The sequence below is a fragment of the Synechococcus sp. MIT S9509 genome (genome assembly GCF_047303035.1).
Lineage (GTDB): Bacteria > Cyanobacteriota > Cyanobacteriia > PCC-6307 > Cyanobiaceae > Synechococcus_C.
In genome coordinates this window covers 1063678-1166302 of record NZ_CP138940.1, presented here as the reverse complement: position 1 = coordinate 1166302, position 102625 = coordinate 1063678, and the positions used below count along the sequence as shown (strand labels likewise).

The 102625-nt window shown below is 53.6% G+C and carries 151 protein-coding genes (1 of these 151 cut by a window edge); 85 read left to right on the top strand and 66 right to left on the bottom strand.

The window, feature by feature from the left end; all coding sequences use genetic code 11:
- A protein-coding gene (locus tag SIB73_RS06660) for a mechanosensitive ion channel family protein (protein WP_413401901.1) crosses the window boundary here: on the top strand, positions 1-605 show its final stretch. 1576 nt of this gene lie to the left of the window's left edge; 605 of the gene's 2181 nt are visible here — the last part of the coding sequence; its start codon lies off the left edge, out of view; the stop codon is at positions 603-605.
- A 19-nt stretch (positions 606-624) separates the two neighbouring features.
- On the opposite strand, the gene SIB73_RS06655 is transcribed toward SIB73_RS06660, so the two are convergent.
- The gene (locus tag SIB73_RS06655) at positions 625-1131 is read right to left on the bottom strand and encodes a DUF3828 domain-containing protein (protein WP_413401903.1); all 507 of its coding nucleotides are present in this window, start codon (positions 1129-1131) and stop codon (positions 625-627) included.
- Between the two features lie 321 nt (positions 1132-1452).
- Here SIB73_RS06655 and SIB73_RS06650 point away from each other — a divergent pair, with 321 nt between their 5' ends.
- On the top strand, positions 1453-1590 hold the full coding sequence (locus SIB73_RS06650) for a hypothetical protein (protein WP_413401904.1): 138 nt from the start codon (positions 1453-1455) through the stop codon (positions 1588-1590).
- 247 nt (positions 1591-1837) lie between these two features.
- Here SIB73_RS06650 and SIB73_RS06645 read toward each other — a convergent pair whose 3' ends face one another.
- Entirely contained in the window at positions 1838-3526 is a 1689-nt protein-coding gene (locus SIB73_RS06645; protein WP_413401906.1) for an amidase, read from the bottom strand.
- Positions 3527-3882: 356 nt separating this feature from the next.
- Here SIB73_RS06645 and SIB73_RS06640 point away from each other — a divergent pair, with 356 nt between their 5' ends.
- Positions 3883-4011 carry a hypothetical protein gene (locus SIB73_RS06640; protein WP_413401908.1) on the top strand — a complete coding sequence of 43 codons (129 nt, stop codon included), beginning with the start codon at positions 3883-3885 and terminating at the stop codon, positions 4009-4011.
- A 56-nt stretch (positions 4012-4067) separates the two neighbouring features.
- On the opposite strand, the gene SIB73_RS06635 is transcribed toward SIB73_RS06640, so the two are convergent.
- From SIB73_RS06635 to SIB73_RS06620, 4 genes are all read right to left on the bottom strand, one after another.
- Entirely contained in the window at positions 4068-4235 is a 168-nt protein-coding gene (locus SIB73_RS06635; RefSeq protein WP_413401910.1) for a hypothetical protein, read from the bottom strand.
- Between the two features lie 32 nt (positions 4236-4267).
- Positions 4268-4447 (bottom strand): hypothetical protein, encoded by a 180-nt coding sequence (locus tag SIB73_RS06630; protein WP_413439760.1) that lies wholly within the window; start codon positions 4445-4447, stop codon positions 4268-4270.
- A gap of 138 nt (positions 4448-4585) precedes the next feature.
- Complete coding sequence (locus tag SIB73_RS06625; protein ID WP_413401914.1) at positions 4586-5542, bottom strand: M28 family peptidase; 957 nt, start codon at positions 5540-5542, stop codon at positions 4586-4588.
- Positions 5539-5700, bottom strand: a complete 162-nt coding sequence (locus SIB73_RS06620) for a hypothetical protein (protein ID WP_413401916.1) — start codon at positions 5698-5700, stop codon at positions 5539-5541. Before SIB73_RS06620 ends, SIB73_RS06625 begins: the two co-directional genes overlap by 4 nt.
- Positions 5701-5975: 275 nt before the next feature.
- Between SIB73_RS06620 and SIB73_RS06615 the strand changes: the two genes are divergently transcribed.
- The 5 genes from SIB73_RS06615 (at position 5976) to SIB73_RS06595 (ending at position 7221) form a co-directional block, all read left to right on the top strand.
- Positions 5976-6248, top strand: coding sequence for a DUF1651 domain-containing protein (locus SIB73_RS06615; RefSeq protein ID WP_413401918.1), 273 nt, complete (start codon positions 5976-5978; stop codon positions 6246-6248).
- Between the two features lie 221 nt (positions 6249-6469).
- Entirely contained in the window at positions 6470-6646 is a 177-nt protein-coding gene (locus SIB73_RS06610; protein WP_413401920.1) for a conjugal transfer protein TrbI, read from the top strand.
- A complete protein-coding gene (locus tag SIB73_RS06605) occupies positions 6594-6749 on the top strand; it encodes a hypothetical protein (protein ID WP_413406575.1) in 156 nt (51 codons plus the stop codon). The genes SIB73_RS06610 and SIB73_RS06605 overlap by 53 nt, the downstream gene beginning before the upstream one ends.
- A gap of 24 nt (positions 6750-6773) precedes the next feature.
- Positions 6774-6902 (top strand): hypothetical protein, encoded by a 129-nt coding sequence (locus tag SIB73_RS06600; protein ID WP_413401922.1) that lies wholly within the window; start codon positions 6774-6776, stop codon positions 6900-6902.
- A gap of 151 nt (positions 6903-7053) precedes the next feature.
- Positions 7054-7221 carry a conjugal transfer protein TrbI gene (locus tag SIB73_RS06595; RefSeq protein WP_413401924.1) on the top strand — a complete coding sequence of 56 codons (168 nt, stop codon included), beginning with the start codon at positions 7054-7056 and terminating at the stop codon, positions 7219-7221.
- Positions 7222-7257: 36 nt separating this feature from the next.
- Here the strand turns inward: SIB73_RS06595 and SIB73_RS06590 are convergent, their stop codons facing one another.
- A complete protein-coding gene (locus SIB73_RS06590; RefSeq protein WP_413401926.1) occupies positions 7258-7515 on the bottom strand; it encodes a hypothetical protein in 258 nt (85 codons plus the stop codon).
- Positions 7516-8031: 516 nt separating this feature from the next.
- Here SIB73_RS06590 and SIB73_RS06585 point away from each other — a divergent pair.
- Complete coding sequence (locus SIB73_RS06585; protein WP_413439759.1) at positions 8032-9183, top strand: acyltransferase family protein; 1152 nt, start codon at positions 8032-8034, stop codon at positions 9181-9183.
- A 46-nt stretch (positions 9184-9229) separates the two neighbouring features.
- Here SIB73_RS06585 and SIB73_RS06580 read toward each other — a convergent pair whose 3' ends face one another.
- Both SIB73_RS06580 and SIB73_RS06575 read right to left on the bottom strand, forming a co-directional pair.
- Positions 9230-10114, bottom strand: a complete 885-nt coding sequence (locus SIB73_RS06580; protein WP_413401927.1) for a GNAT family N-acetyltransferase — start codon at positions 10112-10114, stop codon at positions 9230-9232.
- Positions 10115-10204: 90 nt separating this feature from the next.
- Positions 10205-10555, bottom strand: a complete 351-nt coding sequence (locus SIB73_RS06575; RefSeq protein ID WP_413401929.1) for a hypothetical protein — start codon at positions 10553-10555, stop codon at positions 10205-10207.
- Positions 10556-11132: 577 nt separating this feature from the next.
- Here SIB73_RS06575 and SIB73_RS06570 point away from each other — a divergent pair.
- Entirely contained in the window at positions 11133-11285 is a 153-nt protein-coding gene (locus tag SIB73_RS06570; protein ID WP_413401930.1) for a hypothetical protein, read from the top strand.
- A 13-nt stretch (positions 11286-11298) separates the two neighbouring features.
- Here the strand turns inward: SIB73_RS06570 and SIB73_RS06565 are convergent, their stop codons facing one another.
- The gene (locus SIB73_RS06565) at positions 11299-11691 is read right to left on the bottom strand and encodes a Nif11-like leader peptide family natural product precursor (RefSeq protein WP_413401932.1); all 393 of its coding nucleotides are present in this window, start codon (positions 11689-11691) and stop codon (positions 11299-11301) included.
- Between SIB73_RS06565 and SIB73_RS06560 the strand changes: the two genes are divergently transcribed.
- On the top strand, positions 11690-12544 hold the full coding sequence (locus SIB73_RS06560) for a hypothetical protein (protein WP_413401934.1): 855 nt from the start codon (positions 11690-11692) through the stop codon (positions 12542-12544). The genes SIB73_RS06565 and SIB73_RS06560 overlap by 2 nt on opposite strands.
- Positions 12545-12572: 28 nt before the next feature.
- Here the strand turns inward: SIB73_RS06560 and SIB73_RS06555 are convergent, their stop codons facing one another.
- The 6 genes from SIB73_RS06555 to SIB73_RS06530 all read right to left on the bottom strand — a co-directional run bounded on the left by SIB73_RS06555 (position 12573) and on the right by SIB73_RS06530 (position 16430).
- Positions 12573-12998, bottom strand: a complete 426-nt coding sequence (locus SIB73_RS06555) for a DUF3750 domain-containing protein (RefSeq protein ID WP_413401936.1) — start codon at positions 12996-12998, stop codon at positions 12573-12575.
- A 26-nt stretch (positions 12999-13024) separates the two neighbouring features.
- Positions 13025-13192 (bottom strand): hypothetical protein, encoded by a 168-nt coding sequence (locus tag SIB73_RS06550; RefSeq protein WP_413401938.1) that lies wholly within the window; start codon positions 13190-13192, stop codon positions 13025-13027.
- Positions 13193-13217: 25 nt separating this feature from the next.
- Positions 13218-13424, bottom strand: coding sequence for a hypothetical protein (locus SIB73_RS06545; protein ID WP_413401940.1), 207 nt, complete (start codon positions 13422-13424; stop codon positions 13218-13220).
- A gap of 132 nt (positions 13425-13556) precedes the next feature.
- Positions 13557-13925 (bottom strand): AbrB family transcriptional regulator, encoded by a 369-nt coding sequence (locus SIB73_RS06540; protein ID WP_413401942.1) that lies wholly within the window; start codon positions 13923-13925, stop codon positions 13557-13559.
- A gap of 258 nt (positions 13926-14183) precedes the next feature.
- Positions 14184-16136: a DNA polymerase gene (locus tag SIB73_RS06535; protein WP_413401945.1), complete on the bottom strand. Its 1953-nt coding sequence runs from the start codon at positions 16134-16136 to the stop codon at positions 14184-14186.
- A gap of 45 nt (positions 16137-16181) precedes the next feature.
- Positions 16182-16430, bottom strand: a complete 249-nt coding sequence (locus tag SIB73_RS06530) for a hypothetical protein (protein ID WP_413401946.1) — start codon at positions 16428-16430, stop codon at positions 16182-16184.
- Between the two features lie 144 nt (positions 16431-16574).
- On the opposite strand from SIB73_RS06530, the gene SIB73_RS06525 reads away from it, so the two are divergent.
- The 4 genes from SIB73_RS06525 to SIB73_RS06510 all read left to right on the top strand — a co-directional run bounded on the left by SIB73_RS06525 (position 16575) and on the right by SIB73_RS06510 (position 17509).
- Entirely contained in the window at positions 16575-16748 is a 174-nt protein-coding gene (locus SIB73_RS06525; RefSeq protein ID WP_413401948.1) for a conjugal transfer protein TrbI, read from the top strand.
- A 48-nt stretch (positions 16749-16796) separates the two neighbouring features.
- Entirely contained in the window at positions 16797-16940 is a 144-nt protein-coding gene (locus SIB73_RS06520) for a chlorophyll a/b-binding protein (RefSeq protein ID WP_066907841.1), read from the top strand.
- 161 nt (positions 16941-17101) lie between these two features.
- The gene (locus SIB73_RS06515; RefSeq protein ID WP_413401950.1) at positions 17102-17314 is read left to right on the top strand and encodes a hypothetical protein; all 213 of its coding nucleotides are present in this window, start codon (positions 17102-17104) and stop codon (positions 17312-17314) included.
- Positions 17315-17326: 12 nt separating this feature from the next.
- The gene (locus SIB73_RS06510; RefSeq protein ID WP_413401951.1) at positions 17327-17509 is read left to right on the top strand and encodes a hypothetical protein; all 183 of its coding nucleotides are present in this window, start codon (positions 17327-17329) and stop codon (positions 17507-17509) included.
- Between the two features lie 23 nt (positions 17510-17532).
- Here the strand turns inward: SIB73_RS06510 and SIB73_RS06505 are convergent, their stop codons facing one another.
- Entirely contained in the window at positions 17533-17703 is a 171-nt protein-coding gene (locus SIB73_RS06505) for a hypothetical protein (protein WP_413401953.1), read from the bottom strand.
- 18 nt (positions 17704-17721) lie between these two features.
- Here SIB73_RS06505 and SIB73_RS06500 point away from each other — a divergent pair, with 18 nt between their 5' ends.
- Positions 17722-17940 (top strand): hypothetical protein, encoded by a 219-nt coding sequence (locus SIB73_RS06500; protein WP_413401955.1) that lies wholly within the window; start codon positions 17722-17724, stop codon positions 17938-17940.
- Positions 17941-18052: 112 nt separating this feature from the next.
- On the opposite strand, the gene SIB73_RS06495 is transcribed toward SIB73_RS06500, so the two are convergent.
- Positions 18053-18634, bottom strand: a complete 582-nt coding sequence (locus tag SIB73_RS06495) for a ferritin (protein ID WP_413401957.1) — start codon at positions 18632-18634, stop codon at positions 18053-18055.
- A gap of 227 nt (positions 18635-18861) precedes the next feature.
- On the opposite strand from SIB73_RS06495, the gene SIB73_RS06490 reads away from it, so the two are divergent.
- The 3 genes from SIB73_RS06490 to SIB73_RS06480 are packed head-to-tail and all read left to right on the top strand — an operon-like array spanning position 18862 to position 20209.
- Entirely contained in the window at positions 18862-19104 is a 243-nt protein-coding gene (locus SIB73_RS06490) for a hypothetical protein (RefSeq protein WP_413401959.1), read from the top strand.
- 12 nt (positions 19105-19116) lie between these two features.
- Entirely contained in the window at positions 19117-19371 is a 255-nt protein-coding gene (locus tag SIB73_RS06485; RefSeq protein ID WP_413401961.1) for a TIGR03643 family protein, read from the top strand.
- A gap of 1 nt (position 19372) precedes the next feature.
- Positions 19373-20209 (top strand): SDR family NAD(P)-dependent oxidoreductase, encoded by an 837-nt coding sequence (locus SIB73_RS06480; protein ID WP_413401963.1) that lies wholly within the window; start codon positions 19373-19375, stop codon positions 20207-20209.
- On the opposite strand, the gene SIB73_RS06475 is transcribed toward SIB73_RS06480, so the two are convergent.
- Complete coding sequence (locus SIB73_RS06475; RefSeq protein WP_413439758.1) at positions 20199-21050, bottom strand: NAD-dependent epimerase/dehydratase family protein; 852 nt, start codon at positions 21048-21050, stop codon at positions 20199-20201. The two genes, SIB73_RS06480 and SIB73_RS06475, sit on opposite strands and share 11 nt — an antisense overlap.
- Positions 21051-21160: 110 nt before the next feature.
- On the opposite strand from SIB73_RS06475, the gene SIB73_RS06470 reads away from it, so the two are divergent.
- Positions 21161-21367 carry a hypothetical protein gene (locus SIB73_RS06470; RefSeq protein WP_413439757.1) on the top strand — a complete coding sequence of 69 codons (207 nt, stop codon included), beginning with the start codon at positions 21161-21163 and terminating at the stop codon, positions 21365-21367.
- Positions 21364-21711 carry a hypothetical protein gene (locus tag SIB73_RS06465; protein WP_413401968.1) on the top strand — a complete coding sequence of 116 codons (348 nt, stop codon included), beginning with the start codon at positions 21364-21366 and terminating at the stop codon, positions 21709-21711. The genes SIB73_RS06470 and SIB73_RS06465 overlap by 4 nt, the downstream gene beginning before the upstream one ends.
- A gap of 19 nt (positions 21712-21730) precedes the next feature.
- On the opposite strand, the gene SIB73_RS06460 is transcribed toward SIB73_RS06465, so the two are convergent.
- Complete coding sequence (locus tag SIB73_RS06460) at positions 21731-22138, bottom strand: YccF domain-containing protein (RefSeq protein WP_413401970.1); 408 nt, start codon at positions 22136-22138, stop codon at positions 21731-21733.
- Between the two features lie 96 nt (positions 22139-22234).
- Between SIB73_RS06460 and SIB73_RS06455 the strand changes: the two genes are divergently transcribed.
- The gene (locus SIB73_RS06455) at positions 22235-22462 is read left to right on the top strand and encodes a Nif11-like leader peptide family natural product precursor (RefSeq protein ID WP_413401971.1); all 228 of its coding nucleotides are present in this window, start codon (positions 22235-22237) and stop codon (positions 22460-22462) included.
- A 112-nt stretch (positions 22463-22574) separates the two neighbouring features.
- Positions 22575-22745: a hypothetical protein gene (locus SIB73_RS06450; protein ID WP_413401972.1), complete on the top strand. Its 171-nt coding sequence runs from the start codon at positions 22575-22577 to the stop codon at positions 22743-22745.
- Between the two features lie 267 nt (positions 22746-23012).
- Here the strand turns inward: SIB73_RS06450 and SIB73_RS06445 are convergent, their stop codons facing one another.
- From SIB73_RS06445 to SIB73_RS06435, 3 genes are all read right to left on the bottom strand, one after another.
- A complete protein-coding gene (locus tag SIB73_RS06445) occupies positions 23013-23216 on the bottom strand; it encodes a hypothetical protein (RefSeq protein WP_413401974.1) in 204 nt (67 codons plus the stop codon).
- 47 nt (positions 23217-23263) lie between these two features.
- Complete coding sequence (locus tag SIB73_RS06440) at positions 23264-23725, bottom strand: DUF805 domain-containing protein (RefSeq protein WP_413439756.1); 462 nt, start codon at positions 23723-23725, stop codon at positions 23264-23266.
- 555 nt (positions 23726-24280) lie between these two features.
- A complete protein-coding gene (locus tag SIB73_RS06435; protein ID WP_413401979.1) occupies positions 24281-24760 on the bottom strand; it encodes a hypothetical protein in 480 nt (159 codons plus the stop codon).
- A 340-nt stretch (positions 24761-25100) separates the two neighbouring features.
- On the opposite strand from SIB73_RS06435, the gene SIB73_RS06430 reads away from it, so the two are divergent.
- Positions 25101-25364 carry a hypothetical protein gene (locus tag SIB73_RS06430; RefSeq protein ID WP_413401981.1) on the top strand — a complete coding sequence of 88 codons (264 nt, stop codon included), beginning with the start codon at positions 25101-25103 and terminating at the stop codon, positions 25362-25364.
- 785 nt (positions 25365-26149) lie between these two features.
- Positions 26150-26923 (top strand): DUF3598 family protein, encoded by a 774-nt coding sequence (locus tag SIB73_RS06425; RefSeq protein WP_413401983.1) that lies wholly within the window; start codon positions 26150-26152, stop codon positions 26921-26923.
- Between the two features lie 87 nt (positions 26924-27010).
- Here SIB73_RS06425 and SIB73_RS06420 read toward each other — a convergent pair whose 3' ends face one another.
- Together SIB73_RS06420 and SIB73_RS06415 are read right to left on the bottom strand one after the other, a co-directional pair.
- On the bottom strand, positions 27011-27748 hold the full coding sequence (locus SIB73_RS06420) for an MIP/aquaporin family protein (RefSeq protein WP_413401984.1): 738 nt from the start codon (positions 27746-27748) through the stop codon (positions 27011-27013).
- 283 nt (positions 27749-28031) lie between these two features.
- Positions 28032-28664, bottom strand: coding sequence for a hypothetical protein (locus SIB73_RS06415; RefSeq protein WP_413401986.1), 633 nt, complete (start codon positions 28662-28664; stop codon positions 28032-28034).
- A 378-nt stretch (positions 28665-29042) separates the two neighbouring features.
- Here SIB73_RS06415 and SIB73_RS06410 point away from each other — a divergent pair, with 378 nt between their 5' ends.
- Entirely contained in the window at positions 29043-29936 is an 894-nt protein-coding gene (locus SIB73_RS06410) for an EamA family transporter (RefSeq protein WP_413401988.1), read from the top strand.
- Between the two features lie 162 nt (positions 29937-30098).
- On the opposite strand, the gene SIB73_RS06405 is transcribed toward SIB73_RS06410, so the two are convergent.
- Positions 30099-30419: a hypothetical protein gene (locus tag SIB73_RS06405; protein ID WP_413439755.1), complete on the bottom strand. Its 321-nt coding sequence runs from the start codon at positions 30417-30419 to the stop codon at positions 30099-30101.
- 308 nt (positions 30420-30727) lie between these two features.
- Positions 30728-30946: a hypothetical protein gene (locus tag SIB73_RS06400; protein ID WP_413401992.1), complete on the bottom strand. Its 219-nt coding sequence runs from the start codon at positions 30944-30946 to the stop codon at positions 30728-30730.
- Positions 30947-31260: 314 nt separating this feature from the next.
- Here SIB73_RS06400 and SIB73_RS06395 point away from each other — a divergent pair, with 314 nt between their 5' ends.
- From SIB73_RS06395 to SIB73_RS06375, 5 genes are all read left to right on the top strand, one after another.
- Complete coding sequence (locus SIB73_RS06395) at positions 31261-31704, top strand: cupin domain-containing protein (protein ID WP_413401993.1); 444 nt, start codon at positions 31261-31263, stop codon at positions 31702-31704.
- Between the two features lie 752 nt (positions 31705-32456).
- Entirely contained in the window at positions 32457-32561 is a 105-nt protein-coding gene (psaM, locus tag SIB73_RS06390) for a photosystem I reaction center subunit XII (protein ID WP_413401995.1), read from the top strand.
- Between the two features lie 602 nt (positions 32562-33163).
- Positions 33164-33385, top strand: coding sequence for a hypothetical protein (locus tag SIB73_RS06385; protein ID WP_413401997.1), 222 nt, complete (start codon positions 33164-33166; stop codon positions 33383-33385).
- A gap of 203 nt (positions 33386-33588) precedes the next feature.
- A complete protein-coding gene (locus tag SIB73_RS06380; RefSeq protein WP_413439754.1) occupies positions 33589-33966 on the top strand; it encodes a hypothetical protein in 378 nt (125 codons plus the stop codon).
- A 175-nt stretch (positions 33967-34141) separates the two neighbouring features.
- The gene (locus tag SIB73_RS06375) at positions 34142-34306 is read left to right on the top strand and encodes a hypothetical protein (RefSeq protein ID WP_413402001.1); all 165 of its coding nucleotides are present in this window, start codon (positions 34142-34144) and stop codon (positions 34304-34306) included.
- 243 nt (positions 34307-34549) lie between these two features.
- Here the strand turns inward: SIB73_RS06375 and SIB73_RS06370 are convergent, their stop codons facing one another.
- The 4 genes from SIB73_RS06370 to SIB73_RS06355 form a co-directional block, all read right to left on the bottom strand.
- A complete protein-coding gene (locus SIB73_RS06370; protein WP_413402003.1) occupies positions 34550-34906 on the bottom strand; it encodes a hypothetical protein in 357 nt (118 codons plus the stop codon).
- A gap of 81 nt (positions 34907-34987) precedes the next feature.
- Positions 34988-35332 (bottom strand): hypothetical protein, encoded by a 345-nt coding sequence (locus SIB73_RS06365; RefSeq protein WP_413402004.1) that lies wholly within the window; start codon positions 35330-35332, stop codon positions 34988-34990.
- A 335-nt stretch (positions 35333-35667) separates the two neighbouring features.
- A complete protein-coding gene (locus SIB73_RS06360; protein ID WP_413439753.1) occupies positions 35668-35952 on the bottom strand; it encodes a hypothetical protein in 285 nt (94 codons plus the stop codon).
- 903 nt (positions 35953-36855) lie between these two features.
- Positions 36856-37086: a hypothetical protein gene (locus SIB73_RS06355; protein ID WP_413402010.1), complete on the bottom strand. Its 231-nt coding sequence runs from the start codon at positions 37084-37086 to the stop codon at positions 36856-36858.
- Positions 37087-37705: 619 nt separating this feature from the next.
- Between SIB73_RS06355 and SIB73_RS06350 the strand changes: the two genes are divergently transcribed.
- The 3 genes from SIB73_RS06350 to SIB73_RS06340 all read left to right on the top strand — a co-directional run bounded on the left by SIB73_RS06350 (position 37706) and on the right by SIB73_RS06340 (position 38587).
- Positions 37706-38119 carry a phage holin family protein gene (locus tag SIB73_RS06350; RefSeq protein WP_413402011.1) on the top strand — a complete coding sequence of 138 codons (414 nt, stop codon included), beginning with the start codon at positions 37706-37708 and terminating at the stop codon, positions 38117-38119.
- A 109-nt stretch (positions 38120-38228) separates the two neighbouring features.
- Entirely contained in the window at positions 38229-38351 is a 123-nt protein-coding gene (locus SIB73_RS06345) for a hypothetical protein (protein WP_413402013.1), read from the top strand.
- A 2-nt stretch (positions 38352-38353) separates the two neighbouring features.
- Positions 38354-38587 carry a DUF2973 domain-containing protein gene (locus SIB73_RS06340; protein WP_413402015.1) on the top strand — a complete coding sequence of 78 codons (234 nt, stop codon included), beginning with the start codon at positions 38354-38356 and terminating at the stop codon, positions 38585-38587.
- Positions 38588-39353: 766 nt separating this feature from the next.
- Here SIB73_RS06340 and SIB73_RS06335 read toward each other — a convergent pair.
- Positions 39354-39506 (bottom strand): hypothetical protein, encoded by a 153-nt coding sequence (locus SIB73_RS06335; RefSeq protein ID WP_413402016.1) that lies wholly within the window; start codon positions 39504-39506, stop codon positions 39354-39356.
- 789 nt (positions 39507-40295) lie between these two features.
- Positions 40296-40445 (bottom strand): hypothetical protein, encoded by a 150-nt coding sequence (locus tag SIB73_RS06330; RefSeq protein WP_413402017.1) that lies wholly within the window; start codon positions 40443-40445, stop codon positions 40296-40298.
- Between the two features lie 593 nt (positions 40446-41038).
- Between SIB73_RS06330 and SIB73_RS06325 the strand changes: the two genes are divergently transcribed.
- Positions 41039-41206 carry a hypothetical protein gene (locus SIB73_RS06325; RefSeq protein WP_413402018.1) on the top strand — a complete coding sequence of 56 codons (168 nt, stop codon included), beginning with the start codon at positions 41039-41041 and terminating at the stop codon, positions 41204-41206.
- Between the two features lies 1 nt (position 41207).
- Here the strand turns inward: SIB73_RS06325 and SIB73_RS06320 are convergent, their stop codons facing one another.
- The 3 genes from SIB73_RS06320 to SIB73_RS06310 all read right to left on the bottom strand — a co-directional run bounded on the left by SIB73_RS06320 (position 41208) and on the right by SIB73_RS06310 (position 42717).
- A complete protein-coding gene (locus SIB73_RS06320) occupies positions 41208-41348 on the bottom strand; it encodes a hypothetical protein (protein WP_413402020.1) in 141 nt (46 codons plus the stop codon).
- A gap of 434 nt (positions 41349-41782) precedes the next feature.
- Positions 41783-42250 carry an early protein (E6) gene (locus tag SIB73_RS06315; protein WP_413402021.1) on the bottom strand — a complete coding sequence of 156 codons (468 nt, stop codon included), beginning with the start codon at positions 42248-42250 and terminating at the stop codon, positions 41783-41785.
- Positions 42251-42513: 263 nt separating this feature from the next.
- Positions 42514-42717: a hypothetical protein gene (locus tag SIB73_RS06310; RefSeq protein ID WP_413402023.1), complete on the bottom strand. Its 204-nt coding sequence runs from the start codon at positions 42715-42717 to the stop codon at positions 42514-42516.
- Positions 42718-43464: 747 nt separating this feature from the next.
- Here SIB73_RS06310 and SIB73_RS06305 point away from each other — a divergent pair.
- A complete protein-coding gene (locus tag SIB73_RS06305) occupies positions 43465-43941 on the top strand; it encodes a DoxX family protein (RefSeq protein WP_413402024.1) in 477 nt (158 codons plus the stop codon).
- A gap of 113 nt (positions 43942-44054) precedes the next feature.
- On the opposite strand, the gene SIB73_RS06300 is transcribed toward SIB73_RS06305, so the two are convergent.
- On the bottom strand, positions 44055-44216 hold the full coding sequence (locus SIB73_RS06300) for a hypothetical protein (protein ID WP_413402025.1): 162 nt from the start codon (positions 44214-44216) through the stop codon (positions 44055-44057).
- Between the two features lie 327 nt (positions 44217-44543).
- The gene (locus SIB73_RS06295) at positions 44544-44894 is read right to left on the bottom strand and encodes a hypothetical protein (RefSeq protein ID WP_413402026.1); all 351 of its coding nucleotides are present in this window, start codon (positions 44892-44894) and stop codon (positions 44544-44546) included.
- Between the two features lie 227 nt (positions 44895-45121).
- Here SIB73_RS06295 and SIB73_RS06290 point away from each other — a divergent pair, with 227 nt between their 5' ends.
- The 4 genes from SIB73_RS06290 (at position 45122) to dcd (ending at position 46814) form a co-directional block, all read left to right on the top strand.
- Positions 45122-45529 (top strand): hypothetical protein, encoded by a 408-nt coding sequence (locus SIB73_RS06290; RefSeq protein WP_413402027.1) that lies wholly within the window; start codon positions 45122-45124, stop codon positions 45527-45529.
- A 69-nt stretch (positions 45530-45598) separates the two neighbouring features.
- The gene (locus SIB73_RS06285) at positions 45599-45844 is read left to right on the top strand and encodes a hypothetical protein (protein ID WP_413402028.1); all 246 of its coding nucleotides are present in this window, start codon (positions 45599-45601) and stop codon (positions 45842-45844) included.
- Positions 45845-45879: 35 nt separating this feature from the next.
- Positions 45880-46218 (top strand): phenylpyruvate tautomerase MIF-related protein, encoded by a 339-nt coding sequence (locus SIB73_RS06280; RefSeq protein ID WP_413402030.1) that lies wholly within the window; start codon positions 45880-45882, stop codon positions 46216-46218.
- Positions 46219-46289: 71 nt separating this feature from the next.
- On the top strand, positions 46290-46814 hold the full coding sequence (gene dcd, locus SIB73_RS06275) for a dCTP deaminase (RefSeq protein WP_413402031.1): 525 nt from the start codon (positions 46290-46292) through the stop codon (positions 46812-46814).
- A gap of 15 nt (positions 46815-46829) precedes the next feature.
- Here dcd and SIB73_RS06270 read toward each other — a convergent pair whose 3' ends face one another.
- The gene (locus SIB73_RS06270; protein WP_413406371.1) at positions 46830-47357 is read right to left on the bottom strand and encodes a superoxide dismutase family protein; all 528 of its coding nucleotides are present in this window, start codon (positions 47355-47357) and stop codon (positions 46830-46832) included.
- A gap of 35 nt (positions 47358-47392) precedes the next feature.
- On the opposite strand from SIB73_RS06270, the gene SIB73_RS06265 reads away from it, so the two are divergent.
- From SIB73_RS06265 to SIB73_RS06250, 4 genes are all read left to right on the top strand, one after another.
- The gene (locus tag SIB73_RS06265) at positions 47393-47590 is read left to right on the top strand and encodes a hypothetical protein (RefSeq protein WP_413439752.1); all 198 of its coding nucleotides are present in this window, start codon (positions 47393-47395) and stop codon (positions 47588-47590) included.
- Positions 47591-47716: 126 nt separating this feature from the next.
- Complete coding sequence (locus SIB73_RS06260; RefSeq protein WP_413439751.1) at positions 47717-47944, top strand: hypothetical protein; 228 nt, start codon at positions 47717-47719, stop codon at positions 47942-47944.
- Positions 47941-48090 (top strand): DUF302 domain-containing protein, encoded by a 150-nt coding sequence (locus SIB73_RS06255; RefSeq protein ID WP_413402034.1) that lies wholly within the window; start codon positions 47941-47943, stop codon positions 48088-48090. The genes SIB73_RS06260 and SIB73_RS06255 overlap by 4 nt, the downstream gene beginning before the upstream one ends.
- Positions 48091-48303: 213 nt before the next feature.
- Positions 48304-49839 (top strand): class I adenylate-forming enzyme family protein, encoded by a 1536-nt coding sequence (locus tag SIB73_RS06250; RefSeq protein WP_413402036.1) that lies wholly within the window; start codon positions 48304-48306, stop codon positions 49837-49839.
- 79 nt (positions 49840-49918) lie between these two features.
- Here the strand turns inward: SIB73_RS06250 and SIB73_RS06245 are convergent, their stop codons facing one another.
- Positions 49919-50191, bottom strand: a complete 273-nt coding sequence (locus SIB73_RS06245) for a hypothetical protein (protein WP_413439750.1) — start codon at positions 50189-50191, stop codon at positions 49919-49921.
- 71 nt (positions 50192-50262) lie between these two features.
- Between SIB73_RS06245 and SIB73_RS06240 the strand changes: the two genes are divergently transcribed.
- The 4 genes from SIB73_RS06240 to SIB73_RS06225 all read left to right on the top strand — a co-directional run bounded on the left by SIB73_RS06240 (position 50263) and on the right by SIB73_RS06225 (position 52828).
- The gene (locus tag SIB73_RS06240; RefSeq protein ID WP_413402038.1) at positions 50263-50421 is read left to right on the top strand and encodes a hypothetical protein; all 159 of its coding nucleotides are present in this window, start codon (positions 50263-50265) and stop codon (positions 50419-50421) included.
- A gap of 76 nt (positions 50422-50497) precedes the next feature.
- Positions 50498-51277: a sulfite exporter TauE/SafE family protein gene (locus tag SIB73_RS06235; RefSeq protein WP_413402040.1), complete on the top strand. Its 780-nt coding sequence runs from the start codon at positions 50498-50500 to the stop codon at positions 51275-51277.
- 598 nt (positions 51278-51875) lie between these two features.
- The gene (locus tag SIB73_RS06230) at positions 51876-52433 is read left to right on the top strand and encodes a hypothetical protein (RefSeq protein ID WP_413402042.1); all 558 of its coding nucleotides are present in this window, start codon (positions 51876-51878) and stop codon (positions 52431-52433) included.
- A gap of 107 nt (positions 52434-52540) precedes the next feature.
- Complete coding sequence (locus SIB73_RS06225) at positions 52541-52828, top strand: hypothetical protein (RefSeq protein ID WP_413402043.1); 288 nt, start codon at positions 52541-52543, stop codon at positions 52826-52828.
- A gap of 539 nt (positions 52829-53367) precedes the next feature.
- On the opposite strand, the gene SIB73_RS06220 is transcribed toward SIB73_RS06225, so the two are convergent.
- The 3 genes from SIB73_RS06220 to SIB73_RS06210 are packed head-to-tail and all read right to left on the bottom strand — an operon-like array spanning position 53368 to position 54426.
- Entirely contained in the window at positions 53368-53877 is a 510-nt protein-coding gene (locus tag SIB73_RS06220) for a DUF924 family protein (RefSeq protein ID WP_413402045.1), read from the bottom strand.
- A complete protein-coding gene (locus SIB73_RS06215) occupies positions 53867-54166 on the bottom strand; it encodes a hypothetical protein (RefSeq protein WP_413402047.1) in 300 nt (99 codons plus the stop codon). The genes SIB73_RS06220 and SIB73_RS06215 overlap by 11 nt, the downstream gene beginning before the upstream one ends.
- Before the next feature lie 20 nt (positions 54167-54186).
- Positions 54187-54426, bottom strand: coding sequence for a hypothetical protein (locus SIB73_RS06210; RefSeq protein ID WP_413402049.1), 240 nt, complete (start codon positions 54424-54426; stop codon positions 54187-54189).
- Between SIB73_RS06210 and SIB73_RS06205 the strand changes: the two genes are divergently transcribed.
- Positions 54410-54877, top strand: a complete 468-nt coding sequence (locus SIB73_RS06205; RefSeq protein ID WP_413402050.1) for a hypothetical protein — start codon at positions 54410-54412, stop codon at positions 54875-54877. The two genes, SIB73_RS06210 and SIB73_RS06205, sit on opposite strands and share 17 nt — an antisense overlap.
- 180 nt (positions 54878-55057) lie before the next feature.
- Here the strand turns inward: SIB73_RS06205 and SIB73_RS06200 are convergent, their stop codons facing one another.
- Positions 55058-56221, bottom strand: a complete 1164-nt coding sequence (locus SIB73_RS06200) for a hypothetical protein (RefSeq protein ID WP_413402052.1) — start codon at positions 56219-56221, stop codon at positions 55058-55060.
- Between the two features lie 190 nt (positions 56222-56411).
- Between SIB73_RS06200 and SIB73_RS06195 the strand changes: the two genes are divergently transcribed.
- Both SIB73_RS06195 and SIB73_RS06190 read left to right on the top strand, forming a co-directional pair.
- Positions 56412-56876 (top strand): hypothetical protein, encoded by a 465-nt coding sequence (locus SIB73_RS06195; RefSeq protein WP_413402054.1) that lies wholly within the window; start codon positions 56412-56414, stop codon positions 56874-56876.
- A 137-nt stretch (positions 56877-57013) separates the two neighbouring features.
- Entirely contained in the window at positions 57014-57166 is a 153-nt protein-coding gene (locus tag SIB73_RS06190) for a hypothetical protein (RefSeq protein WP_413402056.1), read from the top strand.
- Positions 57167-57481: 315 nt separating this feature from the next.
- On the opposite strand, the gene SIB73_RS06185 is transcribed toward SIB73_RS06190, so the two are convergent.
- Both SIB73_RS06185 and SIB73_RS06180 read right to left on the bottom strand, forming a co-directional pair.
- Positions 57482-57778, bottom strand: a complete 297-nt coding sequence (locus tag SIB73_RS06185; RefSeq protein WP_413402057.1) for a hypothetical protein — start codon at positions 57776-57778, stop codon at positions 57482-57484.
- A gap of 269 nt (positions 57779-58047) precedes the next feature.
- On the bottom strand, positions 58048-58272 hold the full coding sequence (locus SIB73_RS06180) for a hypothetical protein (protein WP_413402059.1): 225 nt from the start codon (positions 58270-58272) through the stop codon (positions 58048-58050).
- A gap of 887 nt (positions 58273-59159) precedes the next feature.
- Here SIB73_RS06180 and SIB73_RS06175 point away from each other — a divergent pair.
- On the top strand, positions 59160-59843 hold the full coding sequence (locus SIB73_RS06175) for a hypothetical protein (RefSeq protein WP_413402060.1): 684 nt from the start codon (positions 59160-59162) through the stop codon (positions 59841-59843).
- A 215-nt stretch (positions 59844-60058) separates the two neighbouring features.
- On the opposite strand, the gene SIB73_RS06170 is transcribed toward SIB73_RS06175, so the two are convergent.
- Both SIB73_RS06170 and SIB73_RS06165 read right to left on the bottom strand, forming a co-directional pair.
- The gene (locus tag SIB73_RS06170; RefSeq protein WP_413402062.1) at positions 60059-60214 is read right to left on the bottom strand and encodes a hypothetical protein; all 156 of its coding nucleotides are present in this window, start codon (positions 60212-60214) and stop codon (positions 60059-60061) included.
- Positions 60208-60366, bottom strand: coding sequence for a hypothetical protein (locus SIB73_RS06165; protein WP_413402063.1), 159 nt, complete (start codon positions 60364-60366; stop codon positions 60208-60210). The genes SIB73_RS06170 and SIB73_RS06165 overlap by 7 nt, the downstream gene beginning before the upstream one ends.
- Before the next feature lie 335 nt (positions 60367-60701).
- Here SIB73_RS06165 and SIB73_RS06160 point away from each other — a divergent pair, with 335 nt between their 5' ends.
- From SIB73_RS06160 to SIB73_RS06150, 3 genes are all read left to right on the top strand, one after another.
- On the top strand, positions 60702-61907 hold the full coding sequence (locus SIB73_RS06160) for a YbfB/YjiJ family MFS transporter (protein WP_413402064.1): 1206 nt from the start codon (positions 60702-60704) through the stop codon (positions 61905-61907).
- A gap of 485 nt (positions 61908-62392) precedes the next feature.
- Positions 62393-62593 carry a hypothetical protein gene (locus tag SIB73_RS06155; RefSeq protein ID WP_413402066.1) on the top strand — a complete coding sequence of 67 codons (201 nt, stop codon included), beginning with the start codon at positions 62393-62395 and terminating at the stop codon, positions 62591-62593.
- 13 nt (positions 62594-62606) lie between these two features.
- Positions 62607-62960 carry a hypothetical protein gene (locus tag SIB73_RS06150; RefSeq protein WP_413439749.1) on the top strand — a complete coding sequence of 118 codons (354 nt, stop codon included), beginning with the start codon at positions 62607-62609 and terminating at the stop codon, positions 62958-62960.
- A 1127-nt stretch (positions 62961-64087) separates the two neighbouring features.
- Here the strand turns inward: SIB73_RS06150 and SIB73_RS06145 are convergent.
- Together SIB73_RS06145 and SIB73_RS06140 are read right to left on the bottom strand one after the other, a co-directional pair.
- Positions 64088-64450, bottom strand: a complete 363-nt coding sequence (locus tag SIB73_RS06145; protein WP_413402069.1) for a putative quinol monooxygenase — start codon at positions 64448-64450, stop codon at positions 64088-64090.
- A gap of 26 nt (positions 64451-64476) precedes the next feature.
- Positions 64477-64740 carry a hypothetical protein gene (locus SIB73_RS06140; protein ID WP_413402071.1) on the bottom strand — a complete coding sequence of 88 codons (264 nt, stop codon included), beginning with the start codon at positions 64738-64740 and terminating at the stop codon, positions 64477-64479.
- A gap of 257 nt (positions 64741-64997) precedes the next feature.
- Here SIB73_RS06140 and SIB73_RS06135 point away from each other — a divergent pair, with 257 nt between their 5' ends.
- The 7 genes from SIB73_RS06135 (at position 64998) to SIB73_RS06105 (ending at position 69312) form a co-directional block, all read left to right on the top strand.
- A complete protein-coding gene (locus SIB73_RS06135) occupies positions 64998-65168 on the top strand; it encodes a DUF2256 domain-containing protein (protein WP_413402072.1) in 171 nt (56 codons plus the stop codon).
- 188 nt (positions 65169-65356) lie between these two features.
- Positions 65357-65518, top strand: a complete 162-nt coding sequence (locus SIB73_RS06130; RefSeq protein ID WP_413402074.1) for a hypothetical protein — start codon at positions 65357-65359, stop codon at positions 65516-65518.
- A gap of 141 nt (positions 65519-65659) precedes the next feature.
- Complete coding sequence (locus tag SIB73_RS06125) at positions 65660-66646, top strand: metal ABC transporter substrate-binding protein (RefSeq protein WP_413402076.1); 987 nt, start codon at positions 65660-65662, stop codon at positions 66644-66646.
- A 2-nt stretch (positions 66647-66648) separates the two neighbouring features.
- Complete coding sequence (locus tag SIB73_RS06120) at positions 66649-67389, top strand: metal ABC transporter ATP-binding protein (protein WP_413406373.1); 741 nt, start codon at positions 66649-66651, stop codon at positions 67387-67389.
- A gap of 117 nt (positions 67390-67506) precedes the next feature.
- Positions 67507-68301, top strand: coding sequence for a metal ABC transporter permease (locus SIB73_RS06115; protein ID WP_413406375.1), 795 nt, complete (start codon positions 67507-67509; stop codon positions 68299-68301).
- Between the two features lie 75 nt (positions 68302-68376).
- Positions 68377-68961, top strand: a complete 585-nt coding sequence (locus tag SIB73_RS06110; RefSeq protein WP_413402078.1) for a hypothetical protein — start codon at positions 68377-68379, stop codon at positions 68959-68961.
- A 72-nt stretch (positions 68962-69033) separates the two neighbouring features.
- Positions 69034-69312 carry a DUF3721 domain-containing protein gene (locus SIB73_RS06105; RefSeq protein ID WP_413402080.1) on the top strand — a complete coding sequence of 93 codons (279 nt, stop codon included), beginning with the start codon at positions 69034-69036 and terminating at the stop codon, positions 69310-69312.
- Positions 69313-69346: 34 nt separating this feature from the next.
- Here the strand turns inward: SIB73_RS06105 and SIB73_RS06100 are convergent, their stop codons facing one another.
- Positions 69347-69784 carry a hypothetical protein gene (locus SIB73_RS06100; protein ID WP_413402082.1) on the bottom strand — a complete coding sequence of 146 codons (438 nt, stop codon included), beginning with the start codon at positions 69782-69784 and terminating at the stop codon, positions 69347-69349.
- Positions 69785-70002: 218 nt separating this feature from the next.
- Between SIB73_RS06100 and SIB73_RS06095 the strand changes: the two genes are divergently transcribed.
- From SIB73_RS06095 to SIB73_RS06065, 7 genes are read left to right on the top strand one after another with little or no spacing between them, the layout of a single operon-like run.
- On the top strand, positions 70003-70962 hold the full coding sequence (locus tag SIB73_RS06095; RefSeq protein WP_413402084.1) for a permease: 960 nt from the start codon (positions 70003-70005) through the stop codon (positions 70960-70962).
- 16 nt (positions 70963-70978) lie between these two features.
- Positions 70979-71668 carry a TIGR03943 family putative permease subunit gene (locus SIB73_RS06090; RefSeq protein WP_413406377.1) on the top strand — a complete coding sequence of 230 codons (690 nt, stop codon included), beginning with the start codon at positions 70979-70981 and terminating at the stop codon, positions 71666-71668.
- On the top strand, positions 71665-73050 hold the full coding sequence (locus tag SIB73_RS06085) for a hypothetical protein (protein ID WP_413402086.1): 1386 nt from the start codon (positions 71665-71667) through the stop codon (positions 73048-73050). Before SIB73_RS06090 ends, SIB73_RS06085 begins: the two co-directional genes overlap by 4 nt.
- 27 nt (positions 73051-73077) lie before the next feature.
- Complete coding sequence (locus SIB73_RS06080; protein WP_413402088.1) at positions 73078-73779, top strand: metal ABC transporter ATP-binding protein; 702 nt, start codon at positions 73078-73080, stop codon at positions 73777-73779.
- On the top strand, positions 73772-74563 hold the full coding sequence (locus SIB73_RS06075) for a metal ABC transporter permease (protein WP_413402090.1): 792 nt from the start codon (positions 73772-73774) through the stop codon (positions 74561-74563). The genes SIB73_RS06080 and SIB73_RS06075 overlap by 8 nt, the downstream gene beginning before the upstream one ends.
- Positions 74564-74615: 52 nt before the next feature.
- The gene (locus SIB73_RS06070) at positions 74616-75509 is read left to right on the top strand and encodes a metal ABC transporter solute-binding protein, Zn/Mn family (protein WP_413402092.1); all 894 of its coding nucleotides are present in this window, start codon (positions 74616-74618) and stop codon (positions 75507-75509) included.
- A gap of 33 nt (positions 75510-75542) precedes the next feature.
- Positions 75543-76709: a hypothetical protein gene (locus SIB73_RS06065; protein ID WP_413402093.1), complete on the top strand. Its 1167-nt coding sequence runs from the start codon at positions 75543-75545 to the stop codon at positions 76707-76709.
- Positions 76710-76998: 289 nt separating this feature from the next.
- On the opposite strand, the gene SIB73_RS06060 is transcribed toward SIB73_RS06065, so the two are convergent.
- A complete protein-coding gene (locus SIB73_RS06060) occupies positions 76999-77133 on the bottom strand; it encodes a hypothetical protein (protein ID WP_413402095.1) in 135 nt (44 codons plus the stop codon).
- Between the two features lie 704 nt (positions 77134-77837).
- Between SIB73_RS06060 and SIB73_RS06055 the strand changes: the two genes are divergently transcribed.
- Together SIB73_RS06055 and SIB73_RS06050 are read left to right on the top strand one after the other, a co-directional pair.
- On the top strand, positions 77838-78443 hold the full coding sequence (locus SIB73_RS06055) for a Crp/Fnr family transcriptional regulator (RefSeq protein ID WP_114992061.1): 606 nt from the start codon (positions 77838-77840) through the stop codon (positions 78441-78443).
- On the top strand, positions 78443-78733 hold the full coding sequence (locus SIB73_RS06050) for a hypothetical protein (protein WP_413402097.1): 291 nt from the start codon (positions 78443-78445) through the stop codon (positions 78731-78733). Before SIB73_RS06055 ends, SIB73_RS06050 begins: the two co-directional genes overlap by 1 nt.
- Here the strand turns inward: SIB73_RS06050 and SIB73_RS06045 are convergent, their stop codons facing one another.
- From SIB73_RS06045 to SIB73_RS06035, 3 genes are all read right to left on the bottom strand, one after another.
- Positions 78734-79309, bottom strand: coding sequence for a ferritin (locus SIB73_RS06045; protein WP_413439748.1), 576 nt, complete (start codon positions 79307-79309; stop codon positions 78734-78736).
- A gap of 182 nt (positions 79310-79491) precedes the next feature.
- On the bottom strand, positions 79492-80133 hold the full coding sequence (locus SIB73_RS06040) for a helix-turn-helix domain-containing protein (RefSeq protein WP_413402100.1): 642 nt from the start codon (positions 80131-80133) through the stop codon (positions 79492-79494).
- A gap of 150 nt (positions 80134-80283) precedes the next feature.
- Complete coding sequence (locus SIB73_RS06035) at positions 80284-80478, bottom strand: hypothetical protein (protein ID WP_413402102.1); 195 nt, start codon at positions 80476-80478, stop codon at positions 80284-80286.
- A gap of 132 nt (positions 80479-80610) precedes the next feature.
- Here SIB73_RS06035 and SIB73_RS06030 point away from each other — a divergent pair, with 132 nt between their 5' ends.
- Complete coding sequence (locus tag SIB73_RS06030; protein WP_413439747.1) at positions 80611-81438, top strand: dehydrogenase; 828 nt, start codon at positions 80611-80613, stop codon at positions 81436-81438.
- Between the two features lie 3 nt (positions 81439-81441).
- Here SIB73_RS06030 and SIB73_RS06025 read toward each other — a convergent pair whose 3' ends face one another.
- Complete coding sequence (locus SIB73_RS06025) at positions 81442-81723, bottom strand: hypothetical protein (protein WP_413402106.1); 282 nt, start codon at positions 81721-81723, stop codon at positions 81442-81444.
- Positions 81720-82094, bottom strand: a complete 375-nt coding sequence (locus SIB73_RS06020) for a hypothetical protein (protein WP_413439746.1) — start codon at positions 82092-82094, stop codon at positions 81720-81722. Before SIB73_RS06020 ends, SIB73_RS06025 begins: the two co-directional genes overlap by 4 nt.
- A gap of 24 nt (positions 82095-82118) precedes the next feature.
- Between SIB73_RS06020 and SIB73_RS06015 the strand changes: the two genes are divergently transcribed.
- Positions 82119-82850 (top strand): 16S rRNA (uracil(1498)-N(3))-methyltransferase, encoded by a 732-nt coding sequence (locus SIB73_RS06015; protein ID WP_413402110.1) that lies wholly within the window; start codon positions 82119-82121, stop codon positions 82848-82850.
- Between the two features lie 26 nt (positions 82851-82876).
- Here the strand turns inward: SIB73_RS06015 and SIB73_RS06010 are convergent, their stop codons facing one another.
- Positions 82877-83278, bottom strand: a complete 402-nt coding sequence (locus SIB73_RS06010) for an OsmC family protein (RefSeq protein ID WP_413402112.1) — start codon at positions 83276-83278, stop codon at positions 82877-82879.
- Between the two features lie 232 nt (positions 83279-83510).
- On the opposite strand from SIB73_RS06010, the gene SIB73_RS06005 reads away from it, so the two are divergent.
- From SIB73_RS06005 to SIB73_RS05990, 4 genes are all read left to right on the top strand, one after another.
- On the top strand, positions 83511-83825 hold the full coding sequence (locus SIB73_RS06005; RefSeq protein WP_413402114.1) for a hypothetical protein: 315 nt from the start codon (positions 83511-83513) through the stop codon (positions 83823-83825).
- Positions 83825-84055 (top strand): hypothetical protein, encoded by a 231-nt coding sequence (locus tag SIB73_RS06000; protein ID WP_413402116.1) that lies wholly within the window; start codon positions 83825-83827, stop codon positions 84053-84055. Before SIB73_RS06005 ends, SIB73_RS06000 begins: the two co-directional genes overlap by 1 nt.
- 98 nt (positions 84056-84153) lie before the next feature.
- Positions 84154-84909: a ZIP family metal transporter gene (locus SIB73_RS05995; protein WP_413402118.1), complete on the top strand. Its 756-nt coding sequence runs from the start codon at positions 84154-84156 to the stop codon at positions 84907-84909.
- Positions 84910-85113: 204 nt separating this feature from the next.
- On the top strand, positions 85114-85644 hold the full coding sequence (locus tag SIB73_RS05990) for a CAAD domain-containing protein (RefSeq protein WP_413402120.1): 531 nt from the start codon (positions 85114-85116) through the stop codon (positions 85642-85644).
- Positions 85645-85659: 15 nt separating this feature from the next.
- On the opposite strand, the gene SIB73_RS05985 is transcribed toward SIB73_RS05990, so the two are convergent.
- The 5 genes from SIB73_RS05985 to SIB73_RS05965 form a co-directional block, all read right to left on the bottom strand.
- Positions 85660-85866 carry a hypothetical protein gene (locus SIB73_RS05985; protein ID WP_413402121.1) on the bottom strand — a complete coding sequence of 69 codons (207 nt, stop codon included), beginning with the start codon at positions 85864-85866 and terminating at the stop codon, positions 85660-85662.
- Positions 85867-85978: 112 nt separating this feature from the next.
- The gene (locus SIB73_RS05980; RefSeq protein ID WP_413402123.1) at positions 85979-86935 is read right to left on the bottom strand and encodes an alpha/beta fold hydrolase; all 957 of its coding nucleotides are present in this window, start codon (positions 86933-86935) and stop codon (positions 85979-85981) included.
- A 104-nt stretch (positions 86936-87039) separates the two neighbouring features.
- The gene (locus SIB73_RS05975; protein ID WP_413402125.1) at positions 87040-87888 is read right to left on the bottom strand and encodes an acid phosphatase; all 849 of its coding nucleotides are present in this window, start codon (positions 87886-87888) and stop codon (positions 87040-87042) included.
- A 112-nt stretch (positions 87889-88000) separates the two neighbouring features.
- Entirely contained in the window at positions 88001-88273 is a 273-nt protein-coding gene (locus tag SIB73_RS05970; RefSeq protein ID WP_413402127.1) for a hypothetical protein, read from the bottom strand.
- Positions 88270-88494 (bottom strand): DUF3721 domain-containing protein, encoded by a 225-nt coding sequence (locus SIB73_RS05965; RefSeq protein ID WP_413402129.1) that lies wholly within the window; start codon positions 88492-88494, stop codon positions 88270-88272. The genes SIB73_RS05970 and SIB73_RS05965 overlap by 4 nt, the downstream gene beginning before the upstream one ends.
- A 230-nt stretch (positions 88495-88724) precedes the next feature.
- Between SIB73_RS05965 and SIB73_RS05960 the strand changes: the two genes are divergently transcribed.
- The 4 genes from SIB73_RS05960 to SIB73_RS05945 all read left to right on the top strand — a co-directional run bounded on the left by SIB73_RS05960 (position 88725) and on the right by SIB73_RS05945 (position 94903).
- Complete coding sequence (locus SIB73_RS05960; RefSeq protein ID WP_413402131.1) at positions 88725-89099, top strand: hypothetical protein; 375 nt, start codon at positions 88725-88727, stop codon at positions 89097-89099.
- A 46-nt stretch (positions 89100-89145) separates the two neighbouring features.
- Positions 89146-92250 (top strand): efflux RND transporter permease subunit, encoded by a 3105-nt coding sequence (locus SIB73_RS05955; protein ID WP_413402132.1) that lies wholly within the window; start codon positions 89146-89148, stop codon positions 92248-92250.
- A gap of 96 nt (positions 92251-92346) precedes the next feature.
- Positions 92347-93699, top strand: a complete 1353-nt coding sequence (locus SIB73_RS05950) for an MFS transporter (protein WP_413402134.1) — start codon at positions 92347-92349, stop codon at positions 93697-93699.
- A 19-nt stretch (positions 93700-93718) separates the two neighbouring features.
- A complete protein-coding gene (locus SIB73_RS05945; RefSeq protein WP_413402137.1) occupies positions 93719-94903 on the top strand; it encodes a saccharopine dehydrogenase NADP-binding domain-containing protein in 1185 nt (394 codons plus the stop codon).
- Positions 94904-94919: 16 nt separating this feature from the next.
- Here the strand turns inward: SIB73_RS05945 and SIB73_RS05940 are convergent, their stop codons facing one another.
- Positions 94920-95768 (bottom strand): formylglycine-generating enzyme family protein, encoded by an 849-nt coding sequence (locus tag SIB73_RS05940; protein WP_413402138.1) that lies wholly within the window; start codon positions 95766-95768, stop codon positions 94920-94922.
- A 20-nt stretch (positions 95769-95788) separates the two neighbouring features.
- The gene (locus tag SIB73_RS05935; RefSeq protein ID WP_413402140.1) at positions 95789-97225 is read right to left on the bottom strand and encodes a sulfatase-like hydrolase/transferase; all 1437 of its coding nucleotides are present in this window, start codon (positions 97223-97225) and stop codon (positions 95789-95791) included.
- A 165-nt stretch (positions 97226-97390) separates the two neighbouring features.
- On the opposite strand from SIB73_RS05935, the gene SIB73_RS05930 reads away from it, so the two are divergent.
- From SIB73_RS05930 to SIB73_RS05920, 3 genes are read left to right on the top strand one after another with little or no spacing between them, the layout of a single operon-like run.
- Positions 97391-98107, top strand: a complete 717-nt coding sequence (locus SIB73_RS05930) for a class I SAM-dependent methyltransferase (protein WP_413402142.1) — start codon at positions 97391-97393, stop codon at positions 98105-98107.
- A 1-nt stretch (position 98108) separates the two neighbouring features.
- A complete protein-coding gene (locus SIB73_RS05925) occupies positions 98109-99266 on the top strand; it encodes an NAD(P)/FAD-dependent oxidoreductase (RefSeq protein WP_413402144.1) in 1158 nt (385 codons plus the stop codon).
- The gene (locus tag SIB73_RS05920; protein WP_413402146.1) at positions 99257-100354 is read left to right on the top strand and encodes a type III polyketide synthase; all 1098 of its coding nucleotides are present in this window, start codon (positions 99257-99259) and stop codon (positions 100352-100354) included. Before SIB73_RS05925 ends, SIB73_RS05920 begins: the two co-directional genes overlap by 10 nt.
- 118 nt (positions 100355-100472) lie before the next feature.
- On the opposite strand, the gene SIB73_RS05915 is transcribed toward SIB73_RS05920, so the two are convergent.
- On the bottom strand, positions 100473-101693 hold the full coding sequence (locus tag SIB73_RS05915; protein ID WP_413439745.1) for an MFS transporter: 1221 nt from the start codon (positions 101691-101693) through the stop codon (positions 100473-100475).
- Positions 101694-102435: 742 nt separating this feature from the next.
- Between SIB73_RS05915 and SIB73_RS05910 the strand changes: the two genes are divergently transcribed.
- Positions 102436-102600, top strand: coding sequence for a hypothetical protein (locus SIB73_RS05910; protein WP_413439744.1), 165 nt, complete (start codon positions 102436-102438; stop codon positions 102598-102600).
- The last annotated feature ends 25 nt before the right edge of the window (positions 102601-102625 follow it).

The window sequence follows — 102625 nt, the reverse complement described above, 5'->3', positions numbered from 1 at the left end:
ATCTCTCGCGCAATCAACCAGCCCCGGGATCAGCGCAGATGCAGGGCCTGGAGCTGAACCTTGAGCTCGATGATGACGGCCCGTTCAACCCCGATCAGATCAATGATCTGCTCACCCTGGCGCGGCGCTATGCCGAGAGCCGGGCTGACCTGATCAATCCATGCCTCACCGTTGAGCTGGAGCCCGATGCACCGCAGAGGCTGCGCTGCATCGGGCTGATTGATGTGGCGAACTGGCGCGATTACATCGAGCTGCAGGAGTCACTCACGCTGGCGTTCAATGAACTGATTCAGCGGGTTGATCTCTGCCATTTCGTGCTGGGCGTCTCCTACGACACCACCGATCAACAGCTCACTCAGATTCCCGTGATTCTGCGCGGGATCATTGAGCGCACAGCGGGATTTGAAGTCAAGGCCTGCCGGCTGCTGGAGATCGCTGAGTTCAGCTACAACTTCAAGTGCCATCTGTTTTCCGAGGGGCTGACCTACACGCAGTTCAAGGATTCGATCGATGAGATCAACCGCGCTCTGCTGCATGAACTGGCTGCTGCCGAGATCGTGATTCCCTTCCCCACCGCCGTGGAGATCCAGCGCGATGGTGACTGAAGCGCCGGCCTCTTCACCTTCAGTCAGTGGGTTGGACCAGCTTCTGCAGAAACGGTCTCAGTTCAAACACCTCTCCGTCGAGGTAGGTGATGTTGTTGATGCGCCAGCTGCCTTCGCCGTTGTCGTTGAGCTCATAAAGCAGGCGTTGTGGGCTGCCGCTGGACCGGCCCCTGAGGCCGACATCCACCGCCACTTCAGCCTTGATGCTGTTGGCTTTCTCCGCCGTGCAGCCTGTCACCCTGGCGCCGTAGGTCGCCACCTGGGTGTTGCTGAACACGTCGAAATCCAGGTAGCGACCGTCGCGCATGGGAGTGAGTTGCCTGGCCTGCAGCAACAGCTCGAACAGTGATGGTGTGAAGCGTTGGCGCTGGCTGGAAAGTGCCTTCACCGGGTCTTCGTTGGAGTCCATGCGCTGCACCTGCCAGCGGTAAAGACCATCGAGCTGATCGATTACGCCCTGCGGGCAGGCAGCCTCGGCAGCCGGCACGGCCATGGCGATCAGGCTGGCTGTCAGCAGAGGAAGCATGGAGGCGCTGCAGATCTGATCAGTCTGGCTGCGACCATCACCGACAACCGGTGTCCCGGCTGATGATCAGGGCCATGGAGTTGATGCAGGAACGGTTGATGATCCTGCTCTGCGGGTCAATCTTTCAGCTCAATCGGCCCAGCTGCTTGAGATCCATTGCTCAAAAATGATCGTCATTCTGTTTCATTTGTCTCCGATCACACCGCATTGCTGATTTAAAGGCGGCATGATTTCCGCACGTGGATGGTCAAGCCGACCAGGACGCGGAATCCAAATAAACGGACAAGACCAATGAGCCGAAGAGGACTGCACCCATTGTTGATGGGATTGGACAAGCCCAAGCGTGAACCGATCGAGAAGAAACAGGTTGAACTGAGTGGTTACGAGTCCGCTCAGCGCAAGCGTTTCTTGCGTTCTGAAGCCGAAGCTGAAGAGTCGGAGCAGAGCAAGGCCGCCTGAGGCCGGATCTCACCAATTGATGGCATCAAGAGGGGGGCGGCAGGGCCGCCTCCGTCCTCATGACGTGGGCGCCCCACCAAGAGCGCTTCCCACTATCCATTGATGGCAATGGAATGGAGAACGGGCAACTGCGCAGGGTCTTGTTGATGGATGTTGCAACCGCCTCGTTCATTGTTTGGGGTTGCTGTTGCAGATATCTCTGGCTCAAAAAGCCTGAAGTTAGGTAGATGCATGATCAGCAGTGGCGTCACTCACAGGCCTGGACAGACTGCTGATTCTCTCGGGCGAATTGCTGCGTTTGCTGCCTGAAAAATCGTTCATAGGCAGCCGGTTTGATCGTTTCACCATCGCCATTCTTCAGGAACTGCTGATAGCTGCGCCAGCCGGCCTCGGTGATGAAATTGTTGATTCCCTGAACACAGATGTCCTCGAAGGAAAAGTCATCACGGCCTGCTTTCAGTTCAGGTGAAGGCCTTGCAGGAAGACCGGATGCATAGGCCTGCGCAAGACCGATCAGATCCCCTTCTGCGTATTGAAAACCAATCAACTCAAAGCCGATCGGCATGGTTGGTGAAGCTGGTGTCCAGCCACCGATCAAAGCAATGGCCGGCAATCCGGAATTTGATGCAACCGGCGATTCCGTTGTGGCTGTGCGATACATGTCATCGTAATAACTGGGTGGCTGCCAGGAACTGAGGGGCATCAGCAGGACATCAAGGCCATCGTTTCGCATCAATCCTTCCAGATAGTTTTTGTTCTTTTTGAAGGTTTTTAACGCGGATTTGTATTGCTTACTGTTCTTGGGAGCAAGGCTTTCAATGTGCTCAAAGCAGGTTGTCTTGCTTAGCCGTGTGCGGCCTGATGCGCAGATGTCCTGATAGCTCTTTCTGGTTGAGGCAAAGGAGCTCAGGTATTGATCAACCTCTTCCGCCTCCCCCGCCATGTTGTTGGCTCTGTTGGAGTCGAACAGGGGCAGATCGATCTCAACAAGAGATGCACCCTTTCCCTCAAGTCTGGCCCTGACCTGATTGAACACGGCCACGGATGGTTGGTCGTTGGTATCAAAGACGTCGTTGCCTGCAACACTGCGAATGATGCCGATTCGCTTCCCGTTCAGAGAAGCGTTGTTCAGCTGATTGGCATAGGTTTCTGTGCGCGGCACTGACGCGGTTAAAGCATCATCGGGATCAGAACTGTCTGCGATTGCAGCAAGGCCCACGGCCAGATCTGCAATCGACCGTGCCATCACGCCGGCCACTCCATCGAGGTTGCCTCTAGGCAGAATTCCTGAGTGACTGATCAGGCCAGTGCTCGGGCGAATCGCGTAAACCCCGTTGAAGGCAGCCGGCACCCTGACCGAGCCGCTGTTGTCGGTGCCGATTCCCAGCACTGCAAAGTTCGCGCTCACCGCAACGGCCGAACCGCCGCTTGATCCGCCGGAATTCTGATTGGGGTCATAGGCATTGCCGATTCTGCCGCTGCGGCCACTGAGGCCTTCCCCACCCGAAGCGAATTCATCCATGGCGGCTTTGCCGATGATGATGCCGCCGGCGGCTCTCAGTTGATTCACCAGAAAAGCATTGCTCACCGGCTGAGAGCCAAGTAATGACAGCGATCCGGATGTGGAGGGAGTGTCAACGGTGTCAATGTTGTCTTTGACGGCGATCGGGATGCAGTGAAGAGGACCGGTCAGTGCATCGCTTTGCTGGAAGCGCCTGTCAAGAGCCTTGGCCTGTCTGACTGCATTCGGATTCAGGGCGACAAATGCATTCAGAGGTGCTCCTCTTGTGAGGCTGAAATTATATTTTTTGATCCGGTTGAAATAGCTCTCGATGAGTTGTTCGCAATTGATTGTTCCTTCCTGAATCGCAGCATGGATGGATTCAATGGAAGAGTCTTCGATTTGAAAGTTCCTGCTTCCAGTCGGGTGGGCCATTGCCTTCGCAGTGAGCAGGCAGGCCGTGCTGAGAGCCAGTGCAAGCCTTGCTGCCTGATGGACGATCTTCGCCCTCCTGGAATGGCCAATCGCTGAAGATTAAAGCGTGATTAGTGTTCTTACGACTCTAATCACGCTGTTATTCGTGGCAGTATTTCGTTAACGAATTGATCATCTGAACTTGTGAAGTTGTCTGATCGGCGTTGGATCAGTTTGATGCTTTGTTGATCACTTGATGAGGGGCGTTGCGTTCGGCGGCCGTTTGTTGGATGAGCAGTTCACGGCCTGCTGCGCCGGATCCGCCTGAAGGCGCAGGGGCCGTTCAGGCCGGAAGGTATCCCTGAAGACATGAGTAAATGTACTTAAGCGTTAATACTTATCGGCGTGGATTGCTTTTCGGTCCTGTGTTCCTGGCTCTGGTTTTTTTCGTGGCGATCGGCGGGGTCTTTGCCGCTGTTGCCGTTCTCGACGGCGCTGGCTCGTAGGCCTCTCGCCTGAAACGACGTTCCTGCGCCTCAGCCCCTGCTTCAGGTTTCGGGTGTCAGGGCAAAGTCCGGTTTGCGGCGATGAGTCGATCGGCGCCGATCCCGCAGCCAACGCCGATCAGGATGGCGACAGCTGGGTCGAGATCACTCAGGAAGCTGACGATCAGCCCGCTGATCGCTCCGGCGATCACCGCTCGTTTCACCGATCTCCTCGTGGTGCCCATGGAGCGAATTCAGCAGCAGGCTTTCAGTGCGATCAGTTCTTCGGCACAGCCTGTTCTGTCATCGGCTCGACAGCCGGCACCGAGACGCCTTTCTTCAGATCGCGCACGGTCCAGTAGGTCACAGCGGCAGCGGTCACGATGAAAAAGAGCACTGCTGCTCGAATCATGTGGTGCGTGATGTCCTCGGGATGGCGGCCTTTTTTCTGATCCATCAGAGCCCTCGGTCCCAACAACCGTGCAGCGATCTCGCTGTGGATGCTGCTAATTGCAGGAATTCCTCCTGAATCGCCATGGCCACACCGCCAATGGCTTCCATTGATTTGCAGGGTTGTTCAGATCTGCAGAACTGTTCACAGGGTGCCCAGCGCCACCTCCAGGCCGTTGATCACGGAGGCCAGAAAGGGCAGATCCAGCGTGTCGATCGTGTCGCTCATCTGGTGGTAGTGCGGGTTTCGCATGAACGAGGTGTCCGTCACCATCAGGGCGTTGTATCCCCGATCCCAGAAGGGGCTGTGGTCGCTGCGGCGCACGGCGGGCACATCAATGCCGGCGCGCGGCACCGGCAGCGCCCTGGTTTTCACGTGCTGTCCCATGGCAAGGGTGAGCCGGCTGAGCATCAGGCCGGCGCGGGCATTGGCCACCAGCGCGATGAAGTCGCCGCGGTTGCCGTAGACCCGGCCCATGGCGGGGTGCGGGTAGCTCTGGTTGTCACTGGTGTAGGCGAGCATCTCCAGACTCACCATCAGCTTCAGTCGTTGCTGCTCAGCCCTGAGCTGTTCAGCCAGTGCTGCGCTGCCGAGCAGTCCCCATTCCTCCAGGTCAAAGGCCACCAGCCACACAGGGCGTCTGGGGGGTGCAGTGCTCCAGCGCCTGCCCAGCTCCAGCAGGGCTGAGACCGCACTGGCGTTGTCATCGGCTCCGGTTGAATTGAGCGGCCCGTCGTAGTGCGCGCCGATCAGCAGCGGCCGTCGCCTCGGGTTGCGGCCGGCAAGTTTCAGGATCAGATTCACGCCCTCATGGCTGCCGTCTCTGAACCTCTGCTCTTCCACCTGCCCAAGTGCCGCGAGCTGTTGCCGCACATGGCTGCGCACGGCCATCAGACCCAGCGGATCCCAGCTGGAATGTCTGGGAACGGCGATGGCTTCCAGGTCGTTGCGGCAGGCGGGTGAGAGCTGGGCCATTCCCCCAGTCTGGTTCTCCTGTCGGGTCGTCATCCAGGCAGGAAAAGCCTCCGTTCTCAGGGGAGGCTCTCGACCAACGGCGGGGATCCGTGCCGTGGCGTAACGCGTCACCCGACGCCCTTTCAATCTCGGGGAACGATCCCGGATCCTCCAGGGGGACAACCGCCAGTGCAGGGTGCGGAGATCTCCACCTCTTCAGCCACTGTTGCAGCCACTGCTGCAGTGATATCGGCAGCCACATCGGCTGACGCAGCACGGACGTTGATCGCGGAGATACCCGGCATCCATGCAAATACGACCTGCGGGGCCTCAGCTGATCACCTGCTGAGAGGGTTGAACCTTTTAGTTTCACGGAACCAAAGCCCCGGCTTCCTGATGTCAGATCCCACTCCTCCCATGGTCTGGCCGGCCTTGCTGCCCACGTTCCTGTTTTTCGGAGGACTGGCCTCCGCCGCACTGCTGACTCAGCTGATCACCTAACGGCGGCTGACTCTCTGCTGCAGTGAGGTTCTGTGAACTCCTGTCCCTGTCTGCAGCGATCACGGCGAAACTCCTTCCCATGCTTGAGCGGGATCACATCAGCCACGAACCACCACTGCATGCCGGCAGGGATGGCTGGCTGGTGAATGGTGATGAGCAGCTGCTGGTGAGATTCAGCACTGGCCGTTCAACCGCCCATGGGCAGTGGGTGATCCTCAGCACCTATCGCTGGGTGAGGCCCTATCCCCCTGAGCCGCAGAGCCAGAGACGCATGCTCCAGCACAACGCCATCGAGGCATGGCAGAACATGCAGAAGGTGGGCTGGCGGCGCTGTCGTCCACCGGTGCGCTGATCACCGTTGGATCCGTGCTGATTGTTGAATCAGCCGGAACCAGTCATCTGGCAGGAAATGCAGGCCAGAAAGACAGCTGGCGAAACTGATAATCATTCTCTTCGTTGACATCTGAAACCGATAATCATTCTCTTTTTTTGATGCCAATCTGTAACTCTCAGTGTTTTTTCAGCTGCTGAGTATCCATCGGCTGATAGAACAATTGAAGACGTGATCCTGTGATGTCAGCAACAGTTTTGAAGTGCGCCTGCCCCACCTGCAACTGCGATGCAAGCGGTGAGTCTGCGGTGTCCAGAAACGGTCAGAGCTTCTGCTCGGAGGCCTGTGCCAGCGGTCATCCCAACAATGAGCCCTGCCACGACGCTGCCGGTGCCTGCGGCTGCACTTGCGGTTCCTGATCCTCGATGCCAGGCCATGGAACCCCTCACCACCGCCGTCATCGTCGTTGCCATCTGGATTCCAATCCACATGAAACTCAGCCGCTGGATTGAGCAGCGTTGATCCAAGGCACGCCGGTGCAGGCCCATGACGACCTGCCCGGCGGTGCTGAAGGAGGTCACCGGGCTTGTCGCCGTGCGATCGCCCACCTCTGTGCAACCGCAGCATGATGCTGGCCCGCTGGTCTGCATCGCTGTGGTGCTGCAGCCGACCTGATGCCTGAACTGGTGTCGTTTGATCCCGGCCACTCTGATCCCGCTCAGCCACGCAGCAAAGATCTTGAAACCGAACCTTTCCTGACGGCTGTCACCGCTTCCGGGGGTGGTCAGGCCGGCATAGACAGAAAGTCTCAATTCCGGTGATCGCCATGACGTCTGATCTGATCAAGTGCCAGTGCAGTGCAGACTGCCGCTGTGAATTCGAGGCTGCCAGGGCGGTGATGCGCCACGGCAAAGCCTTCTGCTCCGAAGCCTGCGCCAATGGTCATTCCTGTGGTTGCAACAGGGGGCTTTGCCCGGCAGCGCCGATTCTCTGAACCGGGTTGATCCAGGGGTGCAGTGGTCATGCCCATCTATCCAACCGCCGGAAGCAGCTGCCACGACCACCGGATCAACCAGCCAATCGCCAGCGCATGAAGGGCGTAGCGGAACTGTTCGCTCAGCCCGGGGAACTGACGTCTGGATGAATCGTCGGCGGATTCCCCGCCCTCCTGCCGGCTCAGAGCGAGATGCGCACCCCAGTTCAGCACCAACCAGGCGGAGATCCACTCGAGCAGCAGGGATTGATCAAGCCCGAACATCTGCGCTGCTGCCTCGCTGATCAAGGCCAACTCTGGCAAAGCTGCGATCAGCGCAATTCAGCGGCAACAACCAGGTTGTGCAGGCCTGGGTTCAGCTGGCCTAGCCCGGTGCTGAGTCCCTCAGCACCGGTCCCACCTAGGCGACCAATCGACCATCAGATTGGACTCACAACCTGGCAACAGCTTCCCTAAAAGCCATGCATCAGCTGAATCGTCAGCGCAGCTGAAATGCATCAATGCCACTGAATCATTTGCAGGAGCCATAACGTCCTGGCGCTGTCCCACCAGCGCCCGAACGACCAATCAGCCACCTCTGACTCATTGGACCTCAAAACTGCCATCTCAGCAGGACCAGTCAATGTGTCGCCGACTTCATTCGGCCGATGAATAATCGCGGCCTTCAGGAGCGGCGACTGGCCTCCTGTGCTGTGAATCTCGTTGTTATGGCGCTGTCTTTGTTGATCCGTTTGATCCTTGCTGCCTGCACGTCGTCGATGATTGCTTCAGGCGGATGGCGATGGCTGGCGCCCGCTGAATTGACTAGACATGACTATGACTCAACTTCAAAAAAGCGCTAAGCAGCGCGTGCTTTTTTTTGATCAGATCAAGGCAGTGATGATTGCTTTGGTGGTCTTATGCCATGTCACGTTGACCTTCTTTCCTGAAGGATCCTTCATGGGTATCGGTTTTGTTGGACGCAGTCAACCGAACTGGTTAACGGGGTTTGATCTGGCCCTCGTGGAGTTTTTCAATACCTTTTATATGTGCATGTTGTTTTTGATATCCGGTTATTTTGTGCCGCGCTCTGTGGCCAAAAAAGGTGTCTCCACCTATCTCAGAGAACGCCTGATCAGGCTGGGAGTTCCATTTCTGGTGGGATTGCTGTTGATCAACAATCTTGCCTATTGGCTGAGCGGATTCTTTCCGGGAGGTGTGTTGCGATCCGTTCCTCTTGCCAGTTATCCCTTCAACCATCTTGGAGTTCTGTGGTTCCTCGTTGTTCTGTTCAGCTTTGATCTTCTCTATTGCGGTTGGATCAGGCTCAGTGGTCATCAGTTCACGGTTGATGCAACCGTGCCGACACCTCGGTTGCGGTCCTGGCTGATCAGTGCTGTGGTGCTCGCTGTCATCGAAGTGTTAGTGACCATGCCGAGCGATTTCTGGTCGATATTGCTCAACTCACCTCTCGATGGTCTCGGAGCTCAGGGATCCCATGTCTTCACCTATGCCTTTCTTTTCTTTCTGGGTTGCAAGGCGGCGGCCCATCAATGGCTTGAGCGTCTGGATGCCCATCTGGTTGTGAGGTGGTTCCGCCTTTCAGTGTTTCTGTCTCTGCTGATGCTGGGGATTTGCGTTGCCGTTGCAGTCACAGGAAATTTCAAGCAGCAGCAGCCTGGCATTTCTGTTCTCTTCGACTTCATGAACACCTTCATTGGCTGGGGTGTGATGGGGTATCTGCTGCTCTGGTTCCAGCGACATGAGCAGGCCTGTGGTCAGTGGCTGGCCACAGCAGGGGTCGACAGTTTTCTCGTTTACATCATTCACCCGGTGATCATTGTTCTTGTCATCGGCTCGATCAATTTCTTCGCGGGGCCCAATCTGTTGTCGTGGATTGTGGGTGGTGCTGCATCCGTGCTGGTCAGTTTTGGTCTGAGTCATCAGCTCAGGCGCATCCCTGCCATTTCCAGGCTTGTCTGATCCTGAGATCCACCGTGTGTGGATCCATCGCTCTGTGATGTCCGGCTCAGCCCAGTTCCAGGCAGGCAAGTCCGTAGACCTGATTCAGTTGCCGGGATGGCATCACACCGCGGTACATCCGCAGCGTGCGTCCAGCTGGTGTGAAGCCAAGTGTGTTCAGCAATGGTGAGGCCAGTGCATTGCCGCCCGGGGAATCGATGATCACCAGTCCCTGCCTTGCCTTGAGCAGATCCAGGATCAACAGCTCAGCCAGTTCAGCTGAATCCGCCAGCAGGGGGCCGATCCGCCAGCCAGCCTGCGTCTGGAGCAGGCAGGGCCGGATCCGGGCAAAACCATGGCAGCGTTGCGTTCCGTCGAGCAGCGCCGTCACCTCACCGGCGGGGTGGTGCAGCCAGTCCGACAGAAAGTGAGGTCTGGGGCTGAGTTCCCGGTCAGCGTCATAGAGCTGAATCGTTGCCTCCGGGATGTCATCTCCATGAATCAATCTCAGCCCCTCAGGCGGAGTCGATGCAGGGAGCCGCTCGGCCAGCGAATCGATCTCGAGCTGCCAGCGCGTCGTTGTTGAGGCCGGTTGAAAACCCCAGTTGGCGTAGTCATCAACCCTGTTTTCTGCGGCTTCAAGCCCGATGCAGCTCACGTCCTGGAGGTGAGCGAGCGCTTCTCTCCAGAGCCTGACGCCGTAGCCCCGGCCCCTGTGGTCAGGGCGCACGATGTAGAGCCCGATGAAACCGTAGGCATGGTTGTAGCGAATGCCTGCGATGCACCCGATCGGCGTGTCGTCAAGACAGCCCGCCCAGATGCCCTGGCGATCCGTCTGCCGGTAGATGTTGATGTCTCCGGTGCCCGGCGCGAACCCTTCACGACGCGCCCAGTCATTGATCAGCGGAATGTCGGCCGGTCTGACAGGGCGAATCGAGAAGACGGATTGCATGGGGTCAGGCTGAGCCAGACATTCCGGCGCTGCAAGCAGATTTCATGGCTGCTTCAGATTGTTGATGTGACCCGGCGATGCTGCCGCTGATCACCATTTCAGCTTGATCTCGCCCCCATTCGGTCCTTCAAAGGTCACGCTGCCTTGTTTGTTGCGTGGCTCGTAATAGGGACCCCAGTTCACAGGTCTGCGGCCCTCCCACCAGGGACCGTTGCGAACGCACCGCCCTTGTCCTGCGTAGTGGTAGCCGATGGCGCAGACGAAGTGGTCTTTGCGGTGCTTCGGCTTGCAATACCCGGCACCCAGCATGGGTCCGGTCTGAACCCAGTGAGCCCCAGGCCCGCAGTTCTGAGCAGCCTGGCCAGGCAACACGCCAACACTGAATGACTGTGCGAGCGCCACAAGGGCGATGGCAGGTGATCGAAGCGAAAGCATGAGCATGGCCCGGTTACTCCCACGTTGAACAGGGTGAGAGCTTTTGTCAGGTCCGCCATTGCATTGGAAACAGGCAATGGAATAATCAGGCCAAATTAAAAACAATAGATAGATGGGAGCTGAGTATCAATCGATGAGCTGATTCTCAAATTCTGATTACTCTTGAGAAAAGCGTGTTTTTAATGCTCAGTATTCTTCCGTCCTACTACCTTGTGTTTCTTGGCCTGGGTCTTGTCTCGGTCGTTGTTGTTTTGTTCACTGCATTCAGTGAAACGTCAAAGCATGAAATGAGCCGCAGGCGCCGCTAGAAAGCTGGGGTTTTGCCTGTTCCCTGTGCCTTCGTTTCGTGGATTGAAGGCCGGGAACGTTTGCTCAGGACGCTGCTGATTACTTTTTGGTGAATAAAAATAGTGTTTTGTTGTTGCTTGTAAAGCGCTTGACAGGAAACAACTCCGGGGCTTGTCGAAAGCTACCCAGCTGGACTGGAATTGTGGCTGAACGCCGCATTAAAAGTATCCTCAGTATCGCGCACGACTTGAATTCTGAGGTCAGCAATAAGATGGCTTGAGTTGTTAATCGTCCTGTGGAGAATCAAATTGACAGCAGCACCATGGAAGAGCTCCCTGTTGAGTCCGAGGGTGCGGTTAATCCTGCTGCCCTGATCCTTCTTGGTTTTGTTGCCGTTGCCGGTTTGTGGAGTTTTTCACTGCTTCTGGAATACCTGATGCCTGACTGATCTCAGGGCTGATTCAGTTTCCACCTTCGCCGAAATTGTATGAAGGTGTTGTGTCCTGGCTCTTGATTCGCACTCCTTCAACGGTCTGATTGGGAATTGATTTCAGTTCAGCAGCTGTGAATTCAAACCCCATCGTGCTGGCGATGGATGCGATCTCGCTTGCCGTTGCAACACTTGCAACCTTGTCGTACAAGGGCTTGTTGTCTCGAATGGTCAGTAAAAATCTCCTCACTTCCTCCATCGACATGCGTTGCTGGCGGTTGGGGCGAATGTACGTGTCTTTTTGAGTGCAAGCGATCAGATGATTGCCAGGCAAACCTTCAATGGCACATTGGCTCGATCGCCGTGCCGACCAGCAATGGTCGTTCCGGATGGCGTGAGTGGAGCAGTTGATGATCAACAACATGTCCTCGGACTCTCCGGCCGGGTTTCATGACTCTGGCGCTGCCAGCCTGCAGGCCAGGCGCTGGCGGATCTGCAGTCAGGACGCTTCCGCCATGCCGGGTGTGACCGCCAGGCAGGTTCATATCTTCAAGGTTGAGCAGAGGCTGGACCGTGATCGACCTCTGTCTGATGACGGCAGGCGGGCGCTGCTTGAGCTGATTGACAATCACCGACGGCAGGTTCAGGGAGAAGCGGCTGTCCTGGCCGAACACATTCAGAGACTCAAACGTCGTGCCACACCGCATCGACTCGGGGCCATCGATGGAGCTGTCGAATCGGCTCCATCAATCACGACTTCCGATTCAGCAGTCTGCTTCCTGCTCGATGCTCTTGAAACGGTGGGGCTTCAGCGTCGCGACAGAATCGATCAGGCTCTCTGGTCTGATCTTGAAGAGCTGATCCCCTCCGGCAAGGTGTTCGATTTCACCTCCGGTGGCCCTGAAGAAGACAACCTCATCCGCCGCTGTCTGTTCTGGGGTGTCGTTCTGCGTCTGCCGACCCTTGAAGGAGACCCACCTCAGGACACCGCCGACTGTCTTGCCTGGTGCGGTTACGCCTGCCACGACCGCGGGCGGGCCCGAAGTGCCTCCCAGTGGTGGTCTGATCACGCGGACAGGATGGCCGGCAGGCCAGGTCGTGAGCTGGATCGACGCTTGCTGGGTCTTCCGGCAGAGGGCAGGATCACCGTTGAGGCGGTCAAGGCTGCCTACAAAGCCGCTGCCAGAGAGGCTCATCCGGATCTGGGGGGCTCTGCCGAGCAGATGACTGCGATCATTCAGGCCAAGGAGCGTTTGATCCAGGGGCTTGGGCTGTGATCTCCACAGTCGCCTGAAGCCTTCGTGATCAGATCACGTCTGGAACCGGGAAGCTTTTGCCGATGGCCCTGGCGCCAAGATCCATCTTTCCGCGAACGATCCATTGCGCGAATGTGTTGCTGTTGGGGCCAGGCCAGTATCGGTAGGTTTCGGTGTAGGGATAGCTGGCTGGCGAGGATTCAATCCTCTCAACGATGGACAGGGCATCATCACCAAGCCATTGCTGGATCACACGTGATGGACCACTGCCGACACCCTGGCAGGGGGCCAGAAGATTCTTGTGGAGATGGCCCCAGCAGGAATGATTCCGGCGCGGGGATTGCCACACTTCCCAGCGATCGCACTCGCGTTGACTGTCGTTATCACCCTCGCGAATCACAAGCAACCAGTAGTGATCTGCAATCAGACCCGGTAAGCCTGGAATTCTGGCGGCTCGAAGTTCAACCTTCAGCATGAGTTGATTGAACAGGTGATCAGGTCTCAGAGATCGTTGAGCTGCTGCCGTTGTTTCCTGAGCTGCGCTTTCTTCAGCTTCTCCTGCACTTCATAGTTGGTGGTGCGAGTGAACGAATAAAACAGAACCACAACAATCGCAGCCAGTCCCAGGCCGAGTGCCGCCAGATAGTAAGGAGGAATCAGGCTCAGCACGATCCGATCAACAATTCAGCAGACCTTAACCGGCTTCAGTTGCTTCAACGGCTTCAGTCTTGGGCAACTCCAGAGAAAACTGAACCGCAGACTCGTCGTTGAGCAGATTCAGTCGACCATTGTCTCTGATGTAGGCATATTCCTCGGGCTCACCTGTGACCTCTTCCGATTTGAGCACCAGCTCGAGCTCTTCGAGAGACAGGTCCTTCCACTGCAGTGTTTCCGTGCTCACTGATCACCCACTGGGAGCTGCACTTTAGTGGATTGTCGTGCTTTCCCTCCCCTGATTCAGCCACAAAAAAAGCAGGGTTGACGCGCAACCCTGCCAGTAATCGATCAGGTGGTGACCGGTCTTTTCAGACAATCACTCTTCCCCTTCTTCCTCGCCACCGACGGGAATGAGTCGGATCGCTTTCTTGCCGAGCTTGATTTCGAATTCATCGCCAGGAGCAAGATCCAGCATGGCGGTGTAAGCCTTGCCGACCAGAAGGTTGCCATTGCCCTGCACTTTGGCGGTGTAGCTGAGCTTGCGACCACCCTTGCCCATTCCGGCGGAACCGCCACCAAGTTCGATGCCCTTGGCATTCAGCAATGCTTCATAGAAGGCGGTGAAGTTAACCCTGTCAGAGCCGTCTTTCTTCTTGGAGACATACCCACAGGCAGTAGCCAGATCAGTTTTTGAGACGTCTCCCAGTTCCTTGACCTTGGTCAGCAGATCGGCACCAGTGAGCATTTCAGGCAGATGAATTCGTCATTCCTATTTAAACCTTGTTGCCAAGGAATAACAAGTCTTTCGTTTGTCTGGTTCTGAACCTTTTGTGCGGCTGATCTGATCCGCACGCAGCGGATGAACTCGCAGAAGCTTTCCCACGCTTGTAAGAAATTGGTTGTGACGATCCAGGCGAGCTTCAACTCAGCGTCTGGATGACTGTTGATCCATCATCCGATCGACGACTGGAGCGGAGTCAGTCTGCCCAGAGACAGTGATCGTTCAGTGAGCGTCTCCCCAGCTCTCTGCAATATTGCATTCCGCTTCCAGCGGAATATCACCGAGGTACAGGCTCTGAAGCTTCTCTGAGGTCATCGAGGCGAGGGCGACGGCTTTCACCTCCTCCACAAGATCTCGTGGAACTTCGAGAAGAATCTCATCGTGAATCAGCCCCACGATGTGAACACCTGCGAAGCCATCCAGCGCTGGCCAGAGATCACCAAGGGCAGAGGCGAGCAGATCACGACCGGATCCCTGTACAGGAAAATTGATGCCGTTGGTTCTTCCCAGTGGCTGCATCGGTCTGACGCCATCAGATCCCACCTGGTTGCTCCGGAATGTCATCCGTCGTCCGGCAATGCTGCGCACTTCTGTCACGGTTCCGCTGGAGAATTTCTCCATCTCCAGGCTCATCTGTGGGTGCAGATCATGCCAGGCGTCGTAAACCTTACGGGCTTCCTTCTCCGAGACCTGCTCACCGCGGGCCCTCGAGAGCAATTTGCGAACCCCCGAGAGCCCGCAGCCGTAGGCCAGGGCGAAATTGGCTCGTTTGCCGATCGTTGAGCGTTCCGGATCCGCCTTCGTGATCTCGCGTCCGCAGGCCTGACTGGCGATGTAGGCATGTGGGTCGATGCCGTCCAGCAGGATGCTGCGCTGGCCATCGTCGTTGTAAAGCTCAGGGCTTGCCTGCAGCCGGATCTCAATCGATGACCAGTCGAGGTCCATCAACACAGTGTCGGGATCACCGGTTCCCAGCGCTTTTTTGCGATCGCCGGTGATGCCCTGGAAGTTGAATCCGCACTGACCGAGTTTCACGGGCTTGGGTTCGCCCTGTCTCGGGCCTGTTTTGAATCGCTCGGTGTTGGATGGAACGTGACTGCTGCTGTCGCGGATCAGGGCACTCGTGCTCATTCGGCCTGTGCTGGCACCAATGATCCGGTAGTGAGGACGAACCCTGCCATCGGTGAGCCGGGCTTCATCCAGCAGCCAGTTCACCTCCTTCAGTTCCTGATCCAACGCCTTCAGCTGCTGCAGCGTCTCAATGACTGGATCGGGAAGAAACGTGTTCAGGGTTCTGTCCCTGGTGTTTTCAACCGGCTCGCCCAGGTGAACACTCAGGGCACTCTGCAGCTTGTCGGGGCTTCTGTAGTTCTCGATTCCGAGTGTCTTCTGCACCTGGGCCGCCAGTCGTTCCCGTTCTCTGAGGGCCCGTGCTCTGGAGTCAAGTGCTGTTTCGACATCAACCGCCAGCCCTCGCACCTGACCATCAGCGCAGGCACTGATGGTTGAGCAATCAAGCCGGTGCACCGTGGTCTGTCGCGTGGCGACAAGCTGTTGATGCAGCTCCCGTCCCAGAGGCAGCACGATTTCGGCATCCAGAGCTGCGTAGCGCAGCTGGCTGGCGGTGAGGGCATTTCCCCAGTCGCCGGTCTGTTCGCTTTTGTCGAGCGCACGCTTCAGGTAGTGCGCAGCCGCGGCGGCCAGACTGTTGCTCGGCAGGTCGCCGATGATCTGGCAGGCCAGCATTGTGTCCCACCACTGGCACAACGGTCTGATGCCTGCGCCGATCAGGAAGGTCGCCTCAAACAGAAGGTTGTGGCCCACCAGCCTGCGTTCGGGGTTGCGCACAAGCCTGCGGAGCCAGTCAGTGGCCGGCTGACCGATCACCGCCACATCGATCACCAGTGTGGTGTCACTGCCCGTTGCGTGCAGCTGTGCCAACCGGATCTCGCCGCCGAGCGAGGGGCTGAGGCTGGCCTTGTGACGCCAGAGATCCGTGCGACGGTTGAAGGTCTCCAGATCAAATCCGATCGAGAGTGCCATCGCATCGGGATCGGGAAGGTCGGTTGCCTTGCCGATGTAGTCGATGCCGGAGGGTGGTTCCCCTCTGAAAGGCACCGGACAAGCCGGTTGGATGGATTCACTGCCGGGGAACAGCAGTTGCTGATCGAACAATGAATTGTTGGATGCCGGGGCAGCTCTGATCCTCTTTGATCAGGTTCAGTCCCTGATCGGGCAGGCGCAGGCATCCATCTGCAGCTCGCGGGTGACGGCCGCAACGCCTTCCATGTCGCGGAAGGCGCGGTACATGGCCAGCTGCTTGTTCAGGTCCTGGCAACGGTTGCTGTTGGCTTTCATGGTTCCAACTCCAACGGTGTGGATACATTCATGCTGGCCGGCCGTTATCGGGCTGTCGGTGCCATTGGCTACGGATAACCGATTGATGTGCGGAGCTGGCCTGATCCGCATGATTCAGCTGAAAAAAAGCTGTGAATCTGCTCCCGAGCCGTTCACCTGGAAAGATCCTGAAACCGTACCTCCGAGGTCGGCTGTCCCCTCTGCACCGTGGGGAGCGGCAGCCATAGACCGAAAAGGTCCCCAGCGGAGACATTCATGACAGCAGTTCTCCATCAGTGCGCATGCCCCGACTGCGCCTGTGCCGTCGAGCCGGCCACATCCTTTCACCGGGGCACTCTTCTCTTCTGTTCGCAGGCCTGCGCCAACGGACACATCAACAGGGAGCCGTGCCATGGCCGTGAGCCCTGTGGTTGCAACTGCGCCGGCTGATCTGCTTCTCCATTCACTTCCGCATCCGAAACCATCGCACCTGAAACCATGACTGACACCACTCAACGCCGCTTCGGCTTCGTCAACTTCGCTGAAACCTGGAATGGCCGCCTGGCCATGCTCGGTTTCGTGATCGGCCTGGGCACTGAACTGCTCACCGGTCAGGGCATCCTCAATCAGCTCGGTTTCTGATCGTTGCCCTCATTCAAACTGGTTGGCTTATCAAGCTCCGGGTCTGACCGCGTGTTCGGCCCGGGGCGGATTTCACCGTCACGATTGACTCTGGCCGTGGCGAACGTAGGTGTACTGCCACTCAATGCCTCGCTATGTGAGGCTTTTGCCGTCCCTGCACCATGACCAATCATCGTCTGTCGGTTGAGCAGAAATTCAACCTTGAATCAGCGTTTCGTGAGATCGATGCCTGCCAGGACATCGAACAGTTGCGTCAGCTCACGAAGCAGATCATCACTGCGCAGGAAAACGAAAAGGCCTTCGCCCGCGAGGCGATTGTGCAGATCAGGCGCGAGTTCGAGGCCAGCGCTGCCCGCCGTTTCGGATTCGCCTAGGCAGGGATTCAGATGTTCTCACCACTTCAAACCGTCAACCGGTACCTGGTGCGCTACCGGGATCGCACCGGAGCATTCCGAGAAGGTTGTGTCTACGCCTCCGATGTCATGGAAGCCAGAGATCTGGCTCAGGAATTCACTGCTGAACTCCAGCAGCGCCCGAATCTGATCCGGGCAATCCTCAGGGTCTCCTGAGATCCTGTGGCGCCGAATATTGATCAGCCTGCCTGCTGCTGCTGAAGCGCCTTCAGGTCCAGGTTCAGCTGTGCATTTAGTTTCTCGAGGTGGCAGATCTCATGCTCGAGCACCTGCATGTACCTGGCGATGGATGGGTCGGTGCCACGCAGGTTTCTGCGCGCCTGCTTCTGCAGTTCCTTGTCAACGTTCATCCAACCTGCAGCCGCTGAGTGAAACCCTACGGAGCTCGCCCCTGGCGTTGTGGGCTGTGGATTCCGGGCCGGTTTGGCTTAGATGGAGACCCTCGTCAGCTTGGTGTGACTCTCGGGAGATTTCTGGCCCTGTTCGCTGCGGGCCTCATCGTTGCTGTCTGGCTGCAGTGGTCTTGGGTTTACTGGTTGCTCGCTGCGGCTGCCCTCTGGGCGTTGTTCAAGCTGTTCAGATCCTGAGTGGCTGTCTCGTTGGCTTGCAGGAGTTCGCCCCAGCAAAAACCCCGCTCGTGGCGGGGCTGTTGGGTTCAGCTAGCAGATTGTGCTTTGAGCTGAATGAACGGAGGGCTGATCAGCCTTCGAGCTTGGCGGGCTCGGCTTCGTCTTCCCTGAGTTCAGCGTCGATGATCATCACGGCAGCAGGGTTGCCTGCAGCGAACTTGACTCGACCCAGCAGATAAGCGGCCTCGTGCTCAGAGAGACGCTGGCCGTCAACGATGGGATCAAGGAAGACGGTTGTGCGGCGATCAATGTCCTTTTCTGCAGTGTCATAAAGCTGCAGCACGGAGGCGGTGACATCAGCTTCCATGCGGAAGACGTTGGCGATCACCTGCTCCACGCCAGTCCACTGCTGACGCGGTGGCTCGATGGTGTCGAGCACAGGGCGTTGACCTCTGCTGATCAGATAGTCGGCGAATTTGGCGGCATGCTCCTGTTCCTGTTTGGCCTCATCACGCAGGTGCTCGGCAAAGCCGGTCAGCTCGCGTTCAGCGAACCAGATGGCAGCAGCGAAATAGTCAGCAGCTGACTGACGCTCAAGGTTGAGATGGGCTTCCATCAGATCGAGCAGTTCAGCGGACATGGGCTCGGCCATGGCGCGGCCTGCGGGACCGGTGGGGACAGTGATGGGGGCTTGGATTTGTGAAGCTGTCATTGCTCTTCCTCTGGGAGGGATGAATCAGTTCTACATCACAAAAGAGCGAAAGATATGCGTAAAAACCGAACATTAGCGGATCAAAATATGCTTTTGAGAATCACATTCAAAAGCTGCGAATATGTTGTTGAGAATCACAATCAGGAGTGCAAATCTGCTGCTGAGAATCAGTTTCATTGCTCTGCTCGGATGCCCCTGAAGCGTCCGTCCGGACGTGTCTGCGGTTAATGTTGCGCAATGTAAAGAGCGTGGGTCCGGTGGGTCCACGCAACACGACCAACCTCATGACCTACCCCTTCGGCGCTGCAAAAACCGAGCTGGAAAAAGCCTTCGCACTGCCTTCTCTCGCACTGCCTTCTCTCGCACTGCCTTCTCTGCAACGGCCGTCCGCGACTGATCCCGCCTCTGATCCACGCGAGATCACGGAGACCGACAGGGCTGTGGCTTTGTTCGAGCATCCCGATCACTGATTCCGCCAGCCAATGAACTGCGACCTGCCGGACCGCCTCACCTCCCAGGAGATTGACCGCGTGATCGAGATGGCCTGGGAGGATCGCACCACATTCGAGGCGATCGAATTCCAGTTCGGGCTCTCGGAGGCCGAGGTGATCGCTCTGATGCGCTCCGAGCTCAGATCAGGTTCCTTTCGTGCCTGGAGGAAGCGGGTCAGTGGCCGGCGCACCAAACATGGCAGCACCAGCCGGTCCGACCGCTTCCGGGCGGCCTGCCACAAGTGAGATGACGGCCTCGCAATCCCGTTCCAGGCGCAGTGTGCTGATCACCGGGGCCTCCAGTGGTATCGGCCTGGCGACAGCTCACCGGTTGCTTGACAACGGCTGGCATGTGTTCGCTGCGGCCCGCCGGCTGGAAGCGATGGAGCCCCTGCGTCGTCGCGGAGCTGAGGTTCTGTCTCTTGATCTCGCTGACCAGGCATCCTGCCGGCAGCTGTCTGACACCGTCAGCGGCGCAATCGGTGCCTTGGATGCTCTGGTGAATAACGCCGGTTACGGGGAAACGGGACCGGTGGAGACCATGCCCATCGAGCGGGCCAGGGCGATGTTCGAAGTGAATCTGTTCGGGCTGATCGGCCTCACGCAGATGCTGATGCCGCCCATGCGTGAACGTCGACGCGGCCGCATCGTGAATCTCTCATCGATTGCCGGCCGTTTTGTCACGCCCGGGGCCGGCTGGTATGGAGCCAGTAAGCATGCGCTCGAGGGCATCAGTGATGCTCTGCGTCTCGAGCTGCACGGTTTCGGCGTGCAGGTGGTGTTGGTGGAGCCAGGCCTGATCCGCACTGGTTTTGAAACCGTGAGTGCGGTCTCCCTGCAGAGGCATGCGGCTGATCCGGTCTGGGGGCGGATGATGCATCGGGTTGCAGCAAGCTGGGCCGAGGGCTTTCGTCATGCTTCCTCTCCTGATCTGGTCGCCCGCACCATCGTCTCGGCGCTGGAGACGTCCCGTCCCAGGCCGCGCTACCGATGCGGCAGTCAGTCTGAAGTGCAGCTGTTGCAGCCCTTGATCCCGACCCGTCTCTGGGATTCGCTGGTGCGCCGGCGCATGCTCAGGCAGTGACTGGCTCCAGCATCGACGGTGACAACAGCCTGAAGCCGGCATCCTTGATCTTCCGGTTGGAGACGCGGGCATTCATGCTGCGCCCCGTCGCTGAGCTGGTGTGGCTCCAGAGCACGGGAGGGAGACCTTCCTGATCGCAGATCAGGGTCGACAGCTCCCGCCGGCTGAGCTGCATGTCGTCAACCAGGTTGTAGATGCCTGAGAGTTTGTTGTCGAAGGCGAACTGCACGCCCCTGGCGATGTCGACAAGACTGCTCCAGGCATTGATGGCGTTGCCATCCTTGGGCACCTGCTGGCCTGCGGCTTCACGGATCATCCCCACCATGTCGCGTCCTGGCCCATAGATTCCGCCGAGTCTGAGCACACAGATTGAGGTGTCGGGGCGATCAATGTCGAGCATCAGCTCCTCAGCTGCAGCGAGCATGCTGTTGACCGGAGAGTCGCAGTCCAGCGCTGAGTGCTCCCACACTTCGTCTCCTTGCTGGTCTCCGTACACGCTGACGCTGCTGATGTAGGTGATGTGCAGTGGTTGTGTGCTCGTCCTGCGTCGCAGTGCACCGGCCAGATTGCGCATGCCGCGCACGAAAACATCGCTGTAACCATCGTTCTGCCTGGTTGGCGCCACGCTGATCAGCAGGCCCTGCAGATCGGCGAGAAAGGAAAGATCCGGATCTGGGTCGGTGATGTCCAGCTGGCGTACGTCATCCATCAGCTGCTGCAGTTCGCGCACGTTTTCCACTGAGCGCGTCGTGGCGGTGACGGGTTGACCGGACCTTTTCATGCGCATGGCCACACCGGTGCCGACGTAGCCACTGCCGATTACTCCGTATCCGAGAGCCATGTTTGCTGTTCGTGTCAATCCCTTTTAACGGATCTTGACCTGTCACCGTTGCAGCGACCCCGACCGTCGTCCCGTCTTTTCTCTGCGGGGTTGCTGATGGTGCGGTATCCATGATTGGCTGCCCTGATTGTGATCTGCCATCAATGGATGAGGAGAACCTGATGCAGCTGGAGCGCCTGCGAACCGTTCTGGAGGTGGCCAGGCGCAATGGCAATCAGCTGTTCATCGACAACATCGAGCGTGAAATCGCAGCCCTGGAACGGGGTGATTGCTCACCGATCGTTGAGGAATACCTCACCGAAGAGGAACGTTCTTGAGCTGCAGCACTGCTCCATCACCTCCGTGGTTCCCGTGGTTCGCAAGCGCGGCACTGCTGCTGTTGTTCATGTCCCCATGCCGCGCCGGTCTCAACCGCTACACCGAGCTCGACCGGGTCAGCGGCTGGCGTATCGAGCGGAAGCAGGGAGCTGACGGGGCGTTGAGCTGCAGGGCGTTCCTGCCTTCAGGCGCGTCATGGTTCAGCGGCAACATTCATCTTGATCTGAATGGAGAGCTTGTGGTGCCTTCGGGCCGCAGCTTCAAGGGGGGGCAACAGGAGCTTGAGGCGGTTCGTGACGCACTCCAACGCTGCAGCCGTGATGTTCTCTATCTGCCCCTCTGAAACAGGCTGACAGGAACGGTCAGACCCTTTGCACCGGCACAACGGTCATCCCCACAGGAGCCAGTGCGATCAGGGCCAGCTTGATGTGCTGGATGCCGAAGGGGATGCCGATGATGGTCACGAAGCAGGCCAGGGCGGAGCCCAGATGGCCGATCGCCAGCCACCATCCGGCCACCAGGAACCAGAGCACGTTGCCGATCAAGCCCAGGGATCCTGTTCCCAGGTCATCACGACCCTTCAGATCCCTGCGGTTCACGGCTTCTCTTCCGAAGGGCCACAGCGAAAATCGCCCGATCACGAAGCAGGAACGAGCCCAGGGCAGACCCACGACTGTGATCGCGCAGATCAGTCCGGCCAGCCACCAGCCCAGGGCCATCATCAGACCGCCGAGCACCACCCAGAGAACGTTGAGCAGAGAACTCAGCATGGGACACGCCTCGAGCATCGCGATCTCCGTAAAGCATGGCCTGTTTTCACGCATGCGCCCGGGATCGTGTTCAATTGCACCAGCGCATCAGCAGCGATGACCGCACAACCGGTGCAGCAGTTCCTCGAGCATCTGGGCCGTGATCCGATCCTGCAGGTGAAGGTTCAGGCGGCGGTCACGGCGGACGAGGTGGCCCAGCTTGCCCAGGATCTGGGTTATGCCGTTTCAGGCAGCGATCTGCTGATGTTGTCCGGCCGGAGCACGGCAGGCGTGCGTGTCACACGGGTGGATCACCCCGGCGAATATCCAGGTCGCTACTACTGAATGCAGCTGTTCTCACTCCTGTGCATTTGGTCACAGTCGCTTGTGCAGGCCACTGGCACTCTCAGCTGAGTCTGAGATTTCAAGTGGCCGGAACGGTGATCACCCACAAGCCTTGAAGCCGACGAAAGAGCAAAGGTGGAATCCGCTGATTGGTCTGTTCGTCAGCGGCGTCATCGCCTGCCTGCTGATGGCGACCATCGGCCCCAACCCTCTGCTGGTGGCTTATCTGTTGTTTGCACTGCTGATCTGGGTGCTGTTGTCGACCGGCGTGCTTGATCAGTGATCGACTCAGCAGGCGGTGAGCGCCATTACCTCGGCCGGGTCATTGAGGTGATTCGTTAAGTCATTCGGGTGTTTCGCAAAACCAGATGGATCTGCGTCAACGTGGACTTACCCGACGCTGCATTCCGCAATACGCCGCCGGGCTCGTCACGTGCGATCGCCCACCTCTGAACGGTCGCCCGGAGATCATGGCGACCAGCCAGCAAGTGTCGCTGCATCACTTGAACCCTATCGCCTTACAAATGCACTGCAGCACCTCAAGCGGTGGTCACCTGATGACGTAATTCATCGGATCGTCTCCCTTGAAGCTGCTGCATGGCGTCTGTGCGCGCCCGCCGGGAAGCATGGCCTCCGGAATCAGCCCATCCCTGAACCCCTGGCAGAGCTCAGCCGGTGGTCTGCTGTCCACCCAGTCCTGGAAGTCGAAATCACTCCACGCCAGCAGTTGTGCGATCAACAGAACTTCCTGCATGACAACTCCCTTTGTCTTCAGTGCTAGCCAGTCGCTCCGATCGCGTCTCAGGCCTGTCGCAGGGTTGCGTGTTTTCTGCCAGGCCAGAACAGCAGTTTGAAGTTTGGATAAATCGACAGGATCCCAAGGGTGATGATCAGTGATTGAACGCCAACGAAGGGGAACACCTCGTAACCTGGCATGAGGCTGCTCAGCACTGCGATGTAGAGCCAGTGTTTCTTCAGACGTGGTCCCAGATCCCTCCAGCGTCTCCAGATGATCGGCAGGAACAGAAAAACGTTGAGAAGTTCACCAAGCAGCCACACTCTGACCGCGTGATCCGTTGCCCACTGTGTGATTGCTTCTGATAAATCGTCGTAAGAGCTGCTGAAATAACTTCGAAAAATCAAGGCAATGATCACAAAGAAAATCAGGCCTGCGATCAACGTTCTGAAGATGAGGCTTCCCCAGTAATCCAGTCGGCCCATCTCTCCTTCGAAAGAGAAGAACGAGGGCTTGTCCTTGGCCATATCCATCGGGCTCCAGATGTTTGAACGCTACCTCGATTGATGATCAACAGTTGATGGTGCCCTTGCATGTTTCTGCGCTCGAGGCTTCTTTCAGCCCTGATTCAATACAGGGTCCACTGGTCAGCAGAGGACTGTTTGAAGCGAAAGCCCCACTCAGAAGAGCAGGGCTTTGTGGTGTGAGGGTCAGGTTTCCAGCGGCAACAACACTTACCGGCAACCACAGCCGAGACCATCGGCACAGGGTTCACAGCAGAAGGCTTTGCCGTTGCGCATCACAGCTTTTGCAGGCTCGACTCTGCACTGACAAGCGGTGTTGCACTGGCACTTGATGAGATCTGTCGTCATGGTGACTACCGGATTGGGGCAGTTCCTTTCTATGCCTGATGAACGGGTCTCAACAGGGGGAGGACCGACCAGCGAGGTACGGTTTAACGTGCACTTATACGTAGCCGAAATGCCTGGTTTCCATGCGATGGCGAGCTGTCCTTGCTGGTCTTCGGAGTTTTGAGTGGCAGACCTGCCTGAGAAAGAGATGCGTTGAGGAGTGAACTCTTTTCAGTTGGTTTTGCCGGGGGCTTTGCAGGGAGCCCAGTAGTTGCCAACTCTGTGGATTGTTGTACAGCCCATCATCTTGGCCGACGTTCGGGCCATGTCCTCGTCGTCGTAAATGACATAGGAGTTTTTATGAGCTGCTTCATGCATGATTTCGTGCCCATGATGCATATGCGGCATTTTCATTTTGGGTCCCCAGATGTTGATGCGACTCATGCTGAGAGGACCCGCCGTTACAACCCCCATGGTGTTGTAACCAACAGAAAAAAGCCCCATTCCGATTACCGAAGCAGTTATGGCGCCCATTGATACAATTCCCAGTCCAATGATTCCCATGGGGATGATCCCGATGCAGAGCACCCCCATCGGCGCAATGCCAATGGAGATGACTCCCATGGGAGCAATTCCGACAGCAACAAGTTTGTCTTTTGAACCTCGCTTTTTTGGGGAACCTTGAGCGACCGACTCTTTTTCTGTCTCCATTGCCCTGATAAATAATCTTCAATCAGTCTGGTCATCGCATCAAATTTTTCCATCGAAGTTGATGGAATGTGATCCGAGAGAATGAGATTGTGAGTAAAAATTGCTACTTGAAAATATGGGGCCTTCTCAAAATGGTTTTTTCTTACCTCGCTTTGCACAAGCGGGGCCCATGTTTTTGAGTCTGTGTGATTCAGGTTGCCCTGTTTTCAAAAACAGCAGTTCAACAGGTGCTGTTGTTGATCAATCTGTCGATCAGCATGTACCTTAAGACACACGTGCCTCCTGAATGGCTGAATTCAAAAAGGCTTGCTATGAGGCAAATGTGTAAGTTTTTAAAAGAATGGCTCGTTGCCTGAAAGCTGTCTTGTTGTTTGCAGCTGCAACTGTATGTTCTTCCAATCTGTCAGTTTCAGCTCAGACTAAAACAATTGCAGAGTGCTCTGACGTCTTGAGTAAAAGAGGATTTGAAGTGACTCAGCAGGACACTATCAAAGACAAGCTTTTTGAGGGTGTCTATGAGTTCACTGCAATGCAGAAAAATGAAAAATGGAAGTTTAAAACGGATAAAAGTTGCAAGATTTTGTACGAACATAGGGTCTACTGACCAACATTGGCCTGCCTCAAGGAAAAGCCCCACTCAGAAGAGCAGGGCTTTGTGGTGTGAGGGTCAGGTTTCCAGCGGCAACAACACTTACCGGCAACCACAGCCGAGACCATCGGCGCAGGGTTCGCAGCAGAAGGCTTTGCCGTTACGCATCACAGCTTTTGCAGGCTCGACTCTGCACTGACAAGCGGTGTTGCACTGGCACTTGATGAGATCTGTCGTCATGGTGACTACCGGATTGGGACAGTTCCTTTCTATGCCTGATGAACAGGTCTCAACAGGGGGAGGACCGACCAGCGAGGTACGGTTTAACGTGCACTTATGCGTAGCCGGTAAAAGCCATGAAGCCCCCGCGCCTGGAACCCTTTAAAGCAGGCCGCGAGGACTGCCCGCGCCCCGTCGCAACACACCACCGGGAACTGACCAGAACACCCTGATAGAACGCCGATGCTCTGCAAATCTGTTCAATGCATTGCTGCGATTTCAGGCTGCTTGATTCGGCCGTGTCATGACGTGGTTTGTCTCACTGATAACTCTTAAGAGGTATTCAGTGCGGTGAACAGTGATGCGACGATCTGGTTTGGAAACAAAGGATCGGCTGGTGTCTGGAATGGAATTTGCTTGCAGGCTGAGTTTCTGATCCTCATCGTGCTCCAACGATGACCTACCCGGCATTTGACGCTGACATCAATTTTCTGGACTGATCAGACTGAATTGCTTGTTTTGCTTACTTGTGTCGCCGAAATCTGAAGACTATCCTTGAGTCTTCACTGCCTTGAAGTGTGATGAGTGTCGAGCTTCAACTGGCAAAACAATTTGATTATCTCTGTGAAAATTTAGGTGAGTGGAATGGGCTCTTCAGCCGCTATGACTCCAGGATGGCCGTGATTTCACAATCCTGGTCAAAGCTGGAACTCAGTCAAGCTGAAAACAAAGACTCTCTTGATTTCCGCCTGAGGCTCTGGAATGTTGAAAAGACCACCACCACTGATGACCCTGATAGAGATATCCGGCGTCAGTGGGATTCTTTTGATAGAGATTTGATTTATTTTCCGGGGGGTGCTTTCTGCGCTTCCACTGTTGAAATCAAAAAAGAGGAGACCTCTCAAGTCGAGGTTTCATTTATCAAGAATGATAAAAGACACCGTCATGTGTTTTGGTTTGATCAGGATCAGGGATTTTATCGAAGGACCCTGATCAGAGAAGTTAAAGGGAATGAGTTGACCCTGAACAATGAAGTGCTCAATACCACCCCAATGCTTGGACGTTGGAGAGGCTCTCAGGCAGTGGTTACTGATCAAAGCTGGCCCCACTCAACAATGGGTGAGATTGAGATGGAGATTGATCTTCATCTGTTGAAATCACTTATTCTGTTTCCTGATGGAGGTGCTGCGAAATTACCATCAACGGTTGATTTAGATAGAGCATTCGAAATTCAATCTTTCTGGATGTGTAACCCTCAATCGCTGCAGCGATGTCTCGTCACGTATTCTGCAGGTGGTCTGTGGCAATCAACAAGTTTCACTGCAATGGAGAAGCTGTCATCAGCACGTCATTGAGTGATTAGAGCATTATTTTGGTATAGAAATTGTTTCGATGCTTTATAAAAAGCTCTATAAGTATCCCTATTTACAACACCTTGTCTTTTAGCTCAGCAGGAATAGTTTGATGATGCATAATCCAATGAACACACCGGTCAATGGACCAATAATCGGCACCCATGAATAATTCCATTGAGAAGTGCCTTTGCCGGCAACCGGTAAGACCGTATGCGCTAGGCGTGGACCCAGGTCTCTGGCAGGATTAATGGCGTAACCAGTCGGCCCTCCCAGCGATAATCCAATCCCCCAGACAACAAAACCAAAGATATAAGGTAGTGAGCCATCTGAAAAGTTATAGGTATTTCCATATTCAGCGAGTGCGCCAGCGATCACAACAAGGGCAGTTGTTGCCAAAGCTTCCGCCAGAAAATTTGCGAATCCGTTTGCAATGGCTGGTGCTGTTGCAAAAACCGATAATTTGGCTGCTCTGTCTTCGGTTTTTTTCCAATGGGGTAAATAAATAAGCCATACAACGATTGCACCCAGAAAAGCCCCGATTAATTGAGCAATGATGATTGCTGTCACCATCCAACCAGATTCATACTTGCCAAGACCGTATTTCATTAATGTAATGACTGGATTAATATCACCACCTTTTGAACCTGAGGCCATGGAAATAAAGATTCCAATCATCACTGCAAATCCCCAACCTGCTGAAATGGCTATCCATCCAGCGTTATAGGATTTTGAGTCTTTTAATGAAGCTCCACCACATACACCACAACCAAACAAGACTAAAAAAAGCGTACCCAGCAATTCGCCTATGAAGTAGTTTTGATACATTGATCCTGCTCTCAACTAGATAATTCTATTTCAGTATTTATGGAATTGCCACTCCAATGCTATTTGCAAGCGTTGTTTGGATTGATTTTTGCAATTTTATTGATTGGGATTTGATGTTTCCGAAATCTGTTTAACTATTCATGTATACGGTTGTGTTGAGCATAGTGCTGCTGCATCAATTCTGATTTGTGATTCTTTCAAGTCATCCCATACCTGAGTTGTTCATTCATCATTTGAATCAAGTTTGCTGAATCTGATTGATCTCAGTTCACTTTTTACTGTATTAACGATCAGTGGTTTTGTTTAATAAAGGCTCTTTAGGTTTCCTGGCACGGAGCATAATAATCCACAGGGTTATCAAACTGATCGATCCTGCAGGACCGATGAACACATGCCAGATCTGATCTCCAGTGGAGCTGAGCAACCCTCCAAAAATGGTTGTCAGCACCACTCCGGAGACTGGGTAGATCCAGAGAAGTGGGTCATGAAAATGTTTCCACCATTGAGTCAGAAACAAAAGTGTAATGATTGACTGAAGCACAATGGTGATTTCTTTCCCGAAACATAAATATCCTGCAATTCCAGCCACAACAATGATGACCAACAATGTGTGGAGTCTTTTGTTATCGGTCACTGCAGCCGTCAGAAAGGCAAGGCCTCCTGCAAGCCCTGCATAGAACAGACCATTCCAGAGGCTTAAGCGATTGATGTAGATCCATCCTGTTTCCGTGTGATCCAGCATTTCTGCCAGAGCTGCAATGCTGAAACAGGTGAAACCAAGCTGCAGTAATGAGATGCCACCACTCGGTAAGATGGGGCTCAGATTAGTTTGTTTTTGTTTTATGCGATAAGCGAACCAGGCAGGTACAAGAACTGCTTGAAGATGTGCAGAGAGCAGAATGATAAAAAACGACATCTCATTGAAATGAATTAATGGCTTTTAACAGTGATTGTGGAAGTCTCTAAGAATAAATCAGGCAATAGCTAAATTCGAAGTGCTGAGTGGTTTATGGATTCAATGTCGATTGTGCCAAAAGCAGCAGCGGCTCCAGTTTCAGTATTGATTCTGTGGTGGGTGAAGTTGATCAATGATGTCTCCGTGTCTGCCTGAGTTGATTTGTTTGAATCTGTATGAATACATTGAAGCCAGGCTGATGATCAGTGTTTTGTCAGCATGAACAGATAGTGTTTTGTTCCATTCGCCCGTCAGAAACGTGTTTGCTCTCAGTGGAATCAAATCGCATGTATTAGTCTAAAATGTAGAACGGTCATTCGGTTAAGGACTGACATCCAATTGTTTTCAAGTAACAGTAGCAACAATATACAGATTGGGCTTTGGTCGGCGTTTGTTTCTTGTGTTTATCTGATTATTGCGGATTACTTGCTGAATTATTTTTCCTCGTCTTGGTTGTTGCTCACGGCGCTGATGGTACTTCCGCTGTCTATCCCGGCGCTATGGGCCAATAGGAAAAAGTATGTCCATTGGAAAAAAACGTCTTGGCTTTCGTTTGCTTTAGTTGGCATCCTCAGTGGTGCTTACAATCTTTCATTTCTCATCAGTGCTGATCAGCTTCCCATCTCTGTCGCCTCGATGTTTCTGTCAGTGGCTTCAGTTTTGGTTTTACCATTAACTTGCTTGATGGCAAACAGGTTGCCTCAAAAACTTGAAATTTTTTCAATACTTTTTGTCTTTATTGGAGTGGCATTGGTGCTTCAGTTGCAGCTCGGCAGCTATTCCTGGGTTGGTTTGATTTTTGGTTTTGCGACCACCTTTTTGTCTGCTAATGCCACCATTTACTCAAGCAAGTCTAGAAAGATTCTTCTGGCCAGTGAGGCAATGATTTCAAAACAGCTTGGAAAACTTGTATTTGCATTAATTGGTTTCACAATTTTTGTGGAACAAGACAGTAATGCAGCTGATTTGAAATTATCTCTATGGTTCTTGCTGGGATTGTATGGCGTAATTAAAATATACGACACATTTATCGCTTCACGTGCTCAATTTATGTTGCCTCCATTGGTTTTTCAAAGTCTTAGCCTTTTAAGTTTGCCAATGGTTTGTGTCGGTGAGGTGATCATTTTTAAAGGTAGTTTTACACTGCTTCAGTGGACTGGGGTGATTGCAATTATTGTTGCCGGTTTTATGGCATCGTTGTCAAAACAAACTCAGCTAGAAGCAATTCAGTAAAACCTCGAAACTGAATTCAAGATCATGACGCCCAGTTGCCTGCCCTGGATTGTTTCCGAACTAACGCCCCGAAGCCAGTTAAATGATATTCGGATGATTTTTAGTTAGTTATTTTGTTTGTTTTGTTTGTGGCAACAGGCTTGATTCCAGCAAACCTTTTAATCACTTCAAGTTGCAGGCCACTTCAGCGGTCGTTCTTGAAGCTGATCCCTTTTTTGTTGGCATCCAATCACTCTTTGTTTGATTATCTCTGATGAATCGATACGTATAATCTTTGCAATTATATTCGGCTTTGCCAACGCCGCGATTGTTGCTCAAGTCAACAGAAACGATTTCATTGTTTTTTGAGATGAGTTTCACGCGCATGCATCGTTTCTCATCACAACCTCCTTTGCACCAACCATCTTTGCAGTCATCTGCAAGAACAGTTGGAACAAAAAGAATCGAGGCTGCGAGGATCGACGGGACAAACAGAGTTCGCATATGTTGAAGGCTTCTCATGGATCGTAATCACCACTCTTGCTTTCGTCATGTTCCGTCTTTTACAACCCAGCAACAATGACCAGGCTTTCTGCAGGACGTGGCCTGTTTTTGCATGCTGAGATGACTACTGAGCTTGATCAGCGGCATCATGACAACTTGAGTCAATAGTCTGGTCTTCGCTCAGTGATGACATAACAGCCCATCTCGTAGTGGAGAGACTGCTTTTGGGTCTGGTTCACCAGAGCTGTATTTTTAAAGACGACTTTGTCTAACCAGGGATACTGACGGCAATCGTTGCCAGTCTCTTGCTAAGGCTTTTCCTTTCTTGTTTTTGTCCGAACAGCCATGATGATTTTGAATGCCACAAAGCCAACGGCAATGGCAATAATCACTTGACCAACAGGATTGCTGATGCTGAAGGTTGTGTTGATGAAGTTGCAAATGAAAGCCCATGCCACAACTGTTGCAGTCGCAGACAGAGTATAAAGAGCAAATTTCAATTCCAGTGATTGACCTGTTTTAGGCATGAAATTAGTTTTTTGTTATCTCAACATAGCCTTCCAGTCGGTTCTGCATCACTACAAATATCACGATGTATGCCAACAGGAAGTCATCATTTCAATTTTACAGTCTTCAGGCTGATCTTGATCTGTTGATTCAGGTTTTGCACGGTCCGTCGTTGCCTTGTTGATGACTGTTCCTTCGCAGTCGTGCAGTGTCAGCCTTGATGATCTGTCATAGCAGGCTGCTTATGTAATTTTCCAGTTGCCATCCATCTGAGGGCTGTCTTGTTTTCGAATCCTGCCTGTGCAGCCAGACTGTGCAGATCAACACTTTTTCCATGAAGCGACTGATCGTTCCCCTTGCTCTTTTGCTGACAATCCCATTTGGAGTTCAGTTTTCAAGTGCCCATGATGGTCATGGCGCCGGAAAACTTGGTGTCAGAATTGAAGAATTAGCGAACTCATCGAGGCAGTGGGATGGTAACAAGTTGCCCAACTATCCAGATGGGCAGCCACAAATCAAGGTTTTAAGAATAACAATTCCAGCCGGTGTCACCCTCCCCTGGCATTATCATCCTGTTATCAATGCGGCAGTGATTCTTGATGGCACGCTTGAACTTCGCTTGAAAAATGGCATCACAAAAAGATATAAGGCAGGGGAAACCTTGATCGAAGTTGTTAACACCCTTCATTCCGGCAAAGCTCTTGGCTCTGAGGATGTTCGTTTGATTGTTTTTTATGCTGGAGAAAATGGCCAACCAACAACAGTGTTGAAGAAGTGACTGAACTGATTTGATTGACTAGCTTCTCGTGAAATTGTTTAAATATTCTGTCTTCAAGAGCAAGTGAGAATTTCAGCCACTCCATTGCGCCCCGCATGGCATGCCGTCAATTGGGTTGATTCTGCAAGCTATTGAATCAATATCGCTTTTTTAGCTTTTGTTGATAGCCATTGAGCTTAATTGGCGCTCAGCCAATCAAAATAGTTTCTAATGCAAAAAAGTCTCCTATTTGTTGGTCATTGATCATTTTGGCTAATTTTTGCTGCCCGCGTCAGGTTGACAGCTTTAAAAAAGCGATCACTGCTTTTAGCAGCCTCTTTGTGCTGCCCTGAGCCAATGGTCAGTCGCTTTCAGCTGAAGTCGCTCACTGGGCAGGACGTGCCGCCTTGTACAGGCTGAGCGTGAAGCAAGCCGCTCCAAAGCTGACGATCAGAACGAGGAGATCAGAGGTGCCGAACATGATGCTTCCGCTAATGAACTTATGTTAAGCAGCAGGTTGCGGTTTGTAAAGGTACTTCCCGTACCCAGCTGCCGAAGTCAGATCGGCTTGCTCGTATCAGCGATCTGCCCCGGGCAGCGCTTTTCTCGTCTCCACTCCGCTTCAGCTGTCTTCAGGGACGCTTGCTTTTGAGTGATTTCCGGTACTCCTGACCCTCCTGTCTCAGGAGATCCCTGCAACCTGTTCCAGGCTGATTGTCAGCTCACGCTCGCTGGCCAATCGCGAAATAATGCACAGGTTTCATTCGGCAGAGATGGACAGCACCCTCACCAATGTGCAGCTCGTGATCGCTCTTGTGATTGCGATCAATGTTGCGGTCCTCGCGCTGCGCCTCTGTGTGGCTCTGTACCGCGCCTGAGCTTCAAAGAGCAGAGCGCTGCGTTCAGCTCGTCTCCATCTCTGATTCAGCTTGCAGATCACTGCCTGCGCTGTTTCGGATCGATGGTTTCCGAGTCACAGCATCAAGCGATGCCCGGTCATCTGCTGGTTGGTTCCCTGGAGTACTGCGGAAAAGGCTTAAAGGGTCTCGTTCACCCTTCGGCGGTTCTGTTCATTTTGTAGATGCTCAGGGCCAGGCAGGCGCAGGAAAAGCTGACAAACAGCACTAGCAGACTTTCGCTGGTCATGTTCGGTGAGTAAGTACAAATACTTTCCCGAACAACCCAACAGTCTGCAAGGTGATCATTGCGTCTTCCCAATCGATTGTTGTGCTCTCTGCGTGGGTCAACAAAAAAGCCCCCGGTTGGGAGCTGTTGTTTGGTGTTGGGGTTCCCCCTCCCATTCACGTTGAAGTATCCAGTCCGTGTTGTCCGTTTCACGACCAATTGGGAAAGAGTTCGATCACTCCTCATCCCCTGTGTGAGATGCTCGGAGCCATTAACTGGAGGCTCACCGGAATTGCTCTGGGTCTGCACCACAGCAGTGCTTTGCGCTGGGTTGATCGGAGCCACAACATGCGCAATGGCTCCTGCCGCTGAAGCGCGGAATTACGAGCAGCAAAGGCGGCATGAGCTGAGGCAGCTGCGCCGTGAGATTCGCCGCGACACGCGTGACTACCGGCGTGCCCGACGCGCGTATCACCGAGAGGTCAATCGCTATCCACGCGTGATTCCTGCCTATGGACTGAGGTATGGGAACGTCTATGGAGCGCCTGCAGGATTTGGAGTGCAGCCGCGCTTCTGAAGGGCGATCAACAATCAAGCAAAGCCCTGTTTCTCCAGGAGCTGGGTTTTTTCGCTTCACATAGATAGTCAGTCAGCTGTCGGGTGAGCTGATTCAGCATTCATCCAAGCGGCAGCACCGGCCTGGGCTGCTGTTGCACGCAAGGCCATGGCAGAGAATGGGCAACGGACAATCACCCTGAATCAACTGCCTCTGCTGCAGGAGTGAAACCGATGCACTTTCTGGAACATGTCTATTACTGGGCTTCAGAAGGCTGTCCCGATGCTGTTCCTGCCGGAATCATCGCTGTAGACCTTGGCCTGAATGAGGCCGATCACAATGACTCTGAAATCAAGGAGATCAGGAATGATCTCTGCGATCTGGGCATCTTTGATGACATGGGCTGGTGCCTTGGCTTTGGCGAGGACACCATCGACCTGATTCGCAAGCTCGATGGTGATGCCGCGTACCTCACAGCAGGTCAGATCGTTGCTGACTGGCAGTGGGCTGTCATCAAGCAGCAGCCCGGCCTGCGGTTTTATGAGGTGGATCTGGACGTGCTAGTCGCCGAACTTGAGCAGTGCATTGACGAGGAAGACTGAACGCCATCGGTTGACAGCACTTGAGAGCTACTGGAAAGGGGTCACTGCCGTTCAAGGCAGAAAACTACGCAAGGACTTTCAGAAACCTGGAGGTAAAGAAGCCGGCTGTTGCACAAAACACGGCTAAGCGAGGACCTGCGCCCTGGCTAGCAATGGAGTAGTTCATCCAATCGCCATGTATGAAGTTCTGATGGTCGCTCAGCTTCTGGCTCAGGATTCCTCGTTTCAGCAGTGGGTTGACAGTCGTCCTCCTGCAGAGCTTTGCCAGCTTTACTCAGCCGGAACGATCCCCGGCACCATGCTTCCCGGCGGGCGTGACTCAAGCCCCTGTGGCACCTAAACCTTCGCCAATCCCATGAATTACGTCGTCAAATAGCGGAATCGTTCCATCCGCCTGTCAGACCAGAGCCAGCAACTTCTCAGCTGGCCTGCGCAGCAGCTCTTCCCGCACTGCGTCACTGGGAACGTTGCTTCCCTTCGTTTCTCTGATGTCCAGTGCGTTCTGAATGTTGCTCATCGCGAAAGAGCAATAAGACAGCAATTCCTGCGTGGAATGCTCAAAAACCAGTTGGCAGTTTGTGTTTCAAGCCAACACCAGGTTTCGGTTGTTCTCATTGGCAACGCTGGTTTCCACCACGGGTGGAAACAGCATGAACACCAGACAGGTCATGATTTCGTCGAGACCGTCGTCATCAAGAGCCTGTCTTGAGGTCTGTCCTGAGATCGAGAGCCATGCCAGCAGGGCTGAGCCATCGCTGTGGTCGACTCTGGTCATTTCACCTTGCTCGGTGTCGATGGTTTCGATGTCATGCCGGTCTTCCAGAATCGCCACCACCTTTTCAAGCAGATGCTGGCGGTTGAGGCCTGCTTCAGCATTCATTTCGACAAAAAGGTCTGCCCCTTCAGTTTCAAAGCGCACGTTGTAGACCTTTGTTGCCATGCGTCGCTCCTGACGGATCCCTGAGAAGGATGTTTCTGCAGTATCGGCATGGCTACCGCACCCGGCAACGCAGCCGGATGTTCAGCTCACAGTCAATTGCAGAAAGGCGTTGTCCACCTCAACCATTTCGTTCTCATCTTCATGGCTGCTGCAGCGGTAGAGGAGGTTGATGATTCGCCCCATGTCCAGATTCCGATCACTGACCTCCTGCCAGAGCCTGCGTGTCAGTTCGTGATCAGCGAGAACGAACTGTGCAGTCACCAGTTCCCTGGCCAGGCTGAAGTAGGTCTGACGGTCATTGCGTGCACGACATTCATCACCTGCCAACACCTTTTCATTCAACAGATGCCTTGTGATGTTTTGTTCAATCAGGCCTGAAGGTGCGCCTTCCATCCGTTTGTCCATCGCGAGAGCGCCCCAGGGCATTCAGATTTCAGTCTGAATTGGTTCCTGTGCGCTTGAATCAGTGTTCCTACTCAGATCCACTGCGGTGAGAGGCGATTCAAACCAGCTTGTTCGCGTCATTCGCGACGATGGAGGCGAAGACTCCTTGACTCGCACGTCTTACAGAACTTATGCGGAGGCTTATGACGACCTTGAACGGTTTTATGCCGGTCTTTGTTGTTCCGATGATCGAGTTGAATACTCAATTCAGGTGATTGACAAGAACGGCAGCCAAGAGTAATTATGTTTTCAGTATAATAATAAGAATGATTTGATTTGAGTCTCTTCGGTGAAGATATTTTGTTGCCCCGATGTGATTACAGGGTTCTCCTGTCCTGGTTGCTGCTTATTGGGATATTCGAGTCGATGCAGGAATTTTTAGCTTGTTCAATATTTTTTTGATTGTTGATCTGTTCAACCACGCAATTGCATGTCTGGTTGAGTTGGCTCAGGAGAAGTTGCTTGTCAGCTTGCTTATATTCCTTCCGCATAGCCGCAGCGCAACTGCTGAAAATGATGTTGTCCTTGAGATTCGCCTGGGCGGCATAAGGCGCAGTAACCAAAGCTGCAGCAAACATGGTTACACCTAAAAATCGCAGCATGAAGGGTCTTTGTCTTTCGTTCAGCGATAGCTTAAACCGTGAGCAACGACCATTTGCGATTCATATCTGGTCATATTCGTATTCTCCAAATACTCATTTTTTTCACATTGACATTTGCTCTGTCACCACTTGATGCTGGATTGTTTTCGTACACGCATTCTCTTTCTTATGTTTGACAGGCGTCTTGCTTGATGCTGGTTCCACGCAAACGTCTTTCGAAATGGTCTTTGAAGCCCCGTCGTGATCTCTCTGACGATGCGAGCCTGTTCACCAGAAGTGCCGTGTCATGTGCCGAAAGCTCCCCGTCGATCCTCCACTTCAGGCAAGACAGTGGTTCCGGCGACGGAGCTCTCATCTTCATCCTGGCGAATGCCTGTCACCCTAAAGTCAGCGGACGCAGACAAATGCGCAAACATGTTGAAGAAGTTCTGTGCACGCTGAGTAATTATCACTACATGAGCGATGTCTGGACCTGCATTTGTCTGCAAACAGTCGCAAAAAAGTATGTCCATTCCGGTCTCCTGGGCTTTTGTGCCTCCAGTTTTTTGTAACCGATTTCCAGCCAATTCTTCAGTGAAACTGATCCCACTGTTCTTGGATGTTTGCGAATTTTTTAGTTGTTTATTGCTAGATCAAAGGTGACAGCAGGTAGCGCATCAGGAGATAAAAACTGATGCCAATCAGAACGGCAGGAAGCGTGAAGCTCATTGAAATGCTCCGGCTGATCGAGTTTTATAGGCATGATTTCCTGGATTAATGTTGCTGCCACATAAAACTTTGATGAGTCAATAATACTTAGGTTTTAATGCTCATTGTTTTTCGACGTGATGTTCCTGTTCACTGGAATTCCCATTTCAAGTCGTGATGGCAGTGAAGGAGTGGTTCATGCTTCTCTGAAACCCATCAACGCCCTGGCCTTGTCAGGTGGATCTCAACATCAGAACGCAGTGCGTTGTCACCTGGAGGTTTGCCGATGTCGACATCAAGGAGCGTTGCCCCTGCAATCACAGCGACACCAGTAACGGTGCAGATCAGTCGGTGGCTGTGAATTCTGATTGACGCAACGATCTTTCCGTCGCCGACTTTGGCCGCAATGATCGAGACCAGGATCAGTACAACTGGAAGAGACTCCACGGATCACCTGCTGACACCTCCACCTTCAGATGGTTCTGAACTGGTGGCATTGGGGGATTGCACCACCTTCAGATGAAGGAAGAATTTTGGTCCTGCATGGAATTCTGGGTGGGGCGGCTCTGCCCCCCCCCCACCGGGACAATTCCGGCAGGCATCCAACCCACTTTGCCTGAGTCAGCGGTTGAGTTTGAAGCCCAAGGTTGTTCCTGTCCTGTTTTGCCCAATCCCCCCTGGTGAAACTGTTCAAAGCAGGGTCTGTTGGGTGGATCTTCTCCCGGTGTTACCTGAAACACCTTATCGACAGAACATCCAATTAGGCTAAGTACAAACACTCAAGGCAGTTCCCCATTTTCAGATGATGTCTTTCATCGTTCTCGGCGCCGTCGTGGGGCTCACGATTGCCTTACGCGCGACCAGCGAACTGGAGCTCGAAGACTGACCGATCATGTGGTTAATCACGGTTTCATTGCTGACGGGTTTCACCGTTGTTGCCCTTTCCATCTGACAGCAAGCAGATCACCGGACACTGTCGTTCGAGGATCATTGAAGGGAACTCCATTCGCTGTTCCTGCTTGAGTCTCAGTCCAGGCCTAGCCTTCAGCTTTGTATCAGTGTTCTCATGGGGTTGATCGGCTGGTTGTTGCAATGGCCCGTTCGCGCCGTTGTTCTGCTGCTCGTTGCGGCAATGCCTCTTGGTGTTGAACTGGCCGGATTTCAGGCAGCTCTCCTGTCTGCCGTGACCATTGGTCTGCTCGGCACGCTTTTGATCTTTCCTTTGAAGTTTGTTCTGGCGCTTCCCTGGGCGGTGACCAGTCTTGGTGGATTGATTGCACCTGTCAGCTGGCTGTTCGACTGGCTGATCACTGTGATTCTTTTTGGTCTCGCTGCGTCGTTGATCGAAGGGTTTCGCCTCAAGCATGGGGTGCGGAGCGCCGTGCTAGGTGCTGTTGCCTACAGCGTCATCAGCGCTGTGTTCATCCGTGTTCTTGGTCTGGCTGATGTCGGAGTCATTCGTGCCGCTGCAGGAGGTTGACGGTCTTTGAGTGGAGAAGGGTTCATCAGCGTTCCAGATAAGTAGATACACCTGGTTACACAGCTTTACAAAGCGGCTATGCTGCTTTACAGAAGTTCATAGGGGTCTGATGTCTGACTATTCCGCCGCCATTTACGGCTTGATTGCTTTTGCGTCTGTCGTAACGGCTGGTGTCGTTTATGTGCTTGCTCAGCCCACCGACCTCCCTTCAGTCAAGAAGTCAAAGGGTTGAGCATGACGTCATCAGTTCTTCCATTTGCCTACCTGGCCGCATGTACGTTTCTTGTGCTGTCTGCTTTCCGTTGCCTGGCCATCGCTCTGAGGTCGCGGTTGAGAAGCGGTGACAGAACCGGTCTTCGTACGACTCATCCTGAACTTCTTGATGACAAAGGCTTCATCACCAAAGAAGAGTTACTTGTTGTTCGCTTCGGTGATATCGACAGTGGTTCTCTTTCCTGTAATTCCTGATTGTGAATGGTGATTTCATGGAAGTATTAACAGCGATTGCCATCCTCCCTTTTGTTGCAGCTCTTGCGATCGGAGCGCGCCAGGCTGAACAAGATGAAGAGTGATACTTCGAATCATTTTTGAAAGGTTCATTCATAATGCATTCTTGATGAGGTCTCTAAAATGCTGACTCTCGCCTTTTGTGGCGTTCTTGCATTGTTAAATGTTGGATTTATTATTTTTGTTTTGTTTGTTGATAAATTATTTGTGTGATTCTTTTGCATTATAAGTATATATTGTTCGAACGTATTAAACCTGGGTATTTTAAGTTGATGATTTTTCTCATTGAATTATTTGCCCCTATGATCAGCACTTTGCAGATATTAAATTTTTTTATTGATGGTAATCAACTAAATTGATTAGTGAAAGTTATTGGCTCGTTTCTGAACAAACAGTTGTCAATAAAGTGGGCAAGACATGCTTGTTCCGCGTGCCACAGACATTCCATTCAATTTTGACAGACCGATGGCCTGAAAGCTTTTGAACCAACGCTCAACTGCTTCTCTCTCCTCTTCGTTGCAACGCTCAAGGATTTCACGTTGTAGGACTTCTTGAACTTCGGAATCCATCACAAAACTTTATGCCAATAGATTCTGGCGAGTTCTCCTCGTTTGATTCGTCTTGTTGATTACTGATCGATGTTTAAAATGCTGCTGCAGACTGGGGTTTGAGCATTATTACTCAGTCGCGAATCATGGTTCGATTTTCATCTCCATAACGGTTTACGTCACAGTTTCGCTTTGAGTTGATCCATTGTGAGGCCCTTCAGGTGACTCAGGTAAGCCTGCTGCATCATCTCTGCCGGCGTGATGCCAATCTCCTTGCAGTAAGAACGATATTTTGCGAAGACTTGCTCCACCAGGCTTTCCTTGTCTGTCATTGAGCCATCCATCGAGCACTGAAAATTTGAACTGAAACAGATTCTGATCAAAGAACAAAAAGAAACCCCCGCCAAAGGCAGGGGTTCTGAAAGGTCAACGTGAGTGTGTCCTTGTTTCCACCACGTGAGCTTTTCTCCTCACGAGATCATATTAGTCACTCCACTGTCACAGTGACACTTGTTGGCGGGCCGGTCTCTTGAATGGCACAGAGAAGCTGCTAGAACTCGGTCAGTTGGTTCTCCTCACAGGGATTCCAACTCCTCACACCCACTGAAGGCCCGTTGGGCCTTTTTTTTTTTGCGGATTGTGAACCTTGTCGCCATGTTGAATTTCGATCCCGCTCAATCAGGCTTCCGCGACCACACCACAGATGGTGCTTGCCAATAAAAAAGCCTGCCTCTGGGGCAGGCCGGGTGATGGGGTTACCAAAGTTAGGTCGTGGGAGCGCTAGATGCAGGGTTTTTCTCGGTAGTGTTTCAAAACTGTTAAAAGTTCATTGAAAGCTGAAGTACAGCTTTAGAAACTCCATATGTGAGGTGCAAGCATTACCATCTTCTTCAAGTACCACAAGATGTGGTGCAAACGGCCGGGTGATGGGGATCACTTGGCTCGAGAGAAACCGCACCAGATCTGGTGCGGTTTTTTGTTTGCACCGGCTGAGTTATACCGATCCGATGTCCTGTGGCAATGGGGTGGATGATGCGGAAGACCAGCTGTGCAGCTGTCGCTCTGAGTCTTGCTGTCGCAGCTTCAGTCATGTTGCTGACCTGAGCCTGATCAAGGCCTGGTCAGGCAGCACGTTTGTCGTCTTTCAGCCAGATGTTTCGCCTGCTGTCAGGCAGTCGCACAACTGATCGCTCGTAACGACTGCGGCAGCTTTGCCTGAGCAGATGCTCTTCCGCTTCCTGCAGAAGAATGGCCAGTCTTTGATCGGTCACCGCTGAGTCACAAAGTGCCTCATCATTGAGAAGCAGGCCAATTGATTGTCAAGACAATCAATTGTGAGATTATTATTAACTCTTTTGTAGGTTGATTCAAGGCTTTGCCGGAACTCCTTGCCGCTGCTGTCTGTAAACCAATCTTTACATCGTGAAGCGAAGGTTACATGATGGTGAGTTGCGAACCTTTGCACCTTTGCGTTGCTCTTTCTTTCCTTCTGAGGTCAGAATGGACGTAACCAGGAGTTGGTATGGCCAGGCGTCGTGTCTTTCCAAGTTCTGAGACGAAGGCAGAACAAAAACTCTATGACTCCCTGATCGCCACAGGGGTTGCCATTGCTTTTATTGGCACTGCTACCACGTGCTATCTGGCTTTATCTGAAGCTGCCACCGCCCCGTTTAACGCCTGGATAGCTGGTCAGACATTTTTCTAGAAAACAAGCAGTGGCTCCTTTTTCCTCAACACTTGAGCCCTGTCTTGAAATGGTCTTTATAATTTGATTTTTTTCAAAGAGAACAATTTAGATGATTTACAGTTGATTGATAGACGCAAATTTGCAGAGGTAGACCAAAAGACGCGAAGCTGCATCTCAATGGCTCATTCCAGCCGCATCTGTCTGACATCCAAGGGATCCACCATCGATGCTCTTGGTGGTGGTCAGTACCGGGTTTGCGATCAAGCCCAGTGTTGCACTGTCACGGAAGGCCTCTGGGCTGCATACGAATCACTGCGAGAGCTCGAGCAAAAGCGTATTCGCTGATTCACTGATCGTCTTCGCGTTGTCTGAACTGCTCAGAAATCGGTGCAATCAGAGCTTTTGATTCCTCTTCACTGAGGTTCAGAGTCTGCGCTGCCCGCTCGATCAGAGCTTCCAGTGCTCGCCGTTTGTTGTTGTCCGCCATGTCTGCTGTCTAGCGAGTCTTTCCTGTTCATGCATGAAGGATTTCATTAAGTCTTCACACAATTGTTTCTGAGGGTGCGTCAATCGCTTCAGGTTTTGCTTTGAAGCGGCTCATAACTGAGATTGAGGTCATCACCCAACATCATCAGAAATGAAATTTCTGATTGGAATGAAAGGAGGTGGCAAGTTTGTTCCTGCCCATCTTTTTCATAACAAAAAGTATCGAAATCAGAAGGATCCCTCTCCGATTCAAATACTTCGCCGCTTCTTAGTACAAACCTGGTCATTATTTTTCTAAGGTTTCATCATTTAATAGCCAGAAATATTGGAAGAGTCAGTTTTTTATTCGATTAGGTTTTGGTTCTCTGACAAGAAACAGATTTTTTTGTTGTATGAATGCCTCTGTTTTGGGTTTGACTCTGGCTGAATCAATGTTCATTGTGCGGAGGGTGTCTGGCCTGCACAGGCAAGACACCCTCCATTGATGCGATACGGGGCCAGGTGTCCTCGCAGACAACATGTTCCACGAAAAAACAAAACCTGTCCCAGTTCGCGAGCATGGGCATCGGTCAGAGGAAGTTTCAGCCAGGTTTCTGGTACTTTTCCCATCAAGTTGGCGCGTTGACGTTTGGCCTGTTCTCTTCTCTGACGTTCTTCTCGATCATTTTTGGCGCAAACTCCTTCGATCTGAAGTTCTCTTGAACAAACAAGGCAAGCTGTCACGACAGGCTTTTTGCGCATTGTGTTTGTCGAGAGCTTGTCTCCAGCCACTTCTCTTTTCCGGCCACAACTGCAAAGGCACCACCAATAGGCATTACCGCTTTTTGTTCTGCGCTCGGATGCTCGAATCACTGTTAATCGACCGTAGTTCTCGCCGATTCGATTACGCGGTTTGGATGGCATCTAAACATTTAAGCAATTGATACAGCCTTAAATCCCTATTTTTCGTCTTTTGTCAGGTCAACACCAATCTCCTTCATCGCGCTCACGGTGTCATTGACTGACGGTACCACTGCAACGCGTCTTTTGAGAGTGTCCAGTGGTTTACTCAACCAGGCCCATAACGACGACTTGCGATTGTGCTTTTGATGTTCCAAGTCTTATTGATGAATCACTATTAACAATAACGCTTTGAACCTCAATGTCGTCAAGACAAGCTTGTTGCGTCATCCTCGAATTTGATCAACGACATTGGTTTTGGCATTGAGCAGTCGTCCAACAATTCTTGTGGTTTCGCCTTCGCCAATGTTCAGGTCTGATAATTCCTGAAACTTCTTGAAAAAGAGTTGATCTATTTCTTCGCAGAAATGGTCATAAAAATTGGAGAGAGCTTTTTTTTTGTCATCTCCGTAGAGTCTTTCCACTGTCACCAAACAAGTAACTCTCAATGAGTGTATCAAAAGTTTTAATGACCAGAAGCATTGCTGTGCCGATCCAATTGAAATTCATCAAACAACGCTGATGCGGCCAGAGGTTGCTTCGCATCAATCAGGTGTTGTATGCGTTCTGACAACCAATCTTCCAATCGATTGATGTCATGACCTGTCCACACGAATGTAGGTAGCATTTCTTACACTTTGGCTTGGGCTTGCCTCGACTTGTTGAATGTTAAGGCTCAATCTTTGTGATGATTCGTTCTTCGTGAATGATTTCCCATCTGCCATCGGGATGGGTCAATAGAAAATATTCCTCGGAAAGCCGTTGCAACTTGTATTTTTCCATAGTTTTAACTTACGTTTACTCAGTCTTTAGGTAGTGTGCTGGTTGATACTAGTTGCAAGTCCATTTGTTGTTTCTCTGCTTTCGTAAAGAGTCTTGTTTTCGTTTTGATGTTTTGCTACGAGCTGTCGGCAACGCCTGTCACCTCGGGATGTCTCATACTTGCTGAAACGCGGATTTGTTTGATCGACAGTTGTTTTGCCGATTGCTGATTTGCAATTGGTTTGATTTGAACGATTGAGATTCTCTCTTTTCATTCAAATCAGGCAGGTTGAGCTGGTGAGAACTAGGGATGGTTTCACCAGCGCAACTCACCGGCAGTTCTCATCTATCACCGCACCAGGTGGCCAGGCCTTGAAAAGGTGTAGAATTGTCAAGTTTTTGCCGAATCAAAAGTCATGAGTGAAGAAACATCGACATCACTTTCCTCTGACTTGTGTTTGCTCATTCTGCGTGTTTCAGCAGGAGTGCTCATGATTCACCACGGGCTTGAGAAATTGCAGGATCCAGCTGGATTCACCTCTTTCATCGTTGATCAGTATTTCCCATTCCTGCCTTTTGATCACATCCTCTGGACCTATCTGGCTGCCTACACACAAATCATCGGATCGGTGTTTCTGGTCTTGGGCATTGCGACTCGTCCTGCCGTGATTGGGTTGTTGTCCACCATGTTGTTTGCGATGGTCTTTCACTTTCTTGACACCGGTCTTCAAGGTGCTCCATTCGCAATTGTTGAAGCGCACAATTATGAATTTGAGACATCAGCGCTGTACTTTTTCATATTCCTCGTTCTTGCAATTGCAGGATCGGGCTCTTTGAGTCTGTCCAGCATTTACCGGAATCGATTTCCGCAGATCATCCAAGGCTGGGTTTAAGTCCGCTCTTGCTTGAGTGTTGAAAGTCTGCGTGGTAGCCACGGTTGATCACTGAGTATTTCTACCATATTCTTGCCCACCTGCGTAGACAGCCCTCCGGCATGGGGGGCTTTTTACTTTGTTTCTGCAAGCATCTGGTCGATAGCGCGTCGAGCAGCAGCATCAGCAGCTTTCAGTGATGGATATTCTCTGCCCAGCTGTTTCAAGTGACCTTTCGGTGAGCCAAGCACGAGATATCCAGGTCCACCGGTCATTTCCTTGATGACATAAGCCATGCCTTTGTGCTCATATCGGCCTTGGAGCATTTAACGAGAGGTGATGGCTAATCATCGTTTAGCAGAATTACCATCATTTGGCTGTCTTTTTTAAAGTTTCAATTCATTGATCATTTCCAACACGAGCCTCAACAATTCGCAAAGATATACATTTAATCAATGGTATTCATTGGCAATTGGGAAATAGTTTTGTCAATCGTATGGCAAATTAATTTGATTTGTTCATATTTTGGTTTTAAGGAGAATGATCATTGCTTTGGCTATTGCCGGTTGAAACTGATATTGTCAGTACTGTTGTGTGAGGAAGTTCGGGAATTAATGGCAGCATCATTTGCTGCTGATTCGATCAAGAATATTGGCTTCAATCCATTGTCTTGTTTTAGCTCTTTCTTTTTTCAAGGGTGTGGGGTTGTCCAGTGCTCTGAGGTCTATCTTGCTTTTGTACACGGATGGAATATAGGAATCCTCCATCAGGCGTCTAATCAGTGTGTTTTTGATGTAGCGGTCTCTGGCGAATGTGATCACAATTGAAATGATGAATGCGGGTGGGACCGTGGCAATCAGGATGCTTGAAGGGTCGGATGTCCCATTGAATTTTGGAAGGATATAGGCCACATTGAAAATCAGCAACGTCGCGATGTATGTTTTGTCGCTTATAAGTTTTTCTTCCAGGCTCATCCTCAATGTCTTGATCGAGGGAAGGTTAATCTTCATTGAGCTAATGAATTTACATTAATCTAATTTGATTTTTTGGTTGTTGTTGCAAAAAACAGCACATTGATCCTGAACATTGAGTTCAACTGGTTTTACTTTCATCCAACTGCTGGGCAAGCGGTGACCAGCTCTGTTGCCTGCGTCAATGGCTCTCGTTCAGTTGTGGGCATTCCTCGTTCTGATGCTCAACAATGTCGACCTTGAAGACGCTGTTCCTGCTGCCTCTTCCGCTGTTGCAATTCAGTGGAGAATCCAGCACATGTGTCGGTGAGGTTGTCGCTCCTCCTCATCCTGTGTTCTGCTTGGCACGTCAAGTCGCTCTGTTCCGCATGAAGCAACTGCCTGGACGTCGTCGACCGATGTGGCTTCAGCAGTTGATCAGTCTTGCCGCCATTGTCATCGTCACAGTCTGGTTGGTCACTCTTCTGCCTCTGCTGCTTGTTGTCGGATTGATTGCAGCGCTTCTGCTGATTCCTGCACTGAAGCAGATCCGTCTGGAAATTGACCAGTTGGAACGAACGCAACGCGGCGAATCTGCACCTCCCAGGGACATCACTCCCTGGCATCGTCGAGTCTGGAACCGCTTCCATCACCGCTGATTCTGCAGTCCCCTGGCCCTTGGGCGACCTCAGCTGGCATCATCGGCTTAGAAGCAACTGTTTTGAACTGTGGGCTCCAGCGACCTCCTCATTCAGGCCAGTTCCATTGCTGTATCGATTGAGCAGCTGGCTGACCAGCTCACACCATCTGTCATCCGTGCTGCTCGCGCCGACCAGCAGGGCTGCGCTGATCTCGATCGCATCGAGTACGCCCTCGGAACCATCGGCAAGGCTCTGATACTCACTGATTATGCAATCGATCAGGGAAAGGACATCGACAAACTCCAGGCCTTCAGAGAGTCTCAGAACCGTTGAAGACGATCAGAATGGGATATGTCTGAACTGGTTTCGTGCCACTGATCAATCTGCGCACTTCTCTCGCTGCTGTCGAAAGTCGCGATGAGTTGCTGCTTGAACTTTCGGCAATGCTCGCTGAGCAGACAGGAAAGCCCGAGGATTATGTGATGACTCTCCTTGAAACCGATGTTCCGATGACGTTCGCAGGCAGCAGTGCTCCTGCTGCGTTTGTTGAGATCAAGTCGATCGGAGCTCTTCGTCCTCCTGCCATGACAGCTGCGTTCTGTGAGCTGATCACGGCCCGTACCGGGATTCCTGCTGACAGGATCTATATCACCTTTGATGATGTTCCCGCCAGTGCTCTTGGTTGGAACGGTCGGACTTTCGGCTGATGCGCGTTCTGTCTGGACCACTGGCTTCAAGCCACAGTTGTCCATAACCTGAATGGCCAGTCAACTTGTTCATGGCCGTTCTCGGGCGTCGCGCCATTCTGCGTGCAATCGACCATGGGTTGATCACCATCACTCCGTTCATTCCGGAGCACGTGGGTCCTGCTTCAGTGGATCTCACCCTTGCCAGCAGTTTTCGTGTGTTTCGCAAGGTTCACGAAATAGTCGATGTGAATGAAACCATCGACTATCGCTCGTTCACCGACAAGGTCGATGTTGCGGAGGGCGAGCACATCCTGATCATGCCCGGCGAAACCATCCTCGGAATTACCGAAGAGCGTTTGAGGCTCGGTCCGGGTCTTTGTGGATGGCTTGAGGGACGAAGTCGTTTCGCACGCCTTGGTTTGATGGTGCATATCAGCGCTCCCTTCATGGGGCCGGGCATCGACAGCCAGCAGGTGCTTGAAATGAGTAATTTCGGTCCTGCTCCACTGGCTGTTCATCCTGGTACGGCGATTTGTCAGTTCATCTTCCAGACCCTTGATGGTGAAGAGAACTATCAAGGACGTTTCGCCGGTCAGAGTCAGAGCAGTTTCTGAGCCAACGCCGCCCGCTCATCCTGCAACCCCGCAGGCGATGCGCGCTCCTCCACCTCCAAGGGGGGGGATGTCGCTGTAGGTGTCTCCTCCTGAATGCACGATCAGCGCGCGTCCGAGCAAATCAGCAGTGCGCAGACGCGGAGCAACAACCTCAGTGGTGGTGCTGCCATCGGCGTTCACGATCAGACGGCTTAGATCACCACGATGGCCGTCTCCGAACGGTCCGCTGTGGGTGTTGGTGTTGTCGGGATCCCAGTGACCCTTTGCGGCGAGGCCGGCAACACTGACATTGTCATCATTCAGGTCAGCCTGGCAGGACGTGCCGGCATGCAGATGGAAGCCGTGCTCACCCTCGCTCAGACCGGTGAGGGATGGTGTGATCACCAGTCCGTTTCCGCTGTCGCTTGCCAGAACAGTGCCAATCGATTCACCGATTCCGTCTTTGGAGATGGAATGAATGTCAATCTCCAGTGAGCCTGCATTGACCCTGGACGGAAACAGCAGGGTGATGCACAAGGCGAGCAGCGATGCAAGAAGGCGCATAAGAAACATCGATCCAGCTCATTCTGCTGTCGTCAGTGAATCGCCGCGTTCAACCGCAGAGGTCTGTGTTGCTTCCGGCTGGTGGAACGCGGTGTGTCTCCGGGTTGATGGCAGCTGACCGGTCTCTGTCTTCACTGCAAACGATTCACCTGCTTGATTCCTCACTGTGGCTGCAGACCAGGCCGGGATACGTCGCTGTTGATCAGCATGCATCGAAGATCGGAGAGGGGTGAGGAACGAACAGGACTGCAAAGTCCATTTGTGCATTAGTGAGAAGACAGAACTGATTAACGAAAAATTGTCAAAAATTAAGCACGTAGCCACGATGGGAAAAGCTCATGTCAAACAATCTCCAATGAATGTTTTTGCTGCCATGGCTACCGCTACAGTCACAGGATTTTTTTTTGCCGGTTGCCACATCAAACCTCTATCCAGCTGAAGCAGCGCCGCTCAGTCCTGCTTTGTCCAGCCTGGATGGACCATTGAAGAACTACGTGGTCTCACGCAAGACTCCCAAAAGCGTCGAAGAAGTAGTAGGAGCTTTGAAAAGAGATTTCAAAAAAATAATTTTATTGTTAAGGGTGTGATTGATCATCAATCCATCGCTAAATCGCAAGGTTTGGAAATTCCTGAAAATACTGCTCTGCTCGTCGGTTTGCCCTCCTTTGAAGCTCCAATTATCAAAGCTAATCCTGTTGGCAGCCTGTTTGTTCCTTTGACAGTTGCCGTATGAAGAGAAAATCAAATTACTTATATTGCTTATTGGAATCCAAGTACGGACTTCAAGGATAATCTTAGATCATTAAGCAAGGATGCTGATGAAGTCATACGTGCAATGACTATGGATTTACAAAAAATAGTTCAAAATGCTTTCTGAAAAGTGGAAATAATAGATTGCAGGATTTAAGCTTGAACTACGCCTCCTCTCATCAGCCCTTGCTTTCACATGCTTGATTTCAGGTCCATTGCAAAACATGCTTTAGAGATACACGCTGACAAGACTGCTCTTGTTGTTAATGCTGAGGCAATCAGTTATGAAAATTTTGACCAATTGATCGACCGGCACGCGGCTTGTCTGAAAGCTCATCAGCTTTCCAAAGGTGATCGCGTTGCTTTGATGTCTTGCAACAACCAAGATCTGGCTGCATTGTTTTTTGCCGTATGGAGAATAGGTTGCATTGCAGTTCCTCTGAATCATCTCTATAAAGCGCCTGAGGTTGAATATGCTCTCAAGCGCTGCAATGTTCGCTTGGCTATTATTCAAGATCAGATTGCGGCAGGTCTTGCTGGCCGGTTCAAGTGTCCAGAATGCACTGAGTATTGTTATACATTCGATAATGCAATCGAAGAAGTGGGCTCACCGTGGAGGGAGAGGGTATTTGAAACAAATGAAATTGCTTTCAATGCTGATCCGCCGAAAGGTGGCGAGCCAGCAGCAATATTCTTTACTTCCGGTTCAACATCAAAGCCAAAAGGTGTCATTCACACGGCGCAGTCAATCATAGACACTGGTGAGAGTCGGGCAGCGACGATGAATTTAAAAGATGATGATATATGGATTCTGTCCACTCAACTGGTGCATGTCTCTGCAAGTTTGGGTTCTCTGATACCAGCCATTATTGTTGGCGGCACAGCAGTTCTTTTAGAGCGATTCAGTTCCTCTGATTGGCTGGATTCCTGTAACAAGTACATCCCAACTCGATCTGTCATCCTGCCATCTCTCCTTCATGACATTCTCATGGATACAGCTTCCGAAAGTATTGATTTCAGCGGCTTCAGATCAATGGAATGCGTCGGAGATTATGTGACTCCTCATCTTTACAGTGCCTGGAAACAGGTCTCTGATCAGCCGCTGAATCAAGTCATAGGAATGACCGAATGCGAAGGGTATGCATTCCGGCATCCCGGTGAGCAGGTGAAGCAGGGATCTGCAGGCAGGCCGAGGTTGGGAGTTGAAGTGAGTATCAGAGATTCTGAAGGCAGCGAATTACCAGCCGGTCAAGTTGGCGAGCTGTGTATTCGCTCATCAAGCATGACGATCGGCTATTGGGAGGATCCAGAACATACTCAGGAAACCATCAGAAACGGATGGTTGCATTCAGGCGACCAGGGTCGAATCGATGAGGATGGCTATATCTGGTTTGTTGGCAGGTTCAAGGAAATCATCGTCAAAAGGGGGGCAAATATTGCTCCCGGAGAAGTTGAAAGTGTTCTGGATAATCATCCTCTGATCTCTGAAACAGCTGTTGTTGGAACACCACCAGGACTACATGGCCAGCAGGTTGTTGCTTTTGTGGAATGTGAAGAAGGAAAAACGATTGATCTTGATTCGTTAAAGCAATGGACAACGTCTCACATTGCCGATTTTAAAGTGCCAGATGAATGGATTGTTGTGGATGTCTTGCCAAGAAATGCAGTGGGAAAACTAGACAGGGCTGAGCTACATCAACGAGTCAAAAAATTATTTCCTGGTCGGGTTTGATTTGGATACAAGGAGACTGAATGATTCTGTTTTACTCTGCCTTGTCGTTGGACGATCAGATTATGACCTTGGTGCTGACTTATCGGAAATACTCGTTGCAGAGAAGTTGATGTGATGCTCCCCTTTCCACGAAGGGATGGCCGTAACATGCTTTCTGCATTTCATCTTGCTCTGTATCCCGCATCTTTCCATCAGAGATAATCTGCGAGGTCGACTTTTCCCGCTCATAAGTTGCTTGTGTTCTGCCATCGCAACCTGTAATTGCCATAATTCCTGACAGTATTGCCATGGCAGTTAATGCTTTCATCATGGTGTTTTCATCGATATTGACTCTGGCAGTGATCGATTGCATGCTGTTGCCATTTCTATTTTCACTATCGCTCAAACGGCCTGAGAAATCTTTGAATCCCTGGTGAATTCGAGGTGAAAATCCTCACGGCTTGGTTCAAGCAACCCCTGTTCTTACAGCTTCCACCAATTCACCGCACCGGCGCCGTCATCGTTCATCTGCTGGAGCTTCAGCTGGTGCAACTCAACCCCCTCCACTGCAGCACTGTTCAGTCCGTTCTCGAAAGCAGCTGAATCATGATCTGTCTGCGATCGTGTTTTGATACTTGGTTTTTCCTTGGTCTGGTTGTTGACTGCAGTTGTGTTCCCCGTGGCTGATCAAGTGATGACTCTGGATTGGACATTGATCGGGCTTGGTCTTGTTCTTGGCGCTGTCTGTGGCTTCTTCAATGCTGTTGCATCTGGTGGTTCCACCCTGATACTCCCAGCCCTGCTTTCAATCGGTATGCCCGCGGATATTGCCAATGCAACGATCCGATTACCAATTCTTTTGGGAAGCACGACTGCTTTGTGGTCTTTTGAGCGTGAACAACTCATTCCCTGGAAATCGGTTTTCCAACTGTCAATTCTGTTTATTCCTTTCAGCTTGTTCGGAGCCGAGATTGCCACGTTGATGACGACTCAGACGAGTTTGCTGTTCGTGCGCATCGCTGTATTTTTCGCATTGCTGTTTCTATTCATTCGACCGCAGCGTTTGATGAAGGAATACACCGACGATTCCATGAAAGCTGATCCTCAATCGTCGATGAAGCTGTGGTTATTGACTTCGTTCTGCGGTTTCTGGGCTGGTTTGATTGTCGTTGATTCTGCTGTTTTTCTGTTACTTAGTTTAGTTTTAGTTGGAGGAGTCAGCTTAAGGCAAGCTGTACCGATCAAAACAGGTTTGATCTTTTTGTTCAGCCTTGCCACGTTTCTGATCTTCGCAAGAAGTGGAAAAGTGGAGTGGCAAGTGGGAGTCCCCATGGTTTTTGGCAGCATTGGTGGCTCGCTTGCCGGTGCCCAGCTGGCGATGAGTGACCATGCCAACCAGTGGGTTTACCGCGCTTTGCAGCTGATCGTTGTTGTTGAAGCGATTCGCCTGTTCATTTGAGTGAGTGGCAAAAAGCCAGCATGCTGACCGACCGACAGCTCTTCTTAGAGCTTTCGTCAGTCTGAGCTTGATGCCTGTGCTTCATTGATTGGCATTACCTGTCGATGGTCAGTGAAAATGTGCTGACTTTGTAGGCCTGTGTGTCGGACTTCTCTGGATACTGTGACACCCAATACTGTGATTCCTCCGACACAACTTTCTTATCGGATAAAACATGACGGGATGGTTGATTCGGCACATCGTCCATCCTGGCGCAGCTGTCCCCCCTCATCTGAAACGCCAGTCTTTGTTCCGGATCACTTCCTTGGATTCAAGTGTGACTCTCTTTCTCCTTTGAATGTTGCTCTGACCAAGCAAATTTTATAGAGGTTTTGTAGTACTTAGAACCTTTTTCTTCCCTGGGGAGATTTGCAGATCTCGATTCAGCTGATGCATCAGAGGCTCAAACCTCTGAACATCTCATTTCTTGCGTATGTCGACAACTATGCCAACCAAAGGCCTGATGCTTGGTTTTGTTTGTAGATGTAGTCTTTAAAAATATTATTGGAGCTCCAAAGGGAACAGGTGGTAGTATTAAAAATACATTTTTAATGTGTTGATGGAGTGGCGAATTCTTGATTACGATCCAGGCAAATACCGATTTCAGGAATGGGCCTGTGAGGTGCTTGGGGTCTCAAGCCTGGAAAACGTGCATTCGTCAGATAACGTGAGGAGGCTCAATCGAAGTCCAACATTAAACCAGCTGACAAGCTCTTTCGAAGATATTGTTGAGAATTATCGCTTGTTTATATCTGATATTATTGTAGGAAAAATTGGGACCATCGATTCATACCAATGCCCGCCTTCTTTTCGTTTTCATTACTGCGGCAGGGGTAGCAGCGTATTTCATAAGGATCGTGATTTTGGAGTCGAAGATGGAAGGCTGAATGTGTGGGTCCCCCTCACAATGGTTTCAGGTGATAATAGTCTTTGGGTTGAAAATCAAATTGGTGCAAAAGATTTTAAGCCGTTGACCATGCACCCCGGACAGGCTCTGGTTTTTGATGGTGTCAATCTTGAGCATGGATCGAAATTAAACAGCACGAGCACCAGTCGGATCAGTTTTGATTTTCGCTTTATGCCTGGACCTGGGCCTGCTATCCCAGCCTCTTATTGAGTTCTTCATGTTCAATCCAGATGGTCCATAGGGTCGAGGATTGTTTGCTCTGTGTTCAACCATTCAGTCCTTGGTTGAATTTAATCTGATTGTCGTGCCGGGCTTGGATGAAAGGTTTCCATGAGTTTGTAGCACTGATCGTCATCGAGATCACTTTGATTCGTGTGAGTGTCGTTTCTCTTGTTCAGATCAGTGGCTGTGCTAGATCCGGTTTGCAGTATTCCGCCTGGTCTGTTGCACGAACACGTTTCTGCAACGGTTGCTTAACAACGCTGACCAACCCGCCGGGTATCCCTAACCGCCGGATTGGCAAACGCCCGAAAGCTCGAGGCAAATCGGACTTCGACTATGACTGCTCCAACACTCTTCCCGTGGATTTCCAGTCAGACAGCTGACCCATACTTAAGTTGATCAGTGGTTTTTCGTCGGCTTTGTGGTCCGTTTGCCCATGCTTCCCATGTCTTGAATTGAGTTGATGAGAAGGTCTGCACGATCTTCTGTTGTGAGCTGATTGTCTTCACCATCGATCAATGAGTTTTGGTGATTGGGATTGTTCGACTTTCAAGGTCTCTCCACCGCTGTTGCAGCCGTTATTGATTGGAACCGATAGATCAGCCCACAACAAAAAGAGGTTGGATTGCTCCAACCTCTGACCCATCTCGAACTCCGCAGATGATGCCAGCTCAGTGAGGTGATGCAAGTCTGCACAGATTCTGTTCGAAGACAAGGGTTCTGAACTGTGACTTCATCGCTTTCTGTTTCGTCGATTCGCCTTGCGCGTTCCTCCGTATCGGTAGCCCGGCTGTGCAGCGACCCCTGTCCAGCAATCGGCGCAGACAAGAGTCCACTGTGTTGTCGCTTCACTGCGCACTCGGAAATGAACGGATCCGAATCGTCCACAGAGCTCACAGCAGAACCCAGATTCAGCCACTGATCATCGGCCCAGAGCTCCATCTCTCCATGGATAACGCCCATGTTTGATGAGCATGTCGCGGTTTCGGCGCGCCACATCAGCGGTTTCAACGTCAACCCATTTCTCAAGAAGAGGGATTGCCCTGCTCACCGTTTCCAAGTGCTCTGCGTGCAACAGCGGCATCAGCCAGAACTGTCGATGGGCTTTGTGCGGATCCCTCTGTAGCCAGTGTTGATCGAGTGCCAGCTGGCTCAGTCGCTGAGCCATGGGGTCGCCCCGATAGGCGCGACCCTTGTCACGCCAGACCTGCCTGGAGAACTGATCGAGCAGCAGAACAAGCGCCAAAGCGGAGGTCTGATTGACTTCCCAGTGGATCAGACCATTCTCCTGAGCTGTAGCCGCCAGTGCGCCGAAGCGTTCACTGACGGATTGATCGAACTTCTCGTTGCGATGAAACCATTGCCAGGGTTTGCAGTCTTCGAACCAGAAGTCAAGGATCTCTTCTGCGAGAGGGATTCCCTCAGGGGGCATGACGCACCCGTTTCACCGCCAGCCCCGCTTCGGCTGAGGTGACTGCGGCCAGCAACAGGAGTCCGATCAGACCCACCAGCTGGTCCTGACGTTCCAGCTCTGTTGTGGGGTTCTGACCCAGAACCGCTCCTGCCGTGAACCAGGCTGTTGCAAGAGCTGATGTGATCCAGTACGCCTTCCAGCGGCGCTGGTAGAGATAACCCGCCCCAAGACCCGGCACCACATTCAGCAGCACGGCCACCCAGCCTGCTGACGCGGCCAGAACCTGATTACGGTCGGGAAGGGTCATGGCTTTCGATGACTGTGAGCTCATGCCTTGTTCTGATTCGCCGCATAGGCCACAGCACCTCCTGCCACCAGAGTGAGCAGCCCGGTGCTCAGCAGAAATCCTGTGAGCATGATCAGTCCGAGCACGGAGCCGAGCAATGACATCTTCACTCGCAGCAGCTTGGATTTGATCAACAGAATCAACAAAAGCGTCACGGTGGCCTTGAGTCCTGCGATCTTTGCGGCGCTGATCGGGCAGAAGGGAATGAAAGGAGGAAGCATTGGAGTGGAGCTGCACAAGGGTGCGACAGTGCCACTCTGTCGTTTTCCAGACTCTGTTGTGGATCAACCTCGGCGATCGCTCAAGTTTCCAGGTTGCCGACTGCTCCAGCTTCTGCTTGTTGTGTTCATCGTGTTCAGATTTGATCTGCCGGTGTCAGCGGCCTGGATCTGTGATGGTGACCGGCTGACAGCGGAGCCGATTCAGTTGGGTCGGGAGGCCTTCGGTCCCATGGATCAGCCCATCCCCAACAGCGCTGAAGGCACCGTGCCTGGGGATGTGATTCTGATCAGCTGGCGTGGAGTCACACTGCAATTACCGAGAACCAACAACTCCGGGGCTCCCAGTTACACCGATGGTCGCTGGTGGTGGCAGGTCGAGGATGCCGAGCACCCTGATTTCCGTCAGCGCAAGGGTGGGATCGTGAGTTATGCCTGCAGCCTTGAGCCATGAACCTGTCGGCTTCACGGCGTCGGTGCCAGTCCCTGCACGAGTGAGTATTCATAAACTGCGGCCGCAAGCAGAAACACTCCGATCACACCAATCAGCACTCGTCCGTCAATACGTTCCATGGTGGGATTGTCTGATGTGGAGAATCTTGCAATTCAAGCTAGGGATATTGACCTTGCAGGGCTACAAATCGCAGGCTCTCCGTCGTTGTTCTTCCTCTTCGAAACGATCAGTCTCCACCAGGTTCCAGCCGTCATCACGAAGCAACGCGTTGATCACCTGATCGCGGTAGTCGACTTCCAGAGCGCCATTAATTCCGAATGCGGCCATGATCTTGTCGCGATCCATGATCAAGTCCTCTCGGTAGATCTCGTAGAGGTCAGGATTTTCGATCAGACTGGGATCCGGTTTGCCGTCAAGTCGCCACAGCCATCGATACAGGAACGGTTTGTATTTCGACTTGTTCTGCACGATGGGCATCAGCTGATCAAGTGTGAGCAGATCGCAGCGAGTCTGCGCCTCCCAGATCTGTTCATCGCTCAGAGCTTCCGCTGACTGTTTGCAGTGATCGAAGAGAGCTTTGATGCACTGTTGTGCTGTGCATTCAAACGACAGCTCCTGGGGAGCGATGCCCTCCTGAGCCAGATAAACCATTCGGTTGAGGTCGTTCTTGCTGAAACTTCCCTGCAGTGCATAGGTGGCCGCAGCTTTTCGGATGTCCCAGAACAGGCCTGTGTTGCTCTCACAGGCTTGGGCGATGAAGGAATCAAAAATTCTCTGATCACCGGGAGTGATGTGAATCGAGAGGGCATTCACGGCTGATGCGAACTCCTTGTTCAGTCGTTGGTCGAAATTCCGCTGATGAGATCTGTAAAGATCGCTGCGTCGCCAGTCACTGAGGTTTCCCTCCCATCGCGTCGGTGGAGAGGGGTTCCTGAAGAACTGAAATCGCTCCTTGGCTTCCAGGCTCCAGTTGTAAGCCGATACATCCTCGGCTTTCACGCCTTCCACAAGGTGGATGTCGTCTCCCTGATGATTGGAAACCAGACGCACCACCGCCAAGGTGCTTTGCGGCAGATCGATCGTCTCAATCGCGATCACTCCTGTTCCTTCACTGGACAACTCGATCAGCGTGCCGTCTGCGCTATGGCTGAAGCTCTGCAGGCAGCTTCCAGGGATGCGTTCACTGCGAATCTTCCTGGTGATTGGATCAACTCCGATCGAATACGACTCGATGGGAGCCCCCTGGATGCCGTTCGGTCGCCACGAGCTTTCGTCTGAACGGCAGATCACGACCACCCGATTGTCCACCTGACGCGTCAACGTCCCCTCCCCGAGGGATGGCACCTTAGTCGTTCCGCGCGGAGCTCCTTACAGGTGCAGCGACAGGTGTGCTTCTTTCTCGGGTTGGCTTTCAGCTCCTGTCTGTGGATGCCTGTTTCGTTTTCACGACTGAGGCCTGAAGTTTGACTCCCGGTGAGTGATCCACAGCAATGCCTGAATGGTTTTCCGCTGCCACAACAGCCAGAATCAAACCATGAAGCGCAACTGGAGTGACATCGAGCCGCACTGGATGCGACTGAGCGAAAGAACAGCGTTTGATCTCAGCGCTGAGTGCGTGGTGATCGATCAGCAGAACGAAGTCATGGAGACAACCCTTTCAGGACTCCCGACTTTTCTCAAGGCCTCTGCAGCGATGTCGAACCCGCTGGTGAAACAGTTCATCGCTCTTGCGAAAAAGAGTGGAGCAGAGATTGCCATGCACAGGATGCTGATGCAGGCCGGTGAGGAATTTGCGCAGTTATGGAAGGAAGCTCAATCGGATCTGCAGGGAGGAGCTTTCACAACGATGGACGATCTGGTTGAGGCAGTCGCCACGGCCAGGAAAGGCTATGACGAATTACCCAGACGAATCCTGGTCATTCAGGTGAATCAGCGCGATTGCGATGTGCTCCTGGTGGGACCACCGGATAACGAAGAATCAGATTCCTTTGCGTTGTAGATAACGCTGAGATCACAATGGCTTTTCGTTATGGAACCAGGGTGACTAGTGATTGACCATCCAACATGGCTCATGAATAGTCCAGATGACTGGCCACAGATCAGCTGTATCACTGAATCAGACGATGTGTTTCCGGGATGGCGATCGTTCAAGTCAGCCTGTTCTATTTGGCTGTCAAGGCTGGATTCGATCCGCTGTGCTGCCCGATGCTGGAATCGTTGTTCCCAAGTGACGTATCGAACCATCGGCGCTTGTCTCCGATCACTATGGAATCGTTTTCGCTGTTCTGATGCTTGTAAGGCATAGACATAATTTTGATGTGTTGATGGTTGCGAACCTGCGCTCGATTGCCAGTGCTGTGTACCAATGTTCAAATTTTTGACAGTTGATATCAGTCTGTTCAGCGGCTCGCATCTGTTGCAAGTTTTACTGATCAGATCAGTGTCAACCAACTCGATCAGGTTTGTGAGCAAAAAAGAACAGCTCTGTCCTGTTTCGCTCAAGTTCAGGAAATCCTTGGCTCGAGTTGATCAACGCGATGTCTTGATCATCTGTAAGTCAGCATGCTTTAGAAGCATCTGCTGTAGCCTGTTTGATTGATTGATTCACCACCTGAATTTTTCAGCTGGCTTGGCATCTCCTCTCAACTGCATCAACTCATCGGCAAAAATAGGTTTTTCGTTCTCTGGCAGATCAAATACATAGCCAATGTATTGAATCTCTTTCTTTTCGCAGAATCGATTGGTTGCTGCACCTTTGTATTCAATGCTCTCAAGATATCCGCTTGGTTCAAGGATGAATTCAGTGCCTTTGCTTGCCCACTCTTCACATGCTTTCTCTGCCTGCAGAACTGACTGGTAATTGTTGTCGCATGCAGCCAGTGAACCAATCATGAGTGCCATGAACAACGAGAGTGTTTTCATCTCAAGGTTAAAAACAGGTGAGTCGTGTCAGAAAAAGTTTACAGCCTTTCATTCTCATTGAGAATCTAGTGATGATCTGCTATTGATTGACTCATTTGAATTTGCAGGAGTCATGATTGTATTCCTTCCATATTTGCCATCGCACCGCACTGTGTTGCCTTTTGTCTCTCAAGCAATCAGTGGCTCTCGCCTGTGGTATTTCTCTGACCGTGAAGACAAACAGACCTGTGTTCAGTCAATTTCATCATTCATTCTTTCTGAAACAGTAGTACCATGAGAGCAACGAGGGATGCCTCAGCGTTTTTAAAGCCTGATCTGAATATCGATTCCAGGCCTTGTGCGGTATCGGTAACCGTATCCATAGCCTGGGAGGCCATAGGTGTAACCAAATAAATTGCGTTCATAACCCCTGCGAACTTTTCGCCAGTTACGTCTTTAACTCCGTCGGCAACGAGGCAGGTATCGGCCTCCATGCCGGTAATCATGGTGAGTTCTTCGAAATTCGTGTCTGTTGTAATGATGATGGGCTTCTGCGGCGGGGGAGAGAATCAGGGTTGCACCTGTAACGATGCCTGCAGCGACAAAACGGGTCGTTACCAGTTTTTTGAAGTTTTTTGGTACGACATCAGAGATGCTGTTATGGCATTCCAGGAGCCTGAATCGTAATCGGAAAATAATTTCCGGTGGTTGAAACCAAGCCGCAATGATTGTGTGTTGTCGCAGGATTGATTGATTATTTCAACTTCAAATTTATTTTGCCATATACTTCAAGGGATTGACGACTCCTTCGCATGGGTCTTGAGCTCTCCCACCGGGAAGCAGAGTGTCATCAATCATTCCGGTGACATAAATTCTGCAAAGCTCTTCGGGATTGCGACTATCCACCCAGCCTGTAAAAGAACCGTCATTGTCAGCCAGGAGTTGAGCGATCAGAAGAAATTCGTGCACAGTGCTGATGCGGGTCTGCTATGCAATAAACTTTAAATGCTTTGCAAGAATTTGCTCGCAGTTGTAACTGACTTGAAGGTTCAGTTAGCAATTCTTTGGAATATCAACCTGATTTCAAAATTCAATTGATCCTGGTTCAGTGTCGCCCGATCCAGGTTTCGCTGTTTGCTCGCTTCGTTGTCGGTTATTTTTGACATACCTTTTCAGATAGTTGTTAACGAAAGGTGTCTGCGGGAACTCTGCTTGACAGTCACTTTCTGTCGTTAATCGATAGAGCACTTGTGGAATATTGGGGGGCGAATTCGAAACGCTTGATTATGCTGTGATGAGAATCAGGACAGTATTGTAGATTCTTGATTATCATTTTCATCCTGAGCTTGAACATCTTGAGAGTGACATTCTGAAATGGCAGGTGGTTGCCCCGTTGTTGTATGAAAACAGGTTAGACAGTCTTCTTAAGCGTCACGATATTCAGCAGGCTTTCGACGATGCGGCATTGGCTTATGACTCTCTGGAAAGGTGGAAATGCCTCGAATCCAGTGATTTTTCCAGATACCCTCATTGGACATTGAATCTTCGCGATGGTCACCAGCATTATCTGCCGGTGGATGCGGAGCGATCTGACTGGCGATGTCGGATTCCAAGAGAAAGGATGTCACCATTGTTTCTGTCTAACGTCTGTGCGGGAGCCAGTTATTGCATGGCATTTCCCAATCTCCTGCTCGCTCGTGGTTTGATTCCTGAACTTCAATGGATGGTGCTCAAATCTGAGCTGCACACGACCGTGGTCTGTCCAGGGGAGCGACTGATATTTGACCTCAACCATGCGCCCTTTGCCATGAACGTGAGTAGCCCTGAAACTGTTGAGTTGATGCTGAAAGGAAATAAACCTCGTGAGATTGATGATCAGGATCTCAGCTATCTGTTCATCAACACTGGGTTGATTCAGAGCATTGTCGCTTTTTTTGAAATGGCTGATCACTGTATGGTTCCTTTCGAGCAGCTTCTCAGGGATTTCCTGGCGAAGCAGTTCTGTATCGATGAGGCAAAAGTGATGGCCGGACTGGCTTCTGATCAAAAGCTGCTTGCCTGTTGATCGGTGCTGGGTCGGCAACAGTGCGACCACTTGTAAGCGAAAATTCCGGGAGCATTTTCAGACTGCTGTGAATATGAAGTTGGGTCTCCTCAGCGAGTAATCCAACTGCTTACACGGACCAATAAAGACCAGGTGGTTGCTATGCACCTGGTCTTTTTTCAAGCTGCAGACGATAAACTCTAAAACATTAACTCGCCGATCAACGATTAAGCGGCTCATTCTTTAATTTTATGGAAATAATTGCCACCTTCGGCAATGGTAAAATTCATGGCTTCTTTTGAAAAGTCGCAGTCGTTGACAGCGGCAATCATGTTTCTGACAAAATCTTTTCCTGGTGCATTTTCTGCTAAATCCGTGTTGTTTATCAGCATTTCATTGTGTCGATAGAAGAAAGAGTCTTTTGCTTCTGATTCACGGTCAGCACTCCATGACCATGTTCAGCGATGTGTGCTTTTGCCAGCACCAAGGCTTTTGCAGGGCTGTCGGGATACTTACCTGGAATCATCTGGAGGCTCTGTTTCATGCACCTTCGTCATCCTTTGCTGGATGTATACGTCGCGATAACAAGGTTTGATTATTGATTTCTTCCAATGATTGTTTCTGAGCACACACCCAGCTTCAGCAGTCCTGCGCAGGTCAAGATTCCTTTTCTGACCTCAGGGCAGGTCGCGGCAAGATAGTGCTTCACAGTTTGTGCTTCACAGCAGATTGGCCTTGCGAAGACTGATGACTGGTTGATGAGCCAGCTCCTTTGATGGAAAGTTGGAGCAGGAGCCCTTAACATCAACTCACCGGACGAGTTTTTTGATTGAGCTGAGGGCCAAACCTCGCTAATAAAGAAGTAATAGTGAGTCAGACATGTCCTCTGAGGTTCTCCCTGATCCGCCCCTACATCCTTTCAGGGCTACGCTTGCCGGAGTCTGTGCAATTGGCATTGCACTTGGTACATCGCGATATGCCTATACACCTCTGATTCCTGCATTGATTCGTGATGGTTGGGTCAGTGTTCCTGAGGCTGGATTTCTGGGCGGCTCTAATTGCATGGGCTATCTCGCTAGTTGCCTTCTTGCCATTGCTTTGCCTCGATATCTTTCGATCCGTTTTGTGATTCGTTTGTCATTGGTGATTGCTTTGGTTGGTGGACTGATGTCTGCTTTTGATTTTGGTTTTCGCTGGTTGGTGGTAGCGCGTTTTGTTGCAGGTTTGTCTGCCGCACCGTTGCTTGTTCTTACTCCATCAGTGCTGAATTCTCAAATTGGTGATCGTTGGAAAAAATTATGCAGTGGTCTTTCTTTCGCTGGTAATGGACTGTTTATTGTATTGATTTCATTGACTCTGCCATTCTTTCTCGAGTTTGATGTGCAGGTTTCATGGTTTTATGAGTCAGCAGTCACAGCCGTTGCCTGTGTCCTGGTGTGGCCTTTGTCTTCTCATGCTTCGGGCAAGCCTCTTGTGCGATCTGAAGTGCTAAATCACCATAATCGTGGCCAGAGAAAGGTTCTGCTTGGCCTGATACTTGCCTACGGTCTGGGTGCTGTGGCTGTCCAGCCCCCCACGCTCTTTTTAACTGACTATCTCCATCGCGATATTGGTTTGCGAGTTTCTGAGGCAAGTCAGGTTTTCAGTATTCTCGGTCTTGGCACTGCGCTGGGAGCTGGTTGCAGTGGTTTGCTTGCTGGGCTTACAGGCAGTCGATTCACACTCGTTCTTATCTATGTGTCCGGTGTCATCAGTTTGTTGTTGGTACTGTTGACTTCAAAAGTCTGGGTGTTGGCTCTTGCCGCAGGACTGGCAGGGGTGTTCCTCATGGGCCTGGTGGCAATGACCTCTCAACGGACAATGGAAGCTGTTGGTCATGCTAAGCACCCAAAAGTCTGGGGCAATATGACTTTTGCATTTGCGCTGGGCCTCACGGTCGGCAGCAATGGGATGTCAGCGTTACTTCAATACGGTCAAACCTATCTCGACTTATTCAGAATTGGCTTCCTCGTCGCATGCTCCGGTCTCGCTCTGACATTGTTTTTGAGCTGCCGTACTTTGCCTTCAGATCAGCAAACAACATGAATACTTCACCCATCCACCTGGTGATTGTTCAAACCCAATGCCTTTAGCATGCATGCATTGATCCGCTGAATGATTTCAGGTGGGAGTTTGAAGTCTGTATTCAGTGTTGGATGTGCTCCGTTTCGCTTTTCTGCATTAATTGTTTTGATGCTGCAGGCGTGCTTGGTCCCGCTTCAAGTTCCGCTGCGTTCAGCAAAGCATCAAGTTCTGAGCGATCCGCCATACTGCCTTTCAGTACAGTTGTATTGAAGTAGTTGGTGACTGACGTTCTCCATGCCCTCCATGCCGCCCTCCTCTTTCCTAGAAGGGAGGCATTCTTTCGGGTATTGGCCTGGAGTCAGTGAGCTTCACCGTTGTATCTAGCTTGTTGTCTGGGATCAGTTCATTGTTTCCAGGCACCGGCTTTCCTCAAGACATGAACAAGACAATGGTCAGGTCACGAGCCAAGTTGTCTCAACCGCTTTCAGTCATGCCAAGAGGTCTCGATGAATCTGCATGATCCGCGCTGGATTCTCCTGGCCTGGGCCGTTGTGGCTGTTGCTTCAGCAGTGCGCTTCTGGCGACTCACAGGCCCATTTCGCTCCAAAGCGAAGGAGCGTCAGCGTCTTGAATCGCTCAACCCTGACCAGATGCGAGCCTCATTGGAAAGGTCCTGGCTGAAAAGCGACGCACGAAACCATCGCTGAATAGGATTGTTGTATGGCTAATTCGATGGCGTCACAACAGTTGGAGCGGGAACTGTCCACGGCCCAGGAAATGGGGCGTTGGCTCAGTGATGACGAACTCAGGCAAATCGACCACGAGAAACGGTTGATTCGCAAGGATCAGGAGCAGAACTCTCAACGTCGTCAAAAGCTGGCGCTGTTCACCGTGATCTGCGTAGTATTGCCACCCCTTTGGCCTGTGGCTGCTGGGATTTCTCTGCATCTCCTGTTCCCACAGACATTTCGACGTTTCGTCTGGTTTGCAGGAGGCAGTTTGCTGCTGCTTGCTTCCCTTGGGGTTGGTGTGGGTGTCTTGGTTCTCTCGCTGCTCTGGATGTTGATCAGCTGATCTTTCATTCTGAACAACATTCAGTTTGCAACACAACAAACGCTTCAATCATGCAGTAATGATTGAAGCGTTTGTTGTGTTGATTATTAATGGAGACATGATTCTTGAGACAACAGTTCAGGTCAGCCTGATCGATCCGTTGTCAACCTGTCTGAGTAGATCACTGCGCAGCTTCAAATCCTGATCATCGAGATTTTTCAGCGTCAGCACTGATCGGTAAGCATCTTCGCTGATTCGGTTATGCAATTTAGCGTTCAGGTAGAGCTCGACCATGGGGAAATTAATCCAGAGAAAAGTCTAAACGCGCTGGTCAGGTAATTGTGAGAATTGGAAGGTTCATCGATCACCATCGGCAGGTGATTTTTAAGCAATGAGTGTCTGGGGTTGCTGTCTGAGCAGCAGGCCATCGACGCTTGCTGTGTCTGCCAAGATTTCATTGCCGTCTTGCAACTTGAGAGGTTGGCCGAACTCATGGTTTCGACTGAGCTCATGAGCAGGTGTATGGATCAGCGTGTCATTTTTTCATCGCTGAATTCCTCTGAAATTTTTTCAGTTTGTGGATGTGGCATGTCGCCACTAGTGTCTGAAAACAAAGGTTGAGTTGCAGGCCGCAATCATCCGCTGATGACTCATCGTGACCGCAACGGGGTCTGATCAGGCTCCTGAACAGAGCCATCGTTTCAGACTTTCAGTTGTCGGGGGGGCTCATCACTGTTCTGCGGATTTTCATTGCTTGTGACTCAAGTTTGACTGAAAGCTTAAACTCAGATGAAAAAGCTGTGATTAGGCCTCATTCATATCCAGTTCTCGTTAGGTTCTGATAGTTAAAAGTCTGATCCCGGGGTATCTGGGAAAAGGGGGTCCGATGGACAGAAAAGAGAATACTGATCCCAAGGATTTTATTGTCGTCGGAGGGAGACGCCGTTGGTTTTCCATTCCTGGAAAGGATGAGCGTTTCAGTGATCTTCAGCATCGGGTCAGCCAAGAGCGCGATCTTGCAATCCCTGATCGACCTCCGGAAAATGGATAATCAGGACCATGTTGTTTCATGGATTTGCCATCATGGTCCTGATCAATCCAGTTAAATAATGAACTATACGGTATTCAATGGTTAATCTTTTTAAATCCTAATTTCTGAAACCCGTTTTAAATTCAAAATATTCAACAGAAAAATCCTTTAACACTGGTTTAAGTTTCTCCAGCTCGTCTGATTCGCCATGCACTTCAAGTTTGAAGAGCTCGCACAGTTCCATGATTTCCTGCAGTAAATCGCCCACATTGTCCAGGTGTGCAATGACGCCAGCTGCACCGCGGTACCCTTCCCGGCAGTGGAGTGTCTGTTCTGATTTGGTAAACCCGTAATAAAGGCATAACGGTTCCCGGCTTGAACGATCGACGAACTGCTCACAGAGCTTCATTACTGCATCATCGCGTTCGGGTGGAACTCGAAAATAGGGATGGATTGAAATGCATTGGTCACCAGAAGTCATAAGGCTTGTTGACGTCTGTCCCTTGATTAGCCACGCAGGGTGCCACTGGTCAGTTGATGTTGTTGAACAGGATTGACTTCGTTGCTGCTGTGGACGTTATGGGCTTTTTGATGTGCCATCGATGTCACAAAACGTCGTCCAGCGCGATTGGCGTCTTCAACCGACCGATAGTTGCCCACGTGGGTGTAATCATGCCCATCACTGGTGGCTGACACTGAAAACAGATTGTTGGTGACGCGTTGTACGCTCCAGTGCATGAAACAGGATGCGGCCGATTGATGAAGAGCCATGTCGCACCAGAAACAGAATGTGTTCAAACTATGACAATTGCTGGTTGAAGGACTGCCAGCTTCTTATTTCTCAAATAGGTATTTCTTTTTGCTAAAGAATTACTGGTTCTGTTCAGGTTCGATCGGATTTGCATCCATCGGTCTGAGGTTGAGATCTGCGAGGTTGCTTGTTCAGAGTCCCGGAGCCTTCTGCGGGTGCTTTAGTTTTTGCACTTGATTCAAACGTTTTACGAGCTCATCGATTCAATTCAGCATTGATGAAACGCCCACGCGATCGTCCTTCAAAAACATGTCCGGTCTGTGGCAGGCCATTTCAATGGCGCAAAAAATGGAAAGATGTCTGGAACGAAGTGCGCTACTGCTCTGAACGCTGCAGGCGCCATAAAAACCGCGGCGCAGCAATCGGGGAATCTGAAGCCGATCACTGAGCTCTCCACCACTCCGTCCTGCAGAGGTTTGAAGCACAGAAAACCGTGTCATCCGACACTTCGACAGTCGTTCCAGGCAATGACCGCAGCCTCGGGTGAGTGCTGCCGCAGGTCCTGAACGTGGCCATCATGTCGACTGAGGCATGCATTGAGCCGGCTCATGTCCGCCGGTACGCAGCACAGTCACCATGTTTGAGATCGTCTGTGTTCTGATTCTTCCGGTGATGTTGATCATCTATTACGCGATTCAACGCCTTGTTGTGCATCACAGCAACATGGAAGTGAAGCTGATGATCCATGACCTGATAGTGGAAGCCATGAACAAGCATGATCAGGATTTTGATAACTGATCGTCACCCCGGTGACCATGTTTGCTTCACCTGTTTGTTGTCTCTTTGTCGCCAACACTCGATTCGACCACAACACGCGTTCGGTGGCTTGCAGCTGTCATGGCAATGCCTTGACCTGGAGGACTCTTTTAAGCTCAGACGATGGCTATCGGGAAGTGCTGTTTGAGGGTGTGGAAGAGAAGTCCGAGCACTTCACTGATCTGGGTGGGATTGCTCTTGATTTCAGCTGCCTGTGGCAGTGCGACGCGGCTTGATCCCGCAAAGAACGCTGTTCCTGATTCCGCCCAGGACAGCCGGCCGAAGGTTCTGACCACATTCACCATCCTCGCTGACATGGCCCGTAATGTTGCCGGCGACAGGCTTCGCGTGGAGTCCATTACAAAACCGGGAGCTGAAATTCACGGATATGAGTTCACTCCTAGCGATATCGAACGTGCTTCAGGTGCCGATCTGATCGTCGAAAATGGACTGGGTCTTGAACTCTGGGCCAGACGTTTCACCGAAGCGGCGGGTGACGTGCCCACCGTGACCCTCAGCGATGGTGTTCAACCACTGTTGATCGAGGAGGACGCCTACGCCGGAAAACCCAATCCCCATGCCTGGATGTCTCCACAGGCTGCTCAGACTTATGTCGACCGCCTCGTTGAGGCTTTTTCAGAGCTCGATCCTGAGGGCGCATCGCAATACGCCGCCAATGGGGAGGCTTACAAAGCCAGGCTTCTGGCGCTGGATGGTGAGCTGCGCAATTCGCTCCAGGCTCTTCCCCCCGAGCAGCGTCTGTTGGTGACCTGCGAGGGAGCGTTCAGTTATCTGGCGCGCGACTACGGCCTGAAGGAGGCCTATCTGTGGCCCGTCAACGCCGAAAGCCAGATCTCACCACGCCGCATGGGTCGGTTGATTGAACGGGTGAAACGGGATCAGGTTCCAGCAGTGTTCTGTGAAACCACTGTCAGTGACAAAGCCCAGCGCGAGGTTGCCAGGGCATCCGGCAGTCGTTTCGGTGGCAGCTTCTATGTCGATTCCTTGTCGGAAAGCGACGGTCCTGCCCCGACACTGCTTGATCTGCAGCGCCACAATGTGAAACTCATTCGAGCAGGGCTGGGTTCCGCCGCCGATCCAACGCCATGACCATTCGGATCGCAGCCGAGCAACTCTGTGTCGATTACAACGGCTCCGTCGCGCTTTACGACGCATCTTTAACGCTGCCCGCAGGTTGCATCTGCGGAATGGTGGGGATGAACGGAGCGGGCAAATCCACACTCTTCAAGGCACTCACAGGCTTTGTCCGTCCGTCCCGGGGACGGATCCGCATCAACGGACTCAAGGTGGCTGAAGCTCAGCGGGAACAGGCTGTGGCCTATGTGCCCCAGAGCGAGGGCATCGATTGTGACTTCCCTGTTTCCGTATGGGACGTGGTGATGATGGGCCGCTACGGCTCGATGAACCTTTTGCGCATTCCACGTCAGTCCGATCGCCTGGCGGTGCGCAATGCCCTTGAGCGTGTTGAACTGCTGGATCTCAGGGATCGTCCGCTTTCAGCCCTTTCCGGTGGCCAGCGCAAAAGGGCCTTTCTGGCCAGAGCCATTGCCCAGCGCGCTTCGGTGCTCCTGCTTGATGAGCCTTTCAACGGCGTTGATGTGCGCACTGAAAAGCTCATGGCTGAACTGTTTCTGCAGTTGCGCAGTCAGTCCTGTTCGATTCTGATCTCCACCCATGACCTCAGTCATGTCCGTGAATTCTGTGATGTTGTGGTGTTGATCAACAAAACCGTGCTGGCTTACGGAGAAACGTCTGAGGTGTTCACACCGGAGAATCTTTCCCAGGCCTTCGGCGGTCTCCCCCCCGATGTGCTGCGGGGACAGACCCCATGAGCATCAAGCTCTCGATGATGGCTTTCTGTCTGGTGGCGATGGCTCAGCAACAGAGCAGGGAAAGAAGGGAGCCCACCCTTGCCTGAATTCCTGCTGGAACCACTGCTTCACGACTTCATGGTTCGCGCTCTGATGATCAGCGCGCTTGTTGGAGGAGTCTGTGGTCTGCTCTCCTGCTACATGACGCTCAAGGGATGGGCCCTGATGGGGGATGCCGTATCCCATGCGGTTCTTCCCGGTGTGGTGCTGGCCTATGCCCTTGGGTTGCCTTTTTCACTGGGGGCTTTCGTGTTCGGAGTGGGGTCTGTAGCCACCATCGGATTCGTGAAGCAGAAGTCGCGAATCAAGGAGGACACGGTGATCGGTCTTGTGTTCACAGGGTTTTTCGCTCTCGGTCTGGTTCTGGTCTCGAAGACGCGCAGCAATATCGATCTCACCCAGATCCTGTTCGGAAACGTGCTGGGGATCTCCGCGGCCGACATCCAGCAGACCTGGATGATCTGTTTTGTTGTTGTGGCGCTGCTGTTGCTGTTCCGAAGAGATCTTCTGCTGTTCTGCTTCGATCCAACCCATGCCCGCTCGATCGGAATCAACACCGGTCTGCTTCACTACCTGCTGCTGTCGGTGCTGTCGCTTGCGGCAGTCGCTGGCCTTCAGACCGTTGGCATCATTCTTGTGGTGGCCATGCTGGTGACGCCGGGCGCGACGGCCTACCTGCTCACTGATCGCTTTGATCGCATGACCTGGCTGGCGATCGGCAGCAGCGTGCTCTCCAGTCTTCTCGGTGTTTACCTCAGTTACTGGACCGACAGCTCCACGGCAGGCTGCATCGTTCTCGTCCAGACCGGACTTTTCCTGCTGGCATTTCTGCTGGCGCCACGCCACGGAATTCTCTGTCGCCCCTCTTCATGAGGGTTGAGCTGATCGTGTGCTCAACCTTGTGATCTAGCTACACAGCCCATAGCCACGATCTGTTCAATGTCTTTGATGCAGCGCTCATCAGTTCTTGCTGCTGCTTGTGCAGTCTCATCCCTGATGTGCTCACAGGTTCAGGCCAAGCCTGTGGTTCAGGTGTTCAACACTGCAATCACTGAAGCTGAGGTCAATCAAATCCAGCAAGGTTGGTGCGATGCCCTGCTGGCCATCAGTGCTGCCTACCAGAACGGTGGCTATGACGCGGCCAAAGCCAAGGCTGCGGCCGTGATCGATACGGCTTACGCCTACAAGTTCGGGCCTGTGGCTTTCAAGCCCACCTACTCAATCGGTGATGAGACCTTCCGCACCAGCCGAGATGGTGCACTCGCTTACTTTGTGGGGCCGGATCCCACAATCCCTCAGTTCAGAGACAAGAAGCTGGGATTCGCCACCTATCGCCACTGGGTCAGATGTGAGATCAAGGATTATGTGATGCAGTTACTAGGCAACACTGCAAACACGATGGGGCAGGTGATCCTCACTGATGCTCAAGGACAAACGGCAGCTCCGGAGAAAACCTGGACGTTCATCCGTGAAATGGATGGCTCGGTTCGCATCCTCCTGCATCATTCATCAGCACCATTTGATGCTCGTTAGTTCGTAAAGGGGGTGCCAATGGCTGGGCTGATGTTGGAGAATGGGTCAAACACATCTGCGTAGTCCAGCCTGATGCTCCTCTCCAACCGATCCGTCGTTCGGGGTTCCCTGGCCGCCCTGGCCGCACTCACGCTCGTTGGAGCACAATCGGCCCGGGCCCACCACGTTCCAGGCGACGATCACTCCGGCATGCTTCTTTCCGGCCAATCCACCAGTATCCAGGGTAAGAAAGCCTTGTTCAGCACAAAAGCTGAGGCTGAAGCCGCTGCTCCTGGTTTCGATTGCGAGGGGGCTCACCAGATGGGTGGTCGATGGATGCCTTGCTCACTTCATGGCAAGGGCGCTCACTGATCAGCCTGTTGATTCCAATCACCGCTTCAGGTCATCAGAGCAGTGATGGCCTGAGTCGACTCGGCCGGTAGCTCAGCAGAAATTTCTGATCCTCGGCTCGAACCGCAGTGATGCAGTCTTCTTCTGTGTTCCAGATCCAGATCTGTTGAGGAATCTGTCCAAGATGATTGACCGTGGTGCTGACAGGGGAGCCGTAGCGGGCTCTCAGGCCTGCCAGCACTTCAGTCATGGAATCGCTCGGCAGGCTGTACACCAGTTGTTCCAGGCCCTGATCGCTGAAGCGCAGATCAAGCTCTTCAACGGGGATGTCGCCGATGTGCTGGCTGCTGATGCGATAAACAACCGAAGAATCCGCGTCGAGTGAGCGAGCTGTCTCCAGAGAAACGTTCAGACGCTCTTCAACAGTGGAGCTGTCCATTCCCCACTGCAGGCCGGGAATGCAGGCCATCGTCTGTGCGGGAGCCAGAATCATGACGACTGCCATCAGCGGACTTATCACCCATCGCCACGAGAGCCGCATCAGAAAGACAAGGCCGACAACACATGCCGGACGTTAGTGGTGAGAACCGCAGGTGTCTCTTCCCTTTCAGCAGCTGATCCGCTCAGGAGTGCGCTGTCGACATTGCAGCTGATGATTCCTAGGTTGATCCGACCACCGATTGCGGTTGTGGCTGAAGGGCCCTGAGCTGAATGACGCGTCTCGCCACAGCCTGGGCCATTTTTCAGGGTCTGCTCATTGAAGCGCTGCCGTTCCTGTTGCTCGGCGTCACCATCGCAGGACTCGCCCGCTGGATGGTTCCCCAGTCGGCCTGGGTCCGTCGTCTGCCGAGGAATCCCCTGCTGGCACCCATCGTTGGAGCCTTGCTCGGGTTTGCCCTTCCGGCCTGCGAATGCGGCAATGTTCCAGTGGCTCGTCGCCTCCTGGCCAGCGGCGCACCGCTCGGTACGGGATTCGGCTTTCTTTTCGCTGCGCCGGTTCTCAATCCCATTGTTCTGGCCAGTACATGGGCGGCATTTCCCGACAAGACCTGGCTGCTCTGGGCCAGGCCTGCTGGTGCTTTTGCGATTGCACTGGCTCTGAGCGCTCTGCTGGGACTGATTCCTGAATCACGCCTGCTTCAGGCTGCTCTGCTGGAAGAGCGGAGGCTGAGTCAGCCCCTGTCCTGCCTCGGATTGCTGGAACGCCGAACAGGCATGGTCGGCGCGGGCCCTGCCAGGCCTGAAAGGCAATCCCAGACAACAGCGCTTGCACCGCATGAGCTTCTGTCTCACAGCACCAGGGAATTCCTCAGCCTGCTCACCTTGCTGGTGCTCGGCAGTGCACTGGCTGCAGTGGTGCAGACCTGGCTGCCGCGCAGCTGGCTTCTGGCGCTGGGAAGTGCTCCGACGCTCTCGGTTCTTGCTCTGATGTTGCTGGCGTTGGTGGTCTCGGTGTGTTCGAGTGTGGATGCTTTTCTGGCCCTAGGCTTCGCCGCCCAGGTCACTCCGGGAGCCTTGCTGGCGTTTCTGTTGCTGGGGCCGGTGGTCGATCTCAAACTGGCCGGGTTGTTCACTGTTTTGCTGACCCCGCGAGCCATCGCAATCACATCGCTGGCTGCATCACTGATGGTTCTGCTGATCGGTCAGTGGGTGAACCTGATTCAGATCTGATGAGGTGTCAGCCGTGATGAGGTCTTTGCGTCATCTGCGTCGCTCCGCAGTTCTTCCCCCTCTGGTGCTCACGCTCTGGGGCTGGGTGCTGGTGTGGAGCAGCCTGTCCTCCCGGCTGGATCTGCTGCTGAATGCGGCCTTTCACCCGGTGGTCGTCATTGCCGGTGTGGTTCTGATGCTGCTCGGACTGCTGCAGTTGCGGCTGCTCGGTCGGCGTCGCGCAGGAGTTGCGCCACTGGGCTGGCTGTTGTCCGCATGCGTGGCGTTGCTGATCCTTGTTCTGCCTCCGGAACCCTCCTTCAGTGATCTGGCCGCAAGCCGCCCGGACAGTCTTCCGGCGGCTCCAAGCCTGAGTTTTTTCCTGCCTCCGGAGCAGCGCACGCTGACCGAGTGGGTGCGTTTGCTTCGAAGTCAGCCTGATCCGGAGTTGCATGCGGGTGATCCTGTGAGGATCAGTGGTTTTGTTCTCGATCGCCCCGGCGAACCCTTGCAGCTGGCCCGCCTGACCGTGCGTTGCTGCCTGGCGGATGCAACGCCAGCCGGTCTGCCGGTGGACTGGCCGGAAGAGGCAAATCCTCAGCCGGATCAATGGTTTTCGATTGAGGGAACGATGATCGTGCAGGAGCGCAATGGGGTGCCGGTCAGTGTGGTGAAGCCCAATCGGATGACTCTGATTCCCAGGCCTGAGCGCCCGCTTGAACCATGACCCTGCAGGCTTCACCAGCTCGGCCGCGGCTGTTGTTCGGATGCCTTGCGGCTCTGGCCGGACTGGCTGTTGTGCAGCAGCAGATTCTGTTGCGACGTCCACCCTGGCTTCACTCCGTTGCCATTCAGCCGCTTCGTTCCGGAGCCGCTGCGCTGGATGTGACATTCAGCAGGCCGATGAATCGCGACACTGTCGCAGCCAGTTCCCTGGCTCCGGATCTTCCTCACAGCTGGCTGGGTCGACAGAATCGGCTGCGGCTTCTGGTGGACGCCGGCCAACCCATTGAGGGCCCACTGCGCCTGGGTCTGCTTGGTCAGGATCTGAGGCAGTTGTCCCTGAAGAGGCAAGTGGTCTGGTGGAACCCCAGGCCTCATCTCCTGGCGGTGGTTCCCAGCGCCGATGGAGAACAGTTGCAGCTGCGTCTGCGGGATGGACGATGGCAGCCGCTCGCTCCTGTGCAGGAGCGCATCCTGCAGATTGAACCACTGGGCAACGGCACCGGGGTGGGACTGGTCAGCGATGACAGTGAGGCACGGCAGCGTGTGCTTCTGCGTCACCTGAGTCAGCGTGCACTGAGCATTCGTGAGCAGGGTCTCGGTGATCCTGATCTCGGCAGTCTGGAGGAGCTGGAATCCGGAGCTTCTGGATCACTGCTGTTTGCTCATCTGAGCAGCAATCAACTCGGTGAATTAATGGTTCAGCTTGGCGGGTTTGAGCCGGAAAGTGATCGTGTCTGGATTCAGTCCAGGGGCAACGAACAACGGGAACTGGATCTTGAGGCCAGCGGTCCTCTGCGTCTGCTGCCCGATGGCAACGGGCTGGTGCTGCCGTCCTACGACGGTCTCGAGCTGTTGCCACTCAATCCATCCCTGGATGGAGGATCACGACAGTCGCTGCCTGGGAGCCGGGAGGTGAAGGCCTTCTGTTCCGGTTCCGGTCGCGCTCTGCTGGTGCGTCACTGGCCTGATTACCGCCGATCCCTTGAGCTGGTGATTCCCGCCCGCCCTCCACAGCAGGTCTGGCTGGGTGAGGCCGGCGTGATGGCGGCGGCCTGCGATAACGGCGGTGATCGACTCTGGCTGGTGCTGCGCGATGCCGGTCTGCGCACCGAGGATGTGCTCCTGCAGCTCAACAGCGAGGGACAGGAGATTCGTCGACGTGCTCTGGGTCCATGGCGTTTGAGTTCGGGGTCGGAACTCGATTACGACCCGGTGAGTGATCGACTGCTCACCGTGGTGCAGAAGCCTGAGGCCGATCATGGACGGATCGCTTTGATCGCCGGCAGCACACTCAGTCTCGAAGTGCTCAATCAACCTGCTGTGCTGGCGCGTTGGCTGCCTGCCGGTGGTGCTCTGACTGACTTTTCTGATCCGACTCGATAGGTTGAGTGAGAATCGTTCTCACTGACCGTGGGGGTGCCGCCTCTTGTTGCCCAGGGTCTTTCCGTCTCCTACGGCAACCATGTCGTTGTTGATGATGTCTCGCTGACCCTGGAAGCCGGAACGCTCACGGCTCTGGTCGGCGCTAACGGTGCCGGTAAATCCACCTTGCTGCATCTGCTGCAGGGCCGGTTGTCCCCCTCCGCCGGCAGGGTCGCCTGCGATGGCATGCCGATCCAGAGCTGCCGTGACCGCGTGGTGCTGATGCCGCAGCGTGGGCGGATCGACTGGTCATTCCCGATCACCGTGCGTGAGTTCGTGGCTCTTGGAGAGATGGGGAACAGCTCCTTCGGTTGTTGTGACAGGGAAGCGGCGTTGCAACGCGTTGGTCTGGAAACGCTGGCGACTCGCCGATTGGATGCCTTGTCGGGAGGTCAGCAGCAACGAGCATTGCTGGCACGCACGCTGGTGCAGCCATCGAGGGTGCTGTTGCTGGATGAACCCTGCGCCGCGATTGATCCGCCCTCCCGTGAGCAGTTGATTGCTCTGATGCGTCAACTTGCTGATTCAGGTCAGACGCTGCTGGTGAGCAACCACGACTGGGGCGCGGCTCTCGATCTCTTTGACCGCGTGATTGTCCTCGATGGCAGTGTCGTGGCTGATGGTTGTCCCGAGCAGGTGCGTCGCATCCTCGGCCGCAACCCTGCTTCCCAGGAGTCATGCCATGAGTGAGCTTGATCTCTGGCTGGTTCCCCTGTTGATGGCCTTGCTTGTTGGGGTGCTCTGTCCGGTCACCGGCACTCTGCTGGTGACACAACGACGCGTGTTGCAAGCGAATCTGATTTCCCACGCTGTTCTTCCCGGAGTTGCCATCGCGGTGGCATGCGGTGTGGACCCGGCCATCGGCGGTGTGATCAGCGGTCTGTTGGGGTCTCTTGCGGCTGAGCGCATGCAGCGGGGACAACCAGCTGGACAGGAAGCTGTGATCAACACGGTGCTTGCAGGCTTTCTCGGCCTCGGTGTGCTGCTGATTCCGGTGCTCAACATTCGCCTTGATCTGGAGGCTCTTCTGTTCGGCGATCTTCTGATCGTCGACTGGGCAGACATGTGCCGGGTTCTTGTTGCTGCCGCTGCGATGGCTGTGTTGCTGCTGAGCCGCTACAGGCAACTGGTTTTTCTGGGTGTCGATCCGGAGGGTGCCCAGGCAGCGGGCTTGCCGGTCCGGGGTTTGCAGTTGGTTCAGGCACTGGTCACATCCATGGTGATCGTCAGTGCGATGGCGGCTGTCGGGGTGATTCTGGTGATCGGCCTGCTGTGCGCCCCTGTGCTTCCGGGCCTCTGGCGAGTCAGGAGTCTGCGTGCCGCAATGCTCCAGTCGGCATCGGTGGGCCTGGCCCTGAGTGCCGTGGGCTTCCTGTTGGCTGTTCCTCTCAACTTGCCTCCAGGCCCCCTGATCGGAGTGGTTTGCATGGTTCTGCTCTGTCTGCCAGGCCTGCGACCTCTCAATGCGGCATGACTTGCGAGGTCGGTGAGAATGATTATCATTTCCAGAGATATTTTGTCGCACCTTGCCCGTCCCTCTCGTCACGGCAGCAGCAGGAACCCTGTTAGCAGCTGCGTCTTCAGCCCCCACGGTTGTTGCAGTTGATGGCGTTCTTTGCGACATCACCAAGAAGCTGGTGGCTGATCAGGCCCGAGTGATTTGCCTGATCCCGCCGGGCGCAGACCCGCACACGATGGCCCTCAGGCCGGCTGACCGCAGCAATCTCAGCAAAGCCAAGCTTGTGCTGCTGAACGGTTACAACCTCACCCCCGCTCTCAAAGGCGTTAAAGCGGGTGGTCCGGTCGTCTCCGTTGGCGAAATTGCCGTTCCCAGCAATCCCCTGAATGATCCGCATCTCTGGCATGACCCCGCCATCGCGGCATCCATGACCAATGCGGCTGCGGCGAAGCTCAAGCCTGTGTTCAGCGGCTCTCAGGACGCCGCGATTGACCAGCGCCGTGCTGCCATGGATTCAGTGCTCGGTTCACTGGGAACCTGGACCGGGCAACAGATTCAGACAGTGCCTGCTGAACAGCGAGTTCTGATTACGGGGCATCGTGCCTATTCCTTCCTGGCCCGTCGGTTCGGCATTCGCGAGCTTCCGGTCGTCGATGAATACGCCACCGGTGGCCGCATGCGCCCCTCCAGCCTGAGTTCCATCAGCAAGGCGATCAAGAAATCCGGAACCAAGGTGATCTTCCCTGAAGCACTGCCTCCTTCCAAGACGATGCGACGGATCAGCAAGGCCAGTGGCGTTCCACTTGCCGGCAAGCCCCTGTTCGCTGATGGCCAGGCTCCAGGGAAAAGTCTTGTACAGACAGCAACCGGAAACATCTGCACCTTCGTTGTTGCCCAGGGCGGTCGTTGTGATGAAAACGGTGCAGCTCAGCTTCAGGAGAGATGGGCCTCAATTCGCTGATTCATCTGCACGTTGTTCCGAATTTCTGATCCGATGCTCTTCTCTCGTCTTTCGTTCCTGAATGCCGCCGCGGTTTTTGCCTTGCTGCTGGCCGGTGACACTGCAATCCGTGGTGTTCATGCCCATGGCGGACATGGTGGTGGCGAACAAGTGCCCGAGGGTGAATTCCGGGTGACTCCGGTGATCACCATTGAGGGTCATGGAGGTATGGAAACCAACCTCGATGGCAAGCCTGAGCACTACGCCATTGATGGTCAGTTTGGTTATGTCTTCGAATGGGGATTGCCCAACAACGGTGTTTTCGCCATTGAAGGTTCCATAGGACCTTCTCTCGTGTATGGAGAGGCTGAACACTTCTATGGGGTGGTTCACGCTCATGGTCACGACGACCATGACGACCACCCTGGTCACGGTCATGGGGACCATGACGATCACGATGACCATGACGACCACGCTGGTCACGGTCATGAGGACCATGGCGATCACGATGATCATGGCGACCATGCTGGCCACGGTCATGAGGGGCATGACGATCACGATGACCATGACGACCACGCTGGTCACGGCCATGAAGGCCATGACGATCACGATGACCATGCTGACCACGGCCATGACGACCATCATGGTCATGCGCATGGATCAGGCGCACCGTTCAAGCGCACCGATGTTCGTGGTTATCTGGCTGCCCGCTATCAGCCCAATGAAAAGCTGGCTTTCCAGGTTGCCTGGATGCCTTACTACGTGACAGGTCCCGGAGAAGAGTTCGGGGAAGGTCTTAAAAACGAAGTGGGTGTGAACATCACATACGCCTTTGGTGACGGCGATGTGAATTTTGCCCTGGGTGATGGATTGGAAGATGTGATCGACGGCGTTTTCATCTCCGTTGAAAACAGAACCGGATGGGAATCCGACAGCACCTATATCGGCAACTACACCGATGTCTGGCCTGGATTTGGTTTCAACGTTGACCTGCTGAATATCACACTGTCTGGTGGACCTCGTTTCTATGTGCCAGGCAGCTATTCAGGTCTCTCTTCCCGCACCGACTGGGGCGCTGAGCTTGAGCTTGAATATCCGATCACGGACACCATTGCTCTGTTTGCTCACTGGGAACCTGTCTACAGCTCTGAAGATTGGGGCTCAGAGGGTGGCAAGGGCTGGAACCACCACATCGGCACTGGCGTGACCTTTTCGTTCTGATCGGCTGCAGATCGTCTGCTCATCACCTGTTCAGACAATCTTGACTGGCTCGGTTTTTAACACTGCCTGCTGCAACCCTGAGTTGCAGCAGGTTCGTTTATGATTTGTGAGATCCTCCTGCAGATCTGAGCACTATCAATACTTGTAATGTTGCTGTTGGCATGACACCGATCGGAATTGAACTGGTCTACATTGATTTGAACAGCGTTGGATGTTTAAATATCATTATTCATAGGTGGTGTTGAGTTGACACTGACACCGGTTTTCTGATTTAAAACGATCAGCTTGTTCAGCCCACTTTCTTGATTTGCATCCACATAATTGTGCTGATATCGATTTTGATCAAGGTTTCAAGATGCTCCTGTGTTAATGCTCGGGCATCATTTTCTTGCCCCTGAAGAGTGAGCTTTGAGAGTTGACCCATGCACCAGTTCTGGAGTGCAGCTGCCTGGGCTCTGCGGCATCCGTGATGGCACTGTTCCGGCAGATCCATAAACCTGGATTTGATGGAATATGTCTACTTGTGCTCATGAATCAGTGCGGATCCAAGCTCAACATCTGCACGTAGCGAAATTCACCCTTTGCAGTTCCAGTATCAAATGTATTGATCTTTTTGAGTTGGTGATCCCGTTGTTGTTAGGGCTTTGCCTCCGTTCTGAATTTCAGTCTGGCCGCTTTCGTTCAAGGCATCATTTCTCTCAATCATGAAGTTCCTGCTTGACCGGCGGATCTCTGTTCAGCAGCTGCCGGTCAGTGTTTTTTGGGAAAGCTCCAGGGCTTGATGGTTGAGGCCTGGGCCTGAGCTGGCATAGGCGCTGATTGCGATTTGCGGACGCACGGAGCCCATATGTAACGAGGTGCTACGGCTGATCGACAGCAATTTTCTTGGCTGCTCCGGACCTGCCTTGCCGTTCCGCCGATCGCTTCGATAGCGGTTTTTGCAGCTGTCAAGTGGGATTTGGCCGGTTGTGGAGGTTGTCTTCTCTACTTCAAAGCCGGCGTCTTGTCGGGACCTCCGGTAGCAAATGGCTCAAATGAACCCCTACTGCTCCTGAGAATCGCTTGCATGAAGCGCAGTTTTGCTTCTAAAGTCGAGATCGATTCTCAATAGCAGGACGTTATCCGTCCATGACTCTCTCGGCTTACCGGTTTCTTCCCGATGCTCCCGTGGCATTGATGACGATGCCTCGTCACCAGACCGTGTTGATCGACCCGGCTTCTGCTGGCCAAGGCAGCATTCTTGAGGTCCACGAAGGCTTCTGCCGCGTTTACTGCCCCTGCGAGGAAACAGAGGGCATGACCCTCGCTTTTCTCCAGGCCGGTGATCGCCTCAGAACAGATCGCCTCTGCAGCGAAGGCATCTGCGTTGAAGCTCTCACAGACCTTCGCCTGGCCCGCAGCGTTTCATCTGACGATGAGGTCGGTATGGACGCGGTCAATGAATGGACGCTGCAGCTTCTGCGCATCCGTCACCTCGGCCAGGCTGAACAGAGGCTTCATGCGCTCTTTGCTCTGCTGGTCAATCGACTCGGCAAGCGTTGCAGCGATTGCTTCCAGCTGCCCTTCCGCCTGACCCATGACCGCCTTGGTGAGCTGATCGGAGCCACACGCGTCACAACGACCCGTCAGGTCTCCAAGTGGAGAAATGTGGATCAGATGAACTGTTCCGGTGGCGAATTCACCATGAACTTCTCGATCGACATGATCAGCACCGCACCTCTGACTCATCTCTGATGGCTGTGATCACCCGCCAGGGCAGCAATCTCATGTCATCGCTCTGCCGTGATGCAGATCGCTGCTCCAGGCGGAGCCGTCAGATCACTCAGCAATGCAACCTGTGCCTCAGCAAGTCCCTGTTGAAACGATTGCACACTGAGCAGGCTCAGATTGAAAGACATCTCCGAGAACTCCAGAAGTTGATCGCAGGACTGGATCGCGATGCCCTGATCGATCCTGTGGCTGTGGATTTCGTCAGTGAAGTCACCCGTCGGGCACTGCTGAAGAGTCGTTTCTCGCTGAACTGATCACTCCAGCTGGGCGGGATGGGCGATTCCCTCTCTCAGTTCGTTGTCAATGATCAGCACTGCAGCTGCTTGGCCATCAGCGAATTTTGTTCGTCCAAGCAGATGAGCAGCTTCATGTTCGGCTTTGATCTGTGCTTCGACCATTGTTTCGAGGAACACGGTGCTGCGTGTGTCTCCAGCCTGTTCCGCCGCTATTAAAAGTTGTTGGAGCGACGTTGTTACATCTCTTTCCGTCAGAAATGCGGTGCACGTGACGTCGAGCACTGACTCCCAGGACTGATCAGGAGCCTCGAGGGCCTGCAGTTCCGGGGATTGTGCGCGTGCGATCAGGTAGTCAGCAACCTTGGCTGCGTGCTGTTGCTCTCCCCTGGCTTCATCGTTGAAGTGCTTTGAGAAACCACGCAATTCCCGTTCACCCATCCAGATGGCAGCGGCGAAATAGGTCGCATGGGCCTGGCGTTCCATGTTGAAGTGGGCCTGAAAGCCCTCTAGCAAACTCGGGTCCATGGATTCGGCCATGGCTCGACCGGATGGACCTTTCAGCGCTTGAACCTGCTTTGAGGGGTCAGACAACATGAAACCAAGGCACCTATGTATCAAATTTACATGAGTTATCCGGTCTTTCGATAGGTCCTGGTGTCTTGATTGATCGGCGCTGTATAATGAGATGCATTCTCAGCAGCTTGGAACGTGCCGGTTCATCAGCCTCAGAAAAAGAAAGGTTGCAAGAAATCCAAGTGCTCGAAATGGAAAGGCGGTCAGTGCAAATGCGGTCGGGGCTGAGCGAACAGTTCTTCCTGTTTGGTTCTCAGTTGAAGAAGATTTAGACGCATGGTTTTTGTTGCGACATCCACGTCGATGAGATTCTGTCGCTGCATCCATCCCAGGTGTCTGCTGACTGTGGGTCTGGTGCTGCTGATGATTTCGCCGATGCGTCTATGGGACAGCCCTGAGATCACAGACTGAACAGTGGAGGAATCCTGAATGTTTCTTGTTTTTGCAATTAATAATAACAATTTAATTAAACGCTCAAGGCTGTCTGCGGGTTGCTTGATTTCATAAAGATTGAGTATCCAATTTTCCAGAAAATAATTGGTATCACCCGTTTGGTCTTTTGGGTTGAAATCAACTTTTGATGGCTCAAGTGCTTCGATCATCAGTCTTCGCTGATTGTTCCAGGAAAATGAGCAGCTTGTGCCTGCATGGATTAATGCGAGTGTGGATTCAGTTTGGATATTTTCGCTTTCATTCACGCAATAAAGGCGAAGAAATCCATCGATTACACTTAATTGAAGACTCCTGTTTTCACTTTCGTTCGTGATAATTCGATGTTGGCTCGATTTTTTCAGCCTGATGACTGACCTGGCAGGAGTTATCTGATTGGTTCCGGCCTGCGCCATGTCATTGAATGGTGCGGACTTGACAGAACGCACCCTCGAGTCCCGTCGTTATAACAGTGCAGGCTTGCCTTTGATGCGTGTTGTTTGATACGCGATCGCTGCTGTTTCGTGATCGCATGGTCTGGTTCTGACTGGTGCCAGTCAACGCATTCAGATCCTGACCTTGCCCACCTCCGCTTGAAGAGGCGATCTGCCTGTGCTGATCAGAATCGGTTGACGGGTGTAGATCTCCACGCGGATTCCACTCCGCGCCACAACAATCAGCGTCCGGCTGAGAACCACGATTGAGGTGAGAAGAGCAATCGGCCAGATCAGGGCCATCATCAACGCGGTCAGATCAACCATGGTCTTCGAGCTTTCCAGTTCCTGAAATAGCAATTTCCGCCTCACTGCCGGCTTCGCTCAGTCCCTGACGCGGCGGGGGGGGGGTGACGAATGGAGCCAGGCCAGGCACTATGGTCGCCCATGTTGAATCCCATGCGTCGCATTGCCGGGCTCCTAGGGGGCTTTGTTCTTCTGGCTTTACCCGTGTCAGGGGCCGGTTTGATGGAGCTGCTTGACAGCATGAAGCCGGTTCGGCCCGAACGGTCGGCAGTGCAGCTTCCTCCTCTGCCCCTGACACCCGGACGTGGCAAGAACTGGGTCGGCGAGAGCATGCCCAGGCAGGATTCGTCGATTCTGGTTCTGGCTGGTCACGCCGATTCCCAGCGGATGTACGGTTCCGGCACGCCTGGCTGGGCTGTGGGTGTCGGTGGAGCTGCTCCGATGCAGGCGGGAATCACGGATGAGCTCTACTGGAACCTGCGCACTGCCCGAGCCGTCGTGGCTGAGGGCAAGAAGCAGGGTTTGAACATCAGCTTTTACGACCCCGGTGTACGCACCATCCGCAACGAGCGGGATCCGCGCACCAACTGGTCTGTGGGCCAGGACCATGCGTCCAAGGGGGGCTATGTCGTCGAAATCCACTACGACGCTTATTCACCCCATGGAATCGGTGCAGGGATCATTCCAGCTGTTGCCTATGGATTTTCCGTGATGGACGAAGCGCTGGCGAAGGAATTCGGTGCCTATCCCTACGATTACCGGGGCATGCTCGGAGGGCCACGCAGAGGTGTGTCGATGCTGGAAATCGGCATGCTCGAGGGAGCTCTGGAGAGGGGGCTGCGCGATCCAAAGCGTCGCAAGCTCACCCTCGACAACATTGCCAAGCGCGTTGTTTCAGCTTTGCGAGAAGGTATGGAACAAGGGACATCCCTGAGGGCGGTCTGCCCACCCACAACTGGAATCGCGGCTTATTGCCGTTAGCGCTCAGAGGGTGGTGTTCAGGTAGTCCTCCAGTCGATCTCTGGGGATGCGCTGATCCGAGACCGCATTCCCCACGGGTAGAAAGACAGGCGTGGTGAGTTGTCCATCGACCACCAGGGGGATGAGCGGTTGACGATCCACCCGCATCTCCGTACCGATTTTCTGGACGCAGAGCAGTTCAACGATTCCGTCGTGATGCTCGCGCTGGTAGAGCAGTGCATCCTCGATCCTGGCCAGATTGCATGGTGCAAAGCCATGATTGGCGACAACATCACTCAGCTTCAACGTCCAGAGCCCCCTGTTTGCGTCGGCACCAGCAAGCCCATGGATTGTCGAATGCGTGGGGAGATTGAGCGGATTGATTGTTCCAGGGCAAGTGCCTGATGCCATTCACCTGCCGCTTCAGCAGCCTCCTGCTGATCCCAGAGGAGCAGTCGTTCGCTGAGCAGTTGCAGCAGCGATTCAGAGTTGATTGTTGCGTCTGTTCTGTTTTTACTTTGTGCGTTTTTCATAGTCACACTGTCTGCGATTGAACCCAGATCATCAATGGGACGAAGGGTGTGATTGCCGTTCTCCAACGTTCGGTTCACCGCTTGTGCTCTTCGCTGGAGATTGTCGATTCGCATGAAACCAATGACAGCGCTTGCGCATGTCAAATCTCTTCAGCAAGGATTCGCAGCATGAATCTGATCCTGCTTTTTGCCGATGATCTCTGGTCAGGATCCAGCTGTTTTCTGGCCAATGGACGCCGTGCCGACCACATTCGTTCGGTCCTGCGAGCGGTGGTCGGCGACACGCTTCGGGTCGGCTTGTATGGCGGAGCGCAGGGAAGCGCTCGGGTCGATCTCATCGACGACACGGGTGTGAAGCTGTCTGTGCAGCTGACCGATCCATCGCCGCCGAGGCATCGCTTCGACATCGTTCTGGCACTTCCCAGGCCGAAAATGCTGCGACGAATTCTGCGAACAGTTGCTGAATTCGGTGTCGGGAACCTGCACCTGATCAACAGCGCCAGAGTCGATAAGAGTTACTGGCAGTCTCCTCTGCTGTCTCAGACCAGGATCGCTGAAGCCCTGATGGCTGGGATGGAACGCTCACAGGACACGATCGCTCCGGTGGTTCACTGTCATCAACGTTTCCGTCCTTTTGTGGAGGACCAGTTGCCTCAGCTTTGCAACGGTCGACCTTGCTGGATCGCCGATAAGGGAGCTCCGATCGCATTGTCCCAGACCCCTGCAGAGCCTGCGCTGGTGATGATCGGTCCTGAGGGCGGCTTTGTGCCTTTCGAGATCGGGCTTGCGACGTCGGTGATTGCGCAACGGGTTCACCTTGGTGACCGTACCCTCAGTGTTGACACGGCCCTGCCTGTGGTTCTGGCCCAGGGTATGTCGCTCGGTGTGTCGCCATCATGAGCAGGGTTGACTGCCCATGATGACGATCAGCTCCAGATCAGCTCCAGTTGAATCAATGGATCGAGGCTTCGCTTCACGGGGCACTGCTCTGCAACGCGTTGCAGCAGTGTGCGCTGTTCCTCGCTGAGATGTTCGGGCAGATTCAGATGCACGCGCAGTCTCTCAACTCTGCGTGGACCTGATTGGCTCATCTGCTTGTCCACATCGGCAGTGCTCCCCTCAATGGACCAGTTTCTGCTCCTGGCGGTGATTCCCATGATGGTGAGCATGCAGGTGGCCAGTGCTGTGGCCAGAAGGTCAGTTGGGGAGAATTCTTCGCCTTTGCCGGCGTTGTCGATCGGAGCATCCGTCATCAACACCGCAGCGGAGCCATGGTGTGTGGCTTCACAGCGCAGTTCACCGTTGTATCGACAGGACACGGTTGACATAAGTCCTCCAGGTGGTGCTTTCAAGTTGGCAGCACACGCTGTGAACGGTGATTTCTTTGTGCCGTGCTCTTGACTTGTTCCGGGTCTGTCTGTGTTTTGCCTGAGCACTAGGAACGAATCCCCAAGCGTTGAACGGTCTGGGTCAATGGTTCTGCTGATTTTCAAGTCATCTGATGGCTATAACCCTGTTGCACTTCATTGTTGATGCCTGTCCTTGATGGACAATGACGCCATGACTGATAACAGCGAACTGGCCGGTTTGCAGGCTCTCGTCGCCGACGTTGGCGGCGGCAATGTAATTGATGCTGAACTGCTCGAGGGATGTGCTGTTCAGGCTCATGAGCTTGATGAGATGGATGAGGATCAGGCTGCTCGTGTGGCCGCCCACTGTTTCTCCGTTCTTTTTGATCACAAGGTTGAGCAGCTTGAGGGCACTGCTGCCGACGCTGCGATCGGGGTGTGGCGCGGCAAGGTTGATGGCTTCGCCTTCACGATCAGTCGTGAAGATCTCGGTGATCTGGTGCTTGACTTCAGCAATCCTGATTGATGACCGTTGATGAGTTGCGCCAGGTTCTGTCCGAGCGGATTGGCCGGCCTGTTGAACTGCTGCTTTCGCGGGAAGGCGAGTCTGTCATCGAGTTGTCCGATCTTTATCAACCTTCTCCCGCAGGTTTTGGTGGGCGATTGTGTCTGCGTGATGGAACGGCGATGACCTGGGAGCTGTGGCTGGAGGACGGTGACAACTGGAATTTTCACACCGCGCCGTTGGCGGAATAACGGCGACCTGTTGATCGACGCCTGATCCTGCCTGCAGCCGGGATCTGATCAAGAATGAGAATCATTCCTAAAATCAGAGTCGGCAGCTTTCTGGGCGGATGTCGGATTCAGTTCTCAAGTTGGTGATGGTTGCCGTTGTGGTGATCATCTCTCTTGCAACAGGGCGGCCGGCGCTGAAGGCCATGCGTTCAGATCGACCGCTGCCTGCACTGGGGTTCGGCGAAGCCTTTGCCGCTGGAATTTTTCTTGGTGCCGGTTTGATTCACATGCTTGGTGATTCACAGTCGGCCTTTGATGCAGCCAACGTCGACTATCCGTTCGCGATGGTGATCTGTGGATCGGTGATGCTTCTGCTTCTGTGGATTGAGCACTTGGCCAATCGTGGGATGGAGTTCCCATCGGGCAACAGCAGGCTTCTGCCGCTCACTGCTGTCGCGATGTTGTCGATTCATTCGCTGTTGATGGGTGCCGCCTTTGGGGTGTCGTCCTCAGTGGCGTTAACGGTGGTGATCTTTATCGCTGTACTGGCCCATAAAGGCTCCGCAAGTTTTGCGCTGGGCGTGGAGCTTGGCCGTTCCGAGTTTTCCAGGCGTTCCGCCTGGCGACTCTTCCTGGTGTTTGTAGGGATGTTCCCTTTCGGTGCGCTTGTTGGTCAGGCCCTGAGTTCCGCTTCGGCTGCCCATCCATTGGTTGAGGCCTCCATCAGTGCGGCAGCAGCAGGAACATTCCTGTTTTTCGGCACTTTGCATGGTCTTGCCTCTTCACCGATGATCAATCGTTGTTGCAATCAGCGCGAATTCATTGGTGCAGTTGGAGGCTTCGCAGTGATGGCTGTTGTGGCGATCTGGACCTGAACATCTCGCACTGCGGCTTCTTGCTGTAACAGTCAGCGTCAGCTCGAGCTGAAGATTGGATATTTGTTGCATTAATTGTTGAGGATTGTTTGGAATCCGGTGGGCCTTGATGCGATTTGTTGTGAGAGGTTTTGTTTGCTTAATTTATCGTTCTGCACCTGATCATCTCCCGCATATTGGCAGCTTCATCTTTGAGGTGTACAGGTGAGTGAACATCCTGAGCAGAGTGGTGAGTTGCCGTTCAAGGAGCCTGTTGATGCCTCTGAATTGGATCTCGTCCTTGACACCACTCGGGGCGAGGAGAATCAAAGTGTTGAGCTGGCCAAGTCTCCACCCAGCGCTCCTGAAGCTTCACGATCCGTGGAGTCAGAAGATCATGAGGATGAATTTTCAGTCTCTCACCTCATCCAACAGCTTTTGCTTGGATTGGATTCGCTGAAGCAATTGAATCTCGAGAGCTTCATGCAGATTTATCCAATCTTTCTGATTATCTTCGGCTCCGTGATTCTCGGATTGCTATTGACCTTCGTAAGCGCTTTTTTAAGCTCAATGAACCATTTGCCGCTGGTCGGTGGTCTGTTTCAGGGGGTTGCCGAGCTGATTGGCCTTGTTGCGCTTGTGCGAATGATCACCTCGAACTTGTTGCTGCAACATCGGCGTGCAGAAGTCTTTGCACGAATTGCCGCTTTGAAAAAAGATTTGTTGGGGGGGATCTATGAGAACGATATTGGATGATTTATTTGTAACTAACTAATCTTCAATGATAAACCCAAAACTTTTGAAAATTTCGTCGTTGACGTGAGTGATCTTTCTGGTTCCCTCTTGTTGCTTGACAGCGAAACCGGTCTGAGCAAGACGTCTCATCAGAGCAGCTGTGTCTTCGAAACGCTCGGCCATGTCTTCAAGGGTTCCGCAATCGGCGGAGAGGGTGGATTCGTTCCAGGTGAAGGAGGCCATGGCGTTCAGGGGCGAGTTGGACCAGAGCTGCGTCGATGCAGATTTGACACGACTTTAAGGCTTTTGTCCGGTTAGTGCTGATGGCGCTGGTTACACAGAAGTCGCTGTTCGTTCAGCTGGCGACGATGGTCTGCGCCAGAAGAGTGCCGAATTCCTCATGCAGTCCCAGGCGTCCATCGATATCAGAGACACGATCCGCCTTGTCTGCCAGCGTCAACATTTCCCTTTTTGAACGAGGAGGTGCTTCGTTGGCCAGCACCACATGCGCAGGGCAGTGCAATTTCTGTATCTGTGTCAGCCACCACCGCGAGTCGGAGGCGGCGTCCAGCCCCCCGGTGACAAAAGCAACGCTTGCAAAGCGGGCACCCGGTTGCCGGCTGATTCGCTGCTGCTCGCGCAGACGTTCCGGTGTCAGCAGGTTGCGATTGACCCAGACATGACGCCGCAGCATCAGCTTCAGGATCGGCCGACTGGTGTTGAGTCGATAGAGCAGCGGTCCAACCAGTGGCAGTTCCACCAGACGCCTCACCCAGCTGAAGCTCTGTCCTGCCCGGCCGGTCATGGTGGGGAGGGGTCCTCTGAACGTGGGTGCAACCACCACGATCTGTGCCCATTGACTTGAGCATTGCTCAGCCAGCCCGAGAGCGATGGGAACACTGTGGCCAGCGGCAACGATATTGACCTTGACCTGATCAGCGGATTGCAGGTGTTGAAGAATGCCAGCAAGAAGATCACGCAGAACCTTCGCGTCGTAGGCAATCGCCGGGCGTTCACTGTCTCCAAATCCTGCCCAGTCGAAGCTCACCAGCTGGCAGCGTTTATCCATGGCATCAGCAAAGGCATGCCACTCACCACGGCTCGACACGGTGCTCAAGGCAGGCAGCAGCAGCCAAAGTTCGCCGTTTTCGCAACCGCGACGTTCCAGAGTGATGCGAACGTCGCGGTCGTTCAGCTTGATCTGGATATTTTCGGGAACACCACCGATCCGGGAATGCAGGTTCATAGTGATTTCAACGGCGTCGACTGATTGCAGGACTCCAGCTTCGGTCTGGACCAGGGAACCAGCCATGGATGTTGTAAAGATTTTTCGAGCCTCACTCGATCGGCCTCTCGCAAAGCAAAGGCCACCTGCGATGCACAGGTGGCCTGATCGGTCTTAACAGGCGCTCAGACTCAGGGTTGGAAGGCTCTTCTCTCCAGATCGCAGTCTCCATTGGGGGGCAGCCCCTGACGGCGCATGGCCTGAACTTCCGCTCTTGCGGCTCTCAGATCAGCGCGGAAAACCGGATCGTTCTGCAGCTGGGCCACGGTGCCTGAGGCGATGATCTGGCTGGCCTGAACATCACTCAGCCAGTGCACATTGCAGATGTAGCGGCTCTTTCCGTACTCGATTCCTCTGGCCAGGATTGCATCGCGACGTTCCGGTGCGAGCTCACTGAGAACCAGTGCCCATGCCCATCCAGCAGCGGTGTGGCCGGAGGGGTAGGAGCCATCGCTTCTCAGCATGGTTTCCTCGTCGGGTGTGCAGATCGGCTGGCCGTTGACCATGAACGGCCTGGGGCGCTGATAGTTGTTTTTAGCCTTGTAGGTCGCCAGGCCGGCGTCGGTCAGTGTGCGTCGCAGCAGGGTGTAAAGCCTCGGTGTTCCTTCCTTGGTGATCGGCACACCAAGGGTGCAGGAGTAGATCGCTGCGGCTTCAGGAAAATTCAGGTTGGCATCAATGGCGGCCATGTCCCAGCGCGGGCCTCCCTGCAGAGGAAAGGTCGATTCGGCATTGGCCACATCAAGGTCGTACTCGATGGACCCCTTCATGGGGTGTGCAGGCAGAAGCTTCAACGAATCGGGCACTGACTCAGGTGCCAGATATCCCTCGAGCAGGCCGTGTTTCACGGTTTTGAGATTCTCCGGTGAACCAACATCGGGTTCGCAGTAAGTCGGCGCCTGTGCCCCGGCCGGCAGACCTGAAACGCTGATACCGGCAATCAATCCCACGGCAGCGCAGCCAGACGCGAATCGACTCATCAAGGGTTGTTGTTGTTCTCGCAATCAACGCTTAGCAGTCATCCAGATTCATTAACAACATGTAGATCTTGAGGTCTGCACTCGTTGGATCTTTCTTGCCCCCAATGGATTGTCAGCTGCGGGGCTTGATCAGCAATGTCACTCCAGATGCTGTGATTACAACCGTGAGTACTCCAAGCAGCCCTGGATAAAACGACTGCAGGTTGATCCAGCCAAAACTGCCGGTGTGGATCTTGAGTAACCAGAACGCGTCAATTCCCTGTTCCAGCAGAAGGCTGTACAGGGACCCACTGATTGCCGTGAGCAGCAACGGCGCCGCTGCGATCGGAACGAGCCAGCGGTGAATGCGTCGAGCCTGACGCTGTGCACTGGGACTTCGCTTCATTGTTTGCGCAGTTGTTGGTGCAGTTCCCGCTCATTGGCGCATGGCATCCAGCGACCGTTGTTCTCATGAACCGCCTTACAGCCAATCTGTTCAGCGCGTTGGCGTGCTTCGGCTTCTGTTTTGTAGAGGCCTTTGCTGTGGGCCAGTACAGGTCCAGACATCGCAACACCGGAAAGGCCGACAATCGTTGTGCATGCAATCGTCAGAGCTGACAAAGCCATGATTCAGTAATTGAGGTGAATGATGAGCTCCTCTCGCTTGTTCAATCTGCTTGAGGTGCATCAATCTTGCCCGCGCTGAGTATGCCCTGGTTGTTGTTGAAGCAGTATTGAGTTCATCTGTCGCGTGTGCACGCGATGTCACAACAGTGGTCGCTGATAACCATTCTCACCACAATGGAGTCAACAACGGATTGTGTATGCGCGCTCTTGCTTTCACGTGTCTGGCTGTCATGGCCTCCATCCCCGCTCTCAACGAAGGTCCAGTGCTGGCCCATGCCGGACACGGCGACGAGTTTGTTCAGACCGGTTCCGTCCGCCAGGTGAAGGCCAACCCCAACCGCGATCAGATGCTCGGAATCGTTTCCGAAAAGCCCAAAGTGGAGACCAACGGCCAGTTGAGTGTGCCCAACGTCGCCATTGTCAAAGCCAATGGTCAGCCCTATGTGTTCGTCTTCAGCGGAACCACCTACGACCCGGTTGTGATCAAGCCGGGCTCTGTTTCAGTCGATCGCACCGTGGTCCTCGACGGTGTGACGGCAGACGAGAAGATCGTCGTCTCCGGTGCGTTGTCGATCTTCGCTGAATCGCAGAAGAACAAGCGCTGAACCCCGTCGTTGTCTGTCTGTCTTTCGGCGATTCAATAGTTCATCGATGTTCAACAAGCTGCTGAACAAGATTCTGCGCTGGTCGATCGCCCGCAGATGGCTGGTGCTGATCAGCTCCCTGATCATCAGTCTCATCGGTGTGATCAACGTTCTGCAGATGCCGTTGGACGTGTTTCCGCCGTTTGCACCACCTCAGGTTGAAATCCAGACCGTTGCACCAGGTCTCGCACCTGAACAGGTCGAGCATCAGATCAGTGAGCCGATCGAGGCGGCTGTGAACGGACTTGCCGGGGTCGATCTGGTTCGATCCGCGTCCAAGCCCGGTCTGTCGATGGTGCAGGTGGTGTTTCGTGATTCAGCCAGCCTGGAGCGTGCCCGGCTGGCGGTGTCGGAACGGTTGCAGCAAGTGCGGATGCAACTTCCCGAGTCGGCTGAGGCTCCCGAAATTTCGCCATTGCTTTCACCGCTGGGAACAATTCTTCAATACGCCTTCACACTTCCGGAAACCGCCTCCGCTGAGCAGGCCCTGCAGCTGCGCAACATCGTGGAGCGCACCTTTGAACATCCGCTGCTGGCCATTCCCGGTGTGGCCCAGATCACGATCTATGGGGGTGACAGTCCTCAGACTCAGTTGCAGCTTGATCTCAAGGCTTTGCAGGCTCAGGATGTCGACTTGAATGAGCTGGTTGAAGCCGCTCGCAATGCTCAGTTCAACGGACGCGGCGGGGTTCAGATTTCCGGTGGTCAGGAGCGTCTGATCCTCAGCGACCATGGCATCAGTCAAGACGATGACATCACGCGTTCCGTGGTGCGTGCGGGAGATGGTCGTGCCATCCCCCTCGGTTCGCTTGCGGAAGTGAGATCCGGAGCGGCGATGCGTCGCGGTGCCGCCAGCCTGAACGGACAACAGGCTGTTGTGTTGATGATCAACAAACAGCCTGATGTGGATACACCTCAGCTGACGCGCACCGTGGAAGACAGCATGCGCCAGCTTCAGACATCGCTTCCAGCTGATGTCTCGGTCACTCAGACATTTCGTCAGGCGAAATTCATTGAGATCGCCATCCGCAACGTCAGTGAATCTCTCCTGCTTGGAGTGGTGATCGTTGCGGTTGTGCTTCTGCTGTTTTTGATGAACTGGCGAACGGCCTTGATCGCCCTCAGTGCCATTCCACTGTCGCTCCTTGTTGGGCTCTTGTTGATGCGCGGGCTCGGCCTGCAACTCAACACAATGACCCTTGGTGGTCTGGTGGTGGCGATCGGCTCTGTTGTCGACGATGCGATCGTCGACATGGAGAACTGCTATCGGGGTCTGCGCAGCAACCGGCTTCAGGACCAGCCGCTACATCCTCTTGAAGTGGTGTTCAACACCTCGGTTGAAGTGCGACAGCCGGTGCTGTTCTCCACTTTGATCATTGTTGTGGTGTTCGCACCGATCTTCACGCTCAGTGGTGTGGAGGGGCGAATCTTCATGCCCATGGGAATCGCCTATGTGCTGTCGATCGTTGCTTCGACGGCTGTGGCGCTCACCTTGTCACCTGCACTCTGTGCCCTGCTGCTGAGTCGTGCCCCCTTGCCGGCTGCCGCGTCATGGGTGGAATCCCGTGCTCAGAGTCTGTACAGACCCCTGCTCGAGCTTGTCCTGAGATCCCCTCGCCGGGTGCTCGTGCTGGCCGTGTCTGTGGTGATTGCCACCCTGTTGATTCTTCCCAGCCTCGGCCGGGTTTTTCTGCCTGAATTCCGGGAGCAGTCACTGGTCAACTCCATGGTGCTGTATCCCGGAGTCTCGCTGGAGATGACCAGCCGAGCGGGTCGACTGCTTTCCAAGCAGCTCCAGTCAAGTGACGATGTGGAGTGGGTGCAGGTGAGAGCGGGCCGGGCACCGGGTGATGCCGATGGCGCCGGGGTGAACATCGGCCACGTCGATCTTGAGTTGAGTGATCAGGCCATGCGAGATCGTCCCGCCGCCATTGCCCGCATCCGTGAAGTGTTCGCTGGCCTGCCTGGTGTGGCACCCAACGTGGGTGGATTCATCTCCCATCGCATGGATGAGGTCCTGTCAGGGGTTCGCAGTGCCATTGCGATCAAGATCGCCGGTCCCGACCTTGAGGAGCTGCGGGATCTCGGAGAACAGGTCCGAGATGCGGTGGGCGAGGTTTCCGGTGTCGTTGATCTGCAGCTGGAGCCGCAGTTGCCCGTGCCTCAGATTCAGCTCCGGATTGATCGCGAGGCGGCATTGCGGGAAGGAGTCAGCGTCGCAGCACTGGCACGAGCCGCTGAGGTGGCCCTGCATGGAACGGCCGTCGGCCACGTGTCATCCTCCGGGGTCGCTGTCCCGCTTGTCGTGACGCTTCCCAGGGACCAGCAGGGTGACCTGCAGTCACTGCAGAATCTTCCGATTCGCACCGCCAATGGTCTGTTGAAGCCGCTCGGCGATTTCATGACCTTCGAACAGACGACGGGGCCCAATGAGGTCAATCGCGAGGATGTTTCCCGGCGAATCGTTGTATCAGCCAATGTTGCCGGACGCCCTCTGGGACCGGTGGTGAATGACATCCGTCGCCGTGTGAAGCAGTCGGTGACACTTCCTTCCGGTTACACCCTGCGCTACGGCGGCCAGTTTGAGTCTGAACAGCGAGCCACCCGTTCTCTGGTGCTCTACAGCCTGCTTGCCGCTGTGTTGATTGCAGCAGTGATGGTGGTCGCTGTTCGCTCTCTGCCAGCGACGGTCGCCATCCTGCTCAATCTCCCCCTTGCGCTGGTCGGGGGACTGGTTGCCGTTCTTCTCAGTGGTGGTGTGCTGTCCGTGGCATCGCTGATCGGCTTCATCACCCTGTTCGGCGTGGCAGTCCGTAACGGGCTGTTGCTCGTGGACAACTACAACCGACGCCACCAGAGCGGAGAAAGCCTGAAGGAATTGATTCGTGCCGGCACCCTTGATCGTCTCAATGCGATTCTGATGACCGCTCTCACATCGTCCCTGGGGATGCTGCCTCTGGCTCTGGCCTTCGGAGCTGGCAACGAGATCCTGCAGCCGTTGGCGATCGTGGTGCTGGGTGGTCTGATCACCTCGACACTGCTGACGCTGGTCGTGATTCCGGCCCTTTATGCACGGTTTGGATCCAGGTTGCTTGCAGAGGCGAGCCGCTGAATGTTCCGGTGTCGTTTAAAGCAACCATGGCTAGCAAAGGATGCTGCTCATTCGTCAGCGACATCCCATCGCTGATCGATTTTCGCGTCGATCGAGATGCAACAACGACCTCCAGGAGGCCGGCCGGCCCATGATGCGGCCCAACGACATCTCAAGGCCTCTCGCCTGCGCGCGAAACGGGCCCGTCAGGGCTGGCGGCCCTGGATGTTGTTCGGTGTTGCGTCGCTCTTCTATTTCTATGAATTCTTTGCACGGGTCGCTCCCGGGGTGTTGCACTCAGAGCTGATGAAAGTGTCCGGCGCAAGTGAAGGCGCGTTCGGCTTCTCCATGAGTCTTTATTTTCTGGCCTATGCACCGGCTCAGCTGCTCGTTGGGCGGCTGCTCGACCGACATGGTGTTCGTGCCGTTGCGGCGCCGGCATCGCTACTTGTTGCACTCGGATGCCTCCTCTTCGCTACATCGGACAACATCGTTCTGATGGGTCTGGGTCGTTTTTTTCAGGGGCTCGGCAGTTCCGTGGCCTATCTGGGCGTGATCTATCTCTCACTGATCTGGCTGCCCCCTCAGCGTCACGGCATGGTTCCGGGGATGGTCACCGCCATCGGAACGCTGGGGGCGGCGACTGCCCAGCTGCCTCTGCTGTTGATTTCAGATCAGTTCGGTTGGCGAATGCCGTTGTTGATCGGCTCTGCGGTGGGCGTCATCATCGCAAGTCTGATCTGGTGTTACCTGCCAAGACGGCCGAGCTGGTTTGTGGAGCTCATGCGGCAGGACGGTTTCGATCCACAGAGTCCCGAACCGATGGGCTTCCAGCTCAACAGGATTCTCCATCAACCCAGCCTCTGGATCCTCTCGCTTGCCGCTGCAGGCATCTATCTGCCGGTTTCTGTGATCGGTGATCTCTGGGGTGTGTCGTTCTTCGGAATCGAGGCCGGTCTTCCCAGTGACCAAGCGAGTCTGATCACCACCGTCGTGTTCATCAGCTTCGCCATCGGCGCCATGGTGGCCGGCCACTGGTCCGATCGCATCGGCCGCCGCAAAGTTCTGTTTTCATCAGGGGCCATCAGTGCCGCCAGCTTCGCTCTGCTGCTCTGCTTCACAAGTCGCTTGCCGGTCAGCGTTGTGGTTGTTCTGGTCGGAGCGCTTGGGTTCACCTCCGGCAGTCAGCAACTGGCTTTCGTGATGGTTGCCGACACCGCCAAGCGGCATACGCGAGCGATCACACTCGCTTTCGTCAATTTCGTTGTGATGTTCTTCCCGGTGATTGTGCAGCCGACCGTCGGTCTGTTTTCTCAGTGGGGCTTGCCGGCCGGTGCCAGGCCGTCATCGATGCAGGAGCTGCAGGGATATTCGGTTGTGGTGGTGGGCATGCTGGCCGCGGCCGGCCTGAGTCTTCTTGTGCAGGACACCGTGCCGCGAGCTGACGAAGACGTTGTGTTGAGCCATTGAACCCAGACAGGTTGCCGCTGTGAGTGAATCGTCTCCGACTATTGATGTACTCGTCATCGGCGGTAACGGACGCGTGGGTGCATCAACGGTGCGCTGGCTTCACACGCTCTCCTGTCGATGGCCTGAGAGTGTTCCACTCAGGCTTGCCATCGGAGGGCGCAGCAGGACCAGATTTGAAGCTGTGCGGAAGCGTCTGAAGCTCCCGGAGCTTGTTTTCAGATCGGTGGATCTCGATGCGGGAATGGAGTCGCTTGTCACAGCTGTTCACGGCGTCAGGCTTGTTGTGCACACGGCAGGACCGTTTCAGGGGCGAACGCAACCTGATCTGCTCCGGGCCTGTATCGCCTCGAGGGTTCCCTATTGCGATGTCTGCGATGAATTCAGCCTCAGTCGTCACGCCAAGGGCCTCTTCGAAGATGCGGTTGCAGCGGGTGTACCAGCTGTGGTGTCGTGCGGCATCTGGCCTGGCGTCAGTGCGCTGATGGCGGCTGAAGCCGTTCAACAACTTGGTGGACCACAGATCTGCGAAGGCTTGGAGTTCAGCTTTTTCACGGCCGGCACCGGTGGTGCAGGACCAACCATCGTCAGTGCCACCTTCCTGCTGCTGGCCACAAGGGTGTTGACCTACGTGGACAGCATGCTCACTGAAAAAGAGCCATGGACCGAGCGCCGGGTCGTTGATTTCGGTGCAGGTGTGGGAAGGCACGCCTGTCTGCTGCTCGATAACCCCGACGTTCCCACGACCGTTGAATCACTGGCTGTGGCCAACTGCGCGTCGCGTTTCGGCACTGCACCAGGGGTCTGGAACAGTCTTTTCGCCGTCATGAAACGCCTGCCGAGAGGTCTGCTTGTCAATCGAGCTGCGATGCAGCGCCTGGCGCTGTTTTCAATGCCCATCATCCGTTTGGTTGACAAGCTCGTTGGTGCCACCAATGCCATGCGTGTTGATGCTGTCAGCAAGGCTGATGCCGGATCAGGCATGCCTTTGAAGGTCACGCTGCGTTGTGTGCATGCGGATCTCGAAGACTGTGTCGGTCAGGCCACAGCTGCATTCGCGATGGAAATGCTGCGCGGGCGTGCAGGTGCCTCCTCCGCCGAGCGGACCATTTCAGCAGGTGTCTGGTACCCGGTTGAGCTGCAGGCAAAGGCACGCACCAACATCCTTGAGGTGGCCAGAGAAAACGCACTGGTCTGGGAGATTTGAGTCAGGAGCAGGATGATCACTGGGGTCTCTGCCGCGAGATGCAGCGGAACCCCAGGTGGCTGGTGCTTTCTCCGGCTTCCTGTGGAGAGCGGGCAGCTGGGCGGAAGCGGAGGCAGTACTGAGGTGAACAGAGGTGTGAGCCGCCTTTGATGATTTTCAGGTCGCCGCCGGCTTTTGATCCTGAGCAACAGCAATGGGCACTGGGAGTGTCCTGCCAGGAACTTTCCGTCCACTCCCAGACGTTCCCCGCCATATCGAAGAGGCCGTAGCCATTGGCAGGAAAGGTTCCGACCGGTGAGGTGCCCTTCCATCCATGGGCCCCATGATTGTCAAACGGGAAGTCGCCCTGCCAGGTGTTGGCAAACAGTGTTTCCCCTTGATTGGGCTCCTCTCCCCATATGTAGGTGGCACCTTCGATTCCTCCACGCGCACACCATTCCCATTCCGGCTCCTGAGGCAGTGCAAGCCCGGCCCAGGCCGCATAGGCGCGGGCGTCGTGCAGGGAGACATGCACGACGGGATGATCCATCCGTGCCTTCAGATCTGATTCGGGCCCCTCGGGGTGATGCCAGCTGGCACCAGGAACCCAGGCCCACCACTTTCTCCAGTCGTTGAGTGCCACCGGACCCTCTGTTCCAACGAACACCACCGAACCTTCACGGTCATTTCTCTCAGCGGTTGTGACGTATCCGCTGTCGCTGACGAAGTCCCTGAACTGTGCGTTCGTCACCAGCTTTGACTGGATCAGAACATCGTCGATCTCAACCGATGTGGTCGGTGATTCCTCGATGTAGAACGCTGTGGATCCCATCAAAAGAGATCCACCACGAACCAGAACGAGGTCTTGCGTTTTGGCTTTGTTCAACTGCGATTCTCTCGGCTTCGTTACTGGGGAAACGACGTCATGCTGAAAGTTGGAGGGTTTGGATGCTCCTTGATGGAAGTTAGATAGTTGCCGACGATTTTCATGTACGGACCCAGGACCCAGGCACATGTTCCGACCACATTGAATTCCTCCTTGGGGTCCCGTTCGATATGGAACAGCGATGGATAACCCATCCCTTCAGCCCGATAGGCACAGACGCCCAGAGACGATGGGTTGGTCTGCGACTGGATCACCTGCTTCGGGTAGATACGCCATTGTTTCCAGCGAACAGCGGCAACTTCACCACCGATGAAGCTGATCAGATGATCGCGGCTCGATTGTTCGCTTTCACCCTTGAAGAATTTCAATTGATTGACGCCGTCATAGGCACGATCGTCCGGGAGCTTTGAGCCCAGTATTCCTGCGATCGTTGGCACGAAATCGTGAATCGACACCATTTCATTGCTTTTTCGGGCAGGGATGTTGCCTGGCCAGGACACCATGCCAGGAACCCGCAGGGATCCCTCAAGCACGTCGCCGACTTCGCCCCGGAAGGGGCCCGGTGAACTGCCCTTGAAGTCGGTGCTGATCACCTGATTCTGAACCGGCCCGTTGTCTGACAGGTAGATGATGATTGTGTTGTCCCTGATTCCCGCTGCTTCGACAGCGGCCACCACCTGTCCCACACGATGGTCGTGTTCCATGAGCATGTCCCCGTAGGGACCTGACGACGACCGGTTCTCGAAGTCACGGTGTGCTCCCTCCGGATAGTGGACGTGGGACCATCCGACGTAGAGAAAGAAAGGATCGTCGCCAGCAGACTTCTCTTTGATGAATGACGTCGCTGCATCGGCGATGTCATTTTCGACATGACGGCGGTAGTCGAGGTCGTAAGGGCGAACACGACGCAGGCTTCCGTCATCGTTCGACTCCCAGATGTGCGACTGGGCCGCTTCGATCTGCTCCTCACTCAGGCCTGAGCGACGCATCGTCTGGGGATAGAGGGTGGCATCGGTGGTTTCCAGAATGCCGACGCGATAGGAGTCGAATCCCTGGTTGGTGGGAATGCTCTGCTCCTCTTCGCCGAGATGCCACTTGCCGACCATTCCAGTGGAGTAGCCGTTCTCCTTGCAGATTTCCGCCAGCGTCAACTCGCCTGCCTGGAGTGTGCTGGGAGTTCCACCCACAATGATGCTGTTCAATCCGGAGCGGACGCTGTAACGGCCGGTCATCAAACCAGCTCGAGAAGGCGTGCAGCCGGGCTCCACAAAGAACTGGGTCAACATCAGGCTTTTCTCAGCCAGATCATCCAGATTCGGTGTCGGCATGCCGCGAAGATCGCCGCCGCTGCCGTAGCAGCCGAGATCACCGAAGCCGATGTTGTCGGCGAGCATTAAAACGATGTTTGGCCGCTCGGTATCGGCCTTCCAGGAAAGGTTCCCAACGGTTCCTGTCATTGTCTGAGCGAAAGGCGTTTGTTGTTCTGATAGCTCGTTTCCCTGTTTCGCTTCCCAACACCAAGCTCATCTCGCACAAATGGGAGCCAGACCTTCGAATCAAATCAGTGCGAAGCGATCAGTGCTGGTCGATGCCTAGCTTTGGATACTGTTCAGCTCACGTCGATGATTCCGGGCCAGCTCCCGATGCTGCGTGATCGCAGGCCCGAGGTGATGGATCAGCCTGGGCTGGATCCTGCCGATCATGACCGGGCGCTTCGAGGCCTGCGCCGGATCAATGCCGTCAGTGGCTGTGTACCAGGTCTGTTTTGCCACCTTGAGTCGCTGGCGCTTGAGAATCCAGCAACCACGCTCAGCGTGCTTGAACTGGCCTGTGGAGGAGCTGATACAGCGATCAAGCTCGCCGCACTGGCTCAGCAACGCCAGTTGAAAATGACGATCCACGCCTGCGATCTCAATCCTGAGACCGTGCGCATCGCACGCCGCAACGTTGCCAGGCAGAACAGCAGTGTTGATCTGTTTGTTGCCGATGCGCTCGACCCCCCTGAAGTCAGGATGTTTGATGTCGTGTACTGCACCCTTTTCGTTCATCATCTCGATCCTCCAGAGGTGGTGAAGTTGCTGACCGTGATGGCGGCGAAAGCGCGACGCCTTGTGCTGGTGGATGATCTGATCCGCAGTCGTCTGGGCTATGCGCTGGCCTGGGCCGGCACTCGTTTGCTCAGCCGATCCTGGGTGGTGCATCACGACGGCCCACTGTCGGTGAAAGCGGCATTCACTCCTTCGGAAATTCTTGATCTCGCCGCCGAGGCGGGTCTGCAAAATCCCGTGCTCGAGCGCAACTGGCCTGAGCGTTACCGGCTTAGCTGGAGACCCGGCTGAGATGCGGAACAGCTGGGATGTGGTGGTGATCGGGGCCGGAGTTGCCGGTGGACTGGCTGCTTTTGATTGCGCACGCCGAGGTCTGTCTGTCCTGCTCGTTGAGAAGCGCTCCTTTCCACGCTGGAAGGTCTGCGGTTGTTGCATCAATGCCAATGCACTGGCTGCACTGGCTGCCGTGGGGCTGCCGGAGCTGATCCGTGATCAGGGAGGTGTCCCCCTGGATCAAGTGCGTCTCGGCTTGAACGGCCGGACGCTCAATCTGGGGTTGCCCGAAGGCTGGGCACTGTCACGTGAGCGTTTCGATCAGGCGTTGGTCCATGCAGCCGAGGCGTCAGGAGCCACGGTGAGATTCCAGACCGGTGCTGTCCTTGAGGAGACTTCCGCCGAAGAACGCGTGGTGCGATTGCGTCCTTCCGGTGGGGCACCAACAGAGCGGATTCGGGCCCGTGTTGTTCTTGTCGCGGCTGGCTTGCAGCATCAGGTTCTGGCATCAGGCGACCGGGACACGACCAGGATCGATCCGGAGTCAAGAATTGGAGCAGGCTGTCTGATCAATGACGACGAGGTCGCTTATGCAGGCGGAATCATTCACATGGCCATCGCTCGTTGTGGTTATGTCGGTCTTGTGCGCCGTGAAGACGGTGCTCTCAATCTGGCCGCTGCCTTCGATCCCAGTGCGGTGAAATCTGCAGGTGGTGTTGCTCATGCTGCGGATCAGGTTCTGCGACGGGCTGGATTCGTCGTCCCTCGAGCTCTGGAGACATCACGTTGGCAGTTGACTCCAGCGCTGACGCGCCGTGCCGGTGTATCGGCGGGTGACCGCTTCCTGCTGCTGGGAGATGCCTCCGGTTATGTGGAACCTTTCACTGGTGAAGGTATGGCCTGGGCTCTTGCTGCGGGAGGGGCGGTGGCTCCTTTCGTGGAGGAGGCCCAGGGATGCTGGAGTGGCGATCTTGAGCAGCGATGGCAACGGAGGCTTGAGGAGATGACGGTGAGTCGTCAGCGTCTGTGTCGCCTGTTGTCGATGTTGTTGCGTCAACCGAGCGCTACAGCCGCAGTGTTCAGGCTGGGATGCCTGTGGCCCGCAATCCCTGAGCGTGTCATCACTGGACTCAATCGGGCTGTTCCTCATACGTTTTGCGCTGACCCATGCCACTGACACTTCACGGCATCGGAACAGCAGTGCCGGCTCAGCGTCTCAGTCAGTCGGAAGCACTGGAGGTGGCGCATCGCATCAATGCCGGCAGTGCAGATCAGAAAAAGCTGATGAACAGGATTTACAGCAAAACCACCGTGCGCTCACGCGGAAGTGTGCTTCTCAACAATGACGTCGATGAGGGAGTGAGTCGTGATCGTCTGAGTTTTTACGGCAGCGAAAGCCCTGGAACACGGGAACGAATGCAGGTCTTTGATGAGCACGCAGGTCTGCTTGCGTTGCAGGCCGCTCGTGATGCGCTGAACGATGGCGGGTTCGCGCCATCGAGGGTCACCCATCTCGTGACGGTGAGCTGCACCGGCTTTCAATCTCCGGGGGTTGATCTGTTCCTGATGGAAAAGCTCGGACTGTCAGCGGCAGTGCAGCGAACTCATGTCGGCTTCATGGGATGCCATGGGGCACTCAACGGCTTGCGTGTTGCCCATGCTTTTGCCGAGATGGATCCAGGTGCGGTGGTGTTGCTCTGCGCTGTTGAGCTGTGCAGCCTGCATATGTCGTACGGCTGGCATCCCGAACAGGTCGTGGCCAATGCGTTGTTCGCCGATGGAGCGGCAGCCGTTGTCGGCTCGACTGGTCCGCCGGCATCTGATCGCGACCTTGTGCTGCAGTGCAGTGGCTCAGTGGTGATCCCCGACAGTGCAGATCTCATGCACTGGGAGATCGGAGATCACGGTTTTTCCATGGGGTTGTCGCCAAGTGTGCCGGAAACGGTGGGTGCAGCACTGCTCCCATGGTTGCAGGACTGGCTGCAGATTCGGGCCATCGATCTCGCTGCGATCCGAAGCTGGGCTGTGCATCCAGGTGGCCCGAAAATTCTCTCGACCTGCGCTGAAGCGCTGGCTCTGGATTTCAGGCTTCTGGAGGACAGTCGAATCGTGCTGCAGGACCATGGCAACATGTCGTCGGCGACGATCCTGTTCATCCTCGAAAGGTTGCGTCGCCGATCGGTTTCCGGCCCCTGCCTTGCACTCGCCTTCGGCCCGGGATTGAGTGCAGAGGTGGCACTTCTCGATCTTCAGATTGCCGCCTGAACGAGTCCGCGGAGCACATTCATCCTCGATGCCTTCTGCGGCTACGTATTGGTGCGATGGACACAACCCGGAATAGGGCATTGAGGTGGTTGATTTCTGTCCTGGATACGATCTCAGGTCATGGCGTCACTCTGCTTAATGCAGGAACGTCTTTCCATTGCATCAACACGGCAACCATTGCAATCCCACCACATGCAATGGCGAAGAAGAATGGCGCTTGTGGACCTACAGAAGCGATCAATTGACCACCGAAAAACGAAACAAGAGCGGCGCCAATCGTGAACAGTGAAGTTGCGAACCCCATGACCCAACCCTGTTCATCTTTATCAACAGACTCAGAAAATCCCGTCAAAACTGTTGGATAGCCAATTCCATGCAGAATTCCGACAGGAAGCATGATTGCCAGGGCCAAGGGTCCGGAGGTGATGAGTAAAAATATGGCAATACAAATGCAGAATAAAGCCGTGCAGGAAAACATAATTGTGCGCTTTGAAAAACGTACATTTATTAGCTCAACCAGCACGCTGCTGGAAGCGGCAAGTCCAATACCCATCAAAAACATTGCAACACTCGAACCTATGGCCCCATAGCCAAACCGTGTTGAGAGGTTGGCTGATACAAAAACATAGAGCCCTAAAACACATAACATGTACGGAAAGTATGCTGTTGCAACGCGTTGAATCGATTGTCTGTTCAGTGCGTCAGTCAGTAATTTGAAGACGAGGAATGGGTTGATGTCCATTGGAATCGATTCTCTTTTGATATCTTTAAACCCAAAAAATACAAGTAGTAAGCCAGCTAGACTTAATAAGCCACCCATCACATATGGAAGTTGTGGCGAGGCGAAATTACCCAATAGATTCTTGTCAGAAAACAGTCCTCCAATGATGGGACCAATGACAAGCCCAAAGCTCATTCCTACGGTGACAAGACCCAGGTTTCGTGCACTTTCACGCTCATTTTTTGCCAGATCTATCATCGCTGCTGCAGCGATAGGCTGGGCTCCAGCTGTAAAACCAGTGATCGCCCTTGAAATCACTAAAAGTGCATAATTGCGAGAAATAATTCCCGCTGTTGCGATTGCATACCCTGCGATAGCGCCGAACAGGCAAATAAGAATGCCCGACTTTCGCCCAATACTGTCTGACATTTTTGAGATATACAGCGATCCAAAAAACCACGTTAGAAAAAATGTGCCAATAGCTATTCCATAAAGAATCGCACCATTGCTTGGAGCATTTGTACCTTGAATAAATCCTCCATTGGGCTGTATTAGCAAGGCAGCAAAAATAGGAAAAGCGAGGCCTTGTCCCATGACGTCGACAAAGCAGGTGAACATGAGTGCGAAAATAGAAAGCGGCATTGATGTTCTCTTCTCTGTCTCTGCTTGGACTATCAAAGTAGCAAGGTGAGGCTTTGAGGCTTTTCGACTTCAGCTTGATGAAATAAACCGTCGGTTCGGCAGTGATTGATTCGACAATAAACCTTAATTGTGTTGATGATTAAGATACATTCACTGACTTCAGCTGTGGATTTGCTGACGACTGCTCATGAAGGTAACGTCTGCGGCTTTTCTGTTGATTGACCAACCGCTTAGATACTGCGACTTGTTGTTGAGATCTAATCTTGACGAGTCAGAGTTCAGTCCGTGGTCTATACCGACTTGCTCGAAATTTGAAGCTGGGGAATTGATTGAGATGAATGGCTCGAAACGGTACTCAATACCGTTGTGCTGAGATTCACTCACAGACACCAACGCACACGAAGGTACCTGGATCACTGAAGGCAAGAATCATCAAAACGGCCACGATGCTTCCAGCAATGAGTACAACAGGCCAGATTTCCTCTTCAGCACGCATTTCAAAAAACCAGAGAATCCCAGTACATAACTCTGCTTCTCATTGAACCTACCACCAAGTTCCTGAAACCGAACCTTCCAGGGCGGTTGTTACTGCTTTCACAAACCATTCAGTGGTCATAGACCAAAGGCGTCCCATGTGGTGGTACTCATGACAGCAACTGCCGTAAAAGCAGTTTTCACTGCAGAGCAAAGCCGGCGGGCACGCTTGGCAAAAATTGATTTGGACGAGGCGATCTATGAGGCTGCTGAACAGCATCCTGATATCTGGCCTCGTGGATTAATCACCAAGATCGCTGATGAGCTTGGTGTCACACCAGCAGAAGTTCGCCGTGAGCGAACCATTCTTCTGCCAGGAGTGAAGAGCGCACCTGAACTGGGTTGGTGACCAGTCAGCAGGTGCCTATGCAAAT

Excerpts from the sequence above, each read along its gene's own strand:
- SIB73_RS06655 (WP_413401903.1), bottom strand. The coding sequence starts at position 1,131 with ATGCTTCCTCTGCTGACAGCCAGCCTGATCGCCATGGCCGTGCCGGCT.
- SIB73_RS06650 (WP_413401904.1), top strand. The coding sequence starts at position 1,453 with ATGGGATTGGACAAGCCCAAGCGTGAACCGATCGAGAAGAAACAGGTT.
- SIB73_RS06645 (WP_413401906.1), bottom strand. The coding sequence starts at position 3,526 with ATGGCCCACCCGACTGGAAGCAGGAACTTTCAAATCGAAGACTCTTCC.
- SIB73_RS06640 (WP_413401908.1), top strand. The coding sequence starts at position 3,883 with ATGTACTTAAGCGTTAATACTTATCGGCGTGGATTGCTTTTCGGTCCT.
- SIB73_RS06635 (WP_413401910.1), bottom strand. The coding sequence starts at position 4,235 with ATGGGCACCACGAGGAGATCGGTGAAACGAGCGGTGATCGCCGGAGCG.
- SIB73_RS06630 (WP_413439760.1), bottom strand. The coding sequence starts at position 4,447 with ATGGATCAGAAAAAAGGCCGCCATCCCGAGGACATCACGCACCACATG.
- SIB73_RS06620 (WP_413401916.1), bottom strand. The coding sequence starts at position 5,700 with ATGCCGGGTATCTCCGCGATCAACGTCCGTGCTGCGTCAGCCGATGTG.
- SIB73_RS06615 (WP_413401918.1), top strand. The coding sequence starts at position 5,976 with ATGCTTGAGCGGGATCACATCAGCCACGAACCACCACTGCATGCCGGC.
- SIB73_RS06610 (WP_413401920.1), top strand. The coding sequence starts at position 6,470 with ATGTCAGCAACAGTTTTGAAGTGCGCCTGCCCCACCTGCAACTGCGAT.
- SIB73_RS06605 (WP_413406575.1), top strand. The coding sequence starts at position 6,594 with ATGAGCCCTGCCACGACGCTGCCGGTGCCTGCGGCTGCACTTGCGGTT.
- SIB73_RS06600 (WP_413401922.1), top strand. The coding sequence starts at position 6,774 with ATGACGACCTGCCCGGCGGTGCTGAAGGAGGTCACCGGGCTTGTCGCC.
- SIB73_RS06595 (WP_413401924.1), top strand. The coding sequence starts at position 7,054 with ATGACGTCTGATCTGATCAAGTGCCAGTGCAGTGCAGACTGCCGCTGT.
- SIB73_RS06585 (WP_413439759.1), top strand. The coding sequence starts at position 8,032 with ATGACTATGACTCAACTTCAAAAAAGCGCTAAGCAGCGCGTGCTTTTT.
- SIB73_RS06580 (WP_413401927.1), bottom strand. The coding sequence starts at position 10,114 with ATGCAATCCGTCTTCTCGATTCGCCCTGTCAGACCGGCCGACATTCCG.
- SIB73_RS06575 (WP_413401929.1), bottom strand. The coding sequence starts at position 10,555 with ATGCTCATGCTTTCGCTTCGATCACCTGCCATCGCCCTTGTGGCGCTC.
- SIB73_RS06560 (WP_413401934.1), top strand. The coding sequence starts at position 11,690 with ATGTCCTCGGACTCTCCGGCCGGGTTTCATGACTCTGGCGCTGCCAGC.
- SIB73_RS06565 (WP_413401932.1), bottom strand. The coding sequence starts at position 11,691 with ATGTTGTTGATCATCAACTGCTCCACTCACGCCATCCGGAACGACCAT.
- SIB73_RS06555 (WP_413401936.1), bottom strand. The coding sequence starts at position 12,998 with ATGCTGAAGGTTGAACTTCGAGCCGCCAGAATTCCAGGCTTACCGGGT.
- SIB73_RS06540 (WP_413401942.1), bottom strand. The coding sequence starts at position 13,925 with ATGCTCACTGGTGCCGATCTGCTGACCAAGGTCAAGGAACTGGGAGAC.
- SIB73_RS06530 (WP_413401946.1), bottom strand. The coding sequence starts at position 16,430 with ATGCGGATCAGGCCAGCTCCGCACATCAATCGGTTATCCGTAGCCAAT.
- SIB73_RS06525 (WP_413401948.1), top strand. The coding sequence starts at position 16,575 with ATGACAGCAGTTCTCCATCAGTGCGCATGCCCCGACTGCGCCTGTGCC.
- SIB73_RS06520 (WP_066907841.1), top strand. The coding sequence starts at position 16,797 with ATGACTGACACCACTCAACGCCGCTTCGGCTTCGTCAACTTCGCTGAA.
- SIB73_RS06515 (WP_413401950.1), top strand. The coding sequence starts at position 17,102 with ATGACCAATCATCGTCTGTCGGTTGAGCAGAAATTCAACCTTGAATCA.
- SIB73_RS06510 (WP_413401951.1), top strand. The coding sequence starts at position 17,327 with ATGTTCTCACCACTTCAAACCGTCAACCGGTACCTGGTGCGCTACCGG.
- SIB73_RS06505 (WP_413401953.1), bottom strand. The coding sequence starts at position 17,703 with ATGAACGTTGACAAGGAACTGCAGAAGCAGGCGCGCAGAAACCTGCGT.
- SIB73_RS06495 (WP_413401957.1), bottom strand. The coding sequence starts at position 18,634 with ATGACAGCTTCACAAATCCAAGCCCCCATCACTGTCCCCACCGGTCCC.
- SIB73_RS06490 (WP_413401959.1), top strand. The coding sequence starts at position 18,862 with ATGTTGCGCAATGTAAAGAGCGTGGGTCCGGTGGGTCCACGCAACACG.
- SIB73_RS06485 (WP_413401961.1), top strand. The coding sequence starts at position 19,117 with ATGAACTGCGACCTGCCGGACCGCCTCACCTCCCAGGAGATTGACCGC.
- SIB73_RS06480 (WP_413401963.1), top strand. The coding sequence starts at position 19,373 with ATGACGGCCTCGCAATCCCGTTCCAGGCGCAGTGTGCTGATCACCGGG.
- SIB73_RS06475 (WP_413439758.1), bottom strand. The coding sequence starts at position 21,050 with ATGGCTCTCGGATACGGAGTAATCGGCAGTGGCTACGTCGGCACCGGT.
- SIB73_RS06470 (WP_413439757.1), top strand. The coding sequence starts at position 21,161 with ATGATTGGCTGCCCTGATTGTGATCTGCCATCAATGGATGAGGAGAAC.
- SIB73_RS06460 (WP_413401970.1), bottom strand. The coding sequence starts at position 22,138 with ATGCTGAGTTCTCTGCTCAACGTTCTCTGGGTGGTGCTCGGCGGTCTG.
- SIB73_RS06455 (WP_413401971.1), top strand. The coding sequence starts at position 22,235 with ATGACCGCACAACCGGTGCAGCAGTTCCTCGAGCATCTGGGCCGTGAT.
- SIB73_RS06445 (WP_413401974.1), bottom strand. The coding sequence starts at position 23,216 with ATGCAGGAAGTTCTGTTGATCGCACAACTGCTGGCGTGGAGTGATTTC.
- SIB73_RS06440 (WP_413439756.1), bottom strand. The coding sequence starts at position 23,725 with ATGGCCAAGGACAAGCCCTCGTTCTTCTCTTTCGAAGGAGAGATGGGC.
- SIB73_RS06435 (WP_413401979.1), bottom strand. The coding sequence starts at position 24,760 with ATGGAGACAGAAAAAGAGTCGGTCGCTCAAGGTTCCCCAAAAAAGCGA.
- SIB73_RS06430 (WP_413401981.1), top strand. The coding sequence starts at position 25,101 with ATGGCTCGTTGCCTGAAAGCTGTCTTGTTGTTTGCAGCTGCAACTGTA.
- SIB73_RS06425 (WP_413401983.1), top strand. The coding sequence starts at position 26,150 with ATGAGTGTCGAGCTTCAACTGGCAAAACAATTTGATTATCTCTGTGAA.
- SIB73_RS06420 (WP_413401984.1), bottom strand. The coding sequence starts at position 27,748 with ATGTATCAAAACTACTTCATAGGCGAATTGCTGGGTACGCTTTTTTTA.
- SIB73_RS06415 (WP_413401986.1), bottom strand. The coding sequence starts at position 28,664 with ATGTCGTTTTTTATCATTCTGCTCTCTGCACATCTTCAAGCAGTTCTT.
- SIB73_RS06405 (WP_413439755.1), bottom strand. The coding sequence starts at position 30,419 with ATGCGAACTCTGTTTGTCCCGTCGATCCTCGCAGCCTCGATTCTTTTT.
- SIB73_RS06400 (WP_413401992.1), bottom strand. The coding sequence starts at position 30,946 with ATGCCTAAAACAGGTCAATCACTGGAATTGAAATTTGCTCTTTATACT.
- SIB73_RS06395 (WP_413401993.1), top strand. The coding sequence starts at position 31,261 with ATGAAGCGACTGATCGTTCCCCTTGCTCTTTTGCTGACAATCCCATTT.
- psaM (WP_413401995.1), top strand. The coding sequence starts at position 32,457 with ATGGACAGCACCCTCACCAATGTGCAGCTCGTGATCGCTCTTGTGATT.
- SIB73_RS06385 (WP_413401997.1), top strand. The coding sequence starts at position 33,164 with ATGGCTCCTGCCGCTGAAGCGCGGAATTACGAGCAGCAAAGGCGGCAT.
- SIB73_RS06375 (WP_413402001.1), top strand. The coding sequence starts at position 34,142 with ATGTATGAAGTTCTGATGGTCGCTCAGCTTCTGGCTCAGGATTCCTCG.
- SIB73_RS06370 (WP_413402003.1), bottom strand. The coding sequence starts at position 34,906 with ATGGCAACAAAGGTCTACAACGTGCGCTTTGAAACTGAAGGGGCAGAC.
- SIB73_RS06365 (WP_413402004.1), bottom strand. The coding sequence starts at position 35,332 with ATGCCCTGGGGCGCTCTCGCGATGGACAAACGGATGGAAGGCGCACCT.
- SIB73_RS06360 (WP_413439753.1), bottom strand. The coding sequence starts at position 35,952 with ATGCTGCGATTTTTAGGTGTAACCATGTTTGCTGCAGCTTTGGTTACT.
- SIB73_RS06350 (WP_413402011.1), top strand. The coding sequence starts at position 37,706 with ATGGGGTTGATCGGCTGGTTGTTGCAATGGCCCGTTCGCGCCGTTGTT.
- SIB73_RS06345 (WP_413402013.1), top strand. The coding sequence starts at position 38,229 with ATGTCTGACTATTCCGCCGCCATTTACGGCTTGATTGCTTTTGCGTCT.
- SIB73_RS06340 (WP_413402015.1), top strand. The coding sequence starts at position 38,354 with ATGACGTCATCAGTTCTTCCATTTGCCTACCTGGCCGCATGTACGTTT.
- SIB73_RS06335 (WP_413402016.1), bottom strand. The coding sequence starts at position 39,506 with ATGACAGACAAGGAAAGCCTGGTGGAGCAAGTCTTCGCAAAATATCGT.
- SIB73_RS06325 (WP_413402018.1), top strand. The coding sequence starts at position 41,039 with ATGGCTCATTCCAGCCGCATCTGTCTGACATCCAAGGGATCCACCATC.
- SIB73_RS06320 (WP_413402020.1), bottom strand. The coding sequence starts at position 41,348 with ATGGCGGACAACAACAAACGGCGAGCACTGGAAGCTCTGATCGAGCGG.
- SIB73_RS06315 (WP_413402021.1), bottom strand. The coding sequence starts at position 42,250 with ATGCCATCCAAACCGCGTAATCGAATCGGCGAGAACTACGGTCGATTA.
- SIB73_RS06305 (WP_413402024.1), top strand. The coding sequence starts at position 43,465 with ATGAGTGAAGAAACATCGACATCACTTTCCTCTGACTTGTGTTTGCTC.
- SIB73_RS06300 (WP_413402025.1), bottom strand. The coding sequence starts at position 44,216 with ATGGCTTATGTCATCAAGGAAATGACCGGTGGACCTGGATATCTCGTG.
- SIB73_RS06295 (WP_413402026.1), bottom strand. The coding sequence starts at position 44,894 with ATGAGCCTGGAAGAAAAACTTATAAGCGACAAAACATACATCGCGACG.
- SIB73_RS06290 (WP_413402027.1), top strand. The coding sequence starts at position 45,122 with ATGTCGACCTTGAAGACGCTGTTCCTGCTGCCTCTTCCGCTGTTGCAA.
- dcd (WP_413402031.1), top strand. The coding sequence starts at position 46,290 with ATGGCCGTTCTCGGGCGTCGCGCCATTCTGCGTGCAATCGACCATGGG.
- SIB73_RS06270 (WP_413406371.1), bottom strand. The coding sequence starts at position 47,357 with ATGCGCCTTCTTGCATCGCTGCTCGCCTTGTGCATCACCCTGCTGTTT.
- SIB73_RS06260 (WP_413439751.1), top strand. The coding sequence starts at position 47,717 with ATGTTTTTGCTGCCATGGCTACCGCTACAGTCACAGGATTTTTTTTTG.
- SIB73_RS06250 (WP_413402036.1), top strand. The coding sequence starts at position 48,304 with ATGCTTGATTTCAGGTCCATTGCAAAACATGCTTTAGAGATACACGCT.
- SIB73_RS06245 (WP_413439750.1), bottom strand. The coding sequence starts at position 50,191 with ATGCAATCGATCACTGCCAGAGTCAATATCGATGAAAACACCATGATG.
- SIB73_RS06230 (WP_413402042.1), top strand. The coding sequence starts at position 51,876 with ATGGAGTGGCGAATTCTTGATTACGATCCAGGCAAATACCGATTTCAG.
- SIB73_RS06225 (WP_413402043.1), top strand. The coding sequence starts at position 52,541 with ATGAAAGGTTTCCATGAGTTTGTAGCACTGATCGTCATCGAGATCACT.
- SIB73_RS06220 (WP_413402045.1), bottom strand. The coding sequence starts at position 53,877 with ATGCCCCCTGAGGGAATCCCTCTCGCAGAAGAGATCCTTGACTTCTGG.
- SIB73_RS06215 (WP_413402047.1), bottom strand. The coding sequence starts at position 54,166 with ATGACCCTTCCCGACCGTAATCAGGTTCTGGCCGCGTCAGCAGGCTGG.
- SIB73_RS06205 (WP_413402050.1), top strand. The coding sequence starts at position 54,410 with ATGAAAGGAGGAAGCATTGGAGTGGAGCTGCACAAGGGTGCGACAGTG.
- SIB73_RS06210 (WP_413402049.1), bottom strand. The coding sequence starts at position 54,426 with ATGCTTCCTCCTTTCATTCCCTTCTGCCCGATCAGCGCCGCAAAGATC.
- SIB73_RS06195 (WP_413402054.1), top strand. The coding sequence starts at position 56,412 with ATGAAGCGCAACTGGAGTGACATCGAGCCGCACTGGATGCGACTGAGC.
- SIB73_RS06190 (WP_413402056.1), top strand. The coding sequence starts at position 57,014 with ATGGCGATCGTTCAAGTCAGCCTGTTCTATTTGGCTGTCAAGGCTGGA.
- SIB73_RS06185 (WP_413402057.1), bottom strand. The coding sequence starts at position 57,778 with ATGGCACTCATGATTGGTTCACTGGCTGCATGCGACAACAATTACCAG.
- SIB73_RS06180 (WP_413402059.1), bottom strand. The coding sequence starts at position 58,272 with ATGGAGGCCGATACCTGCCTCGTTGCCGACGGAGTTAAAGACGTAACT.
- SIB73_RS06170 (WP_413402062.1), bottom strand. The coding sequence starts at position 60,214 with ATGCTGATAAACAACACGGATTTAGCAGAAAATGCACCAGGAAAAGAT.
- SIB73_RS06165 (WP_413402063.1), bottom strand. The coding sequence starts at position 60,366 with ATGAAACAGAGCCTCCAGATGATTCCAGGTAAGTATCCCGACAGCCCT.
- SIB73_RS06160 (WP_413402064.1), top strand. The coding sequence starts at position 60,702 with ATGTCCTCTGAGGTTCTCCCTGATCCGCCCCTACATCCTTTCAGGGCT.
- SIB73_RS06155 (WP_413402066.1), top strand. The coding sequence starts at position 62,393 with ATGAATCTGCATGATCCGCGCTGGATTCTCCTGGCCTGGGCCGTTGTG.
- SIB73_RS06150 (WP_413439749.1), top strand. The coding sequence starts at position 62,607 with ATGGCTAATTCGATGGCGTCACAACAGTTGGAGCGGGAACTGTCCACG.
- SIB73_RS06145 (WP_413402069.1), bottom strand. The coding sequence starts at position 64,450 with ATGACTTCTGGTGACCAATGCATTTCAATCCATCCCTATTTTCGAGTT.
- SIB73_RS06140 (WP_413402071.1), bottom strand. The coding sequence starts at position 64,740 with ATGGCTCTTCATCAATCGGCCGCATCCTGTTTCATGCACTGGAGCGTA.
- SIB73_RS06135 (WP_413402072.1), top strand. The coding sequence starts at position 64,998 with ATGAAACGCCCACGCGATCGTCCTTCAAAAACATGTCCGGTCTGTGGC.
- SIB73_RS06130 (WP_413402074.1), top strand. The coding sequence starts at position 65,357 with ATGTTTGAGATCGTCTGTGTTCTGATTCTTCCGGTGATGTTGATCATC.
- SIB73_RS06125 (WP_413402076.1), top strand. The coding sequence starts at position 65,660 with ATGGCTATCGGGAAGTGCTGTTTGAGGGTGTGGAAGAGAAGTCCGAGC.
- SIB73_RS06115 (WP_413406375.1), top strand. The coding sequence starts at position 67,507 with ATGGTTCGCGCTCTGATGATCAGCGCGCTTGTTGGAGGAGTCTGTGGT.
- SIB73_RS06110 (WP_413402078.1), top strand. The coding sequence starts at position 68,377 with ATGCAGCGCTCATCAGTTCTTGCTGCTGCTTGTGCAGTCTCATCCCTG.
- SIB73_RS06105 (WP_413402080.1), top strand. The coding sequence starts at position 69,034 with ATGCTCCTCTCCAACCGATCCGTCGTTCGGGGTTCCCTGGCCGCCCTG.
- SIB73_RS06100 (WP_413402082.1), bottom strand. The coding sequence starts at position 69,784 with ATGATTCTGGCTCCCGCACAGACGATGGCCTGCATTCCCGGCCTGCAG.
- SIB73_RS06095 (WP_413402084.1), top strand. The coding sequence starts at position 70,003 with ATGACGCGTCTCGCCACAGCCTGGGCCATTTTTCAGGGTCTGCTCATT.
- SIB73_RS06090 (WP_413406377.1), top strand. The coding sequence starts at position 70,979 with ATGAGGTCTTTGCGTCATCTGCGTCGCTCCGCAGTTCTTCCCCCTCTG.
- SIB73_RS06085 (WP_413402086.1), top strand. The coding sequence starts at position 71,665 with ATGACCCTGCAGGCTTCACCAGCTCGGCCGCGGCTGTTGTTCGGATGC.
- SIB73_RS06075 (WP_413402090.1), top strand. The coding sequence starts at position 73,772 with ATGAGTGAGCTTGATCTCTGGCTGGTTCCCCTGTTGATGGCCTTGCTT.
- SIB73_RS06065 (WP_413402093.1), top strand. The coding sequence starts at position 75,543 with ATGCTCTTCTCTCGTCTTTCGTTCCTGAATGCCGCCGCGGTTTTTGCC.
- SIB73_RS06060 (WP_413402095.1), bottom strand. The coding sequence starts at position 77,133 with ATGGGTCAACTCTCAAAGCTCACTCTTCAGGGGCAAGAAAATGATGCC.
- SIB73_RS06055 (WP_114992061.1), top strand. The coding sequence starts at position 77,838 with ATGACTCTCTCGGCTTACCGGTTTCTTCCCGATGCTCCCGTGGCATTG.
- SIB73_RS06050 (WP_413402097.1), top strand. The coding sequence starts at position 78,443 with ATGGCTGTGATCACCCGCCAGGGCAGCAATCTCATGTCATCGCTCTGC.
- SIB73_RS06045 (WP_413439748.1), bottom strand. The coding sequence starts at position 79,309 with ATGTTGTCTGACCCCTCAAAGCAGGTTCAAGCGCTGAAAGGTCCATCC.
- SIB73_RS06040 (WP_413402100.1), bottom strand. The coding sequence starts at position 80,133 with ATGGCGCAGGCCGGAACCAATCAGATAACTCCTGCCAGGTCAGTCATC.
- SIB73_RS06035 (WP_413402102.1), bottom strand. The coding sequence starts at position 80,478 with ATGGTTGATCTGACCGCGTTGATGATGGCCCTGATCTGGCCGATTGCT.
- SIB73_RS06030 (WP_413439747.1), top strand. The coding sequence starts at position 80,611 with ATGCGTCGCATTGCCGGGCTCCTAGGGGGCTTTGTTCTTCTGGCTTTA.
- SIB73_RS06015 (WP_413402110.1), top strand. The coding sequence starts at position 82,119 with ATGAATCTGATCCTGCTTTTTGCCGATGATCTCTGGTCAGGATCCAGC.
- SIB73_RS06010 (WP_413402112.1), bottom strand. The coding sequence starts at position 83,278 with ATGTCAACCGTGTCCTGTCGATACAACGGTGAACTGCGCTGTGAAGCC.
- SIB73_RS06005 (WP_413402114.1), top strand. The coding sequence starts at position 83,511 with ATGACTGATAACAGCGAACTGGCCGGTTTGCAGGCTCTCGTCGCCGAC.
- SIB73_RS06000 (WP_413402116.1), top strand. The coding sequence starts at position 83,825 with ATGACCGTTGATGAGTTGCGCCAGGTTCTGTCCGAGCGGATTGGCCGG.
- SIB73_RS05995 (WP_413402118.1), top strand. The coding sequence starts at position 84,154 with ATGTCGGATTCAGTTCTCAAGTTGGTGATGGTTGCCGTTGTGGTGATC.
- SIB73_RS05985 (WP_413402121.1), bottom strand. The coding sequence starts at position 85,866 with ATGGCCTCCTTCACCTGGAACGAATCCACCCTCTCCGCCGATTGCGGA.
- SIB73_RS05980 (WP_413402123.1), bottom strand. The coding sequence starts at position 86,935 with ATGGCTGGTTCCCTGGTCCAGACCGAAGCTGGAGTCCTGCAATCAGTC.
- SIB73_RS05975 (WP_413402125.1), bottom strand. The coding sequence starts at position 87,888 with ATGAGTCGATTCGCGTCTGGCTGCGCTGCCGTGGGATTGATTGCCGGT.
- SIB73_RS05970 (WP_413402127.1), bottom strand. The coding sequence starts at position 88,273 with ATGAAGCGAAGTCCCAGTGCACAGCGTCAGGCTCGACGCATTCACCGC.
- SIB73_RS05965 (WP_413402129.1), bottom strand. The coding sequence starts at position 88,494 with ATGGCTTTGTCAGCTCTGACGATTGCATGCACAACGATTGTCGGCCTT.
- SIB73_RS05960 (WP_413402131.1), top strand. The coding sequence starts at position 88,725 with ATGGCCTCCATCCCCGCTCTCAACGAAGGTCCAGTGCTGGCCCATGCC.
- SIB73_RS05955 (WP_413402132.1), top strand. The coding sequence starts at position 89,146 with ATGTTCAACAAGCTGCTGAACAAGATTCTGCGCTGGTCGATCGCCCGC.
- SIB73_RS05950 (WP_413402134.1), top strand. The coding sequence starts at position 92,347 with ATGCAACAACGACCTCCAGGAGGCCGGCCGGCCCATGATGCGGCCCAA.
- SIB73_RS05935 (WP_413402140.1), bottom strand. The coding sequence starts at position 97,225 with ATGACAGGAACCGTTGGGAACCTTTCCTGGAAGGCCGATACCGAGCGG.
- SIB73_RS05930 (WP_413402142.1), top strand. The coding sequence starts at position 97,391 with ATGATTCCGGGCCAGCTCCCGATGCTGCGTGATCGCAGGCCCGAGGTG.
- SIB73_RS05925 (WP_413402144.1), top strand. The coding sequence starts at position 98,109 with ATGCGGAACAGCTGGGATGTGGTGGTGATCGGGGCCGGAGTTGCCGGT.
- SIB73_RS05920 (WP_413402146.1), top strand. The coding sequence starts at position 99,257 with ATGCCACTGACACTTCACGGCATCGGAACAGCAGTGCCGGCTCAGCGT.
- SIB73_RS05915 (WP_413439745.1), bottom strand. The coding sequence starts at position 101,693 with ATGTTCACCTGCTTTGTCGACGTCATGGGACAAGGCCTCGCTTTTCCT.